We start from the raw sequence: 115,343 nt of genomic DNA on the forward strand, positions 1-115,343 counted from the left end.
GCTGCTGAGCCCGTCCCTGTTCCTCGGCGACCACCCGTGCGTCCTCGTCGACGCGAACCAGCGCACCGCGCCGCCCACGCTCGTCTACGCGATCCCCCGCGCCACGACCGCGATTGCCATGCTCTGCGGCATGGCGCAACCCAACGACCACGCGCTGGCCGCCCTGGTCGGCCAGACCCGCGCGGCCGCACTCCGCGCACTGGCCGAGACCTGCACGACGAGCGAACTCGCCCGGCGGGTCAACATCTCGTCCGCCGGCGCCAGCCAGCACGCCACCGTGCTGCGCGAGGCCGGCCTCATCACCACTCGCCGCAACAGGAACACCGTGCTGCACACCCTCACCGCGCTCGGTGTGGCTCTGCTGCAGAGCGAGCGTGCCGACGTGGAGTCCCCGGCGACCGTGGTGTTCCGTCCTGACCGGCCGGGCTGACGGGCCGCATCCCGGCCGGTCCGGTGGCGTCGTCGAGCACCGCCGGCCGGGAGGCACGTCCGTGATCAGCCGGCGGGCCCGAGGTACAGCCAGGCGCCGCCGGAGTGGACGAAGGTCAGCGTGAGGGTGGTGCCCTCGGCCATCGCGGGGGTGCGGTACGGGACGTCCTTGGTGCCCGGCGCGGCGCCGTCGACCGCCGGGGCGAACACCGCACCCTCGAGGTGGTGGGCGAGTTCGTAGGCGTTCTCGCTGATCACGGCGCGCGCGTCGGCGAGGCGGGCGGCGTCCAGGCCGGCCGCGTGCTCCGCCACGCACGACAGGTGCCCGACGCACGCCAGCGACAGCAGCTTCGCACCGGACCCGGACCTGGCGGCCGCGGCGAAGGACTCGGCGGCCGCCTCGGGGGTGCCGAGGTCCTGGCCGCCGCCCGCCGTGGTGCCTGCGGGACTCGCGCGTTCCGCGTTCTCGCCGCCGCCCGCGTGGCCCGTGGTGAGGACCAGGGTCACCGCCACCGCGGCGACGACCACGACGGCACCGGCGAGCCACCACCACGCGGCGCGCCGGGTCGGGGCCTGCGGCTCCGCGGGTTCTGTCATCGTGTCCGGCTTTCTCTCGGCTGCCCTGCCGAACACGGGACGTCGGGCGTGGCCGATCGGTTCAGAACACTCGACCGGGTGTTCACAGTCGCTCGATGGGAGGTTGAGCCTCCGGCACGGATCCGATGCCCCTGCAGGCGGTTTCGCTCCATCGAGTGCGCCTGCGATCGCTCGATGAGGTGTCGAGGCATCACGCCGGGAGAGCGGCCGTGGGGAAGCGGTCGAGTCAGTGGAGTGTCAGCACACCGCCCGCGGGCGGCGCGGCGTTCGACAAGAACATCCGCCGTTCAGGGTTAACCCAATCTGCGACGTTTCCGAAATTTTGTCGAATCACCCGCAAGGGTGATGGCGCTGTGGATGCAACCGCCATCCGGGGATCTTTTTTGGATGCGGAGGGTAACAACCAGCATGACCATGGCGAGTACCACGTCGAGCGACTGGATATCTCGTTCGTCAATGTGTTTCTGGAGGATTGGGTGAGCCGCTACTACCCGACAGGCGGAGGCCGGCGAAAAAGTCGTCAGGGGCTGACGAAAAATCACAAGATCGCCTTCGCGTCCGTTGGAGTGGTCGCGCTGATCGGCGCCCTCATGGTGGTGCTAGGCGAGCCGGAAGTGCCGGAGACGCAGGACATCATCTGGATCGCGGAGAAGACGACGCGATCGCCGGGCATCCTGCCGCAGCCGCTGGAGGACCGAATCCATGAAGCGGCCGACGAAGGCGGCGCCACGCTGACCGCGTACGCCGTGGGTGGCCGGGCGCAGAAGATCGGCACGGTGGACCTGGACGTCACTCAGGACGGCGACCGGGTGGACGACGAAGCACGGCGTGCCGCGACGGTCGACCGGCGAGTGGCGACGCTGACCGGCCAACTGGCCGGAGCCTCGGCAGGCACCGACGGTTTCTCGCTGTACCAAGCACTTCGCGTCGGGGCGGACGAGGCCGCGAACAGCGGCGTGCCGGTGGAGGTGTGGTTGTCGACGACCGTGCTGTCAGCCTCGGTCGACCCGTTGAGCATCTCGACGATGACGGAGAACGAGGCCGACCCGAGTCAGGCGGTGGACGAACTGAAGAAAGGCTCACTCGGCAATCTGGATCTGAGCATGGTGAACCTGCACGTAATCCTCCTGAATCCCGTCGGCGCGAATCAGGAACCGCTGACACCGCGTTCGGAAACCTGGCGGACCACATTCATCAGGACGCTCGCCGAACAACTCGGTGCCGTGGTCACCGACCCCCTCCGCGAGAACGCGACCCGTGCGCCGTGGCCGAACGCGTCAGCGGTCCCGCCGATCGTGCCCATGCCGGAACCCACCCCGGTGACACCGCCACCACCTCCGGTGGACGACGAGCCGCCACCCCCGCCTCGCATCGACAACGCCGCGTTCGCACCGGACACCGCGACACTGCTCGACTCAGCCGCCGTGCACGTCGCGGTGAGCGCGGTCGTCGCGGCGTACAAGGCGGAGCCCGACCGGTACCGGGTGCGTGTCACCGGCTACTGCGCCAGGTTCGGCGGCCGCGACGGCGCGATCCGCCTGTCGACCGCGCGGGCTGACGCCATCGCCGCTCTGCTGCGCAAGGACGGCGTGGCGGGCGCGGCGATCACCACTCGGGGTGTCGGTTTCGACGAACGGGCCGACCCGTCCCAACCGCCCACGTCACCGGCCCAACGGGTCGTCGTCATCCAACTCGTCACCCGCTGAGAAGGCAGAACATGAAGATGTCGAAGACAACGATGCCCGAGTACCCAGGACTTCCCCAGGGCGCGTTCCACGCCGAGAACGTCCCGCGCCAGGCGCTCCCGGCGCTGGGGTCGGTCGACCCGGGCGTGTGGACCGCCGCGGTCACGACCTACGTGAACGTGGTCGACCCCCAGACCGACCAGACCTACCACGGCCAACCGATCGAGGAGGCGGCGAGCGGTACCGTCCCGCTCGCCGCGGCCAGTTGCCGAAGCCTGGCGGTGAAGTACTCGACCGACATCGACAAGCGGGTCACCGACCTGGAGGTCACGGCGGCCACCCGGCTGGCGACGGCCGTCGACCACATCGAACACGCCACCGGCCTGCTCGACGAACCGGTCACCGGTCCGGACGGCGAGACCATCAGCGGCCGTCGGTTGCAGGCCGTGCAACAGGTCGACGAGGAGCTGGCAAGGCAGCGGAGCGCCGAGGGCGACTCGCGCCACACCGAGGAGTCGTGGGCGAGCGGGTGGCGGATCCTCGCCGCGACTCTCCTCGGCGCGCTCGACATCCTGCTGCTGTGGAAGCCGCTGCTGAACCTGTCCTTCGAGAGCAGCTCCGGGAGCGTGTTCCGCTGGGCCATCGGTATCGGCCTGACCGGGCTGCAAGTACTGGCGATCGAGTGGTGCGCCCGCCTGTACGTGGCCGCCGAACGCGTGAGCGTCGACCGGCGCGGTGCGGTCGGCGACTACAACCGGCCGTTGAAGACGGGCCGGATCGTCTCGGACCGGCCGACCCCCACCCTGGAGGAAGTGGACGAGGCCGACCGCCGCATGGCCTTCGCGTACAAGGTCCTCGTCGGGCTCGCGTCGTTCATCGCCGCGATCGGCGGGGTCCGTGTCGCCGTGCTCGGCAAGCGAGCCGGCCTGTCGATCTTCGAGGCGGCGTTGTTCGGCGTCATCGTGGGACTCATCCTCGGCGTCCTGGTCGTGCTGATGGCACGGCTCTACTGCCGGGGCAACCTCCTCGGCGACCGGCTGCGCGCCGAACGCGAGGCGATGGCGGAGCTGAACGAGAAACTCCAGTTCGCCCGCGATGCGGTGGCGGACGAACGTGAGCAGGCGCTCGCCGCCCTCGCGGACGCCGACCTGCTGTCGGCGACCGCGGCACGCATCCGCACCCAGACGGTCGCCGACTACTGGCGCTCCATCCAGCTCGCGTGGACGTGGTTCGGCCTACCCCACAACCAACTCGACTTCGCCTCCTTCGAACGCGAGGCGCTCCCGGAACTCACCGACAGCGAGCCCATCCGCGCCGATCTGCGGATGAAGCTGGCTCGGGTCAACGAGTGGCTCGCCGACCGCCCTACCGTGTTCGACCACACGCCGGCGATGGCCCTCCCACACGCGGCCGGCGCCGCACCCGAGCCGGAGCCGTCCGCCGAGCCCACCAGGTTCACGCCCCTGATGCAACCGCGGGACGGTCAGCTGGTCATCGCCGGGCCCCGGCCCATCGACCTGCCACCCGTGCCGGAACCACCCCACACGTGGATGTTCGCCGGCGTCGGCTTCGCGGTCGTCGCGGTCATCGTGACGGCGGTCCTCAGCCCGAGCGCCGAAGCCGACCAGGGCACGGCGGCGCGCGCCACATCAGCGGTCATGAGCAACATACTGAGATAGAGAGACTATGGCCGAGTACGTCAGCGCGCTGCGGATCGAGCCGCGTACCGGGCAGCCGGCCATCGGGCGGACGCGGGGCGGTGCGCTGGGCCGACGTCGCCGCGGGCGAACTGGAGGAGGTCCGCAGCGCTGGTCCTGAGCCCGAAGACGGTTGAGTACCACCTGCGCAAGGTCTACACGAAGCTCGGCATCCGGTCCCGTGCCGCGCTGGCCGGGCAGCTCACCGTCCGCGAGCAGCCGGGGCATGTGTGCGGTCGGCTACGCTGCCGCGAGCCGTGCGGGTGAGGAAAGGTCGTCCATGGGGAAGCTGCGATCGCGGGCGGGGCGGGTGTTCCTCGGCCTGTTCCTGCTCGGTGCGGTGCTGGTGCTGGTGTTCACCATCCGGACGGCGAACGACCGCGCGTCGTGGCCGGCGGCCGAGGGCACCGTCACCGAGCGCACCGCCAGCGGGCGCAGCGTCTCGGTGGTCGTGTCCTACCCCGGCCCGGACGGCACCGAGGTGGCGACGGTGCCGGAGAACGGGTCCGCTCACCACGTCGGCGAGACGGTCCTCGTGCGGTACGAGGTCACCGACGGCCGCGTCACGGACGTCGCGCTCGACGACGCGAGCCAGGCCCACATCGTGGTGATCGTGCTCGCGAGCCTGGCCATCGTGGCCGGCCTGGTCGTCAACCTCGTGGCGTGGGGCCGCGCCCGCGACGACTGACGCGGTGTCACACCACGGACTTCAGCACGTCGATCTCGCAGCCCGGGGCTGCCGGGTCGAAGCCGTGCTCGACCAGCCAGCGGACGCCCAGCAGGCTGCGCAGCGACCACCAGGCGCGGATCACGTCGAGGTCGACGCCGGTGCCGTAGCCCGCGACGACGTCGCCGAGGTGCTCCTCGTGCCCGAGGGTGAGGGTGGCGAGGTCGAACAGGGCGTCGCCCCTGGCGGCTTCCGTCCAGTCGATGATGCCGGTGACCTCGTCGCCGTCGACGAACACGTGCGCCACCTGCAGGTCGCCGTGGACGAACACCGGTGTCCACGGCCGCAGCGCGGCGTCGGCGACCGCGCGGTTGCGGGTGACCAGCTCGGCGGGCAGGACGTCGTTCGCGACGAGCCACGCGCATTCCTCGTCGAGGCGCGCCGCGACGTCGGCGGGGCTCCTCCCGGGCCACGGCGGCAGCGGGGCGTCGTGCAGTGCGGGTACGGCGGCACCCGCCGCGGCCCAGGCCGCCGCCGACGCGGTCGACGGTTCGCCGAGGCGGCCGAGGGCCGACCCCGGGAGGGCGGCGAGCGCGAGCACGGGCGGCTCGCGCCACCGGACGTCCGGGGTCGGGACCGGCGCCAGGGCCATCGCCTCCACCTCGACGTCGGTACGTGCCTGGTCGGCGTCGATCTTCAGGAACACGTCGCCGACGCGCAGGGTCGCGCACTCGTGGTGGGCGACGACCACCTCGACCTCGTCCATGCCGGTCATTGTCGCGGGGGCGAGCACGGACGTCGCGACGTTTACCGGGCACGCACGCGGCGGGATGGGTACGACTCATCGCCGCGGCTCGCCCGCGGGCGAGGGGGTGCGCATCCCTGGCCCGGAACTGCGGTAACCGCGCTGTGGGAGCGCTCCAGATAACGGTGGTTGACGATTTCCTGTTGTTTTCGCTGCGGTTGTTTGCGATCACGTCGGATGCGTCCCGGCTGGCGAAAGTTTCGGTGGAACAGCGCTGTGTAGTGGTCTTGTTCCGCTCCGCCCACTGTGTTAGCGTTCACATCGTAGCATTTCTCCATTTCGCAGGAACCTGATCGGACGCGGCTCCGTGGTGGGCCGTGCTTCTGCCGTCAAAGACGATGGGGGTTTCTTCATGCGTGGCGTTCGAGAGCTTCTCGCGGCCGTGCTCACCGCGGTGGTGGCGGTCGGACTGGTCGTGGTCCCCGCCGGATCGCACCGGACGGTGGCGGTGGCGGCGCCGGGGAGCCCGGCCGTGACACCGCCGCTCGGGTGGAACAGCTGGAACAGCTTCGGGTGCGGCGTGACCGAGACGGCGGTCCGGCAGGCCGCCGACGCCATGGTCAGCTCCGGGATGCGGGACGCGGGCTACCAGTACGTGGTGGTGGACGACTGCTGGTTCGACCCGCAACGCGACGCGCAGGGCAACCTCCGGGCGCACCCCACGAAGTTCCCCAGCGGCATGAAGGCGCTCGGCGACTACATCCACTCGCGCGGGCTGAAGTTCGGGATCTACCAGGTGCCCACGGAACGGACCTGTGCCCAGCGCGTCGGCACCCATCCCGGCTCGACCGGCAGCATGGGGCACGAGGTGCAGGACGCGAACACGTTCGCCTCGTGGGGCGTGGACTACCTGAAGTACGACTGGTGCTCCCCGGACGGGACGCGGGACCAGCAGGTGGCCCGGTTCTCGCTGATGCGCGACGCGCTGCGCGCGACCGGCAGGCCCATCGTCTACAGCATCAACCCCAACAGCTTCCACGCCATCACCGGCGACAAGTACAACTGGGGCGCGGTCGCCGACCTGTGGCGGACCACGGAGGACCTCCTCGACATCTGGCAGAACGGCAACACCAACAGTTACCCGATGGGTGTCGGCAACGTCGTCGACGTCACCGCGCCGCTTGCCGCGCAGGCCGGGCCGGGCCACTGGAACGACCCCGACATGCTGGTGGTCGGGAGGCCGGGGCTCACGCTGACCGAGTCGCGGGCGCACTTCGCGCTGTGGGCGCTGATGGCGGCGCCGTTGATGGCGGGCAACGACATCCGCACCATGTCCGCCGACGTCAGCGCGGTCCTGCGCAACCCGCGCCTGATCGCGGTGAACCAGGACCGGCTCGGCGCGGGCGGGCGCCGGGTGCGCGACGACGGGAACGTCGAGGTGTTCGCCAAGTCGCTCGCCGACGGGTCGGTCGCGGTCGGACTGTTCAACCGGGGGAGCGCGACCGCCACCGTCAGCACGACGGCGGCGCAGGTCGGCCTGTCCGGCGCGTCGTTCACGCTGACCGACCTGTGGACCGGCGGCACCGCAACCACGTCCGGGCAGATCAGTGCGAGCGTGCCCGCGCACGGGGTGGCCGCGTACCGGGTGTCCGGTGGCACACCGCTCGCCGCGACGACGTCCCGGCTGCGCGGGGCGGGCTCGAACCGGTGCCTCGACGTGGACGGCGCGTCGACCGCCGCCGGGGCCACCGTGCTGATCTGGGACTGCCACACGGCCGCGAACCAGTCCTGGACCACGTGGGAGGGCGGGGAGATCCGCGTCTTCGGCGACAAGTGCCTCGACGCCTACAACCAGGGCACGGCCAACGGCACCCGCGTGATCATCTGGCCGTGCAACGGGCAGGCCAACCAGCGCTGGACGTTGGGCGCGGACGGCTCCATCCGCAACGCCAACGCCGGGCTCTGCCTCGACGTCAACCAGGCGGGCACCGCCAACGGCACCGCCACCATCCTCTGGACCTGCAACGGCCAGCCCAACCAGCGCTGGTCGCGCGCCTGATCGACGGCGCCGGGAACCACACACCCCTGTTCACCCTGCTGACGTCCCATTGACGACGAAACGAGGGCAGTCATGACCAAAAGATCACCAGTGCGCCTCCGTGCGGTGCTTTCGGCGGTGACGACCGCGTGCCTCGCGGCGACCGGTCTCGTCCTGACCGCGGGCACCGCGAGCGCCGCCGACACGCTCGGCGCCGCGGCGGCGCAGAGCGGCCGCTACTTCGGCGCCGCCGTCGCCCCCAACCTCCTCGGCGACGGCTCCTACTCCGGCACGCTCAGCCGTGAGTTCAACAGTGTCGTCCCCGAGAACGCGATGAAGTGGGACGCCACCGAACCCAACCGGAACCAGTTCAGCTACGGCAGCGCCGACCAGATCGTCAGCTACGCCCGCGCTCGCGGCATGAGCGTGCGCGGCCACACCCTGCTCTGGCACGCGCAGCAGCCGCCGTGGGCGCAGAACCTGTCCGGCAGCGACCTGCGGTCGGCGATGATCAACCACGTCACCCAGGTCGCCACCCACTTCCGCGGCCAGATCCACTCGTGGGACGTGGTGAACGAGGCGTTCGCCGACGGCTCCAGCGGCGCGCGGCGCGACTCGAACCTGCAGCGCACCGGCAACGACTGGATCGAGGCCGCCTTCCGCGCCGCCCGCGCCGCCGACCCCGGCGCGAAGCTCTGCTACAACGACTACAACACCGACGGCATCAACGCGAAGAGCACCGGCATCTACAACATGGTGGCGGACTTCAAGAACCGGGGCGTGCCGATCGACTGCGTCGGGTTCCAGAGCCACCTCAGCTCGTCGTCGAACCTCAGCAGCTACCAGGCCAACCTGCAGCGCTTCGCCGACCTCGGCGTGGACGTGCAGATCACCGAGCTGGACGTGGGTGGTTCCGGCTCCGGTCAGGCGAACGTGTACCGGCAGGTCACCCAGGCGTGCATGGCGATCGCGCGCTGCACCGGCATCACCGTCTGGGGCGTCACCGACCGCTACAGCTGGCGCGCCAGCGAAACGCCGTTGCTGTTCGACTCCAACTACCAGAAGAAGCAGGCCTACCAAGCGGTCCTCGACGTGCTCAACGGCGGCGGCACCGGCAACCCCGGCACGGGCACGCCCATCCGGGCGGTCGCCGCGAACCGGTGCCTCGACGTGCCCAACCAGACCACCGCGACCGGCACCCGGGTGCAGATCTGGGACTGCTGGTCCGGCGCGAACCAGCAGTGGACCTACACCTCGGCGCAGGAGCTGTCCGTCTACACGGGAGACTCGCGGCGCTGCCTCGACGCGTCGGGCGCCGGGACCGCCAACGGCACCGCGGTGATCATCTGGACCTGTCACGGCGGCACCAACCAGAAGTGGACCCGCAACAGCGACGGCACCATCAGGAACGTCCAGTCGGGACTGTGCCTCGACGTCGTCGGCGCCGCGACCGCCAACGGCACCCAGGTCCAGCTGTGGAGCTGCACCGGCGGCGCGAACCAGCGCTGGAGCAGCCAGTGACCACCGCACCCGGGGACGGAGCCGCCCGATGCCGGACCTGACGCGACGGCAGGCGATGCGGCTCGGCGCGGCCGGCGTGCTGGCGGGCGCCGGGTGGACGGCCGCCGTCCGCCCGGCCTCCGCCGCGCCTGCCGGCGTGCGGGCCGCCGGTGACCTCGCGCTGTGGTACGACGAGGCGGCCGGCGCCGACTGGCTGCGTGCGCTGCCGGTCGGCAACGGCCGCCTCGGCGCCATGGTGTTCGGCAACACCGACACCGAACGGCTGCAGCTCAACGAGGACACGGTGTGGGCGGGTGGCCCGCACGACTACACCAATCCGCGCGGGGCGGGCGCCATCGCGCAGATCCGGCAGCTGGTGTTCGCGAACCAGTGGAGCCAGGCGCAGAGCCTGATCGACCAGACGATGCTCGGCAGCCCCGCCGCGCAGCTGCCGTACCAGCCGGTCGGCGACCTCCGGCTCACCCTGCCCGGCAACACCGGCGTCTCCGGCTACGAGCGGTGGCTCGACCTCACCACCGCGACGTCGGTGGTCACCTACGTCGTGGGCGGGGTGCGGCACCGCCGCGAGGTGTTCGCCAGCGCGCCGGACCAGGTGATCGTCATGCGGCTGACCGCCGCGACGGCGGGCGCGATCTCGTTCTCGGCCGCGTTCACCAGCCCGCAGCGGGTCACGACGTTCAGTCCGGACGGTGCGACCATCGCGCTGGACGGCGTCTCCGGCGACGCGCGGGGCATCGCGGGATCGGTCCGGTTCCTCGCGCTGGCCAGGGTCGTCGCCGAGGGCGGCACCACCGGCAGCACGGGCGGCACGCTGCGGGTCTCCGGCGCGAACGCCGTGACACTGCTGGTGTCCATCGGCACCAGCTACGTCGACTACCGCACCGTCAACGGCGACTACCAGGGCCTCGCCAGGACACGGCTGGGCGCGGCACAGGCCGTTCCGTTCGACACCCTCCGGGCCCGGCACGTCGCCGACCACCAGGCGCTGTTCAACCGGGTGACGATCGACCTCGGCCGCACGGCCGCGGCCGACCAGCCGACCGACGTCCGGATCGCCCAGCACGGCTCGGTCAGCGACCCGCAGTTCTCCGCGTTGTTGTTCCAGTACGGCCGGTACCTGCTGATCTCCTCGTCCCGGCCGGGCACCCAGCCCGCGAACCTGCAGGGCATCTGGAACGACCAGATGAGCCCGCCGTGGGACGCGAAGTACACGATCAACGCCAACCTGCCGATGAACTACTGGCCCGCCGACACCACCAACCTCGGCGAGTGCCTGCAACCGGTGTTCCGCATGCTCGGCGAGCTGGCGGTCACCGGCGCCCGCACCGCCCAGGCCCAGTACGGCGCGTCCGGCTGGGTCACCCACCACAACACCGACGCGTGGCGGGGCACCTCGGTGGTCGACGGCGCGTTCTGGGGCATGTGGCAGACCGGCGGGGCGTGGCTCGCCTCGCTGGTCTGGGACCACTACCGGTTCACCGGCGACGTCGAGTTCCTGCGCGCCAACTACCCGGCGGTGAAGGGCGCCGCCCAGTTCTTCCTCGACACGCTGGTGACCGAACCGAGCCTGGGGACGCTGGTCACCAACCCGTCGAACTCGCCGGAGCTGGCGCACCACGCGGGGGTCAGCGTGTGTGCCGGCCCCACGATGGACATGCAGATCCTGCGCGACCTGTTCGACGGCGCCGCGAGCGCGAGCGAGGTGCTCGGCGTGGACGCGGGCTTCCGCACCCAGGTCCGGTCGGCGCGGCAGCGGCTCGCGCCGATGAAGGTCGGGTCGCGCGGCAACGTCCAGGAGTGGCTGTACGACTGGGTGGAGACCGAACCGAACCACCGGCACGTCTCGCACCTGTGGGGCCTGCACCCCGGCAACCAGATCACGCGGCGTGGCACGCCGGCGCTGTTCGACGCCGCCCGCCGCACCCTCGAGCTGCGCGGCGACGCGGGCACCGGCTGGTCACTCGCCTGGAAGATCAACTTCTGGGCGCGGCTGGAGGACGGCGCGCGGGCGCACAAGCTGGTGCGCGACCTCGTCACGATCGAGCGGCTCGCGCCCAACATGTTCGACCTGCACCCGCCGTTCCAGATCGACGGCAACTTCGGCGCCACGTCGGGCATCGCGGAGATGCTGCTGCACAGCCACAACGGCGAGCTGCACGTGCTGCCCGCGCTGCCGCCCGCGTGGCCGACGGGGAGCGTCACGGGCCTGCGCGGCCGGGGCGGGCACACCGTGGGCGCGACGTGGTCGGGTGGCCGGATCACGTCGCTGACCGTCACACCCGACCGGGCGGGCACCGTCCGGGTCCGCAGCCGCCTGTTCACCGGCACCTACGAACTGCGCGACACCACCGCCGGCGCCGTCGTCACGCCCGCGAAGCCCGAGAGCGACCTGGCCGAGTTCACCGTCCAGGCCGGGCACACCTACCGGGCGACCGGGAGCGAGTCCGGTTCGGTGGTGGAGCCGGGGGTGTACTACCGGCTGGTCGCCCAGCACAGCGGGAAGCTCGCCGACATCAGCGGGGTGTCCACCGCGGCCGGTGCGCTGCTGCACCAGTGGGCGGCCACCGGCGGCGCCAACCAGCAGTTCGACTTCGTCGACGCGGGCGGCGGCCACTACCGGGTGCGGGCACGGCACAGCGGCCTCGTGCTGCAGGTCGCGAGTGCCGGCAGCGGCGCGGACATCACCCAGCAGCCGGACACCGGCGCCACCAGCCAGCAGTGGCGGGTCGTCGACCAGGGGAGTGGCGTGGTCAGCCTCGTCAACCGGCTGAGCGGCCTGGCCATGGACGTGTGGTCGGCGGCGACGACCGACGGCGCCCGCATCTCCCAGTGGACCGTGACCGGCGCCGCCAACCAGAGGTTCCAGCTCCAACGCGTCTAGCAGAGGGAGTCATGCGATGCGAAAACACAGATCCCTGTTCGGGTCCGTCGCGGTCGCCGCACTTCTCGTCCTGGCCGCGCCCGTGGCACCGGCGGAGGTCGGCACGGCGGCCGCCTCCGCCGGGTGCGGGAAGCCGCCGGCACTCGCCAGCGGCAACCACACGATCCAGAGCAGCGGCCAGAACCGCACCTACATCCTGCGGCTGCCCGCCGACTACGACATGAACCGGCAGTACCGGCTGATCTTCGGGTTCCATTGGCGCGGCGGCACCGCGAACGACGTCGACTCCGGCGGCACGGACGGCTACAACTGGTCGTACTACGGGCTGCGGCGGCTCGCGGACAGCGCGGGCAACGGCACGATCTTCGTGGCGCCGCAGGGCATCGGCAACGGCTGGGCCAACTCCGGCGGCCAGGACGTGACGTTCGTCGACGACATGCTGCGGCAGTTGCAGGCGGGGCTGTGCGTCGACACCACGCAGATCTTCGCGGGCGGGTTCAGCTACGGCGGCGGCATGAGCTACGCGCTCGCCTGCGCCAGGGCGGGGGTGTTCCGCGCGGTGGCGGTGTACTCGGGTGCGCAGCTGAGCGGGTGCGCGGGCGGCACCCAGCCGATCGCGTACATGGGCATCCACGGCATTTCCGACAACGTGCTCGGGATCTCCCTGGGCCGGGGGTTGCGGGACACGTTCGTCCGCAACAACGGCTGCACCGCGCAGAACCCGCCCGAGCCCGCGCCCGGCAGCCGCAGCCACGTGGTCACCGCCTACTCGGGATGCCGGTCCGGGTACCCGGTGGTGTGGGCGGCGTTCGACGGCGGCCACACCCCAGGCCCGGTCGACGGCGGCGGTGACGGGTGGCGGACGTGGACATCGGGTGAGGTGTGGAAGTTCTTCACCCAGTTCCAGAGCACCGACCCGGACCCGGAGCCCGAGCCGGGCGCCTGCCGCGTCAGCGACACGGTCAACGCCTGGAACGGCGGCCTCACCTCGGAGATCACCATCACCAACACCGGCACCGCCGCGGTGAACGGCTGGTCGCTGGTCTTCACCCTCCCGGCGGGCCAGACCATCACGTCCGGCTGGAACGCGAGCTACGCGCCCGCCTCCGGACAGGTGACGGCCAGGAACGTGACCTACAACCCCGGCATCGCACCGGGCGCGTCGGTCAGCATCGGCTTCCAGGCCAGTCACACCGGCAACACCGGGGAACCGACGTCGTTCACCCTGAACGGCGCCGCGTGCACGATCGTCTGACACCGTCCGCCGGGGGTGCACCGGACGCCGGCTCGTCGTGACGAGCCGGCGTCCGGCGCGAGCGGCCATCTCGGCTGTGCTGACCGGGCATGGTGTGGCTGCCCGGTTTCGGCCGCGTCGCGCGCACGCCGAGTCCCCGGATGGTCCGGCGCGGCGGTGCTCGGGGTTTCGGTGGTCCGGTGGGTGGGTTGCGGTTGCCCCACTGGGGAACGCGCCGATGTCCTCGCGCGCGGCGGTGCCTGGGGTTTCGGTGGTCAGGTGGGCGGTGGGGTCTTGGCCGCCCGGGCCGGTGGTCGGCGCGTGTGCGCAAGCTGCGCGCCCGGTGTGGTGTGCCGGGTGCGGCGGTGCTCGGGGTCTCGGTGGTCAGGTGTGCGGTTGCCCCGACTGGGGAACGCGCCGATGTCCTCGTGCGCGTCGCGCGCAAGCCGCGTGCCCGGTGTGATGTGCCGGGGCGCGGCGGTGCTCGGGGACTCGTTGGTCAGGTGGGCGGTTGGGTCTTGTCTGCCCGTCTCGACTGGGCTGGCGGGCGGGTCGTGGCTTGCTCCGAGGCGGGGTTTCGGCGCGTCGTGCACAAGCCGCATCCCCGGCGGTGTGTCGGGTGCTCGGGGTCTCGGTGGTCAGGCGGGCGGTGGGGTCTTGGCCGCCCGCGCCGGTGGTCGGCGCGTGGTGCGCAAGCCGAGACCCCGGCGGTGTGTCGGATGCGGCAGTGCTCGGGTCTCGGTCAGGTGGGTGGCCGCGTCGTGGCTGCCGTCTCGAGCGGGTTGTGGTTGCCCCGCGCCGGCGGTTTCGCGCGTGTCGTGCGCAAGCCGAGTCCCCGGCGGTGTGTCGCGGCCATGCTTGGGGTATCGGCGGTCAGGTCGGTGGCTGCGCCTTGTCCGCCGTGCCTGCCGTCTCGACTGGACTGCGCGGTTGCCCACTGGTGATCGGGCCGTCGTCCCGGCAGGCGCTGAGCGCAGGCCGCGCGCCCGGCATGGTGGCCGGGCGCGCGGGTCTCCGCGGTCAGGTGGTCGGCAGCACCTTGTCCGCCACCGCCTTCTCGAGTACCGCCATGAAGGCGCGGGACCACTCGGGCAGGTCCGGCCAGCCGCGGCACGACACCATGGCGCCGTCCACGACGTCCGGGCCGTCCTCGAAGGTGGCGCCCGCGTTCTCCACATCTGCCCGCAGCGGCGGGAAGGCCGCGGTGGTCCGGCCGCGCAGGAGTCCCAGTGCGGCCGGGACCTGCGGACCGTGGCAGATGGTGCCGACCGGGAGACCCTGGTCGAAGAAGTGCCGCACGATCCGCGCCACGTCGGGGTCCGTGCGGATGTACTCCGGGGCGCGGCCGCCGGGGATGACGAGGCCGTCGAACTCCGAGGGCACCACGTCGGCGAACGCCACGTCGACCGGCAGCAGGTGGCCGGGTTTCTCGGTGTAGGCGTCGCAGTCCGGTTCGAAGTCGTGCACCACCAGCTTCACCGGCCGGGTCGTCGGCGCCGCCACGACCGCCTCGTGGCCGCCTTCGCGCAGGCGGAACACCGGGTACATCGAGTCCAGTTCCTCGGCGGCGTCGCCGGTCAGGATCAGCACGCGTGCCATGTCGTTCCCTTCGCCGTCACGGGAGTGTCCACCGCTGGTTCGTGCCGCCGTGACACGTCCAGGTGATCAGCTGGGTGCCGTTGGCCGACGAGCCGCCGTTGGCGTCGAGGCACTTGCCGCCGCTGGTGCGGATGGTGCCGTCGGACTGCACCGACCAGTTCTGGTTCGTGCCGCCGGTGCACGTGGACAGCTGCACCTGGCTGCCGTCCCCGGTCCCGGTGGCGGTCATGCACTTGCCCAGCGAGCGCAGCGTGGTCCCGCCGCGGGTCCACTGCTGGTTGACCTGGCCGTTGCAGGTCCACAGCTGGATCCTGGTGCCGTCCGCGGAGCTGCCGCCGCTGACGTCGACGCACTTCCCGCTGGCGCCGACGATCGGGCCGGCGGCCGGCGTGGTGCCGAGTTCCTTGACCCGGATGTTGCGGAACGACACGTCGTCGCCGGTGCCGTGGTTCTGGATGCCGATGTACCCGGAGGTCAGCGACCGGTTCGGGTCGGTGTTGGTGAAGTCGTTGACCTTGACGCCGTTGAGGAACACCTGGACCCGTTCACCCTCCACCAGCGCCTCGAAGGTGTTCCACTCGCCGGGCGGGTTGAGCGCGGCGTCGCGGGCGGCGAGGTCGGGCGCCTGGAAGCCGTAGATCGCGCCGGTGGTGCGGTCCGCGGAGTCGGTGGCGTCGATCTGGATCTCGTGGCCCTGGTTCAGGTGGGTGTTCGGGTCGGAGCTCGCCGGGAAGCCCAGCAGCACACCGGAGTTGTCGTCGCCCGCCATCCGCCAGTCCAGCTTCAGCGAGTACGACCGGAACTCCTTGGCGCTGTACCAGAGCGTGCCCAGGCCGCCGAACGAGCTGAGCGTGGCGTCGCTGTTGGTGAAACCGCCCGGGCCGGCCTGCGACCAGCCGGTGGTGGCGCCGTTGTAGAGCGTGGTGTAGCCGTTCTCCGGCCTGCAGTCCGCCCTGGTCCGGCCCGCCGCGTACCGGATGCCGCCGAGCACGAGCGACCGGAACGCCTGCTCCGAGTAGCTCGCCTGCGTGTGCCCGGCGCCGGTGTAGAACGACCGGCCACCCTGGACCACCTGGCACCAGGTGTGCGGGTGGTCGGCCCCCATCGACCCGCCGGAGTAGGTGGACTCGTCGAGGGTGGCGAGCACGCGGGCGGCCGACCGGACGTTGGTGCGGAAGTTGTACCACTCGTCGGTGCGCGTCCAGGACTGCCCGAGGTGCTGGGTGGCCTGGTGCGCCCGGTTCTCCACCCGGACGGTGGCCTGCTGGATCGCCGGGTGCGAGGCGAAGTACGCGCCGACCAGCTGCCCGTAGAACGGCCAGTCGTACTCGGTGTCGGCGGCCGAGTGGATGCCGACGTACCCGCCGCCGCCCCGGACGTAGGACTCGAACGCCGCCTGCTGGGTGGCGTTCAGCACGTCGCCGGTCGTGTTGAGGAACACCACGGCCTCGTACTGGGACAGGTTGGTGAACTGCGCCGCGTCCTCCGTCGCGGTCACGGTGAAGTTGTTCGCCGCGCCCAGTTCCCGGATCATGGCGATGCCCTGCGGGATGGCGTCGTGCCGGAAACCGGCGGTCTTGGAGAACACCAGCACGTCGTACGGCGCGTCGGCGGCGGCCGCCGGCGGGCTCGCGCCGACCGTGAGGGCGGCGAGGACGGTTGCGGTCGCGCCGAGCACGCGCCGGGTGAACGAGTGCGTCATCTCATGCCTCCTACGACAACGTCCAGCGCTGGTTGGCGCCGCCGTTGCAGGTCCAGGTGATCAGGGCGGTGCCGTCCGCGGAACTGGCGCCGTACGCGTCGAGGCACTTGCCGCCGCTCGTGCGGATGGTGCCGTCGGACTGCGGCGACCAGTTCTGCGCGGTGCTGCCGGAGCACGTGGACAGCTGCACGGCGCTGCCGTCCGCGGTGCCCGCCGCCGTCATGCACTTGCCGAGCGCCCGCAGGGTGGTCCCGGTCCGGGTCCACTGCTGGTTGGTCCCGCCGTTGCAGGTCCACAACTGGATCTTGGCGCCGTCCGCGGTGCTGCCGCCGTCGACGTCGACGCACTTGCCGCCGAGGCCGGTGATCCGGGTGGTGGTGCCGCCCGTCGGCGCGCCGAACGTGACGGCGTCCACATCGAACAGGAAGCCGCTGCCGCCGGAGAACGTGAGGTACACCGTCGTCGTGCCGGCGGGGACGTTCGACAGCGTGGTGGCCACCTCGGTGAAGGTGTCCCACCCGCCGGTGACCGGCACGGTGACCGAGCCGAGCACGGTCCCGGTCGGCGACCCGGTCCGCACCGACAGCGTGCCGCCGGAACCGCCGGAGGACACCCGCGCCGCGAACCGGGTCTCGCCGCCGAGCGCGTAGGGCCGGAACGCGATCCAGTCGCCGTTGTGGATGTCGCCGACCGTCCGGCCGCCCTCCGCGGCCGCCTTGTCGTACAGCGCGGTGCCCGACTGGGCGGTGTGGTGCTCCGCCTGGCGGTGCCTCGGCTGCAACGTGTGCTGCGTGTGCGTGGTCAGCGCGGGCTGGCCGTTCGCGCCGCCGTCGGTGTACTCGGCGTCGAACACCGCGTACAGGTTCGCGGCCGTGTCGTGCTCACCGTCCGCGGGGATCTGCAGCGTGCCGGAGCAGCCGGTGCGGGAGGTGATCAGGTGCGCGTGCTCGTCGTGCCCGAGGAGGTAGGACAGCGTCACCCGCGAGCAGTCGACCGTGCCGTCCTCCGGGTCGGACACGGTGATCGTGTACGGCACGGTGTCGCCGAACGAGAACAGGGCGCCGTCGGCGGGCGTGGTCAGCGTGACCGTCGGCGCCGTGTTGCCGACCGTGATCGTCACGTTCGCGGTGGCGGTGCGGCCACCCGGGTCGGTGACGGTGAGCGTCGCCGTGCGCTGGCCGTTGGTGGTGTAGGTCTTCACCGGGTTGGCCGCGGTCGACGTGGTGCCGTCGCCGAAGGTCCACAGGTAGGACAGCGCACCGCCCTCCGGGTCGGACGAGCCCGCCGACGAGAACGTCACGGTCAGCGGCGCGGTCCCGGACGTCCGGTCGGCGCTCGCCCGCGCGGTCGGGGCCTGGTTGCCCGCCGGGTTGTACTCGATGCGGTAGAGCGCGGAGTCGGCGTTGCCGCTGCCCCATCCGGTGCCGTAGTCCAGCACGTACAGCGCGCCGTCCGGGCCGAACGCGGTGTCCATGACCTGGGTGCCGCGCCAGGGGAAGTCGTTGATCTGCCCCGGCGACCCGTCGGCGTTCACGTCGACGACCTTGATCCAGCGCCTGCCGAACTCGGACAGGAAGACGTGCCCGTCGAGCGCGGCGGGGAACTTCACCGTCGACGGGTTCGCCGCGTCGTAGCGGTACACCACGCCGCCCATCGGCGACTCGGAGCCGCAGCCGAACGCCGAGATCGAGCAGTTGTCGTAGTTGAGCCACGCCGCGCGGGCCGCGGGGAGAGTGGTCAGGCCGGTGTTGTTGGGGGAGTTGTTCACCGGTGCCGCGCAGTTGAAGCGCGACCCCGACGGCCCGGACGGGAACGTGTAGTCCACATAGGTCTCGGCGGTGGTGTTCTTGCCGGTGCAGTACGGCCAGCCGTAGTTCCCCGCCGAGGTGATCCGGTTGAACTCCACCTGCCCGGCCGGGCCCCTGGTGCTGCTCGCGGTGCCCGCGTCCGGGCCGTAGTCGCCGAGGTACAGCGTCCCGGTGGCCTTGTCGACGCCGAACCGGAACGGGTTGCGCAGCCCCATCGCGTAGATCTCCGGCCGGGTGCCCGCCGTGCCGGGGGCGAACAGGTTGCCGGACGGGATCGAGTACGACCCGTTGGCGTTCACCTTGATCCGCAGCACCTTGCCGCGCAGGTCGTTGGTGTTGGCGGCGCTGCGCTGCGCGTCGTAGGCCGGGTTGCGGCCGGAGCGCTCGTCGATCGGGGTGTAGCCCGCCGAGTCGAACGGGTTGGTGTCGTCGCCGGTGGACAGGTACAGGTTGCCCGCGGCGTCGAAGTCGATGTCGCCGCCGACGTGGCAGCACATGCCGCGGCTGGTCGGCACGTCGAGCACCGTCACCTGGCTCGCCGTGTTCAGCGTGAAGTCGGCGTTGAGGGTGAACCGGGACAGCCGGTTCACACCGTTCCAGGCGGAGAAGTTCGTGCCAGTCGCCGGCGCGTCACCGCTCGGTGTGGACAGCGGGGGCGCGTAGTAGAGGTAGATGAACCGGTTGCTCGCGAAGCCGGGGTCGACGCCGACGCCCTGCAGCCCCTCCTCGTCGTGGGTGTAGACGGGCAGAGTGCCGATCACGCTGGTGACGCCGGCCGCGGTGGTCCTGCGCAGCACCCCGTTCCGCGCGGTGTGCAGCACCGAGCGGTCCGGCAGGACGGCGAGGGACATGGGCTCGCCGACCTCGCCGACGCCACGCGCCAGTTCGACCTGCTGGAAGTCGGCGGGATTCACCGCGTGCGCCGCGGCGGGCGTCGGCGCGGTGATGGCCGGAAGTACGATAGTGGCCGCGACCAGCGCGAACGCCGCCAGGATCCGGACGATGGGCACCCTCGTCCGCGCGAATGGGACATTCGTACGGGCCCAGGGAGCAGGATCGGCGATTCGTTCGTTGCCATGGGGAGAGCGTCGGGCAGGGCGGGCGAAGGGGCGTCTCGGCCGGCGTCGGGCGTGGAACTGCTCGGGCATGAGGTCTCCGGTCTGCGGGAGGTCAGCGGGAGGTGCGAGGGAGGTCAGGGGGAGGAGGTTTGCGAGAGGGGGTCAGGACACGGTCCAGCGTTGGTTGGTGCCGCCGTGGCAGGTCCAGACGATGAGCCGGGTGCCGTCGGCGGTGCCCGCACCGTTGGCGTCGAGGCACTTGCCCGCGTTGACGAGCGTGCCGCCGGTGCCGATCGCCCAGTTCTGCCCGGCACCGCCGTTGCAGGTGGACAGCTGGACGGCGCTGCCGTCGGCGGTGCCCGCGGCGGTCATGCACTTGCCGAGGCTGCGGAAGGTGGTGCCGTCGCGGGTCCACTGCTGGTTGGCGCCGCCGTTGCAGGTCCAGATGATGAGCGGGGTGCCGTCCGCGGAGTTGCCGCCGTTGACGTCGACGCACTTGCCGCTCGCCCCCGTGATCGGACCGGCCGTGACCTCGCCCGGGGTGCCGACGCCCGGCCCGGCGAACGTGATCGAGTCCAGGTCGTACGGCGCGGTCGCGGTGGACCTGAACACCACGAACAACTCCACGGTCCCCGACGGCCGGGTCACGGTGACCGGCGCGAGGTTGACGTAGTTGTCCCAGCCGCCCGTGCTGCCCACCGTCGCCGTCGCGACCAGCTGCCCGGTCGGCGAGCCCGCCCGCAGCTCGATCGTGCCGCCCGGCCCCGGTGAGGACACGCGGAACGACACCTGGTCGATGCCCGTCAGGTTCACCGGGCTGAACGAGATCCAGTCGCCGTTGTCGATGTCCCCGATGCGGCCGCCCGCCTCGGCGCCGGACTGGGACACGACGCGGACCCCGGACGAACGGGTGAAGTGCTCGGCCTGCTTGTGCTTGGGCTGCAGCACCACCTGGGCCCGGCCGGTCAACGCGGGCACGCCGGACGCGCCGTTGTCGGTGTAGACGGCGTCGGCCGCGTAGAACAGGTTCGAGTCGGCGCTGTGCCCGCCGTCGTGGGTGGCGATCACCCCGGAGCAGCCCGGCTGCGGGTCGAGCGGGTGCGCGTGCTCGTCGTGCCCGAGCGCGGGCGTGGTGACCACCCTGGCGCAGTCGACCGTGCCGTCCTCCGGGTCGGTGACGGTCACCGCGTACGGGACCGCGTCGCCGAAGTCGAACATGCCGCCCTGCGGGGGCGAGGTGAACCGGACCGTCGGCGCGGTGTTGCCGACCGTGACCGGCACGTTGGCGACCCCGGTCCGCCCGTTCGGGTCGGTGACGGTCAGCTGCGCGTTGAACTGGCCGCGGGTGGTGTAGGTGTGCGACGGGTTGGCCGCCGTGGACGTGGTGCCGTCGCCGAAGGTCCAGCGGTAGGTCAGCGCGCCGCCCTCGGGGTCGGCGGAGCCCGCGCTCGAGAAGCTCACCGTGAGCGGCGCCGCGCCGGACGACGGTGTGCCCGTCGCCCTGGCGACCGGCGCGCGGTCACCGGAGATGTAGTCGATGCGGGACAGCGCCGAGTCGGGGTTGTCCCTGCCGAACCCGCTGCCCCACTCGAGGAGGTACAGCGAGCCGTCCGGCCCGAACTTCGCGTCCATCGGCGACCGGAACGTCAGGTTGGCGAGGAACCGGTTGATCTTCAACAGGTTCCCCGAGTCGTCCAGCCGGAACTCGTGCAGGGTGTTGCGCGCCCACTCGCCGAAGAACGGCGTCCTGTCGAAGTACCGCGGGAACTTGGTGGGCGACGGGTTGTTCTCGTCGTAGTGGTACACGGGGAAGCCCATCGGGGCCTCGCCGCCGCCGCCCATCTCCGGGAACGCGTTGCCGTTGCTGCCGTTGCCGTACCAGACGGTGGCCGGCCGCGCGGCGGGCAGGGTGGTGAGCCCGGTGTTGTTGGGGGAGGTGTTCACCGGCGCGGAGCAGCTGAACTTGGCGCCGGACGCGCCGGTGGCGAAGTCGTAGTCGGTGAACGGGATGTTGTTCGCGACGCAGTAGGGCCAACCGTAGAAACCGGGGGACTTGATGACGTTCCACTCGACCAGCCCGCCGGGGCCGCGGCTCGCGTTGTCGGCGCCCGCGTCCGGGCCGTAGTCGGCCATGTAGATCGTGCCGTCGGTGTCCACGGTGAACCGGAACGGGTTGCGGAAGCCCATCGCGTAGATCTCCGCGCGGGTGCGCGCCGTGCCCGGGGCGAACATGTTGCCGCTCGGGACCGTGTAGGTGCCGTTGGACTCCGGGTGGATGCGCAGGATCTTGCCGCGCAGGTCGTTGGTGTTCGCGGCGGTCTTCTGCGCGTCGAACAGGCTGCGCCCGGAGCGCTCGTCGATCGGCGTGTAGCCGCTGGACTCGTGCGGGTTGGTGTCGTCGCCGACGCCGACGTACAGGTTCCCGCCCGGCCCGAACGTGAGGTAGCCGCCGGTGTGCCCCGGCTCGGACTGCCGCGCGGCCGGGATGGTCAGCAGCACCTGCTCGCTGCCGGACACGATCGTGTCGCCGCTGATCGTGAAGCGGGACACCCGGTTGACCTCCTGCGTGCCCGCGGGGGAGTAGTACAGGTAGACCCAGCCGTTGGTCGCGAAGCCCGGGTCGAGCGCCATGCCGGCGAGGCCGTCCTCACCGCCGGTGTAGACGTTGAGCGTGCCGGCGGTGACCGTGGTCCTGGTGCTCGGCTTGTAGACCTTCAGCTGCCCGCCGTACTGGGTGTAGAAGACCCGGCCGTCCGGCGCCACGTCGAGCGTGCCGGGCGCCACCGTGTTGCCGTCCAGCTCGACCTTGTCGTAGCTCGACCACACCGTCGGGCCGCAGTCGGCCGCCGCGGTGCCCGCCACCGACCGGACACCGCCGAGGATGTGCGACCGGAACAGCGGCTCGGAGTACGCGGAAGCCTGGTGCCCCATGGCGGTCGCCCACACCCGGCCGCCCTCCACGTTGCGGCACCAGGAGATCGGGTGGTCGTGGCCCATCCGCGACGAGCCGGGGTCGTACGTCGTCTCGTCGGCGGTGACCAGCACGTGCACGTCGCCGCGGGCGCTGCGGTTGAAGTTGTACCACTCCTCGGTGCGGTTCCACCGCTGCGGAAGGCCCTGCCCGGACGGGTGCACCCGGTCGGCGACCTTCGCGGTGCCCGCGACGGTCGCCGAGTGCTGCGTCATGGTCATCCCGAGCACCTGGTCCCACCACGGGAACTCGCTCTCGATGTTCATGTCGGTGGCGTTGTGGATCGCGACGATGCCGCCACCGCCGCGCAGGTAGTTCTGGAACGCGGTGCGCTGCGCGGCGCTCGTCCAGACCATGCCCGAGGTCTGGAACATGACCACGACGTCGAAAGTGGACAGCGTGGCGTCGGTGAAGACGGCCGAGTCCTCGCTGTGCGTGAGCTGCCAGCCGTTGTCGGCGGCCAGCTGCTGGAACATCGCGACACCGGCGGGGATGGAGTCGTGCCGGTAACCCGCGGTCTTGGTGAACAGCAGCACTTTCTCCCCCGCGGCCGGCGCGGCGGGTGAGGTGGACGCGGTCAGGGTGATCACCAGCAGGGCGCAGGCGAGGACGGCGAGGAATCTGCCGAATGCGTGTCGCACGGGGGCCTCCGGAGGCAGGGGGAGAGGCGGCGGTCGTGGAGCAGGGCGGTCAGATCTGTTCGCTCACCTCCGTTGGGAGCGCTCCCAATCCACGTCACGACGCCACCGGCCGGTGCTCGAGGAGGAAGGCGGTGACAGTCCGGGGACCGAACGGTTCGGGGTCCGTGATTGCGGGTGTTGCCCGGGTCACACAATAACCGTCCGTCGGCGGGAGAAGTCAAGGGGCGACGGGCGATGAGTCCGACTCATCGGTCCTGATCATGTGCTCCGGTAGCATTTCCGCATGGTGGAGGTGCAGCCCGACTCGTCGTACCGGCCGGGGTACGAGGTGGTGGCCGAGCGGATCCTCCGGCTCATCGCGGACGCGGGGCTGCGCCCGGGGGACCGCATGCCGACCGAGAAGGAACTCGCCGCACGGCTGGAGACGAGTCGCGGCATGGTGCGCGAGGCCGTCAAGATCCTCTCGGCGATCGGGCGGGTCCGGGCGCACCGGGGGCGCGGTCTGTACGTCGCCGATGACGACGGGATGCTGGGTTCCTCGCGCTGGGGCGGGTTCTTCCTGCCCGCCGACCTCGACCACGTGTACATGCTGTTCGAGTTCCGCCGGGTCCAGGAGACCGCGGCGGGCAGGCTCGCCGCGACCAACGCGACCCCCGTCGAACTGCGCGCCATCGAGGCGGCGGTCGAGGTCTGCGGGCAGGGCTGCGAAACCGGGGAGGTGGCGTTGTTCGACCGCGGCGACGACGACTTCCACCTCGCCGTCGCCGCCGCGTCGCACAACGAGTTCCTGGTCGCCGCGGTGCGCGAGGCCCGTCGCCTGCAGCGCCAGTCCAGCACGATCGGCCTGCACGGCACCATGGGCGGCCACGCCCGGGAGGCGGTCGAGGAGCACGCCGCCATCCACCGCGCGATCCGCGACGGGAAGCCGGACGAGGCCGCCGCGGCCGTCGCCGTGCACCTGGACAACACCCTCGAGGACTACCGCCGCGAGATCCAGCGCCGCGTCTTCGGTAGGCCTTCGTAGCGTTAGCGTTAACATTTCTTGCTCCGCCCCGTTGACCGGAGCGCACGCGCGGTGCTTTCATGTGAACTGCGAGTTAACTGCTGACCTTGGATTCGCTCGGACAACTGCGCCCTCCGCTGGCGCCGATGTCATGTGTTTGCGCTAACACCCCCTCGTCACGTCGACCCGAGGAGCGCTGGTCATGGTCTTCACGAGACGTCGATCCGGTCGGCTGACCGGTGTGCTTGCGGCGGTGGCGCTGTTGCTGAGCTGCGTCGCGATGGCCGCCAACCCGGCCCCGAGCGCGGCGGCGTCCGTGGACACGAGCGCCTGGTACGTGCTGGTGAACCGGAACAGCGGCAAGGCGCTGGACGTCTACGGCCTCGCCACGAACGACGGCGCGCGGATCACGCAGTGGACCCGCAACGACGGCGCGAACCAGCAGTGGCAGTTCGTCGATTCCGGTGGTGGCTACTACCGGCTCAAGTCCCGCCACTCCGGCAAGGTCCTCGACGTGTACAACTTCTCCACCGCCGACGGCGCCGCGGTCGTGCAGTGGGCCGACGGGAACGGCGCCAACCAGCAGTTCCGGCTCGCCGACTCCGACAGCGGCTTCGTCCGGCTCGTCAACCGCAACAGCGGCAAGGCGGTCGAGGTGCAGAACGCGTCCACATCGGACGGTGCGAACGTGGTGCAGTACACCGACTGGGGCGGCGCGAACCAGCAGTGGCAGCTCGTCCGCGTCGACGGCGGGCAGCCGCCCGCAGGCCAGTACACCAACCCGGTGGTGTGGCAGGACTTCGCCGACGTCGAGGTGATCCGGGTCGGCGAGACGTACTACATGACCGCGTCGACCATGCACTACTCGCCGGGCGCGCCGATCCTGCGCTCCTACGACCTGGTCAACTGGGAGTTCGCCGGCCACTCGGTGCCGTCGCTGGACTTCGGCACGAAGTACGACCTGACGAACGGCCAGCGCGCCTACGTCAAGGGCATCTGGGCGTCGACGCTCGCGTACCGGCCGAGCAACCGCACCTACTACTGGGCGGGCTGCATCGAGTTCAACGACACGTTCATCTACACGGCGTCCAGTGTGGAGGGACCGTGGAGCAGGCACGCCCAGCTCGACACCTGCTACTACGACGCGGGCATGCTGATCGACACCGACGACACCATGTACGTCGCGTACGGCAACACCACCATCAGCGTGGCCCAGCTGTCCGCCGACGGCCGCACCCAGGTCCGCGCGCAGCAGGTGTTCCAGACCCCGTCGAACATCGGCACCCTGGAGGGCGCCCGGTTCTACAAGCGCGGCGGCAGCTACTACATCTGGCTGACCCGGCCGGCGAACGGCCAGTACGTCCTCAAGTCCGACAACGGCCCGTTCGGCCCCTACACCGTCCGCCAGGTCCTGCTCGACCTGCCCGGCCCGATCAGCGGCGGCGGCGTGCCGCACCAGGGCGGGCTCGTGCAGCTGCCGAACGGCTCCTGGTACTACATGGCGTTCGTCGACGCCTACCCCGGCGGCCGGGTGCCCGCGCTCGCGCCGATCACGTGGACGGCCGACGGCTGGCCGGTGCTGCAGACCGTCAACGGCAGGTGGGGCGTGAACTACCCGCAGCCGTTGCCGCCCCACCCGGTGGCCCCGCTGACCGGACCGGACACCTTCGCGGGCCCGGCGCTCGGCCCGCGGTGGGAGTGGAACCACGACCCGGACACCACCAGGTACACCGTCGCCAACGGCCTCACCCTGCGGACGGCGACGGTCACGAACGACCTGTACGCGGCACGCAACACCGTCACCCACCGCATCCAGGGCCCCACCTCCACCGCGACCATCGAACTCGATCACGGCGCCATGCGCGACGGTGACCGGGCGGGGCTCGCGATGCTGCGGCAGTCCTCGGCGTGGATCGGCCTCAAGCGCGACAACGGGACCACCCGCGTCGTGATGACGAACGGCCTGTCCATGGACGGCAACTGGAACACGACGGGAACGGGTACGGAGGTCGCCGGCGCCGCCGTGAGCGGCAGCCGGATCTGGTTGCGCGCCAGCGCCGACATCCGGCCGGGGTCGGGCAGGCAGGCCCGGTTCTCCTACAGCACCGACGGAACCACCTTCATCCCCCTGGGCAACGCGCTGACCCTCGACAACTCGTGGCAGTTCTTCATGGGCTACCGCTTCGGCATCTTCAACTACGCGACACAGGCCCTCGGCGGCGCGGTCACCGTGCGCCGCTTCGACCTCACCACGCCCTGACCAGGAGCAGACTCATGTCGTCGTCCTTCAGCCGTCGCCGGATGTTGCAGGCGGCGGGGGTCGCCGCCGCCGCGACCACCGTGCCCACCCTGTTCAGCGGCGTGGCCGGAGCGGCGGTCGTCCCGCCGGTGCGCCAGGACATCGGGGTGGCCGCGTTCCCCTTCGACCTCGGGCAGGTGCGCCTGACCGCGGGCCGCTGGCTGGACAACCAGAACCGGACGCTCGCGTACCTGCGGTTCGTCGACGTCGACCGGCTGCTGTACAACTTCCGCGCCAACCACCGGCTGTCCACGAACGGGGCTGCCCCGCTGGGCGGCTGGGAGGCGCCCGACTTCCCGTTCCGGACGCACAGCCAGGGGCACTTCCTGACCGCGTGGGCGCAGGCGTACGCCGTGCTCGGCGACACGACCTGCCGGGACCGGGCCGCGTACATGGTTGCCGAACTCGCCAGGTGCCAGGCGAACAACGCGGCCGCCGGGTTCACCGCGGGGTACCTGTCCGGCTTCCCGGAGTCCGACTTCGACGCCATGGAGGCCGGATCGCCGCGGTCGGTGTCGTGGTACTCGCTGCACAAGACCCTCGCCGGGCTCCTCGACGTGTGGCGGTACACCGGCAGCACCCAGGCCAGGGACGTGCTGCTGCGGTTCGCGGGCTGGGTCGACTGGCGCACCGGGCGCCTGTCGTACGCCACGATGCAACGCGTGCTGGGCACCGAGTTCGGCGGCATGAACGCCGTGCTCACCGACCTGTACCAGCAGACCGGCGACGCCCGGTGGCTCACCGCGGCGCAGCGGTTCGACCACGCCGCCGTGTTCGACCCGCTCGCCGCGAACCAGGACCGGCTGAACGGGTTGCACGCCAACACCCAGGTGCCGAAGTGGGTCGGCGCGGCCCGCGAGTACAAGGCGACCGGCAGCACCCGTTACCGCGACATCGCCGCCAACGCGTGGGCCATCACGGTCGGCGCGCACACCTACGTCATCGGCGGCAACAGCCAGGCCGAGCACTTCCGCGCCCCGAACGCGATCGCGGCGTACCTCAACACCGACACCGCCGAGGCGTGCAACACCTACAACATGCTCAAGCTCACCCGCGAGCTGTGGCTGCTCGACCCGAACCGGGCGGCCTACTTCGACTACTACGAGACCGCGCTGCTCAACCACCTGATCGGGCAGCAGAACCCGGCCGACCCGCACGGGCACATCTGCTACTTCACCGGGCTCAACCCCGGGCACCGCAGGGGCAGCACCGGTCCCGCGTGGGGCGGCGGCACCTGGAGCACCGACTACGGCACGTTCTGGTGCTGCCAGGGCACCGCGCTCGAGACGAACACCAAGCTCGCCGACTCCATCTACTTCCACAACGGCACGACGCTGACCGTGAACCTGTACACGCCCTCGGTGCTGACGTGGGCGGAGCGGGGGATCACGGTCACCCAGACCACCACCTACCCGGCGTCGGACACCACCACGCTGACCGTCACCGGAAACGCGGGCGGCTCGTGGACCATGCGGCTGCGCATCCCCGCGTGGACCACCGGCGCCACCGTGAGCGTCAACGGGGTGGCCCAGAACGTCACCGCGAGCCCCGGCACCTACGCCGCCCTCACCCGGTCGTGGACGTCCGGCGACACCGTCACCCTGCGGCTGCCGATGCGCGTGGTCATGCGTGCCGCCAACGACAACCCCGCCGTGCAGGCCGTCACCTACGGGCCCGCGGTGCTGGCCGGCAGCTACGGCAACACCGCGTTGTCCGCGCTCCCGTCCCTCGACGTCGGCTCCGTCACGAGGACCAGCACGTCGGCGCTCACGTTCACCGCGACCGCGAACGGGACGACCGTCGGCCTCGGCGCGTTCCACGACGCCCACGGCCACAACTACACCGTCTACTGGAACACCGGCGGCGGTGGCGCGGACGGCGGGTACCGGCTGTTCAACGCGGCCAGCGGCCTCGTGCTGGGCGTGCGCGACATGTCGACGGCGGACGGCGGGCTCGCCGTGCAGTGGGGCGACACGGGCACCGCGGACCACAACTGGCAGGTGGTCGCCGACGGCGGCGCGGTGAAGCTCCGCAACCTCAACAGCGGCAAGGTGCTCGGGGTCGAGAACATGTCCACCGCGGACAACGCCCGCGTGCTGCAGTGGAGCGACAACGGCACCGCCGACCACCGGTGGACGGTGGTGGACAACGGCGACGGCACCCACAAGCTGCGCAACGCCAACAGCGGCAAGCTGCTCGGCGTCCTCGACGGGTCCACCGCCGCCGGCGCACAGGTCGTGCAGGACTCCGACAACGGCACCGCGGACAACCGGTGGCGGTTCGTGCCCGTGGGCGCCCGGCGCATCCAGAACGTGGCGACCGGGCTGGTCATCGGGGTCCGCGACATGTCAACCGCGGACGGCGGCCTCGCCATCGCCTGGGACGACAGCGGCACCGCCGACCACCTGTGGACCGCGCTGCCCGGCAGCGACGGCTGGTGCCGGCTGCGCAACGGCCACAGCGGCAAGGTGCTCGGCGTGGAGAACGCGGCCGACGCCAACGGCGCCCGGGTGCTGCAGTGGTCGGACAACGGCACCGCCGACCACCGCTGGCGGCTGCGGTACGCCGCCGACGGGTCCTTCCGCGTCCAGTGCGGCAACGGCAGCCGGGTGCTCGCCGCCGGCGCCACCACCCGCGGCGCGCAGATCGTCCTCTGGGACGACAACGGCGCCGCCGACCAGCGGTGGCGGTTCGTGTGACGGGTCGCCGCCGGTGTGCGGCACCTGTGCGGTGATCGTGCCGCCCCAGCGGGAACCCCGGCTAGCGTCGTGCGGACGAGTCGCGCCGCGACACCGAAGCCCTGGGGAGAAACATGCGCCTTCGCCGAGCCGCCGCGGTGGTCGCCGCGGCCGTGTGTGCGGTCACGACGGCCGGGGTGGCTGCCGCGAGCCCGGCACCCACAGCCGCACCCCCAGCCGCACCCGCGGGCGTCCCGGCGGCGTCGCCCGCCGTGGAGTCGCGCGGTCAGGCGGCCGCCGCGCTGATCGGGGAGCTGACCCCGCCACGCGGGTCGTCGATCGTCGCCACCCGGTGGGACGAGGCCGAAGGCGCGGTCGTCGTCGCGTACACCGGCGACGCGGCGGCCACCACCGCGGCGGTGGCGGCCCGCGTCCGGACGACCTCGGCCGCCGTTCCGGTGCGCTACCGGAAGGTCCGCTACACCGCGCGGCAGCTGTCCGACGTGGCGAACGCGATCATGTCGACGCGCGCGACGTGGGGCGGGGCGGGCGCCGAGGACAAGGTCGTGACCGCGATACCCGTTCCGTTCGAGTCGCGGATCTCCGTCCGGCTCACCGAGCGCGACGGCGCGGTGGAGGCCGCCGCACGCCGCGCGTTCGACGTGCCGCTGGACTTCGGCGTCTCGGCGCGGCCACGAGCGCTCTTTGGGCGGTACGCGGACACGGCGCCGTGGACGACCGGCAACGCGCTGTGGTTCAGCTCGGCCACCGCGGGCGGCTCGCTGGCCAGTTGCACGCAGGGGTACTCCTGGCGCAACCAGGGCGTGGTCTACGCCAGCACCGCCGGCCACTGCGCGACCCGCCTCACCAGCGTGTGGAACGGCAACCCGAGCCAGCGCATCGGGGAGGTCAGCCACCGGTACTTCACCCACCTGGGACCGACCGACGTGGAGTTCATCCGGATCACCTCCGGGTCGGCGGGCGACGCGAGCGTCTGGGTCGGCGGTCCCGGCACCGGCGACCAGCGGTGGGTGACCGCCGCGGACAACACGACGAACACCTACGGGAAGGTGTGCTCCAGCGGCGCGAACGGCGGTCTCGCCTGCGGGCAGATGACCTACCGCGACGTGCCCATCGACTTCGAGGACCCGGACACCGGCGCCCAGTGGAGGATCAACGGTCTGAGCTGCGTCGACGTCCCCGTCGGCGGCGCGCTCGCGCGGCCGGGGGACTCCGGCGGGCCGATCCTGTCCACGTTCACCGACGGCACGGTCAAGGCCTGGGGCCAGCTGGTCGGCGGTCCGGTGGCGGAGGACTGCGACTTCACCTTCACGCCGGTGCTGACCATCTCCGCCGTCACCGGGTCGACCATGGTGGTCCGGTGAGCGTCAGCCCCGCCTCTTCTTCGGGCGGGGCTTGGCGTCGTAGCGCTCCCTGCGGACCGTCGCGCGGCGGCCCTTGATGCTGCTGCCCTTGAGCGCGGCGATCACCTCGTCCGCGGCAGACTCCGGGACCTCGACCAGCGAGAAGCGGTCGGCGATCTCGATCGCGCCGATGTCGCGGCCGGTCAGCCGGGACTCGCCCGCGATGGCGCCCACCAGGTCCTGCGGCCGGATGCCCGCCGCGCGGCCGGTGCCCACGTACAGCCGGGTCATGCCCTCGCGGGGCGTCCGCGCCGGCCTGCGCCCCCGCTCGGGGCGGTCGTCCAGCGCCGACGCGGCGACCTCGGGGATGTCCTCCTCGTCGGCCGCGGCGCCGTTGGCCTCGTGTGCCAACCGGACCGCGGCGAGCGCGACCTCCACCAGGTCGAACTCCTCCGCGAGCGGCTCGACCACGGCGCGGAACCGCTCCAGCCCGCCGTCGAGGAGCGTCTCGCGCAACGCGGCGCGGGTCAGTTCCAGCTTGCGGGACCGCAGGTCGGCGACCGTCGGCAGCGTCTCGACCGGGATCCGCCTCCCGGTGACCCGCTCGATCGTCTTGATCATCCGCAGTTCGCGTGGCTCGGCGAGGGTGACGGCGACCCCCTCACGCCCGGCCCGGCCCACCCGGCCGACGCGGTGCACGTACGACTCCGGGGCGCTCGGCACGTCGTAGTTGACGACGTGGCTGAGCTGCTCGATGTCCAGGCCACGGGCGGCGAGGTCGGTGGCCACGACGAGGTCGAGCGTGCCCGCCCGCAGCCGCCCGACCACCCGGTCGCGCTGCGCCTGGTCGAGCCCGCCGTGCAGGCCCTCCGCGCGGTAGCCGCGCCCGTTCAGCGTCTCGGTGAGCTGGTCGACCGCCTCCCTGGTGCGGCAGAACACGACCGCGGCCGTCGGCGCCTCGATGTCCAGCACGCGCCCGAGCGCGGCCGGTTTGTGCCCGCGCGGGACGACGTAGACGCTCTGGCGCACGAGCGCGACGTCGCTGTCCGTGGACTCCTCCCGGCCCAGCTCGATCCGCGCCGGGTCCCGCAGGTGGCGGCGGATCATGCCGTTGATCCTGGCCGGCATGGTCGCGGAGAACAGCAGCGTCTGCCGGTCCTCCGGGGTGTCGGCGAGGATCGCCTCGATGTCCTCGGCGAACCCCATGTCGAGCATCTCGTCGGCCTCGTCGAGCACGACCACCCGCAGGTCCGTGAGCCGCAGCGTGCCGCGTGCGATGTGGTCGAGCGCGCGTCCCGGCGTCGCGACCACCACGTCGACGCCGCGGCGCAGCGAGCCGAGCTGCCTGCCGATGGGCTGGCCGCCGTACACGGGGACGACCCGCGCGCCCAGGTCGTGCCCGTAGCGGTGCATGGCCTCGGACACCTGGACGGCCAGCTCCCGCGTCGGCACCAGCACCAGCCCGACGGGGTCGGTGTCCTCGCGGGGCCACGAGATCCGCTGGAGCACCGGCAGCGCGAACGCGGCGGTCTTGCCGGTGCCCGTCGCGGCCTGCCCCACGAGGTCGCGGCCCGCCAGCACCGGGGGGATGGCCAGGCGCTGGATCGGGGTCGGCTCCTCGTAGCCCACCCGGGCCAGCGCCCGCACGAGCTCGGGCCGCAGCGCCAGGTCAGCGAAGCCGGTCACGTCCTGGCTCATGGTGGGTCTCCTTCTTGGGGCGGGCCGTGGCGGTACGTCGACGGCGGAGATGTCACAGACCGTCGGGGGCCCTGAGCCTCGCCAACACAACCGGAGCGACTGTCCACAGGATATCCGCCGGGTTTCACCCGCGCCGGACACCCCTGTCCGGCCGGTCCGGGCCGATCGGGCTGACCTCCGCTTTCCACCGGACACAGATGGCCGGTCCGCGGTCCTGGTCCCGGCGGTGCGCGCGTGCCAGTGTCAGCCACTGTCACCGCACGTTCGACATCGTCGAGGACCTGGAGATGGCCATGGGCGGATTCGCCGTCAACATCGAGGCTCTTGAACAGTGCCGCACCGAGGTTTCCGGGCAGGCCGGGCCGATGGCCGCCGCCGCGGACGGCCTCCCGGCCGGGGTCGGCGCAGGCACGTTCGGCGACCTCGACGGCGCCGGGAAGCTCGCCGACGCGGTCAACGCGTTCACCGAGGCGGTCGGCGCCGAGATCGGGGCGGCGAGCGAGCGGCTCGCCCAGGTCGGGGTCGCGATCGAGGCCGTCATCGACACCGTCCGCGAGACCGACCGGACCAACGCCCGGTGCCTGGTCCCGGCGCGGGACGGGGAGTAGCCATGACGCACAGGGACGACGTCCGCGCGCTGCCCGGCAGCGCGCCGCAGCTGGCGGCCATGGCCGACCCGGTCTACGTCACCGCCGACACCGGCGTGTTCGAGGACCTCGGCACCAGGTTCAGCGAGGCGGGCGGCAAGACCGCGGTGGCGACGACCAAGGTCCGGTCGGTGGTCGGCGACGTCGACGGCGCGTGGGACGGCGCGTCCGCCGACGGGTTCGTCGAGTACATGAACGGGTTCACCGCCGCCGGGATGTCGGTCGCCGACGCGCTGAACAGCGCGGCGTCCGACCTGTACAACGCGGGCGGCACGGTGCGGGGTGCGCGGGACGCGCTGGAGGGCGTGTTCGCCAACCTCGTCACCGAGGTCGGCGCGATGGGCTGCCCGGCGGAGGACGGCGAGCTCGCGCGGATGGTCGACGAGGCGGTCGAGCGCTACCGCCCGCAGGTCACCGCACAGATCGACGTCGCGAGCGCGGCCCTGACCGAGGTCGCGTCGGCGGTGTCCGAGCTGCTGGACGAGATCACCCCGAGGTTCTCCACGATCCCCGACCCGAACACCGGCGCGTTCACGCCCAACGGCGGCGCGCCGCTGGAGTGGATCCCGGCGGTGCCGGAACAGCCCGGGCCCGGCGACGGCGACCGGGGCGGCAAGGACAAGCCCGCGGGCACGACCCCGAGCGGCGGTCCGGCCCCCGGGACCCCGGCGGTCCCGGGCGGGCAGCCGGGCGGTGCGCCGCCGGGCGGCGGTCCCGGCGCGGAGGCCCCCGGCGGTGGTCCGGGTGGCGCCCCCGGTGGCGCTCCGGGTGGCGCTCCTGGTGGCGCTCCGCCCGGCGGGCAGGCGCCGCCTGCCGAGACGCCACCCCCGAACGCCGGGACGGAGAACACGATCCTCGACGTCGCCCGGGGCGAGCTCGGCTACGAGGAGGGCCCCGGCGACGCGAACAAGTACGGCCCGTCGGCGGCGTGGTGCTCGTCGTTCGCCACGTGGGTGTGGCGCGAGTCCGGCGTGGACATCCCGTCCCTGCCGTTCACCGGCGACGTCTACACGTGGGGCGAGGAGCGCGGCCTGGCCTACGACGCGGGCAACCTCGGCCAGGCGCGGCCCGGTGACGTGCTGCTGTTCGGCAGCGGTCCGGAGTCCACCGCGACCAGCACCCACATCGGCATCGTGGAGTCCGTCGACGGCGACCGGGTCACGCTGATCGAGGGCAACTCGAGCGACCGGGTCCAGCGGGTCACGCACAGCCTGTCCAGCGGCACGTTCTACGGCGGCGTGCACCCGCGGTGAGGCGAGACCGCCGCGGCCGGCGCACCGCTGCCGGCCGCGGCGGGTAGGGGGCTCACTTCAACCGCAGCGCCTTCATCACCTTGTAGACCGTGATGTTCTGGCGGGCGGCCTGCGCGTAGGTCACGCCCGGTTTCAGGTCGAAGCTGATGCCGTGCTGGCTCGCGACGGTCTGCAGCTCGCAGAACGACAGCAGGCCGTACTCGCCGTGGCGGCGCCCGAGACCGGAGGCCTTCATGCCGCCCTGCGGCGCGTCGTTCGAGATGTGGACCGACGCGTAGCTCTCGTTGATGTTGACCTGGCCCGCCTTCACCCGCGCGGCCAGGTCGCGGGCGCGGGCCACGTCACGCGACCAGATGCTGGCGCCCAGGCCGTACTCGGTCGCGTTGGCGAGCGCGACGGCCTGGTCGTCGTCGGCGAACGGGTACACCGACACCACCGGGCCGAACGTCTCCTCGCCGTGCACCGCCATGTCCGGCGTGACGCCGGTCAGGATCGTCGGCTCGTAGAAGTACGGGCCCAGCTCCGGTCTGGCCCTGCCGCCCGCCTCGACCCTGGCGCCCTTGGCGACCGCGTCGTCGACGTGCCGCACGGTCTTGTCGAACTGCCGCTGCGAGGACAGCGACCCGATGTCGTAGCCGAAGTCCAGCCCGGCGCCCAGGGTGAGGGCGCGGGTGTGTTCGACCAGGCGCGCGAGGAACGTCGCGTAGAGCGACTCGTGCACGTACAGCCGTTCGGTGGACAGGCAGTTCTGGCCGCTGCTCGCGAACGCGGCGCGGACCGCGCCCTTGACCGCCTTGTCCAGGTCGGCGTCGGCCAGCACGATCATCGGGTTCTTGCCGCCGAGCTCGAGCGTCGCGCTGATGAGCTTGCCGCCCGCGGCCTCGGCCACCTTGCTGCCCGACGCGGTGGAGCCGGTGAAGCACACGTGGTCGGCGCCGTCGATCAGCGCCTGCCCGATCTCGTCCGGCTCGCCGACGACGATCTGCCACAGGCCCTCGGGCAGCCCCGCCTTGATCATCAGCTCCCGCGCGTACAGCGACGTGAGCGCGACCTGGGTGTCCGGCTTGAACACCACGGCGTTGCCCGCCATGAGCGCGGGGATGACGTCGGTGTGGCCGTCGGCGAGCGGGTAGTTGAACGGCGAGATGATCGCGACGACACCCTTGGGGTGGCGCAGTTCGGTGGGTTTCGTGGCGATCGGCACGCCACCCCTGCGGCGGCGCGGCTTGAGGAGCCGGGGCGCGTGGCGCGCGTAGTACAGCGACATGCCCGCGACGTCGAGGGTCTCCTCGACCGCGCTGTAGCGTGCCTTGCCGGTCTGCGCCTGCACCAGGTCGAGCAGCTGCTGGTTGCCGAGCACGAGGTCGTGGTAGCGGCGGAACACCTTGGCGCGCTCGGCGACCGGGACGGCCGCCCACCGCGCCTGCGCGCCCCGCGCCCTGGCGAACGCGGCGGCGACGTCCTCGCGGGTCGACGTCCGCACCTCGACGAGCGGCTCACCGGTCCACGGCGCGACGGCGGGCACGACCGGCCCGGTGCCCGTCAGCTTCCCGGCGAGCCGCCGGGTCAGTGCCGGGGGCAGCAGCGGGCCCGCGGCCGGGGCAGGGGCGGGCCGCTGTGTCCGGCCGGCGCGGCGCGACCTGCGCGGTTCCTTGCCGTACACCGGATCCGGTTTCCGCAACCCGGTCGCGGTCAGCAGCCGCGCACCGCCGATCGCCGCGGTGAGCAGCGCCGTCTGGGCGAAGGAGAACCCGGACGGGAGGCTCAGGACCGTCTTCCGCGCGGTCCCGTGGTCGCTGTGCGGCCCGAACAACCGGTAGACCGGCGGCACCTGGGAACCGCACCACAGGCGGAAGGCGAGCCGCGGGCTGGCCGCGAGCTCCGGGCGCCACGGCGAGCACCCGATCAGCTTCGCCATGCCGTGCATGTACCGGGTGTAGTGGACCAGCGTCCGCAGCTCGGGATTGCCGAAGAACACCTCGTTCTCGAACGCCGCCTCCCGTTCGATGAGCTTCTCCAGCTGTGCCCGGTCCGGCAGCCTCCGCTTGCCGCTGCACAGGAGCGCGAAGTAGCGGCTCTGCATTTCCGAGCACGCGGGCACGCCGCCGACGGTCGGCCTCGCCCAGCCGATGAAGGCCATGCCCGCGCCGAGGTCCGGGTGGATCATGTGCTTGTACAGCCCGCGCACGTCGTCGACGTCGACGTCTTTCACGAGGGCGAAATCCTCGGTGTAGCCGGTGTTCAGCATGACGGTGTCGATGGTTTCCCGGCGGCCGTCCTTGAACACGACGTGGTCCGTGCCGAGCCGCTCGATGCCCGACGCGTTGACCGTCAGCGTGCCGTCGACGATCCGGTCGACGAACGCCTCGTTCTTGGTGAGGAAGTGGTTGAAGAAGTGCTCGTTCTTCGAGTTCCAGTCGGCCACCGCCCGGGACGCGGGCGTCTTCCCGAACCGTTTCGCGAGTTTCGCCCCGAGTTTCTGGAACGGCGTGACGACCGACAGCGGAATCGCGTTGAGCAGGTACGACGTGTAGGTGTCGTTGGTGTGTTCCCGGCCGCGCGGGTAGCGCGCGACCACCGGCTGGTAGCGCCGCACGGACAGCGTGCAGCGGTCGGCGACCTGCGCGATCTCGCTGACGACGTCGGCCGCGGTCTCACCGATGCCGATGCAGAGGACACGCTTGCCGCGGAACCGCTCCGCGTTGCGGTAGTGCGCGGAATGCGTGATCTCGCCGGTGAAGTCGTCCTGGCCGGGGAGGTCGATGTAGTTCGGCACGCGGTGCGTGCCGGTCGCGACGACCACCGCGTCGAAGTGGTGCACCGTCCGCGCGGCGGGATCGTCGACGGGGGCCACCTCGACGGCGTAGCCGCCGCGGTCGTCCTTCGCCACACCGATCACGTCGGTGCCGTACCGGATCGTGCGGCCGAGATCGAATTCGTCGATGAAGTCGAGCAGGTATTGCCGGTATTCGGCAGCCGACCAGTACCGCCGTTCGTCGTCACGCGGCGGGAAACTGGAGAAGGTCATCATGTAGTTGGAGATGGTCAGCTTCGTCGAGTCGTAGGCGCCCGGTTCGTCGGCCGCCACCCCGGCGCGGAACATCCCGCCGGGGCCCGCGCTGTGTTCGAAACAGGTGACCGAATGCTTTTCGTCCAGAAGTTCCTTGACGGCGACCAATCCGGACGGACCCGCGCCGATCACACAGACGTTCTTTCTCATGTCAACCTCGATATCTCGAGCGATTTCCCCCATCGCTCGATGGTGCATCCCGGCGTTCCGCGCCCGGGTCAGCGCGCGGTCTCGGTGCTCTTGGACTCCGGTCGCGCCCTTCCGCTGCGGGGCTCGGCTGTTTCGCTGGCCCGGGTTTTTTGCGTGCCTGAAAGGCGCGTTCGGGACAGGCGGCGCGTCCTGAACGGCGCGTTCACGGCGTTGCGCGTCCGCGGCGTTGAGTGCTGGTAACGCGCCTTTGGCGGCAGAGGGAGTGCTGCGAACGCGCCTTTCGCGGTATGGGGCCCGCGAGACTGCGGGTCCTGAACACCCTTCAGGACACATTCGCTTTCCCGGTCGATGCCGAGCCCGGCGGTCCTGCCTCCCACTCGTCGCGACGTCGCCGCCGACCGGGTAGTAACTTCACCTGCGACCGACGGGAGGAGGCGGAATGGCACGTCTGCATGTCGGCTGCGCGATGTGGACCCACAAGGCGTGGCCAGGACGGTTCGTCCCGCCATCGCTGCCCGCCAAGGAGCGCCTCCGCGCGTACGCCGGCTGGTGCAACGCGGTCGAGGGCAACACCACCTTCTACGCGACCCCCGCCCGCGAGACCGTCGCGGCGTGGGCGCGGCAGACCGGACCCGGGTTCCGGTTCGTCGTCAAGCTGCCCAAGGTGGTCACGCACGAGCGCCGGTTCGCCGGGGTCGAGGCCGAGATGCGGGCGTTCCTGGACGCGGTCGACCCCCTCGGCGAGCGGGCCGTCCTGTGGGCCCAGCTGCCCGGCTCGTTCGGTCCCGCCGACGTCGACGCCCTCGGCCGCTTCCTGCGCCGCCTTCCCGCCGACCGCAGGCGCGCCGTCGAGGTGCGTCACCCCGGGTTCTTCACCGACGCACGCGCGACGGCGTTGCTGGAGCGGACGCTCGCCGACGTGGACGCCGAGTGGGTGCCCTTCGACACCACGGTCTTCTTCGCCCGCCCGCCGGTCAGCGCGGCCGAGCAGGACGCCTGGGCGAAGAAACCACGGCTGCCGAGGCGGACGCGGGCGCTCACCGACCGGCCCGTCGTCCGCTACCTCGGCCGTGACTCGGTCGAGGACACCGTCGCCGGGTGGCGGCCGTGGACCGAGGTGGTCGCGGGCTGGCTGCGCGAGGGGCGATCGCCGACGGTCTTCGTGCACACCCCCGACAACGACGACGCGCCCGCGCTCGCCCGGCGCTTCCACGACGACGTGCGTGCGCTCGTGCCCGATATCGACCCGTTGCCCGAACCGGCACCGGTCGGGCCCGCGACCCTGTTCTGAACGCGGTCCGCCCCGCGTTGCCGGCACTCAACGCTGTGAACGCGCCTTTCGCGGCACGTTGTCACCTGGCGGCGTGAACGCCCCGACCGGGAGAGCGGGTGCCTGTCCTGAAAGGCGCGCTCAGGACACGCAATCTCCCGGATGCCGGGCGCTGCGCGCCCGGGCCCGCGAAGCGGGCTAGCCCGCCGCGAAGCGAGGCGAGCCCCATGCCGCGGAAGGCGCGTTCAGGACACCAACCACGCCATTCAGCGACATGAATGCGCCGTTCAGGACGCGGCACCCCGTCCGGAACGCGCCTTTCAAGACATGCAAACCCCCGGATGCCGGGCCCGCGAAGCGAGGCGAGCCCCATGCCGCGGAAGGCCCGTTACCGGCACTCAATGCCGCGAACGCGCCTTTCGCAGCAACGCGGCGACGCGGCGAACGTGCCTTTCGCGGCCGTACTGGTGTGTGGGCTTCCCCCGTGCGGGGCAATCGGCGGCGGGAGGGGTGGGATTCTCGCGTCCTGCCGTTACAGTGCATGCCGCACCGTCGGTTCCGACGGTTGAGGCGTGAGGGAGGCGCCATGGGGGACGTGGTGTACCGAGCGGCCGGCTGGGACGGTCCGCCCGCGCCCGACGGGGTGTCCACATTGGACGAACTGTGCGCACGGCTGCGGGACCTGCGTGCGTGGGCAGGCAACCCGTCGTTCACCCGGCTGGTCCAGGCCGTCACCGCCGTCCGGGCGGCACGCGGTGTGCCCGCGGGAGAGTGCAGACCCGGCCGCGTGACCGTCTACGAGTGCTTCCGGCCGGGGCGCACGCGCATCGACGTGGAACTGCTCGTCGACATCGTCGCCGCGCTCGGGGTCGGCGAGGCCGGGCGGGCGCGCTGGCGCCGCGCGCACCAGGCCGCGTCCACCCCCGCCGCACGCGAGGTCGCCGCGGTGCGGCCGGGTAGCCAGGCCCGCACGGTCGAGGCGCTGCTGGCGGCGCTCCGCACGAGCAGCGCACGTCGTGTGGTCAACCTCGCGGGCCCGGTCGGCACCGGCAAGTCGACCTTGCTGGCACGGCTGCCGGTCACGGCGACCCGGGCCGGGCTCGCGACCGGGGATCGCGTCGCCGCGCTCGAGCGGGCGTTCGCAGGCGGGCCCGCGTACGTGCTCGTGGACGACGCCGACTCGCCCGCCGCGCTCGCCGCCCTGTGCGCCGCGCTGGACCGGTACCGCACCGGGCGCGTCGTGGTCGCCAGCCGCCGCCCGCTGCCCGGCTGGCCGCACACCCCCGCCGCGCTGCTGCCGGAGATCGCGGTCGTGCCGGTGCTGCCGTGGGCCGACGACGAGGTCGACGCGCTCGCGCGGCGGTGCGGGATCACCCACGCGGCGCAGCGGGCCGCGGTCGTCGCGCTCGCGGGCGGGGTGCCGCTGCTCGCCGACCGGATGTGCCGCGCCGTGCATCGCGGCGCGCCCGCCGACGTGCCCGGCGCGCTCGCCGACCTCGCGGTGACCGAGGTGGTGACGCGGCTGCGGCGGGAGGAGACCGAGCCCGCCGACCTCGGCGCGCTGACGCTGCTCGCCAGCTGCGGCCAGGCCGACCAGGAGGTGCTCCCCGGCGCGGTGTTCGAGGGGCTGGCCGCGGTGAGCCTGGTGCACGCCGCCGAGGAGGGGCTCGCGGTGCGCGAGCCGTACCGCACGCTGTTCGACCACGTGCACAGCTGGCGGCAACCCCTGCGGCACCGCCGGTCGGTCGCCAGGGCCCTGGACCACAACGGGAAGGTGCTCGCGGGCAGCGCCGACGACGTCCGGCGTGCCCGCCGCACCGAGCAGGCGCTGTGGCTCACCGGCGACCCGACGATCCGCGACGCGCTGTTCCCGGCGCGCGGCGAGCGGATCGTGGTGCGCGAGTCGTCGGCGTCCGACACCGACGACGTGCTGCGCCTGCTGCACCACTGGGCGCGGCGCGCCGACCTGGACGTGCGGCGCAGCGAACGGGTGCTCACCCCGCTGGTCGCGAGCAGGCCGGACGGCTTCCGCATCGCCACCGGCGCCGACGGCGACGTCCTCGGCGCGATCACGTCGATCCCGCTGGCGTCGCCGACCCACCACCTCGTCGAACCGCTGCTGGAGCGGCACGCCCCGGACGTGGCGGGGAGCGGCGGGGTGTTCGTCGGCATGGCGATCGCCAGGGACGGCACCTCCGAGGCGGCGCTGCTGCGGGACGTGCTCCTGCACGGCATCGGCGCGGGGCAGGTGGTCGTGGCCACCCAGTGGCCCGCCTACCAGCGGCTGGTGCGGCGGCTCGGGTTCACCTTCGTCGGGCAGACCCGCGAGGACGTGTTCCGGTGCGGCAGGCAGGTCCAGATCCACACCCTGCGGCTCGCGCCCGCCGCGCTCGTGCCCTGGCTGAACCGGCTGACCCGGCACGGCGTGCCCGTCGGCGACCGCAGGGGCCGCGCGTGGCTCGCCGACCAGCTCGGCCGCGTCTACCGGGCGTGGCACACCCCGGCCCTGCTGACGACGAGCCCGCTGCTGGCCCACCCGGACACGCCGACGGTTCCCGCGCTGCGCGCGGCCCTGGCCGCGCTGGCCGAGGAGCTCGCGGCGTCGGCCGACCCGGACCGGTCGGCGGCGGGCCGGTTGCTGCTCGACCGGTACCTGACGCGGGGCGGGCGAACGGACGCCCGCCCCGACGCCGGGCTGCGGCGCGCGCTGGTGCTGGTGGCGGAGATGTTCTGGCCCGCGCACCCGCCGCGGTGACCACCGCCGCTACGCCACCAGGTCCGGCACGGTCCGCAGGCGGTTCGTGATGTGCGTGAGCACGGCACGCTCGACCACGCACGCGCGGACCCCCGTCGCCGGGTCCACGGTCCGCGCCGCCGGCTCGGCCTCCGCGACGTAGCTCCCGTCGCACGCCCCGAACAGCGCGCAGCCGACGCAGTTCGCGGCGATGCGGGTCTCCGCGGTCCGCGCGGACCGGTCGAACGCGGGACCGCTCAGCACGTCGGTCAGCGGGGTGGTGAACACGTTGCCCAGCGCGGCACCCGGCTCGCCGTACGGGTCGCCGTACGCGTACGCGTCCCCGTTCGTGTCCACGAGCAGCGTGTCCAGCCACGCCCGCCGGTCGTAGTACCTCGGTGGTGCGCCGCCGAGGTACCGGAGCGCCCGTTCGACGTACTCGGTGACCGGGTCGATCGTGATCGGCGCCGGGCTCGCCAGCCACAGGTCGAACAGCGTGGTCAGCGCCGTGACGATCTCGGCGCTGCTCACGTCGTAGCCGGTGTGCTGACCGGTGAAGGCGCCGTCGAACAGCGGCAGCACCCGGAACGACGTCCGCGTCCGGACGTAGTGCTCGAAGATCTCCTCGACCCGGCGGATGTTCGCGGCGGTCAGCACGGTGATGCAGCCGTGCGGCACGCCCTCGGCGCGCAGCCGTTCCAGGTTCGCCAGCACCCGGTCCTGGCTGTCCCGGCCCGCCTGGTTGACCCGCAGGCCGCCGAACAGGTCGACCGACACGCCGACGGAGTCGAACCCGGTCCGCAGCAGGTCCAGCCGCGCGTCGTCCAGGACGGTCAGGTTGGTCTGGACGACGTTGCGGTGCGGCACGCCGGCCAGCTCGGCACGCAGGTCGGCGAACGTCTCCCAGTAGTACTCGGGCGGCAGCAGCAGCGGTTCGCCGCCGTGCCAGATCAGGTTCACGGTGGTGCGGGCACCGTCACGGGCGTCGGCGGCGACGACGTGGTCGCGCACCGTCCGGTACAGCCGGCGCAGGTTCGCGCGACCCATGCGGTCGCGCGAACCCAGCTCGGCGAACTCGTAGCAGTAGCGGCAGCGAAGGTTGCAGAACTTCGAGCTCTTCACCACCAGCGTGAGCTGCCGGTCCACGACGTCAGCCCAGGCAGATCAGCTTGTCGCCCGGGCCCAGGAAGCACTCGGTGAAACGGGCCGGCGAGTAGCCCGGGTCCGCCGCGATCTTCGCCGCGGCGCCCCGCAGCGCGGTGAGCTTCTCGACGGACGCCCCCGCCGACGGCGCGGCGGCCGCGGTCGCCGCCGCGACCGGCAGCACGACCGGTGTCACGGCCAGCGCGAGCGCGGACAGGTAGGCGAGGTAGCGGCGGTTCGGTTCGGCACTGCTCATGGTTGCTCCCGACGGGATCGGAGCGGACAGGACGACCCCGATGGTGAGCGGCGCCGCCGTCACCGGCCACGTTCCCGAACGTTCCCGAACGACTCCGAACGACCGCGGGTCAGTCCCACGTCAGCCGGGGACCGACCGAGTGGTAGCCGCCCCGCAGGAACACCAGCGGCGGCCGGTCCCTGCGCACCTGCATCGCCAGCACCTCGGCGACGATCAGCACGTGGTCCCCGGCCGGGTGGGTCAGCACCGAACGGCACTCCATCGTCACCACCGCATCGGTGAGCAGCGCGGCCCCGGTGTGCCTGCCCAGCGTGTGCGGGATGCCCGCGAGACCGCGGCCGGTCTCGCGGCGGGCGAAGTGCGTGGACAGGTCGCGCTGGTCGTCGGCCAGCACCGAGACACCCCAGCCGTCCGCGGCGCGCAGCGCGGCCGCGAACGGTGACGTGCTGCCGAAGCACACCGACACGAGCGGCGGGGCCAGCGACACGGACGTGAAGCTGTTCGCGGTGCGGGCGGCCTGACCGGCGGCGGTCGCGGCCGTCACCACCATCACGCCGGTCGGCACGCGGCCCAGCACCGACCGCATCGTCTCCGGCGCCACGGGCTGCACCTGCTCGGCGGCGGTCATGACGGGCCGATCGCGCGCACGACGCCGTGGGAGCCCGGCCACCGCGTGGCGCCCGCGAGCGCGGGCATGTTCTCGGCCACCACGGGTCTCATGGGCGTGCTCCCGGGAAGCTGCGGACCACCGTGTGCCGCAAGGCGAAGGGCACCGTGGCGTCGACGAAGGTCCGGCCCGCCGCGCCACCGCGCGTCTCCGTCCACTCGGGACTCTGCGACGGGTCGACCGGCAGCGGGGCGAACCCGCCGAACGTGGTGGCGTCGGCGCCGAGGTTGGCGCGGGTCGTGATCGCCCACAGCAGGTCCTCCGCGCAGCGGATGTCGACATCGGAGTCGGTGAACACGATCAGCTTCACGAACCCGTGGCGGGCGAACACCCGGCGGGCGATGCCGGCGAGCCGTGCGTCGTCGGCGGGCGAGGACTTCTCGACCGCCACGGCCAGCAGCAGCATGCCCCCGCCCGCGGCCGCGTGGTGCACGTCCGTGACCAGTCCGTCGTCCGCGGTGAGTGCCACCGACAGGTCACCGGCGAGGCCGAGCACCACCGACTGCTCCCGCCCCGGGCCGATCACCGCCTGGTAGCAGGGATCCCGGCGGGACGTGACCGCGGTGACCGTGAGCACCGGCAGCCCGTGGCGGACGGTGCCGTCGTAGCCGAGGAACTCGGGCATCGACGGGCCCTCGGGGCCCTCGTCCGCGGTGGTGCCGTCGAGGTGGCCCTCCAGCACCAGCTCGGAGTCGGCCAGCACCGGCACCGGCTGGGTGCGTGCCGCCGCGAGCCGCACCGGCGCCCCGGCCAGCGCGCCGGCCACCGCGAGCTTCCCGGTGCCCGCGGGCAGCACCGCCGTGCTGAGCGCGGACGCGATCACCGCGGCGGGCGGCGCGCCGATGTTGACCGACACCGGCAACCGCCCGCCCCTCGCCACCGCCGCCGCGTGGAGCCTGCCGAGCGCGCGGCCCGGCACCATCCAGATCGTCAGCCGGTCCGCGCCGAGCACGATCATGCGGTGCACGGACAGCGCCTGCTCGCCGGTGACGGGGTCGACGGCGTGTACCACGCCCAGCGTGACGTACCGGCCCGCGTCCCTCGGGGTCGCCCGCAGGATCGGCACCGCGTCCAGGTCGGCCGTCCGGGTCACCGCCTCCTGGCACGGCGGGTCCGTCGTCGTCACGGGCGGCCGGGCGCCGTCGAGCAGCGCGCGGACCGACCGCGGGTTCGGCCGCGCGGGCAGGCCGGGCAGCCACCCCCGCACCCGGTCCGCGGCGCCGTACAACCCGAGCAGCACCGGCATCGCGCCTCCGGTGACCGCGTAGCGCACGGCGGGTTCGTCGCGTGCGTGCGCGGTCGCGGGCACGCCGGCGAACCGGCCGGCGTAGTCGGCCGCCACCGCGTCGGCGGGCATCGGGCCCGCCGTGCGCACGCTGCCCGGGTCGTCGCGACGCAGCCGGTCCAGCGCCGCCCGCACGGACAGTGCCGGGTTGCCGGCCACCGTCCGCGCGTCGTCCACCAGGTCACCGACGGGTCCACGCATGGCGGTCCTCCTGACCACTCTCGAGGCGGCTCAGCTCGGCCACCCACGCGCGCGGGTCGGCCGCGCGCAGCAGCGACGTGCCGACCAGCAGGCCGCGGTAGCCCGCGGCGAGCAGCCGCGCGCCGTCACCTGGACCGGCGACGCCGCTCGCGCTGACCGGGAGCCCGGTCCCGCTCGCCAGCACCGCGGGCAGCAGGCGCAGGCTGCGTCCCAGGTCGGCGCCGTCCCGTTCCCGGGTGCGGATGTTCTTGTTGTTCACCGCGACCACGCAGTCGGCGGCGTGCGGGACGGCCGCGATCTCGTCGGCGGTGGTCACCTCGACGAACGGGGTCAGCCCGAGCGCCAGCGCGTGCTCGACGAGGTGGCGCAGGGTGCCGGTGGTCAGCAGCTGCGCGGTCAGCAGCACCGCCGACGCCCCCAGCTCCCGCGCCGCCGTCACCTGTGCCGCCCGGACCACGAAGTCCTTCTGCAGCACCGGAAGGTTCGTCCCGGCGGTGACCGCGCGCAGCAGGTCGGGGCTGCCGCCGAACCAGCGGCCGGTCACCACCGACAGGCACGCGACCCCCGCGTCGTGGTACGCGGCCACCACGTCGGCGGGGGACCGGCCGCCGAGCAGGTCGGCGCCCGTCCCGGTGGTCGCCTTGACCTCCGCGATCACCGGGGTGTCCGCGGCGGCCAGCGCCTCGGCGAACCTGCTCATGGCACCGTCCTCCTCGTCCAGTGGTCCCTGATGGTCGCGGCCCGTGCGTGGTCGATCCGGCCGTCCGCGCCCCGGGCGGCGCTGTCCACGTCGATCCCGAGGAACCGCGGGTGCGCGGTGAGCTCCCGGTACCGGTCCGCGTTCGCCGCCGTGAGACCACCGGCGAGCAGGAACGGCCTGCCGAGCCGGTCGGCGACGGCGGCAGCCGCCGCGGGATCGATCGGCCGCCCCGTGCTCCCGACCCTGCCGTCCTCGGCGAGCGCGTCGAGCAGGAAGACGTCCACACCGGACCGTTCGTACGCGCCGACGAGCCCCTGTTCCACGCACCCGTCGTCCCGCACGTGCAGCGCCTTCACCACGGTCACCCCCGGGCACGCCGACCGCAGCGCGCGGACCGTGCCCGGGGACTGGTAGCCGTGCAGCTGCACCCACGGCACCCGGGCCCGGGTCACCGCGGTCCGCACGAGGTCCACATCGGACGAGACGGTGACGAGCACCGGCCGCGGCCGCGTCACCGACCGCGCCGCCGCCGACAGCCTGCCGAGCCGGCCGGGGCCCAGGTCCGCGTGCCCGTACCGGACGCCGTGCCACAGGCCGACGAGGTCGATGTCGGCGGCGGCCAGCCCCGCGACCTCGGCGACGCTGGTGGCACCGCAGATCTTCACGAGCACGTGCCGCGCCTCACGCGCCGGCGAGCGAGGGCAGCGCGGCGAGCGACCGCGCGACCGCGTCCCGGTCGTACTCCTCGTCGCGCATCGCGCCGGACAGGAACGTCTCGTACGCGGCCAGGTCGAAGTGGCCGTGCCCGGACAGTCCGAAGAGGATGGTGCGGGCGGTGCCCTCCTCGCGGCAGCGCAACGCCTCCCGCATCGCCGCCTCGATCGCGTGGGTCGACTCCGGCGCGGGCACGATGCCCTCCGCGCGTGCGAAGCGGACCCCGGCGGCGAAGCAGTCGAGCTGCCCCGGCGCGACCGCCTCGACCATGCCGCGGTCGACCGCCTCGCTCACCAGCGGCGCCATCCCGTGGTAGCGCAGGCCGCCCGCGTGCACGGGCGGCGGGATGAAGTCGTGGCCGAGCGTGTGCATGCGCAGCAGCGGGGTGAGGCCCGCGGTGTCGCCGAAGTCGTAGTCGAACGTGCCCTCGGTCAGCGTCGGGCACGCGGCAGGCTCTGCGGCGACCACGCGCACGGCACGGCCGCCGCGCAGCGCCTCGCCGAGGAACGGGAACGCCAGCCCGCCGAAGTTGCTGCCGCCGCCCGCGCACCCGACCACGACGTCCGGGTAGTCGTCGGCGAGCGCGAACTGGGCGATGGCCTCCTGCCCGATCACGGTCTGGTGCAGCAGCACGTGGTTGAGCACGCTGCCGCCGCCGTAGTTGGTCTCCGGGTCGCCACCCGCCACCTCCAGCGCCTCGGACGTGGCGATGCCGAGGCTGCCGGGGCAGTCCGGGTCCGCCGCCAGCACGGCACGGCCCGCCGCGGTCTCCGGGCTCGGGCTCGGCACGCACCGCGCGCCGTAGGTCTCCATCAGCATCCTGCGGTAGGGCTTCTGGTGGTAGCTGACCTTCACCATGAACACGGACACGTCGATGCCGAACAGCGCACCGGCGAGCGCCAGCGACGATCCCCACTGCCCGGCGCCGGTCTCGGTGGCGAGCCGCGTGACACCCGCCTGTTTGTTGTAGTAGGCCTGGGCGATCGCGGTGTTGGGCTTGTGGCTGCCCGCGGGGCTGCCGCCCTCGTACTTGTAGTAGATGCGCGCGGGGGTGTCGAGTGCGCGTTCCAGCCGCCGCGCCCGGAACAGCGGCGACGGCCGGTACTGGGCGTACACCTGCCGGACCGGTTCGGGGATCTCGATCGTGCGTTCCCGGCTCAGCTCCTGGCGGGCCAGCTCCTCGGGCATGATCGGCAGCAGGTCGTCGAGGACGATCGGCGCGCCGGTGCCGGGATGGCGCAGCGGCGCGAGGTCCGGCAGGTCCGCCGCCAGGTTGTACCAGGTCGTCGGCATGGCGTCCTCGTCGAGCAGGTACTTGATCCGGTCGGTCATGGTCACACTCCAATGGATTCGGGAGGGCTGAGGGGGCGCCGGGCGGCGTCGGCGACGAGCGAGCCCGCGACGACGGTGTCGCGGTCGGCGAACATGGCGGGGTGCGCGGCCCGCAGCCCGGCGACGACCTCGTCGTAGGGGAGGTCGTCGAACTCGCCGTGGAACCGCAGGAACTCCATGTGCCGCCGCCCGTCGCGGTCGAACGGGTGGTACATGCTGTCCTCGGTGCCGTCGAAGTCGAGCGGGTCCATGCGGTACAGGCGGCACAGCAGCTTGTTGAACACCGGCGTCGCCTTCAGCCACCGGCCGCCGAGGTGCACGGCGGTCAGGCAGTGGTAGCGGAAGACGTCACCGCCGACGAGCGCGCGCAGGCGGTCGGAGGCGAGGTGGTTGCGGACGTCGGTGAGGACGAGACGGCTGGGGATCCCCGCCGCGCGCAGTGCCGCCGCGTACAGCACCGACTTGTGCAGGCACATCCCTGCACCGCGGCGCAGGACCGCGCTCGCCGCGAGGCCCGTCCGCGACAGGTCCGCGCCGTACACCTCGTAGCGCACGCCGTCGCGGACCGCGCGGTAGAGCGCGACGGCACGGTCGGCGGGTGTGCCGTCCGGCGGCGCGACGCGGTCGGCGAACGCACGCACCCGGGCGTCGTCGTGGTCGAGGAACTCCGTCGCGGTGAGCGTCGGCCCCTCCTCGGTCGGCGGTGTCACGGGCGGTGCTCCTCTCCACCGCGTGGCAGGCCGAGCATGGCCGCGACCCGGTTGCGCTGGATCTCCGACGTTCCCGAGTAGACGGTGCCGGCCACCGCGTCGCGCAGGCTCGCCTCGACGCCGTACTCGGTGAGGTAGCCGTAGCCGCCGTGGATCTGCACCGCGGCGAGCGCGGTGGCGAGGTTCTGCTCGCTCGCGACGATCTTGGTGATGGCGAGGTCGGTCGTGACGTTCTCGCCCGCCGCGAAGCGGGACGCGGTGTCGTACAACCACTTCCTGGTCGTCTCGACACCGATCTTCATGTCGGCGATGCGGTGGGACACCGCCTGGTGCGTCCCGATGGGCACACCGGACTGGACCCGCTCGCGTGCGTAGCGCACGCACTGGTCCAGCCGGTGCTGCATCTCGCCGAGGCTGACGGCGAAGGAGCAGAGGATCTCCCACTTCATCACGTGGTCGAGCACCAGGAACCCGCCGCCGGGACGCCCGAGCACGTTCGTGGCCGGCACCCGGGCGCCGTCCAGGAACAGCTCGCACAGCGGCGACGAGCGCAGGCCCATCTTCGCCACGGGCTGCCCGAGCGCGAGGCCCGGTGTGTCCCGCTCGACGAGGAAGGCGGTGGTGCCCAGCGGCCCGCCCGCCGGCCGGGTCCTGGCGTAGACCACGAAGAGATCCGCGACCGGGCCGTTGCTGACGAAGGCCTTGCCCCCGGTCAGCACCCAGTGGTCGCCGTCGCGGACGGCCCTGGTGCGCATGGTCAGCGCGTCGGAACCGCCGTCCGGTTCGGTGATGGCGTGCGCGCCGACCACGTCGCCCGCGCACACGCCGGGCAGCCACGTCCGCCGCTGCGCGCCGGAACCGAAGCGCTGCACCGGGATCCCGGTGCTCACCATGGCGGTGGTGACCGAGAAGCAGAGCCCGCCGTCGCGGCAGTCGTTGCCGAGCCCCTCCAGCACGTACATCGTCGTCAGCAGGTCCTGGCCGAGCCCGCCCCATTCCTCGGCGAAGGGGAGCCGCAGGACGCCGCACTCCTGGACGAGTTTCCAGTTCTCCCAGGAGAACCCGGTGTCCTCGTCGGCGCGGTGCTGCCCGGCGTTGATGGCCCGGCACCAGTCCGACAGCCCGGCCCGCAGCTCCCGCTGCCGTTCGGTCCACTTGATCACGGCGGTCACGCCCCGTTCGGGTCAGTAGTGCGAGAACTCCGCCTGGTCCAGTTTGTGGCTCTCGTGCCCGCGCAGTGCCGGGGTGAACACGCACACCAGCCGCAGGTCGCAGTCGGGCGCCGCGATGAGGAAGTGCGCGTCGTGGTCGTCGAGCGCGTAGAACGTGCCCGGCTCGATCGGGTGCGCGCGGCCCGCGACGTCGACCACCTCGCCCCGGCCCTCGATGCAGTAGCACGCCTCGAGGTGCCGCCGGTACTCCAACCGGGACTTGGTGCCCGCCCGCACGGTGGTGTCGGTGACGGTGTACCCCATGCCGTCCGACTCGAGCAGGAACCGGCGGCTGAGGCCGTTGCCCCAGTCCACCGTGGTCACCTCGGCCAGTCTTCGCACGATCATGCTGGTTCCCTTTCTGCGTGGTGCTCACGTGGTGTGGCGCCCTGCCGTGGCCGCAGGGCGGTGGTGAAGGCGGTGAGGTCGCCGGCGACGTCGCGGCCGGTGCCGAGCGCGTGCTCGACGACGGCGACCGCGGCGCTGCCGACGACCGCGGCGTCCGCCCCGAGGTCGGCCAGTGCGGCGACGTCGGTGTGGTCGCGCACCCCGAACCCGACGGCGACCGGGGCACGTGTCGTCGCGCGCAGCGTGCGCAGCACCTCGGCGAGGTGGCCGAAACCGCCGGGCGCGGTGGTGCCGGTGCGGCCCCGGTGCGCGACGAGGTACAGGTAGGCGGTGGCGTTGCGTGCCGACTCGGCGGTGGTCGCCCGCGGCGAGGTCGGGTAGCAGGTGGTCACCAGCGGGACGCCGAGGTCGTGGGCAAGCCGGTGGTGGCCCGCGCGCAGCAGCGGGGGCAGCCCGTGCACCAGCAGGGCGTCCGCACCGCAGTCGGCCGTCCTGCGCAGGAACTCGGCGTGGCCCGCGGGCCGGACGGTGTGCGCCCAGTCCGCCAGCAACGCGATGCGCAGCCGCGGCCGGGCCGCCCGGATCCGGCCGACACAGGCGAGCACGTCCGGGAGCGTGGTGCCCGCGTCGAGCGCACGCCGCGCGGACCGCCGGACCACCGGGCCGTCGGTGACGGAGTCCGGGAACGGCACGGCCAGTTCCAGGCAGTCCACACCGGACTCGTCGAGCGCGGCGACGAGCTCGGGCAGCGCGGGCAGCGGCGGGTCACCCGCGTTGAGGAACACCGCGAGCCCGATCCCGCCCGCGGGCACGCCGGTGAAGAAGCCGGTGCCGTGGTCAGACATGGGCTGCCCGCAGACCGCTCCGCCGAGGGGCACGCAGCCGCGCCAGCAGGTCCGCCGCGGCACCGGTGCGGACGGCCGCCTCGGCGTCGCCGCGCGCGGCGACGAGATCGGGGTACCGGCCGCCGAGCACGCCGAGGGCGGCGGCGTTGAGGCAGACCGTCCGCACGGCCACCGCCGGCGCCCGCCCGGACAGCACGGCGAGGAACCGGTCGACGACGTCACCGTCGGCGGGCCGCAGGTCGGCGAGCTGCCCGTCGTCGTTGCCGGCCACCGTGAAGCCGGGGCCGTCGTTGGGGCACACGGTGTTGTCGGTGAAGCTCAGCAGCTCGTCGGCGCCGAGGTCGTTGTGGCACAACCACACCCGCCGGTCACGGGCCTCCGTCGCCAGGTGGCGCAGCGCGGGCAGCGCCGCGGGCGCGCTCACGCCGGTCAGCTGTGCGCTCGCCGCGGTGTCGGCGAGGAACGGGCCGACGAGGTTGACGATCCCGCCGACCGCACGCAGGGACAGCGGGGCGATCGCGTGCGCCAGCTCCGCGACGGCAGCCGGGTAGACGTACTCGCCCGCGAAGGCGATGCCGTGCCTGCCGAGGTGGTCGGCGGTCTCGGCGTGGCTCCCGGTCCTGGCGACGCCGAGCCGGTCGAGCAGGTCGAACGAGCCGGTCCTGCTGGTGTAGGCGCGGGAACCGGTCTTGACCACCGGCACCCCCATCGCCGCGGCCACGAACGCCGCCGCGGTGGACACGTTGAACGTGGGCGGCCCACCGCCGGTGCCGACGACGTTCACCACGCCGGGCAGCCGGGAGGTCGCGACCCGCCGTTCGACGAGGCAGCCGGCGAACGCGCCGAGGGTGGCGGTGTCCGGCAGCGCCGTGGACAGCGACGCGAGCACCGCGGCCGCCTCACCGGGCCGCAGCCGCCGGGCGGTGACGCGGTCGAGGAACGACCGCCACGCGGCCCGGCCGACCGGTTCGTCCCGGCGCACCAGGGTGGCGAGCAGATCGGCCACGGGTCAGCCCGCCGACGCGGGCGCGGCCTGGGTGATGAACGCGGCGATCGAGCCGACCGACCGGAAGGCGTCCGGGTCCAGCTCCATGTCCTCGACGGGCAGGTCGAACCGCTCGGCGAGCCACGCCATCAGCCGGAGCAGGCCGAGGCTGTCGATCACGCCGCCCTCGACCAGGTCGTAGTCGGGACCGAGCTCGGCCGCCGGGACGTCGGGCAGGAACTCGTCGATGACGAACCTGGTGACGGTCGGGATGTGGTTCATCTCGTCCTCTCGAGGTAGGTGCTGGTGATCCGGGCCCGGTCGGGTTTGCCGGTCGAGGTCCTCGGCAGCGGGGTGTCGGCGAGGTGGATCACCGACGGGATGGCCGCGCGCGGCAGCAGGCCCGCGCAGTGCCCGCGCACGACGAGGGTGTTCAGCGAGCCGTCGTGGCTGACGACCGCGTGCAGTTCGTGCCCGGCCACCGGGTCCGGCAGGGCCACGACGACCGCGGCGGTCACGGCCGGGTGCGCGAGCAGGACCTGTTCGACGGTCAGGGGGTTCACGCGGACGCCCCGCACCTTGACCTGGAAGTCGGTGCGTCCCTCGAGCGTCAGCGTGCCGTCGGGGTGGCGGCGCACGAGGTCGCCGGAGCGGAAGTACCGGTGCTGGCCGGTGCCGTCGGGGCAGGGCCCGAACGCGGCGGCGGTCGCGGCCGCGTCGAGGTAGCCCGGCGCCTGGAACGGCGTGCTGACGTACAGCTCGCCGACCCCCGGCCCGGTCAGCACGGCGCCGTCCGCGACGAGCACCGAGCGGACGCCGTCGATCGGTGTGCCGAGCGGCACGGGTGTCGGCGTCCGCTCGTCGAGCTCGTGGAGGAAGCTGTCGTTGGTCTCGGTGCAGCCGTACAGGTTGTAGCGCCGCGCCGAGGGGAAGAGGCGCGGCAGTTCGGACAGGCACCACTCGGGCAGCACGTCCCCGGTGGAGATCACGTGCTCGACGGCGGGGAACGTGGCGGGCTGCGCGGTGAGCAGCTGGTAGACCATCGGCACCGCCTGCACCACGTGCACGCCGTGGTCCCGCAGCAGGCCGGCGAGGTACGCGGGCCGGGTGGCGCGGTCCGGGTCGACCAGCACGACCCGGCCGCCCGCGGCGAGCGTGGCCCACACGTCGAGCAGGCACAGGTCGAAGTTCAGCGGCGCGTAGTTGAGCACCGTCCGGCCGGGACCGAGCCCGAACCGGTCCGCCGCCCAGCGCGTGAACCGGCCGATCCCGTCGCCGGGCAGCGGCACGATCTTCGGCAGCCCTGTGGAGCCGGACGTGGTGAGCAGCATCGCGGTGCCGGCGGGCAGCGGGGCCGCCGTGCCGCCGGGGGTGACCGCCTCGGGGGCGGGGGAGAGGAGCGCGCCACAACCGGCCCGCGCCACCAGGGTCGCGGTCGTGGTCGCCGGGAGGTCCGGGGCGAGCAGGAGGAACGGCCTGCCGGTGTCGAGCAGCGCCAGCAGCAGCGCGACGGTCGTGGGTGACTTGTCCGCCCGCACCGCGACCGGGACCCCCGGGGCGAACCCGAGCCCGGACAGCCCGCCCGCCAGCTCGTCGGCGCGCCGCCCCAGTTCGCCGTACCCGACCTCCTCGCCGCGCCACACGAGCGCGACGTCGTCGGGCCGGGCACGCACCTGGGCACGCACGCGTGCCGCGAGCATTTCTTCCACGGCTGTTCTCCAGAACGTCGACAAAGACAATTCAGCCAACGCGCAATTCGACTGAAATACACCCCGACGGCGAATTACTCGAACAGAATCGCAGCGCGGCCCCGGGCCGCACATGGGTGGAAAACACCTGACATCCCATTCCCGCCGGTACTACGTGGACGATCGCCGGGCGGGCGTGCGCGGGTGGGCACGGTCGGTGCGCGGGTCGTGCCCGAAGGTGATCGTGGGGACCGGTCCGGTCACCCGTCGCCCGCGCGGCGCCGACGCTGACGTGCTGCGGAGGCAATACACGTGGTTCTCACGGTCGTCACCCACGTGGTCGTCTGTCATGCGACCCCCGGGGACACCCGAGGAGGCCGTGTCCAGGGAGAAGGGGCGAGACCGGCCCGCGCTAGCGCGCGGTGGTGTGGCGGGTGAACTCCGCCCAGGCCGCCGCCAGGCGCTCCACGAGCGCGGTGCTGACCTCGGTCGGCAGCGTGAACGGCAGCCTGATGTGGTCGTCGTGGCCGCCCGCCGGGTCGGTGGCCGACCCCGGCACCACCTCGACCCCGTGCCGCAGCGCGACCTGGGCGAAGATCCGGGCGTCGACGCCGGGCAGGCGGACCCACAGCGCGGTGCCGCCGTCCGGCGCCCGCCAGCGCCAGGTCGGCAGCCGGCCGGCGAGGAGGGCGGCCAGGTGGTCGCGCCGGGCCAGCAGCGCCGCCGTGCGCGCGCCCGCGATGTCGGCGATCTTGGGCAAGAGCCGCGCCGCCAGCACCTGGTCGAGCACCGGCCCGCCGAGGTCGGCTCGCGCCTTGTACCTGGCGAGCCGCTCGATCGTCGCGGCCGGGCCGCGCACCCAGCCGATCCGCAGCCCGGCCCACACCGCCTTGGCGAGCGAGCCGACGGTGAGGATCTCCGCGTCGCCCTGCGAGTACGCGGCCACCGGCGGCGGCAGGTGCTTGCCGGACAGCGCGGCGAAGCCGGGGTAGGCGTTGTCCTCGAGCACGGGGACGCCGGACCGGGCCGCGAGCTCCGCGACCCGCCTGCGCCGCCCGTCGGACATGAGGGTGCCGGTCGGGTTGTGGAAGGTCGGGGTGAGGTAGGCGAGCGCGGGCCGGTGCTCGGCGAACGCCCTGGCCAGCTCGTCAGGCCGGACGCCGTCCTCGTCGAGCGGCACGCCGGCGAGCCGCGCGCCCGCCGCGCGGAGCACGTCGAGGCACCCCGGCCAGCTCGGCTGTTCCACGACCGCGGTGGCGCCGGGCCGCAGGTACATCTGCGCGACGAGACCGACGGCCTGCTGGGCGCCGGTGGTGACGAGGACCTGGTCGGGGACCGTGGGCAGGTGCGCCTCGGTGTGGTGGTCGGCGATCGCGCGGCGCAGCGCGGGCAGGCCACGCGGGTGGTAGCCGGTGTCGGCCATCAGCTCGTCGAGGTCGTCGTGGCGGAGGTCCCAGATGGCGTCGCCCAGCTCCGGCGCGGCCGGTTCGACCGCGAACGCCAGCGAGATGACCTCGCCCGGCCCGTCGACCAGGCGCTGGAAGATCGACGTCGCCCGGCCGCCGGGCACCCGGCCGTCCGCGCCGCCCGGCGTGCGGGGACCGGAGGTGACCCGGGTGCCGCTGCCCCGCACGCTGTCGACGAGGCCGGTGCCGCGCAGCTCGTCGTAGGCGGCGACCACGGTGGCGCGGCTGACCGTGAGCAGCTTGGCGAGGTCGCGCTCGGAGGGCAGCCGCCGTCCGTCGGGCAGGTCGCCGCACCGGATCGCCGCGGCCAGCGCGGCCGCGAGCTTGCGGTAGAGCGGTCCCTTCGCGGCGGTCCAGTCACCGAGTAAATCGGTCAGGTCAGCGGCTTCGGCCAAATGGTCCATGTGCCCCCTCCCGAATTGTCGAATCGCACGGAGCCTAACACGGTCCACATTTCCGGGGACCGCCGAAAACGGTCCAATTCCGCCGCGAATGGCACGGGATCGGCCCGCCGGAAACGAACAGGCTGGGCGGGACCGGTCAACCGATGCGGGAGGAACGCGATGGGCGCGACGGAGGACGGGACGCTGACCGGGCTGCTGCGTGCACAGGCGGCCAGGACCCCGGACGCGGTCGCGGTCGTGTACGAGGGCGAGTCGCTGACCTACGCGGCGCTCGACCGGCGGGCGCGGGAGCTGGCCGGTCTGCTCGTCGCCGAGGGCACGCGGGCCGGGGACGTGGTCGCGGTGGCGCTGCCCCGCTCGCTGGAGCTGGTGGTCGCCCTCGTCGGCACCCTGTACGCCGGAGCCGCCTACCTGCCCCTCGACCTGGACTACCCGCCGGACCGGGTGGCGTTCATGCTCGCCGACTCCGGCGCGCCCGTCGTCCTGACCTCGGCCGCGCACGCGCACCGGCTGCCCGTCACCGAGATCACGGTGCTGGCGGTGGGTACGCCCGCGGCGCCCGCGGCCGTGGTGCCCGCCGGCCCGCACCACCCGGCGTACCTCATCTACACGTCCGGCTCGACCGGCCGCCCCAAGGGCGTGCTGGTGCCGCACCGGGGCATCGTGAACCGCCTGCTGTGGATGCAGGACACCTACCGCCTGGGACCGGGCGACCGCGTGCTGCAGAAGACCCCGTCCAGCTTCGACGTGTCGGTGTGGGAGTTCTTCTGGCCGCTGCTCACCGGCGCCACGCTGGTGGTCGCGCGGCCCGACGGGCACCGCGACCCCGCCTACCTCGCGGCGCTCATCGAGACCGAGTCGGTCACCACCGTCCACTTCGTACCGTCGATGCTCGCCGTGTTCCTCGCGGAACCGACCGTGCCCGCGCGCTGCGCCGGGCTGCGCACGGTGATCTGCAGCGGCGAGGCGCTGCCAGCGGACCTCGCGGCGCGGTGCCGGGACCTGCTGCCCGCCGGGCTGCACAACCTGTACGGGCCGACCGAGGCGTCGGTGGACGTGACGTACTGGCACTGTGCCGGCGACGCCGGCGACGCGACCGTCCCCATCGGACACCCGGTGTGGGGCACGGCCACCCACGTGCTCGGCCCGGACCTGGCGCCGCTGCCCGACGGCGAGGTCGGCGAGCTGTACCTCGCGGGCGTGCAGCTGGCGCACGGGTACCACGGCCGCCGCGGGCTCACGGCGGAACGGTTCGTCGCCGACCCCTTCGGCCCGCCGGGGACCAGGATGTACCGCACCGGCGACCTCGCGACGCGGCGGCCCGACGGCGCGCTCGTCTACCGCGGCCGGACCGACCACCAGGTCAAGATCCGCGGCGCACGCGTGGAACTCGGCGAGATCGAGGCGGCGCTCACCGGGCACCCGGCCGTCGCGCAGGCCGCCGTCGTGGTGCGCGAGGACGTCCCGGGTGTCCCGGTGCTCGTCGCCTACGCGGTGGCCGCCGGTGCGCTCGACACCGACGCGGTGCTGGCGCACGTCGCCACCACGCTGCCCGCGCACATGGTGCCCGCCGCACTCGTGGAGTTGCCCGCGTTCCCGTTGACCCCCAGCGGAAAGCTCGACCGCGCGGCACTGCCCCGGCCGCGGTTCGCCGGCACCGGCACCGCGCCGCGCACGGCAGAGGAACGGACCCTGTGCACGCTCGTGGCCGACCTGCTCGGCCTCGACGGGATCGGGGTCGACGACGACGTGCTCGCGCTCGGCGCCGACAGCATCGTCGCCATGCGCCTGGCGATCCGGGCACGCGCGGCCGGGCTCGCGTTCGACCCGGGTGACGTCCTCGCCCACCGGACCGTCGCGCGGCTCGCAGCGGCCGCCCGGCCGGCCGGACCGGTGCACCTGCCCGCGGACCCGCCGCCGGTCACGCTGTCCGCGGCGGACCGCGCCTGGCTCTCCGCGAACGCGGTGACCGAGGTCTGGCCGCTCGCGCCGTTGCAGGAGGGGCTGCTGTTCCACGCCGCCTACGACGGCGCCGCCGACGCCTACACGATGGGCCTCGCGTTCGACCTGACCGGTCCCGTGGACCTCGCCGCCCTGCGCGCCGCCGCCGAGCGGGTGCTGGCCCGCCACGCCAACCTGCGCGCGGGGTTCCTGCCGTCGGGCGGCGCGCAGTTCGTGCCGTCCACTGTGGACCTGCCGTGGCGGGAGACCGACCTGTCCCGGCTCCCGGCCGACGAGCAGGCGGCGGCCGTCGCGGTGCTCGCCGAGGACGAGCGGTCCCGCGGCTTCGACCTCGCCGCGCCGCCCCTGCTGCGCGTGACGGTGGTCCGGCTCGCTCCCGACCACCACCGGGTCCTGCTCACCAACCACCACATCCTGTTCGACGGCTGGTCCGCGCCGCTGCTGATCGGGGAGTGGCTCGCCGCCCACGCCGGCGCGCCGACGTCGTCGCGTCCCTTCCGCGACTACCTGGCCTGGCTCGGCACCCGCGACCACGCCGCGTCGGCCCGGTTCTGGCAGGAGGTCCTGGCCGGGGTCGGGGAACCCACCCTCGTCGCGGCGGCGCACGGGCACGCGGGCGGGCGCACCGAGGAGGTCGTGGTCGAGCTGCCCGAGTCGACGACCCGCGCGCTGGCCGAGGTGCTGGCTGCGGACGGGCTCACCGTCGGCGCCGCCGTCCAGGCCGCGTGGGCCGCCATCGTCGGCAGGCTGACCGGCCGCGACGACGTGGTCATCGGCACCACCGTGTCCTGCCGTCCGCCGGAGCTGCCCGGCGCGGAGACGACGATCGGGTTGCTGGTCAACACGGTGCCGCTGCGGGTGCGGCTCGACCCGGCGGCACCGGCCGCGGCGGTGCTCGCGCAGGTGCGGGACCAGCAGGCGGCCACCGCGCCGCACACGCACGTCGGGCTCGCCGAGATCCAGCGCGCCACCGGGCTGCCCGAGCTGTTCGACACCCTCGCCGTGGTCGAGAACTTCCCGGCCGCCATCGCCACGCAGCCGCACGGCCCGCGGGCGGACGGGCTGACGACGACCTACCCGAGCCACTACCCGCTCACCCTGTACGCCGCGCCGGGCACCCGCCTGCGCCTGCGGGTCTGCTACCGCCCGGACCTCGTCGACCCGGCGGACGCCGCGCGGGCCGCCGACCAGCTGTGCCGGTGGCTCACCTCGGTCGCGCGGGACCCGGCGGCGCCCGCGGGCCGGATCGACCCGCTCGGACCGGACGAGCGCGCACGGCTCGTCGCCGCGGGCACCGGCCCGGCCCGCGCGCTGCCCGGCACCGACGTGACCGCACTCGTCGAGGCCCAGGCCCGCACGAACCCGGCGGCACTCGCGTTGTCCGCGGGCGGGGTCGAGCTGACCCACGCCGAGCTGAACGCGCGGGCCAACCGGCTGGCGCACGCGCTCGTCGCCCGCGGCGTCGGCCCGGAACGGCTCGTGGCGATCGTCCTGCCGCGGTCGGCCGACCTCGTCACCGCCCTGCCCGCGGTGCTCAAGACCGGCGCGGCCTACGTGCCGGTGGACCCGGACTACCCGGTCGAGCGGGTGCGCCACATCCTCGCCGACGCCGCGCCTGCCCTGGTCCTCACCACCACCGCGCTGGCGCGCGAGCTGGGGCTCGACACGGCCGTGACCGTCGACGACCTCGCCACGGCCGCCTACCCGGACACCGACCTGACCGACGCCGACCGGCTCGCCCCCGTGCGCCCGGACGGCGCCGCCTACGTCATCCACACCTCCGGCTCGACCGGGCGGCCCAAGGGCGTCGTGGTGCCCCGCGGCGCGCTGGTGAACTTCCTGCTGGACATGCGGGACCGGTTCCCCCTCACGACAGCGGACCGGCTGCTCGCGGTCACCACCACCGCCTTCGACATCGCGGCGCTCGAGGTGTTCCTGCCGCTGATCACGGGCGCCGGGATCGTCCTCGCGCCGAGGGACGTCGTGGTCGACCCGGCGCGGCTGGCGGACCTGGCGGCACGCGGCGGGGTGACGGTCGTGCAGGCGACACCGTCGCTGTGGCAGGCGCTGGTGACCACCGCGCCGGACCGGGTGCGCGGGCTGCGTGTGCTCGTCGGCGGGGAGGCGCTGCCCGCCGAGCTCGCCACCGCGCTGCGGGAGCTGGCCGTCGAGGTGACGAACCTGTACGGCCCCACCGAGACCACCATCTGGTCGACCGCGGCGCGGCTGGACGCGCGGCCGGGACTGCCCACGATCGGCGGCCCCATCGCCAACACGCGGGTGTACGTCCTCGACCGGGCGCTGCGCCCGGTCCCGTCCGGCGTCGCGGGCGAGCTGTACATCGCGGGCGACGGCGTGGCACGCGGCTACCTGAACAAGCCGGGCCTGACCACGCAGCGGTTCGTCGCCGACCCGTTCGCGGCGGGATCCCGCATGTACCGCACCGGTGACCTGGCGCGCTGGGGCGCCGACGGCCGCCTGGAGTTCCTCGGCCGCGTCGACCACCAGGTGAAGGTCCGCGGGTTCCGCATCGAGCTCGGCGAGATCGAGGCCGTGCTCGGCGAGCACGCCGACGTGACCCGTGCGGTCGTCGTCGCCCGCGAGGACCGGCCGGGCGATCAGCGCCTCGTCGCCTACGTGGTGCCGGTGCCGGGACGGCAGCCGGTGCATTCGGAGCTGCTGGCGCGGGCCGCCGAGCGCCTGCCCGACTACATGGTGCCCGCGGCGGTCGTGCTCATGGACGTCCTGCCCCAGACCCCCAACGGGAAGGTCGACCGCGCCGCGCTGCCCGCGCCGGAGACGACCGGAACGGACGGGCCGGGCCGGGCGCCGCGCTCGGCGCAGGAGGCCGTGCTGTGCGACCTGTTCGCCGAGGTGCTCGGCGTGCCGGGCGTGGGCGTGACCGACCACTTCTTCCGCAGCGGCGGGCACTCCCTGCTCGCGATCCGGCTGATCGGCCGCGTGCGGGCCGTGTTCGGGGTCGAGCTGCCGATCCGGGTCTTGTTCGAGGCGCCGACCGTCGAGCGACTCGCCCGCGTGCTGCTCGAACCCGCGGCCACCGGCGTCGCCCGGCCGCCGCTGACCCGCGCGGACCGGCCCGCGACGGTCCCGCTGTCCCCGGCACAGCAACGGCTCTGGTTCCTCAACCGGCTCGAAGGCCCGAGCGCCACCTACAACATCCCGCTGGCCCTGCGGATCACCGGGCGGCTCGACGTGGCGGCGCTGCGTGCCGCGCTCGCCGACGTCACCGACCGGCACGAGGTGCTGCGCACCGTCCTGCCCGCCACCGACGGCGAGCCGTGCCAGCTCGTGCTGGACGCCGCGCCGCCACCGCTGTCGGTGGAGCAGGTCGCGGCGGACCGCGTCGACGACGCCGTGCGCCGGGCGGCCCGGGCCGGTTTCGACCTGGCGGTGGAGGTGCCGTTGCGGTGCCACCTGTTCCGGGTGGCGGCGGACGAGCACGTGCTGCTCGTCGTGGTGCACCACGTCGCCGGGGACGGCTGGTCGCTGACGCCGTTGGTGCGGGACCTGTCGGCGGCGTACGGGGCCCGGGTCGCGGGCACCGCACCGGCGTGGGCGCCGTTGCCGGTGCAGTACGCGGACTACACGCTGTGGCAACGGGAACTGCTCGCCGACGCCGAGCAGACGGGAGCCCAGCTCGCGTACTGGACCGGGCAGCTCGCCGGGCTGCCCGACCACCTGGAGCTGCCGTTCGACCACCCGCGCCCAGCGGCGGTCGGCTACGACGGGGACACCGTGCCGGTGCGTGTCGACGCGGACCTGCACCGCAGGGTCGTCGAGCTGGCCCGGGACACCGGGACCACCGCGTTCATGGTCGTGCAGGCGGCGTTCGCGGTGCTGCTGACCCGGATGGGTGCGGGCACCGACATCCCGATCGGGACACCGGTGGCGGGGCGTACCGACGAGGCGCTCGACGAGCTGGTCGGGTTCTTCGTGAACACGGTGGTGTTGCGGACCGACACGAGCGGGGGAGTGTCGTTCCGGGAGTTGCTGGCGCGGGTGCGGGAGACGGATCTGGCGGCGTTCGCGCATCAGGACGTGCCGTTCGAGCGCCTGGTGGAGGTGCTCAACCCGGCCCGGTCGCTCGCGCGGCACCCGCTGTTCCAGGTGATGCTCGTCTTCCAGAACGCCGTGCGCGCCGAGCTGGCGCTGCCCGGCGCGACCGCAGAGGTCGCCGTCCTCGCCGCCGGAGTCGCCAAGTTCGACCTCGTGGTGGACCTCGCGGAGCGGCGCACCGACGCGGGTGCACCGGCGGGCATCGACGGCGCCATCGAGTACAGCACCGTCCTGTTCGAACCCGGCACCGTCGGCGAACTCGCCGCCGCACTGGTGCGGGTGCTCGACGCGGCGGTGTCCCGCCCGGACGCGCCCGTCGACCGCGTCCCCGTCCTCTCGGCGGACCGGCGCGCGGAGCTGCTGCGGGACACCGCCGCCTGCTCCGCCGACGTGGCGCCGCTGCCGGAACTGGTGGCACGGCGGGTCGCGATGTGCCCGGACGCGACGGCCGTCGTGTGCGGCACCGAGGAGCTGACGTACGCGGAGCTGGACGAGCGGGCGAACCGGCTGGCGCGCCACCTCGTGGGGCTGGGCGCCGGGCCGGAACGGGTGGTGGCGCTGGCCGTGCCGCGGTCGGTGGACATGGTCGTGGCGTGGCTCGCCGCGCTGAAGTCGGGTGCCGCGTACCTGCCGGTCGACCCGGGCTACCCGGCCGAACGCATCGCGCTGATGCTCGCCGACGCGGCACCGATCCGGGTGCTGACGACGGCGGCGTCCGCGGCCGCCTTCCCCGGTGCGCCGCTGGTGGTGCTGGACGATCCCGCGACGGCCGCGCTGATCGCGGCCGAGTCCGCCGCACCGGTCACCGACGCGGACCGGACGTCGCCGCTGCTGGTGTCGCACCCCGCGTACGTGATCTTCACGTCCGGCTCGACGGGACGGCCCAAGGGCGTGGTCGTCACGCACCGGGGGATCGCGGGGGTCGCCGGCGTGCACGTCGACCGGCTGGGGCTGGACACGTCGAGCCGGTTCCTGCTGGCGGTGTCGATCAGCTTCGACGTGTCCATGGCGGACATCGCGATGACGTTGCTCGCGGGTGCCGCCCTCGTCGTGCCCACGCCCGACCGGCACGCCGTGGGTGCGGAGCTGGCCGACCTGGTGGACGAGCACACCGTCACGCACACCGACCTGGTGGCGTCGATGCTGGCGTCGGTGCCCGCGGACCGGGACCTGCCGTCGCTGCGGGGTTTCGTGGTGGGCGGGGAGGCGTGCTCGCCGGAGCTGGTGGCCCGGTGGTCACCGGGCCGGACGATGATGCAGGTCTACGGGCCCACCGAGACCACGGTGGTCGCGACGATGAGCGACCCGCTGTCCGGCACGGACGTCCCGCCGATCGGGCGGTCGATCCCCGGCACGCGGGCCTACGTGCTGGACCGCTTCCTCGAACCCGTTCCGCCCGGGGTCGCGGGCGAGCTGTACGTGACCGGCGCCGGTGTCGCGCGCGGCTACCTGAACCGGGCGCCGCTCACGGCCGAACGGTTCGTCGCCGACCCGTTCGGCGACCCCGGCGCCCGCATGTACCGCACCGGTGACCTCGTGCGCAGGCGCCGGGACGGCGACCTCGTGTTCGTCGGCCGCGCCGACCGGCAGGTGAAGATCCGCGGCTACCGCGTCGAGCTCGGCGAGATCCAGGCCGCCGTCGCGCGGCACGACGACGTCGAGGACGCCGCCGTGGTCGTCCGCGACGACCGGCTCGTCGCCTACGCCGTGCCCGCCGCCGGCCGGCCGCTCGACCCGGCCGCGCTCCGCGCGCACGCGGGCACCCTGCTGCCGGACTACATGGTGCCGTCGGCCGTCGTCGTCCTCGACGTGCTTCCCCTGACCCCCAACGGGAAACTGGACCACGCCGCGTTGCCCGCACCCGACCTGACCCGGACGCCGAGCAGGCCGCCGGACCGTCCCGGCGAGGAACTCCTCTGCGGCCTGTTCGCCGACGTGCTCGGGCACGCGGAGGTGGGCGTGGACGACGACTTCTTCGACCTCGGCGGCCATTCGCTGCTCGCCACCAAGCTCATCAGCCGCGTCCACCGGGCGCTGGGGGTGGAGCTGACGCTGCGGGCGTTCTTCGAGAGCCCCACCGTCGCCGCGCTCGCCGCCCGCGTCCAGACGGCGTCCCCATCGCGGCCCCGGCCGGTGCTGCGGGCACGCAACCGGCAGGAGGCATCGTGATCCCGCTGTCGTTCGCCCAGCGCAGGCTGTGGTTCCTCAACCAGCTCGAAGGTCACGGTGCGACCTACAACAGCCCCACGGCGTTCCGGGTGCGCGGCCCGCTGGACGTGCCCGCCCTGCGCGCGGCCCTCGCCGATCTGGTCGGCCGCCACGAACCGCTGCGCACCACGTTCCCGGACGTCGACGGCGAACCGCACCAGCTCGTCGCCGAGCCCGCCCCGCCGGTGTTCGCCGAGACCGACGTCCGGCCCGAGCACCTCGCCGCGGCCATGACCGCCGCCGCCCGCGTGGGTTTCGACCTGGCGGTGGAGGCGCCGTTGCGGTGCCACCTGTTCCGGGTGTCGGCCGACGAGCACGTGCTCTTGTTGGTGGTGCACCACATCGCCGCCGACGGGTGGTCGCTGTCGCCGCTGGTGCGGGACCTGTCGGCGGCGTACCGCGCCCGGCTGGCCGGTGCGGCACCCGAGTGGGCGCCGCTGCCGGTGCAGTACGCGGACTACACGCTGTGGCAACAGGAACTGCTCGGCGCCGAGTCCGATCCGGACAGTGTCGTCGCCCGGCAGCTCGGCTTCTGGCGCACCACCCTCGCGGACCTGCCCGACCGGCTGGCGCTGCCCGCCGACCGTCATCCGGCCGCACCCGGCGAGGCCGCGGCGACCGTCACGGTCGGGCTCGACGGCGACTGGCACACCCGGTTCCGCGACCTGGCACGCGACCACCGGGTCAGCCCGCTGATGGTGGTGCAGGCCGCGCTCGCGGCGCTGCTGACCCGGATGGGTGCGGGCACCGACATCCCCATCGGCACACCGGTGGCGGGGCGCACCGACGAGGCGCTCGACTACCTGGTCGGGTTCTTCGTCAACACGGTGGTGTTGCGCACCGACACGAGCGGGGGAGTGTCCTTTCGGGAGTTGCTGGCGCGGGTGCGGGAGACCGATCTGGCGGCGTTCGCGCACCAGGACGTGCCGTTCGAGCGGCTCGTGGAGGTGCTCAACCCGGCCCGGTCCCTCACCACGCACCCGCTGTTCCAGGTGATGCTGCTCGCGCAGAGCGAACCCGACCCGGTGCCCGAGCTGACCGGACTGGCCGTCGAGGCGGTACCCGTGCACACCGCGGCCGCCCGGTTCGACCTCGTCGTGCGGTTCGCCGAACACCGCAACGTCGAACCGGGCGGCGCGGACCTGACCGTCGAGTACCGGACGGACCTGTTCGACGACGACACCGCCCGGTCCCTCGCCGGCCGGCTCGTCCGCCTGCTCGACGCGGTCATCGCCGACCCGGACCGCCGCGTCGACGACGTGGACCTGCTGACCCCGGCGGAACACGCGCAGCTGGCCGCCGACCGGGACGCCACCCGCCACGCGGTGGCGGTGGCGCCCCTGGGCGAGCTGGTGGCACGGCGGGTGGCGACGTGCCGGGACCGGACCGCGGTGGTGTGCGGGGACGCGGAGCTGACGTACGGGGAGCTGGACGAGCGCGCGAACCGCCTGGCGCGGCACCTGATCGCGTCCGGCGCGGGCCCCGAACGCGTGGTGGCACTCGCCGTGCCGCGGTCGGTGGACATGGTCGTCGCGTGGCTCGCGGTGCTGAAGTCCGGTGCCGCCTACCTGCCGGTCGATCCCGGCTACCCGGCCGAACGCATCGCGCTGATGCTCGCCGACACCGCACCCGCCCTCCTCGTCACCACCACCGCGACGACCCTGCCCGCCACCGCGACCCCACTGGTCGTGCTCGACGACCCCGCGACCGCCGCCCTGATCGCGGCCGGGTCCGCCGCGGCCGTCACCGACGCAGACCGCACCTGCCCGCTGCTCGTGTCGCACCCCGCGTACGTGATCTTCACGTCCGGGTCCACCGGGCGGCCGAAGGGCGTCGTGGTGACCCACCGCGGCATCGCCGGGGTCGCCGCCGCGCACATCGGCCGGCTGGGCTTGGACACGTCGAGCCGGTTCCTGCTGGCGGTGTCGATCAGCTTCGACGTGTCCATGGCGGACATCGCGATGACGCTGCTCGCGGGCGCCACCCTCGTCGTGCCCACGCCGGAACGGCACCTCGTCGGCACGGACCTCGCCACGCTCGTCACCGAGCACGCCGTCACGCACACCGATCTCGTCGCGTCGATGCTGGCGTCCGTGCCCGCGGACCGGGACCTCCCGACGCTGCGGGGTTTCGTCGTCGGTGGGGAGGCGTGCTCGCCGGAGCTGGTGGCCCGCTGGTCACCGGGCCGGACCATGATGCAGGTCTACGGACCCACCGAGACCACCGTCGTCGCCACCATGAGCGACCCGTTGTCCGGAGTGGACACCCCGCCCATCGGCCGCCCCGTCCACAACACCCGCGCCCACGTCCTCGACCACCGCCTGGCGCCGGTGCCGCCCGGCGTTCCCGGCGAGCTGTACATCGCGGGCGACGGCCTCGCCCGCGGCTACCTGAACCAGCCCGGCATGACCGCCGAACGCTTCGTGCCCGACCCGTTCGGCGCGCCCGGCGCACGCATGTACCGCACCGGCGACCTCGTGCGCAGGCGCCGCGACGGCAACCTCGTGTTCCTCGGCCGCGCCGACCGGCAGGTGAAGATCCGCGGCCACCGCGTCGAACTGGGCGAGATCCAGGCCGCCGTCCTCCGCCACCCGGACGTCACCGACGCCGCTGTGGTCGTCCACGAGGACCGGCCCGGCGACCGCAGGCTCGTCGCCTACGCGGTCACCGCCGCCGACCCCGGAGACCTGCGCGCCCACCTCGCCACCGCGCTGCCCGACCACATGGTGCCCTCGGCGGTCGTCGTCCTCGACGTGCTGCCCCTGAGCCCCAACGGAAAGCTCGACCGCACCGCGCTCCCGGCGCCGCACCTCGCCGCCGCGGCGGGGGAGCGGCCACCGCGCGACCCGCGCGAGCAGGCGCTGTGCGACCTGTTCGCCGAGGTGCTCGGCGTGCCGAGGGTGGGCATCGACGACAGCTTCTTCGACCTCGGCGGGCACTCGCTGCTCGCCACCCGGCTCGCGAGCCGGGTCCGCGCCGCCCTCGGCGTCGAGCTGCCGATCCGGGCGCTGTTCGAGGCGCCGACGGTCGCCGGGCTCGCCGGTCACCTCGCGGCCGCCGGCACCACCCGGCCCGCGCTGCGCCCCGTGCCGCGGCCCGAGGCGGTCCCGCTGTCGTTCGCCCAGCGCAGGCTGTGGTTCCTCAACCGCCTCCAGGACGCGCCCGGCCTCTACAACGTCCCGTTCGCGCTGCGGCTGCGCGGCCCGCTCGACGCCGCTGCCCTGCGCGCGGCCGTCGGTGACGTGGTGGCCAGGCACGAACCCCTGCGCACGACCTTCCCCGACCACGGGGGCGACCCCGCCCAGCACGTCACCGACCCGGCCGACGTGACCGTGCCGTGGCGGATGATCCCCGTGGCCGCGCACGCACTCGACGACGTCCTGCGCACCGAGACCGAGGCCGGGTTCGACCTCGCCACCGAGCTGCCGGTGCGGGCGTGCCTGCTGGTGCTCGGTCCCGAGGACCACGTGCTGCTCCTCGTGGTGCACCACATCGCGACCGACGGCGCGTCCATGGGCCCGCTGGCGCGGGACCTGGCTGCGGCGTACACGGCCCGCCGCGCCGGTGACACGCCACAGTGGACGCCGTTGCCGGTGACCTACACCGACTACACGCTGTGGCAGCAACGGCTGCTGGGGGACGAGGCCGATCCGGACAGCCTCGCCGCGGCCCAGGTGGACCACTGGCGGCGGACGCTCGACGGGCTGCCGGAACGCATCGACCTCCCCGCCGACCGGCCCGCCCCGGCCGTGAACACCTACCGCGGCGGCCAGGTGCCGGTCGCGATCGACCCGGTCCTGCACGACGCGCTCACCGCGCTGTGCCACGGCTCGGGCGCCAGCCTGTTCATGGTGCTGCGAGCGGGTCTGGTGGCGTTGCTCAACCGGTTGGGCGCCGGCACGGACATCGCGATCGGCAGCCCCGTGGCGGGCCGCACCGACGCCGCGCTGGACGACCTGGTGGGCTTCTTCGTCAACACGTTGGTGCTGCGCACGGACCTCACCGGCGACCCCACGTTCCGGGAGCTGGTCGGGCGGGTCCGCGAGACCGACCTCGCCGCGCACGCGAACCAGGACGTGCCGTTCGAACGCCTCGTGGAGGTGCTGAACCCGGCGCGCTCGCTGTCGCACCACCCGCTGTTCCAGGTCCTGTTCGTGCTGCAGAACACCGGCGACGCCACCGCCGCCCTGCCCGGGCTCGACGTCGCCGTCCAGGACGTCGGCAGCGGCAGCGCCAAGTACGACCTGCTGCTCTCCCTCACCGAGCACCCGGGCGGCGGCGTCGACGGGGTGCTCGAGTACAGCGCCGACCTGTTCGACCGGGCCACCGCCGAGTCCATCGCCGCCCGCTACGTCCGGCTCCTCGCCGCGGCCGCCGCCGACCCCGGCCTGCCGGTCAGCGCACTGGAGATCCTCACCGGCGCCGAACGGGCCCGGCTCACCCGCCCCGCCGACGGCAGGCCGCCCGCGACCACGCTGCCCGCGCTCGTCGAGCACCACGCCGCCCGCACGCCCGGCGCGCTCGCGATCCAGCACGACACCGGCGGTCCCGGCGTCACCTACGCGGAGCTGAACCGCGCCGCGAACCGGCTCGCCCGTGCCCTCGTCGCCCGCGGCGCGGGCCCCGAACGGATCGTGGCGTTGGCCCTGCCCCGCTCGCCCGCGTTCGTCACCGCCGTGCTCGCGGTGCTGAAGGCCGGCGCGGCCTACCTGCCGATCGACCTCGAGCACCCGCCCGAGCGGGTGCGGACCGTGCTCGCCGACGCCCGCCCGGTGCTCGTGCTGACCGGCGAGACCGCCGTCGACGGGGTGCCGTGCCTGCGCCTCGCCGACCTCGGCAGCGGGTCCGGCGTGGACACCGACCTGACCGACGCCGACCGGCTCGCGCCGCTCACCCCGGACACCCCCGCCTACGTCCTCTACACGTCCGGCTCCACCGGCGTCCCCAAGGGCGTCACGATGCCCGCCGGGCCGCTGGTGAACCTGATGGCCTGGCACCACGACGCGATCGGCGAGGCGGGGCAGGGCGCACGGGTCGCCCAGTTCACGGCCACCACGTTCGACGTCTCCGCGCAGGAGATCCTTTCCGCGCTGACCGCGGGCAAGTGCCTGGTGATCCCCGCCGAGGACACCCGCCGCGACCCGGCGGCCTTCGCCGCCTGGCTCGACGAGCGAGGCGTCACCGAGCTGTACGCACCCAACCTCGTGCTCGACGCGATCGCCGAGGCCGCGCTCGACCAGGACCGCGACCTCCCCGCGCTGCGGCACGTCGCGCAGGCCGGTGAGGCGCTCGTGCTCGGGGAACGGCTGCGCGCGTTCGTCCGCCGCGCACCGGGCAGGCGGCTGCACAACCACTACGGCCCGACCGAGACGCACGTGGTCACCGGGTACGCGCTGCCCGCCGGCGAGTCCAGCTGGGACGCGAGCGCACCCATCGGCCAGCCCATCGCGGGTGCCGCGGTCTACGTGCTCGACCGGTGGCTGCGGCCGGTGCCACCGGGGGTGCCGGGCGAGCTGTACCTGGCGGGCGCCGTGCTCGCCCGCGGCTACCTGAACCGCCCCGCGTTGACGGCGGAACGGTTCACCGCCAACCCGTTCGGCCCGCCCGGCACCCGGCTCTACCGCACCGGCGACCTCGTGCGCCTGCGCCGCGACGACCTGCTCGAGTACCTGGGCCGCGTCGACACCCAGGTCAAGATCCGCGGGTTCCGCATCGAGCTCGGCGAGGTCGAGGCCGCGCTGACCCGGCACCCCGCCGTCGCCCAGGCCGCGGTCGTGGCCCGCGAGGACCGGCCGGGGGACCGGCGGCTGGTCGGCTACGTGGTGCCCGCCGGCCCGGTGGACACCGCCGCGTTGACAGCGCACCTGCGTGCCACCCTGCCCGCGTACATGGTGCCCGCGGCGTTCGTCGTGCTCGACGAGCTGCCCCTGACGCGCAACCGCAAGCTCGACCGGCGTGCGCTGCCCGCACCGGAAGCCCCGGCGCCTGCCGGGCAGGAACCCCGCAACGCCACCGAACAGCTGGTGTGCCGGGCGTTCGCCGACGTCCTCGGCGTCGCCACGGCGGGCATGGCCGACGACTTCTTCGCGCTGGGCGGGCACTCGCTGCTCGCCACCCGACTGGTCAGCCGCGTCCGTGCGCTGCTCGGCGTGGAACTCGCCGTGCGGGACCTGTTCGAGGCACCCACGCCGGCGGGACTCGTCGAGCGGCTGCCCGGTGCGGCGGCCGCGCGGACCAGGGTGCGGCCCGGGACACCGGCGGACGCGGCGCCGCTGTCGTTCGGCCAGCGCAGGCTGTGGTTCCTCAGCAGGCTGGCGGGCGAGGCGGGGCGCCACCACGTCCCGTTCGCGCTGCGGCTGCGCGGCGACCTCGACGTGGACGCGGTGCGCGCGGCCGTCACCGACGTCGTGGCCCGCCACGAACCGCTCCGCACCACGTACCCGGAGAGCGGGGGCGAACCGCGGCCCGTCGTGCTCGGCACGGCCGAGGTGCCGTGGCGGACCGCGCCCTGGACACCGGACGCGCTCGCCGCCGAGACCGCCGTCCCGTTCGACCTCGCGACCGGGCCGCTCCTGCGGGCCACCCTGTTCCGGCGGGGGCCCGGCGAGCACGTGCTGCTCGTCGTGATGCACCACATCGCCACCGACGGCGCCTCCCTGGCGCCGCTGGCGCGCGACCTCGCGACCGCGTACGCGGCCCGCCGCTCCGGCCGTGCTCCACAGTGGACACCGCTGCCGGTGCGGTACGCGGACTACGCGCGCTGGCAGCGCGAGCTGTTCGACGACGCCGATGTGGACGGTCAGGTGGCGTACTGGCGGGCGGCGCTCGCGGGCCTGCCGGAACGCCTCGCGCTGCCGACCGACCGGCCCCGGCCCGCCGTCGCGGGCCACCACGGCGAGCAGGTGCCGGTGCACGTCGACGCCGACCTGCTCACCCGGCTCACCGCGTTCGCCCGGGAGGCCCGAGCGAGCCTGTTCATGGTGCTGCGTGCCGGTCTGCTGGCGGTGCTGAACCGGTCGGGCGCGGGCACCGACATCGCGATCGGCAGTCCGGTGGCGGGCCGCACCGACGAGGCGCTGGACGACCTCGTCGGGTTCTTCGTCAACACGCTGGTGCTGCGCACCGACCTGGCCGGGGACCCCAGCTTCCGGGAGCTGGTGGCGCGGGTCCGCGAGACCGATCTCGCCGCGCACGCCAACCAGGACGTGCCGTTCGAACGCCTCGTGGAGGTGCTGAACCCGGCCCGTTCCCTGGCGCACCACCCGCTGTTCCAGGTGATGTTCGCGTTGCAGAACCTGCCGGACACGACGGTCGAGCTGCCCGGGCTCGAGGTCGGCGAGGAACCGGTCGGCGGGTTCACCGCTCGCTACGACCTCTCCCTGGTGCTCACCGAGACCGACGGCGCTCTCACCGGCGTGCTCGGCTACCGCACCGACCTGTTCGACCGCGCGACCGTCGAGGACCTGCGCGACCGGCTGGTCCGGCTCCTCACCGCCGCGGTCGCCGACCCCGACGCACCGGTCGGCACGATCGACCTGCTGACCGCCGGGGAACGCCACCGCCTGCTCGTCGAGTGGAACGGCACCGGCACCACCCGGCCCGCGGTCCTCCTGCCGGACCTCGTCACCGCCCAGGTCGCCCGCACCCCGGACGCCGTCGCCGTGTCCGACCCCGACGGCGAACTGACCTACCGGGAGCTGGACGCGCGGGTCAACCGGCTGGCGCGCCACCTCGTCGCGCTCGGCGCGGGCCCGGAACGGCTCGTCGCGCTCGCCGTGCCCGCCACCGCCGACCTGGTGGTCGCGCTGCTCGCGGTCGTGCGGTCCGGCGCGGCCTACCTGCCCGTCGACCCCGCGCACCCCGCGGCGCGCACCGAGCTGGTCCTGCACGACGCGGTCCCCGCACTGCTCGTCACCACCGCGGGCACCGCGCTGCCCGGCACCGGCGTGCCGCGGCTCGTGCTCGACGACCCGGCGACCGCGGCGGCCGTGCACGCGCGGGACGCCGGACCGGTGACCGACGCCGACCGGCGCGCACCCCTGACCGCCGCGCACCCCGTGTACGCGATCCACACGTCCGGCTCGACCGGCCGGCCGAAGGGCGTCGTCGTCGAGCACGGCGCGCTCGCCACCTACCTGGCCCGTGCCAAGGACACGTACCCGGCGGCCCGCGGCACCGTGCTCCTGCACACCGCCGTGTCGTTCGACCTGACCGTGACCGCGCTCTACACCCCGCTCGTCACCGGCGGCCGCGTCCACGTCGCCCCGCTGGACCCCGACGCCCCCGCGGGCCCGCCGGCGACGTTCGTCAAGGCCACCCCCAGTCACCTGCCCGCGCTGACCGATCTGCCCGCCACACTCGCACCCGGCGGCGAGCTGATGCTCGGCGGCGAACCGCTCCTCGGCCCGGCCCTCGCCCCGTGGCGGCGGCAGAACCCGGCGGCCGTGGTCCGCAACGTCTACGGCCCCACCGAGATCTGCGTCAACTGCACCGAGTACCGCCTCGACCCGGGCATGCCGGCACCCGAGGGCCAGGTCCCGATCGGCAGGCCCCACGACTACGTCCGCGTCTACGTGCTCGACGCCCGGCTGCGCCTCACCCCGCCCGGGGTGCCCGGTGATCTGTACGTCGCCGGTCCCGGCCTCGCCCGCGGCTACCTGCACCGGCCGGGGCCCACGGCGGAACGCTTCGTCGCCGACCCGTTCACGCCGGGGCGCATGTACCGGACCGGCGACCGGGTCCGGTGGCGGCGCGACGGCGAGCTGGAGTTCGTCGGCCGCACCGACGACCAGGTCAAGGTGCGCGGCCACCGGGTCGAGCTGGGCGAGGTCGAGGCCGCGCTCGCCGGTGCGCCCGGCGTCGCCAGGGCCGCCGCGACCGTCCGCGAGGACCGGCTCGTCGGCTACGCGGTCCCCGACGGCACGGGGGAGATGGACCCCGCCGCGGTCCGCGCCCACGCCGCGGCCGTGCTCCCGGCGCACATGGTCCCCTCGGTCGTCGTGCGCCTCGACGCGCTCCCGTTGAGCCCCAACGGAAAGCTCGACCGTGCCGCGCTCCCGGCGCCCGCGCTCACGGGCAGCGCGGGACGCGCGCCGCGCACCTCCCGGGAAGGGCTGCTGTGCCGGTTGTTCGGTGAGGTCCTCGGCGTCCCCGGGGTCCGCGCCGACGACAACTTCTTCGACCTCGGCGGGCACTCGCTGCTCGCGACCGGGCTCGTCGGCCGCGTCCGGGCCGACCTCGGCGTCCGGGCGGGCATCCGGGACCTGTTCCAGGCCCCCACCCCGGCCGCGCTCGCCGCACTGCTCGACGGCGACGCGGACGCGGGTGGCGCCCTCGACGTGCTGCTACCGCTGCGCACGGCCGGACCGCGGCCACCGCTGTTCTGCGTGCACCCCGCCGCCGGGATCAGCTGGGTCTACTCCGGACTCCTGCACGCGCTCGGACCAGACCAGCCGGTGTACGGCCTGCAGGCACGCGGCCTCGACGGGCACTCGCCGCTCGCGACCGGTGTGGCGGAGATGGCCGCCGACTACGTGGCCCAGCTCCGCGCCGTGCAGCCCACCGGGCCCTACCACCTGCTCGGCTGGTCGTTCGGCGGCAACGTCGCCCACGCCATGGCCGTGCGGCTGCGCGCGGACGGCGAACGGGTCGCGCTGCTCGCCATGATGGACGCCTACCCGGCCACCGGACCCGCGCCGGCCCGGGACGAGCCCGAGGTCCTGGCCGACCTCCTGCGCTCGCTCGGTGTGCGGGACCTCGGCGCCGGACCACTCGACCTGGCGGCGGCCACCCGGCTCGCCGGAGCGGGCGCGGGCGCCCTCGCCATGCTCGGCCCGGACGTGCTGCCCGCCGTCGCCGCCGTCTTCGCCAACAACGCGGCCCTGCGCGCCGACCACCGGCCGGGGACCTTCGACGGCGACGTCCTGTTCTTCTCCGCCACCGCCGACCGGCCGCCCGGGCTCGCGGACCCGGCGGCGGCGTGGGCGCCGCACGTCCTCGGCCGCGTCGACATCCGGCCGGTCGCCTGCGCCCACGGCGAGATGACCCGGTCCGAGCACCTGTCCGGCATCGCCGCGGCGCTCGCCACCCAACTGTCCACAGTGGAACTCATCGGGAGGATGTCATGACCAACCCGTTCGAAGACGCCGACGGCACCTACTACGCGCTCGTCAACGACGAGGGCCAGTACTCGCTGTGGCCCGAGTTCGCCGAGGTGCCCGCGGGCTGGACGGTGGCGCACGGCCCGGCGGGCAGGCAGGAGTGCCTCGACCACGTCGAGGAGCACTGGACCGACATGCGGCCCAGGAGCCTCGCCGAGGCCATGGACCGGGCATGACCGGCGGCCGCAGCCCCTGGGTGGTGCTGTACACCCTGATGCTGGGGCTGTTCGTGACCGGCGTGAGCAGCACGTCGGTGAACACGGCCATCCCGGCGGTCGGCACCGGCCTGGACGCGACGTTCGACGAGCTGCTGTGGATGGTCAACGGCTACACCATCGTGCTCGCCGCGGTCGTCATCACCGCGGGCCGGCTCGGCGACCTGTACGGGCCGCGCAGGCTCTACGTCATCGGCCTGGTGGTGTTCGCCGCCGGCTCGGTGCTCGCCGGGCTCGCGCAGTCGCCGGCCGTGCTGATCCTGGCCCGGCTGGTGCAGGCGTTCGGCGGCGCGCTCGTGTCCCCGCAGTCGCTGTCCATGATCAGCAAGATCTTCCCGCCGGAGCGCCGCGGCCGGGCCATGGGCATCTGGGGCGCGGTCGCGGGACTCGCGGTCGCCATCGGCCCGAGCCTCGGCGGGCTCATCGTCTCCGCCTGGGGCTGGCGCTGGGTGTTCCTCGTGAACGTCCCGGTCTGCCTCGCCACCGCGGTGCTCGCGCTCCTGCTGGTGCCCGACGTGGCGGGCGGGCGGCGGCGCAGGCTGGACCTGCTCGGGTCCGCGCTCGCCGGCGCCGCACTGTTCCTGATCAGCTACGGGCTCATCGAGGGCCAGTCGCACGGCTGGGGCCGCGTGTGGGGGCCGGTGCCGGTCGCGGCCGTCATCGGCGCGGGGGTGGTGCTGCTCGCGGTGTTCGCCCGCGTGGAGCGCGGCAGGCAGGACCGGGAACCGTTGCTGCCGTTCGTGATCCTGCGCGACCGCAACTTCGCGTGCATGGCGGCGGTCACGATCACGCTCGTCGGCGCGGTCGGGGCGATGCTGCTGCTGTTGTCGATCCTGCTGCAGTCCGGGCTGGGGCTGGCGGCGGTGTCCGCCGGGGTGGTCATCGCGATCGCGCCGGTGGTCTCCAGCGCCGTCGCGCCGGTGACCGGCAGGCTGACCGACCGGTTCGGCGGCAAGTACCTCCTCGTCGCCGGCCTGCTGCTGTTCGCCGTCGGGCTGGGGCAGCTGGCGCTGGCCGCCGGGCCCGCCGCGGGCTGGTGGGACCTGCTGCCCGGGCTCGTCGTCATCGGCGTCGCGATGGGCGTGGTGTTCGCGCCCCCGCTCGCCATCGCCATGCACGACATCGACCCCGCGATGGCGGGCGCGGCGTCCGGCGCCCTCAACACGATCCGCAACTTCGGCGCCACCGTCGCGGCCGCCGTGGTCGGCGCGGTCGTCCAGTCGCGGCTGGGCGCCGCGCTGCGGGACGCCGCCGACACCCACGCCGCCGCGCTCGACCCGGCACTGCGGGACCCGTTGCGCGCCGGTGTCGCCGAGGCCACCGCCGGACGGCTCGAGGTCGGCCCCGACCAGTTCCACATCCCCGTCCCGCCCGGCACGTCGGCCGACGCCGCCGGTGCCCTGCACGACGCGGCCGGCGCGGTGTTCCGCACCGGGCTGACCGACGCCGTGCGGATCGCGTTCCTGGTGCCCGCCGCGCTCCTCGTGGTGTCCGTGCTGCTGACGCTCGCGGTCCGCGAGAAGCCACGGGCGGGCGCCGACCCCGTCTCCGCCGCACGTGCCTGACCCCGGAGGACAACCGTGGACTTCAGCCTCTTCTACTTCGCCGACCACGCCGAGCGAAGCGACGGGTACCGCCTGCTGCTCGAGGGCGCCCGGTTCGCCGACCGGCACGGCTTCAGTGCCGTGTGGACCCCCGAACGGCACTTCCACCCGTTCGGTGGCGACTACCCGAACCCGGCCGTCGCCGGGGCCGCGGTCGCGGCGGTCACCGACCGGGTGGCGATCCGGGCGGGCAGCGTGGTGGCGCCCCTACACCCCGCGGTCCGGATCGCCGAGGACTGGGCGGTCGTGGACAACCTGTCCCGCGGCCGCGTGGGCATCTCGTTCACCTCCGGCTGGCACGCCGTCGACTTCGCGATCCGGCCGGAGAACTACGCGGACCGGCGCGACGTCCTCACCGCGACCGTCGACACCGTCCGCAGGCTGTGGCGGCGCGAGGAGGTCGAGCTGACCGACGGCGCGGGCGACCGGGTCGCCGTGCGCACCTACCCGGCGCCGGTCCAGCCGGAGCTGCCGGTGTGGGTGACCTGTTCCGGCAACCCCGAGACGTTCCGCACCGCGGGCAGGCTCGGCGCCGGCGTGCTGACGCACCTGCTGGGGCAGGACCTCGACGACCTGGCCGGCAAGATCGCCGACTACCGGGCGGTCCTGGCCGCCGAGCACGGCGACCGGGCGGGGCACGTCACCCTGATGCTGCACGCGTTCCTCGGCGACGACCGCGAGGCGGTGAAGGCAGTCGTCCGCGAGCCGTTCAGCGCCTACCTGCGCAGCTCGATCGGGCTGATCGCCAGGGCGTCCGGGGACCTGCTGCCCGGCGTCGACCCGGACACGCTCACGCCGGACGACGTCGACTTCCTGGTCGAGCGCTCGTTCGACCGCTACTTCGAGACCGGCGGCCTGTTCGGCACGGTCGCCGACGCCACCGCCGTCGTCGAGGCCGTGCGGGGCGCGGGCGTCGACGAGATCGCCTGCCTCGTCGACTTCCTCGGCGACACCGACGCCGCCCTCGACGGCCTGCCCCACCTGAACAAGCTGCGCGAGGCGTCACTCGCGGGCTGACCCGACTCCGCACACCCACCTGAGGAGACACCCGAGATGCACCCCACTGTCCACAACGGACCACGCAGGACCGCCGTCCGCGCGCTCGTCGCGGCGGTCGTCACCGGCGTGGTGCTCGCGCTGACCGCCGCACCCGCTGCCGCGGCGCCGAACCTCGCCGACAAGCTGGTCGACAAGGTCACGATCGACAACATCAACCGGCACCTGATCGCGTTCCAGCGGTTCGCCGACCGCAGCGAGGACGGGACCAGAGCCGCGTACACGGCCGGTTTCCGGCTCAGCCACGAGTACGTGGCGGGCAAGCTGCGCGACGCCGGGTTCGCGGTGAGCGCACTCGAGTTCCGGTACGACCGCAGGGTCACCGACGCCTCGACGGTCGCCGCGGGCACCACCCGCATCTCCCCGTTCCCCATCATCTTCTCGCCCAACACCCCCATCGGCGGGGTGCGCGGGCCGCTGCTCCCGGTGCCCGTCGACGCCACGTCCGGGTGCGAGGCCAGTGACTACACCGGACTCGACGCGACCGGGTCCATCGCGCTGATCGCGCGCGGCGGCTGCACGTTCACGCAGAAGCAGCAGGTGGCCGCCGACCACGGCGCGCTGGTGGCACTGGTCTACAACCTGGCGCCCGGGCCCGGCCGCGGCATCCTCACCGGCACCCCGAACGAGACCTGGATCCCCACCGGGCTGCTGTCCAACGCCGAGGGCACCGAGCTGGTGGCGCGCGGCGGCGAGCTCGCCGACGTGGACATCCGCACCCACATCCAGCCGACACCCAGCCGCAACCTGGTGGTGCAGACCAGGACCGGGCGCGCGGACAACGTGGTGCTGGCCGGTGCGCAGCTCGACAGCGAGGACGACGTCCCCGGCATCAACGACAACGCGACCGGCGCGGCCGCGCTGCTGGAGCTGGCGCTGAAGATGGGACCGGCGCCGAAGGTGAACAACGCGGTCCGGTTCGTGTTCTGGGGCGCGGAGTGGACGCAGTCCGGTTCCACGGACTACCGCGCCTCCCTCGACTTCGATGAACAGCTCGACATCGCGATGTACCTGCACTTCGACATGCTCGGCTCACCCAACGGCGGCCACTTCGTGTTCGACGGCGACAACTCCGACGGGCGCGGCGGCGGCCCGTACGGCACCGCGCAGATCGAGCAGCTCATCACCGGTTACCTGAACGGGCGGGGCATCCCCACCGAGGGCACCGACTACGACGGCAACTCCGACCACTTCGGCTTCCACACCCTCGGCATCCCCAGCGGTGGCCTGTACTCGGGGTCGTTCCGGCTGAAGACCGCGGCGCAGGCGGCGAAGTGGGGCGGCACCGAGGGCGTCGCGTTCGACCCGTGCCACCAGACGCGGTGCGACAACCTCGGCAACGTCGACCGCGCCGAGCTGGACCGCAACGCCGACGCGATGGCCTACACGGTCGCGTCGTACGCGATCAGCACCGAGGGCGTCAACGGGGTGCCGCCGCGCGCGGCGCGGGAGCGCCAGCGCAGCGCCGCGGCACGGACGGCGACGGTGGCCGCGTCGCCGTCGGTGGCCGGGGCGGTGGCGTCCTGATGTCCGCCACCGGGGTGCGTGCCGAGCCCGCCGGGATCGCGGCGGTGCTCGGCCACCTCACCGAGCTGCAGCGGATCGCCGACCGCAACGGCGGCACCCGCGCGTCGGGCACGCCCGGCCACGAGGAGTCCGTCGACTACGTGGCCGGCCTGCTCACCGCGGCGGGGTTCGACGTCGCCGTGCGGGAGTTCCCGATCACCTACGCCGAGACGGTCGCCGAGCGGCTGGTGGTCGCGGGCGAGGAGCTCGAGGTGACCGTGATGCGGTACTCGCCGAACACGCCGCCCGGCGGGATCAGCGCGCCGCTGTCGGTGCTGCCGCCCGGCCGCACCCGCGGCTGCGACCCGGCGGACTTCGCCGACGGCGACCACACCGGCCGGATCGTGCTCGTCGAACGCGGCGGCTGCCCGCACGCCCGCAAGCAGCAGAACGCGGCCGCCGCGGGCGCGGCCGGGGTGCTCGTGCACAACACCAACGACGAGTGGCTGCTCGGCACGCTGGTGTCGGACGACGAGGCGCGGATCCCGACCGGCGGCGTCAGCCGGGTGCTGGGGGAGCGGCTGCGGACCATGGCCGGTGCCCCGGTCACGCTGGACCTGCGGATGTCCTCGGCACCGCGGACGTCCCGCACGGTCATCGCGCAGACGAGGACCGGCGCGTTCGACAACGTCGTGATGGCGGGCGCCCACCTGGACAGCGTCGTGGAGGGCCCCGGCATCAACGACGCCGCGACCGGCTGCGCCGCGCTGCTGGAGACCGCGCTGCGGCTCGGCCCCAACCCCGACGTGGCCAACGCGGTGCGGTTCGCGTGGTGGGGCGCGGAGGAGTTCGGCCAGGTCGGCTCCACCGAGTACGTCGAGAGCCGGACCGACGAGGAGCGGCTGGACATCGCGCTGTACCTGAACGTGGACATGCTCGGCTCGTCCAACGGCGGGTACTTCGTGTTCAGCGGCGCCGACCTCGGCGACCGCGCGCCGCTGGGCTGCGCGGCCATCGAGGCGGCCTTCCGGGACGCGCTCGCCGAGCAGGGCGTGGCGAGCGAACCGCTGTCGCTCGTCGGCGGGTTCGACCACATGCCGTTCGTGGCCGCGGGCATCCCGGCCGGCGGGCTCTACACCGGCGCCACCGCCATCAAAACCCCGGCCCAGGCCGCGAAGTGGGGCGGCACCGCCGGGATCCCGTTCGACCCCGGCTACCACCGCGCGGCCGACGACCTGCACAACGTGGACCGCGTCGCGCTCGCCGCCAACACCGCCGCACTCGCCGCCGTGACCGCCCGCTACGCCGCCGGCACCGGCGACCTGCCCGGCCGCGCCGCGCGCGCGGCCACCCGAACCCGTTGACACAGAAGGAGAAGACCATGTCCTCGTGGAGGAGACCGCGTCGCGCGGTCGCGGTCCTGGCCGCGGCGTGCACCGCGCTCGGGCTCACGGTGCTGCCCGCGAGCGCGGGTGAGGCCGCGCCCGACGGACCCAAGCTCGCACGGCAGATGACGAAGGCCGTGACGCTGGACGGCATGAACCGCCACCTGATCGCGTTCCAGCGGATCGCGGACCGCAACGGCGGCAACCGCGCGCCCGGCACACCGGGCCTGCTGGCCTCGGCCGACTACGTCGCGGGCAAGCTGACGGCGGCCGGGTTCGAGGTCACCGCCCAGGACTTCCCGGTCCGCTACTCCGCGCCGCTGGCCGAACGGCTCGTCGTCGGCGGCACGGCCGTGAAGGTGCACATGGCGCTGTACACGCCGGACACCCCCGTGGGCGGCGTCACCGGGCCGCTCGCCGTGCCGCCGGACGACCCGACGCACGGCTGCGACGCCACGGACTACGCGAACGCGAACTACACCGGCACGGTGGTCCTGGTGCGGCGGGGCGGCTGCACGTTCGCGGTCAAGCAGAAGGCGGCGGCCGCCGCCGGCGCGATCGCGACGATCATCTACAACACCACCGACACCTGGCTGCGGGCGAGCCTCGTGTCGGAGGCCGACGCGAAGATCCCCACCGGCGGCGTCTCCCGCTCGATCGGCGAGGCACTGCTCGCCAAGGCCGGTCAGTCCGCGACGGTCGAGCTGCGGACGCTCACCGAGATGCGCACGTCCCGCACGCTCATCGCGCAGACCACCACCGGTCGCCCCGGCAACGTCGTGATGGCCGGCGCGCACCTCGACAGCGTGGTGGAGGGCGCGGGTGTCGGCACCAACGGCAGCGGCGCCGCCGCGCTGCTGGAGCTGGCGCTGAAGATGGGGCCGGCGCCGAAGGTGAACAACGCGGTCCGGTTCGTGTTCTGGGGTTCCTGGGAGTTCGGCATCGTCTCCGCGCCCTACTACCTCGACCACCTGACCTTCGAACAGCAGCTCGACATCGCGCTGTACCTCAACGCCGACGGCATCGCCGCGCCGAACGCCGGCTACTTCGTCTACGACGGCGACGCCGGGCCGTACGGGTCGACGGCGATCGAGGACGCGTTCGCGAGCTACCTCGCCGCGACGGGCACGGAGACGGAACGGATCCCGTTGCCCGCCATGCGTTCCGACCACCTGCCGTTCCTGACCGCCGGGATCCCCTCCGGGGGCGTGTTCACCGGCAACCAGGACGTCAAGACGCCCGCCCAGGCGGCGAAGTGGGGCGGCACGGCGGGGGTCCCGTTCGACGCCTGCTACCACGAGGCGTGCGACAACCTCGGCAACATCGACCGTTCCGTGCTCGACCGCAACGCGGACGCGCTGGCGTGGGTGACCGCGTCCTACGCGATCAGCACGGAAGGGGTCAACGGAGTGCCCGCCCGCTCGGCACGGGCGGCCAAGCGGGCGGCAGCGGCCCGCGCCGCCACCGCGCCCGCCGGGACGGAGACGCGCTGAGCACCCGTTGACGGCACCGCGCCCGGCCGCACCGCCCCCTCCGGGCGGCCGGGCGCGGTGTCACGCCGTCGCGATGGCCGAGTCCGGGCCGGACAGGGCGAGCTTGCTCAGCGCGCGCCGGTTCGGCAGCCCGGTCTTGGTGATGAGGCTGGACACGTGCCCCTCCACCGTGCGGGTGGACAGGTGCAGCCGCTCGGCGATCTCGCGGTTGCCCAGCCGTTCCGCGAGCAGCCGCAGCACCTCGAACTCGCGCACGGTCACCCCGGCGGACCGCAACGACGGCGGGATCTCCGCCGCGCCCGTGCGTCGCGGCGCGACGCGCTCCCCGGTGCCGCGCAGCAGCGCGCGGCACGCGCTCGCGACGGCGGGCACGTCCGCGCCGTGGAAGTAGTCCTCGGCGGCACGCAGCCACTCGGCGTGGGTGCCCCACCCGTCGGCGATGGCGGCCTCCCCGACGAGCCGCAGCCCGAGGTGCACGGCCATCGCGTAGGGCGCGCCGGCACGCATCGCCTCGGCGACGTCCTCGGCGGCCTGCTCCGCACGGCCCGCCCGCCCGGCGAGCACGGCACGCGCGAACAGCGCGAACTGCCGGTCCCACCGCAACCGGTCGGCCGGGTCGGCGACGACCGCGTCGAAGCCGTCCTGGTCGAGGTCGCCGTCGACCGCGCACACCAGCAGGTGCAGGCCGTGGCGGCCGCTCAGCTGCAGGATCGACGGGTTGGTGTCCTCCGCGTGCAGCGCCTGCGCCAGCTCGTCGCGGGCCGCGGGCCGGTCCTCCTCGAGCAGCGCGCAGACCGCCCGCACCAGCCCGTGCACGCGGGAGGCGTACATCGGCAGCGCGTCGCCGTCGAGCTCGCGGAACCGCGCGAGGACCCGGTCCATGTCGCGGCGGCGGCCGCGGTGGGCGGCGAGCATCGCGCGGGCGAGCAGCGCCTGGTGGAGCGTGTCCCGCAGCCGCAGCCGCCCGGCCGCGTCGATGACCTGGTCGAGCAGTGTGCCCGCGGTCGCGAAGTCGCCGGACAGCACGGTGTGCGTCGCGATGACGGTCTCGGCGAGGTACCTGGCGCTCACCGCTCCCACCCGCGCGGCCTGTTCGCGCGCCTGCTCCACCCGCGTGGTGTCCGCCTCGCGCAGCGCGTCGTCGTTGCCCAGCCGCACCAGCGCGTGGATCACCCAGATCGGCAGGTCGTGCTGGACGGCGACGGCGTGCGCACGTTCGAGGTAGGCGGTCGCGGCGGCGGGGTCGCGGGCGCGGACCACGGCCCCGAGCAGCTGCAGCGCCTGGCAGGCGACGACCGGCAGCGGGACGGCCTCCGCGACGACCGCGACCTTCCTGGCGATGGCCTCCGCGGCGTCGAACTGCTCCTGGCCGCCGAGGTCGAGCGCGAGGTGCGCGGCCACCACGTCCACCGGCGCGGTGTCCTCCGGCGACGCTTCCGGGCCGAGCAGCGCGCGGGCGGCGTCGAGCTGGGCCATGCTCTGCGCGGGCTGCCCGGCGACGACCGCCGCCCACGCGAGCCGGGTGTGCAGCCGCGCCCTGCGCTTGGGTTCGAGCCCGCCGCCGAGCTGGTCGAGGACGCCGATGGACGTCAGCGCGCGTTCGACGAGCCCGCCCTCCGCCAGCGCGTACAGCAGCGACTCCATGGTGTCGGCGCGGGCCGGGGTGTCGCCGGGTGGCAGGAGCTCCCACGCGCGGTCCAGCAACGCGACGGCCGAGCTGGCGGCGCCCTGCGCGAGCGCGCGCCTGCCCGCCTCGGTGAACAGGCGGCCCGCGGCTGTCGTGTCCCCCGCCTCCACCAGCAGGGTGGCGGTGACCTGGCACCACTCGCCGGGCAGGCCCGGGTACACGGCAGGCAGCGTGTCGGCCGCCTTCCTGGCGAGCGCGGCGCGCTCGGCGGCCGACAGCGTGGTGAGCAGCGCCTCGCGGATGAGCCGGTGCCGGAAGCAGTACCAGTCGGGGGTCTGCTCGTCGACGTCGACGAGCTGCGCGGCGGTCTCCTCGTGCAGGTAGCTGAGCAGGTCGCGGTCGGTGAGCCCGGTGGCGGCGCGCACCGCGGCGAGCGGGAAGCGGTTGCCGATCATGGCGGCCGTGGTGAGCAGTTCCTTGGCGCGGGGGTCGAGGAGGTCGACGGGCCGGGCGAGGCTGCGCGCGAACGTCTCCGGCAGCCTCGTCTGCAGCCGTTCGCTCGTGTGCCAGCGCCCACCGCGTGACACGAGCAGCCCGCCGTCGACCATGCCGGACACGAGTTCCTCGGCGTGGAACGGGATGCCCGCGCTGCCTGCCCACAGCAGGTCGACCGCCGGTTCCGGCACCTCGGCCGGGGCGGTGCCGAGGCAGGCGGCCGCGAGCAGGCCGGTCTCCTCGCGGGTGAGCCGTTCCAGCTCGACGACGACCGCGGTGCCGCGCTGGGCGGCGAGCCGCGCGAGGCGCAGCGCGGGGGACGGCTCGGACCGGATCGTGCCGATCACCGTGGTCGGCTGCCGGTCCAGGTTGTCGATCAGGTACTCGACGACGGCGAGCGTCTCGGCGTCGGTGTCCTGCAGGTCGTCGAGGGTGAGCAGGCAGCCGCAGCCGCGCCCGGCGAGCGCGGTCAGCCGCAGCACCGCCTCCGCGAGCACGACGACCGAGCCGCCGTCCTGCGTGGCGGGCGCGCCCCAGTCCGGCACGAGGCGGGCCAGGATCGGCCGGTACGGGCCGAGCGCGGCCACGTCGACGGGGTTCTCGTCGCGGGACAGGGAGAACAGCGCCTCGGTGAGCGACCGGAACGGGACCATCGGCCCGATCACGGTGCCCCGTCCCCGCAGCAGCCGCATCCCGGCGTCGAAGGCGAGCTCCGCGGCCGCCGTCGCGAGCCGCGACTTGCCGATGCCGCTCTCGCCGACGAGGAAGACCGTGCGTCCGCGGCCGGCCCGGGCCGCGTCGAGCGCGTCGCGGATGTCGTTGATTTCCTTGCCCCGACCGACTACTACCGGTGACCTGCGCCCCATGGCCACACCATTCCACGGGGTGCAGGACCGGTCTATCCGCCAGATGTGCGCCCGGCCGATGGGCTGTGCGCGCCAGGAATTAGGTCTGGTCGCCGTCCTCCGCTGCTCCGTGGTTGAGGGTGATGGACGAGCACGTGATGTGCCACGTGAACGCGGCCGACGGCGGCTGGTCGCCGTCGCCGCCCACCGCGCCGATGCCCGCGAGCGCCGCTTCGCGTCTGCCGAAGGTCACCGACGGCATCGTGGCGACCGGGCCGAGGGGGTCGTTGTCGGGCACGGTCGTGATCGGGTGCTGGTCACGCATGGTGTTCTTTCCTCTCGTTGTTCCGACTGGGTTGCAACAGGAGCACGGACGGCACGCGGCCGGGGAAACCCAGCCGCAGCAGCCCGTACCCGATCCCGGCCCAGCCGCTGACGAGGCCGGGCGTGGACACCGATCCGGGGGTGCCGCAGGACGGGCCGTACCGGTCGAGCGCGGCGAGGACCAGTCCGGCGCGGCGCCGGGCGGCCACCGTGACCGCGCGGTCCCCGGCCCGCCCGGCGAGTTCGGTGACCGCCTCCATGACGCCGAGCTCGCCGTGGCAGAGGCTGAGGTCGCGGAGCACGGGCCGGTCGAGGAGCGCGGTCGCCGCCGCCGCGGGGTCGGCGTGGCTGCGGGCGATCGCGATGCCCGCCGCGCCCCGGCACCAGCCGGTGGCCGCGTCGCCGGGCGGGAGCCGGTCGATCGCGTGCCGTGCCGCCGCCGCGTGCGCCGGCTCGTCGTCGGCGCCGGTCAGCGCCCACGCGAGGCCCGCCAGCCCGTCGGCGAACCCGGCGGGGAGCCCGGTGCCGGACACGTGCGCGGCGGTCCGGGTGGCGCACTCGGCGGCGAGCCGGGCCGCCGTCGCCAGGCCGAGTTCGGCGGCGACGGCACGCATCGCGGCGAGGCAGCCCGCGTCGCCATCGGCCCACCCCGGCCTGCTCGGCGCCCGGGCCGCGAGGTCCACGGCGGTCGCGGCGCAGTCCCGGAGCCCGGTGTCGTCGAGGAGCGTGGCGAGCCGGGCGAGCCCGTAGGCCAGCCCGCCGAGCCCGCGCAGCCCGCCGCGGCCGACGATGGCGAGCACCCCGGCACGTTCGGCGAGGGTGGCGAGCAGTGCCGGCACCGCGCCGACGGCGGCGCGGGCGGTGTCGGCGTACCGGGCGATCCCGCTCAGGTCGGCGAGCTGCGCGAGGAACAGGGCGACGCCGAGGTAGCCGTCGGCGAGACCGCCACCCATCGGCAGCACGGCCCACTGCCGCCGGTCGACCAGTTCGAGACCGAGCCAGTTCACCCGGCTGGGCGTGGCCTGGCTGGCGGCGACGAGCTGGTCGGCGAGCGCGCACGCCGCGACGAGCAGGCGCTGCGGGTGCGCGCCTGCGCCGGCCGGTGCCCCGGGGACGGGCCCGGCGCCCACGTGGTCCTCCGCGCCCGCGGTGCGGCGCCGGGTCGCGAGCGCGGCGGACACTACCCACGCCTGGGTGCGCCGGTCGGCCTCGCCCATGTCCCGCAGCTTGTCCACCGCGCCGCGCACACCGGTCCGTTCGAGCACGTCGTCGATCCGGCGCCCGGCCGAGGACCACAGGTGCCGCGCGCCGGGCCGTGCCGTGAACAGCGGCACCTGCCCGGCCCACAGGTCGGCCAGCTCGTGCGCGACCAGCCTGCGCCGCACGGGATCCGCCGCGGACCGGCGGCACAGCTCGCCGAGGACCAGGTCGCGTTCCAGCGCGTCGCGCAGCAGGGCGGGGTGGGTGGACTCGTCGAGGAGGAACGCGTACCGGTCGGTCGGCCGCGCCACCACCCGGACCTCGACGTCGGCGCAGGTCTCGACGTACGCGGCGAACTCCGCGCGCCGCGCCATGATCGCGTGGTACCCGAGCCGGAACCCGTCCTGCAGCGCGGGTTCGTGGTCGACGGGGTCGGCGGGCCGGTCACCGATCCGGGGCCGGTTGCGCGCGCCCGCGTAGGGCGCGGGCCTGCGGGCGAGCCGCATCCGGTCGGTGCCGGCGAAGTCCCAGCCGACGACGCTCGCAGGCGTGGTCGCGCCCGCGTCGCCGCCCAGCCCGGAGATGTCGAGCACGCCGTGCTCCCCGACGACGGGGAACGGCAGCAGCGCGGTGCGGTGCACGGACGAGCCGAACGCGCGGGTGGCGGGATCGTCGCGGGGCACGCCGGGCTGCGGCAGGTCGGGGTGGAACATGGTCTCGACGTCGATGAGCACGGGCTGGTCGCCGACGGCGATGAGGTTCTCGCAGTGGATGTCGGCGCCGTCGAGCACGTGGAGCAACGCGAGCAGCGCGCCCTGCCTGCGGTAGAACCGGTCCACCTCGCCGGGGTCGGTCATGGCCCGGTGCGGGACGTGCTCGAGCCACCCGTACCCGGCGCGCGGGAGCACCGCGACGGACCGCAGTCCCAGCCCGGGCGCCGCGTCGTTGAGCCGTCGCACCAGCTCGCCGAACCGGAGGTGCGTCCCGACGTCGCGGGGCCGGTAGACCACCCGCCGCCCGTCCGCGAACACGACCATCGACACGGTGCGCCCACGCTGGTGGGCGTCGCCCAGCCCGGCCACGACCCGCACCAGCGCCCCGGGGTCGACACCGCCGAGCAGCCCGGCGACGAGGGCGTCCCGGTCGGCGGCGAACCGCCGCAGCAGCTCCACGGTCGCGTCGGCGGCGAACTCGCACGCCTGCCCGAGCAGGCGGGCCAGCACCGGGTAGCGGATGAACAGCCCCGCGAGCCCGCCGGGCCGGGCGAGCCGGGCGACGAAGTCGGCGAACCGCGCGGCCGGATCGTCCCCCGCCAGCACCCCGGCACCGCGCTGGGCGTGCAACTCCGCGACGAACGTGCGGGCCGCGACCGCCACCAGCCGCCGGGACAACCCCGCGGAGAACGACCGCACGACCCCGTCCACGTCGATGCCGGTCCCGTCGGCGGCCGCCCGGACCATCGCGGCCGCCTCGGCGACAAGAGGGGACAGGGGCAACGCGAACGCGTCCTGCCAGCCGGCGGGCACGGCGGGAACGGCCGGCACCCCGGCCCGCACGGCCCGTTCCACCAGCGGCACCCAGCCGGGCCGCGGGACCCGCCGCCCGGTACGGTCCGGCGACTCGGCCAGCACCGCGGCGAGCGTGGCCTCGTCCAGGCCGTGGTCGGCCAGCCACCCGGCGAGCCCGTCGGCGCCGAACGCGTCCCGCCACCGCTCCGCGTCGTCGGTCGCCACCGGTGGCGGCAGGGGAGCGGCGCACCGCTCGTGCAGCGCGAGCGCGGGCACCCACCAGAACTCACCCATCCACGTGCTCCCCACGTGAAAACCCGCGCCGTCGGGCGCCGCTGCGCACATGCCGCAGGACGGTGCCAGGTGCCGGGGGGACGCGTCACCCGTGGAAACCACCTACTTTGCGCCCCCGCACCACCCCAATGGCCGAACGACCCCGAAGCCGTGGGGTGGTGCGACCGCGCACCCCGGCGAGCCCCGGAACGGATCCCCAGCAGAGCCCGCCCCACAGCCAGGGCTACACCTCGGCATCGGACAACCGGGGGCGACCGCCCCATCTGCTTGGGGGCCGCGGGCGGCTTGACGTGGTCCACGTCCGGTTGTCAACATCTACGCAGACGTTGACGAGCGGAGGCGTGATGGGTGTGCTCGGCGGCAAGGCGGCCATCGTGACCGGGGCGGGTCGTGGGCTCGGCCGGGCCTACGCGCTGGACCTGGCCGCGGCGGGTGCGTCGGTGGTGGTCAACGACGTCGACGTGGCGGAGGCGCACGCCGTGGTCGGCGAGATCACCGCCGCGGGCGGGGACGCCGTCGCGAGCGGGCACGACGTGAGCGATCCCGAGGCCGTCGACGCGCTGGTCGCCACCTGCGTGGCGGCGTTCGGCAGGCTCGACGGGCTGGTCAACAACGCCGGGCTGTACCACGAGGCACTCCCGTGGGACGAGCGGCCGGACGCCATGCGCCGGGCGGTGCTCGTGAACGTGCTCGGCGCGCTGCAGTGCCAGGCCGCGGCGAGCGCGGTCATGCGGGACGGCGGCGGTGGCGCGATCGTCAACGCTTCCTCCGGCGGCATGTTCGGCTTCCCGAGCGTCTCGACCTACGCCGCCACCAAGGGCGCCCTGGCCGCGCTCACCTACAGTGCGGCGCTCGACCTGGAGGCGGCGGGCATCCGGGTCAACGCGATCTCGCCGATGGCGCTCACCCGGATGACGGAGAACGCGCTCGGCCGCGGCCTCGCTCCGTCCACACAGGACGCACCGCCGCTCGCCGGGATCGCGGACAAGCGGCCGGATGCGGTGGCGCCGCTCGTGACGTTCCTGCTCAGCGACCTCGCCGACGGCATCACCGGCCAGTTCTTCCGCTTCGACGGCCGCCGCGTGTCGGTGGTGACCACGAACGCGTTCGCCGACCACCCGTGCACGACCGCCGGCGCGTGGACCCCGGCAGCGCTGGCCGACGCGTTCGCCGGCCCGCTCGCGCCGCACCTGCAGCCCTACGGCGTCGAACGCCGCCTGCCGCCGCGCCTGCGGGTGCACCGCTGACACGGCGTGCGTGGTCAGCCGCCTGCCATCGAACCCACCACCAGGAACGGTTCCGAGCCGTCCGCGACGCGGGCGGGCAGCGGGGTGCCGGGCGGGTCGTGCGAGAGGTCCTGCTCGCACGCGAAGTACCGGACGAACGCACGCCTGCGCCCGGCCGCGTCGCGGATGGTGCCGCGCAGCACGGGGTAGCGCGCCTCCAGCGCGGTGAGCACCGCGTCCGTGGTGACCTCCGCGCCGACGTCCAGGCACACCTCGCCGTCGACACCCGCCAGGCGCCGCAGGTGCGTGGGTAGTTTGACGCGCACGCTCACAACGTCTGCACCTCCACCGACAGCACCGAGGGCAGGTGGCTCACGATCGGCGACCACGTGTCGCCCGCGTCGGGGGAGCAGTAGACCTGGCCGCCGGTGGTGCCGAAGTACACGCCGCAGTCGTCGAGGCTGTCGATAGCCATGGCGTCCCGCAGGACGTTGACGTAGCAGTTCTCCTGCGGCAGCCCCTTCGTCAGCGGTTCCCACTCGTCGCCGCCGGTGCGGGAGCGGTACACGCGCAGGCGGCCCTCCGGCGGGTAGTGCTCGGAGTCGCTGGTGATGGGGACGACGTAGATCGTGTCCGGCTCGTGGGCGTGCACGCCGATCGGGAACCCGAAGTCGGTCGGCAGGTCGCCGCTGATCTCGCGCCAGTTCTCACCAGCGTCGTCGGAACGCATGACGTCCCAGTGCTTCTGCATGAACAGCGTGTCGGGCCGCGACGGGTGCATGGCGAGCCGGTGCACGCAGTGGCCGACCTCGGCGTCCGGGTCCGGGATGCCGTCGGAGACCAGGCCGCGGTTGATCGCCCGCCACGTCTTGGCGCCGTCGTCGGTGCGGAACGCGCCCGCGGCCGAGATCGCGATGAACAGCCGCTGCGGATCGGCAGGGTGCTGGAGGATCGTGTGCAGGCACAGCCCGCCCGCGCCCGGGCCCCACGACGGGCCGGTGCCGTGCGCGCGCAGGCCGGGCAGCTCGTGCCAGCTGCCGCCGCCGTCGGTGGTGCGGAAGAACCCGGCGTCCTCGATGCCCGCGTACACGAGGTCGGGGTCGGACAGGGACGGTTCGAGGTGCCACACCCGCTTGAACACCCACGGCACCTGCGTCCCGTCGTAGTACTGGTGCGTGCCGGGGTCGCCGTCGTAGTCGAAGTCCTTGCCCACCGGGCGCCACGACCGGCCACCGTCGTCGGAGCGCTGGACGAGCTGGCCGAACCACGCCGTGTGCTGCGACGCGTACAGGCGGTCGGGGTCCACCGGCGAGCCGGCCACGTGGTAGACCTCCCAGCCGCCGAAGTGGGGACCGGAGACCGTCCAGTCCTTGCGGGTGCCGTCCGAGGTCAGCACGAAGGCGCCCTTGCGGGTGCCGACGAGCACGCGAACGCCGGTCATGGCTTCCTCCTGAGGTGGGGCGTCGTTGCCACCGGCGAGTGTGGCACCGGCCACCGACAAAAACAGCGGCGTGACGCGGAGGGACACGATCGGGGGACGCAGGGTCGCCGCCGCGTTCGCCGACGGCGAGGGAACCGACGCGGGCGCGCGGCGGTCTACTTCCGGGTAGCCCTGCGAACTCGGGAGGCGCGGCCGGTGCGATTCCAGCTGCTGGGGCCGCTGCGCGTGGAGGTGGCCGGGCGGGCGGTGCCGCTCGGCGGGACCAAGCAGCGGATGGTCCTCGCGCACCTGCTGCTGAACGTGGGCAGGCCGGTGCGGGCCGCGCAGCTCGTCGACGTGCTCTGGGGTGCGGACCCGCCGACGTCGGCCGCCGCGAACCTGCAGACCTACGTGTGGCGGCTGCGGCGCGCGCTGCCGTTCGACGGGGACGGGCTCGTCACCAGCGGCACCGGCTACGAGCTGCGCACGCCGCCGGAGTCGGTCGACGCCTGGGTGTTCCGCGACGCGTGCGCACGAGCCCGTGCGGAGCGCGACCCCGCCGTCGCGGTCGCGGAACTCCGTGCGGCGGAACGGCTCTGGCGCGGGGACCCGCTCGCCGACCTGCCCGCGGTGCCCGCGTGGGAGGCCGAGCTGAGCGGGCTGGCCGAGGCGCGGCTCGCCGCGACGGAGGACCGGCTGGCGCTGCGGGTCCGGCTCGGCGAACACGGACCCGTCATCGAGGAGCTCACCGGGCTGCTCGCCGAGCACCCCTACCGGGAACGCCTGTGGCAGCAGTACCTCCTCGCGCTCGCCGGGGCCGGGCGCCGGGCCGACGCGCTCGCCGCCTACGCCGACGTGCGGGCCCGCTTCGTCGCGAACCTCGGCGTCGAGCCGGGGCCCGCGCTGCGGGAGGCCCACGCCGCGGTCCTGCGGGACGAGACGCCGCGGGACGCCGCGGTGGTGCACCAGCTGCCCGCCGACCTGCCGGACTTCGTGGGCCGGGAGGCCGCCGTCGCCGAGCTGCTGACCGCGCTGACCCCGCGGCCCGGCACGTTCGCGGCGCCGGTCGCCGTCGTGTCGGGACCGCCGGGCACCGGGAAGTCCGTGCTCGCCCTGCACGTCGCGCACCGGCTGCGGGCCGCGTACCCCGACGGCCAGTTCCACGCCGATCTCGACGCCACCGGGGACCGGCCCGCCGACCCCGCCACGGTGCTCGCGGACTTCCTGCACGCGCTCGGGGTGTTCGGCGCAGGCCTGCCGGACGGGGCGACGGCCAGGGCGGCGCTGTTCCGGTCCCGGCTCGCCGGGCGCCGGGTGCTGGTGGTGCTCGACGACGCGGCGACCGCCGCGCAGGTCCGGCCGCTGCTGCCCGCCGACGGCGGCTGCGCCGTGCTGGTGACCGCCCGCTCCCGGCTGCCCGAGCTGACCGGCGCGCACGACGTCGAACTGGCCGTGTTCGACGCGGCGGAGAGCACCCGGCTGCTCGCGGCCGTCGCGGGCGCCGACCGGGTGGCCGCCGAGGCCGGGCACGCCGCCGACATCGTCGAGTTCTGCGGCAGGCTGCCGCTCGCCATCCGCATCGCCGGGACGCGGCTCGCGGGGAGGCGCGCCTGGTCGCTGCGCACGCTGCGCGACCGCCTCGCCGACGAGTCGACACGGCTGGGTGAGCTGCGCGTCGGGGACCTCGCGGTGCGGCGGAGCTTCGAGCTCAGCGTCCGGCAGCTGCCCGGCGACGGGGTCCGCGCGTTCGGCAGGCTCGCACTGCTCGGCGGCCGCGAGTTCCCGGCGTGGGCGGTCGACGCGCTGCTCGGCAGGCCCGCGCACGACGTGCTCGACCTGCTGGTCGACGCGAACCTGGTCGCGCTGGCAGGCCCGGGCCGGGGCGGCCACCCGCAGTACGCGCTGCACAGCCTCCTGCACTGCCACGCACGGGAGATCCTCGCCGGCGAACCGGAGCAGGAGCGCGCCGCCGCGTTCCGCCGGGCGATGTCGGCGCTGCTGTCGCTGGTCAAGCGGGCCGCCGCGCAGCTGCCGGCCGCGTTCGGCGCGGTCACCGGCGAACCGCTCGGCTGGACGCTCGACGAGGCGCAGGAGCGGTCGGTGGTCGCCGAACCGCTCGGGTGGTTCGCCGCGCACCGGGTCGCGCTGACCAGGGCCGTCGAGCTGTGCGCCGCGGCGGGCGAGGCGGCGCTGGCGTGGCAGCTCGCGGCCGCGGCGGTGCCGTTCCAGGACCTGCGCGGTCACTACGACGACTGGCGCGCCTGCCACGAGCACGCACTCGACGCCGTGCGTGCCGCAGGCGACCTCGCGGGCGAGGCCGCGATCCTGCGCGGGCTCGGCCAGGTCCGGCTCTACCGCGACGAGTACGGCGCCGCCCGGCACGCGTTCACCCGGTCCGCGGAGTTGTTCGCGCGGCTCGGCGACGCGCGCGGGGAGGCGTTCGCGGTGGCGGGCCTCGGCACGGTGGCGCGGGTGGGGATCCGGCCCGCGGACGCGCTCCCGCACTACCGGCGTGCCCTCGACCGGCTCAGGGCGGTCGGCGACCGCGGTGGCGAGGCGCAGATGCTCGGCTCGCTGGGGACCGTGTGCCACGTGCTGGGCGACCACGAGGAGGCGGCGGCCCGGTTGTCGGCGGCGCTGGCGGTGGCCCGCGACATCGGGGACCGCCACCGGGAGGCGAAGGTGCGGACCGAACTCGGCGCGGTGCACCGCGGCACCGGCGACCTGGCCGCCGCGGAACGGGAGCTGACCACCGCGCTCGCCATCCTCGAGGAGCTGCGGGACGAACGCTGCACGGCCTACGCGTTGCTGGGGATCGGGCAGACGCTGCTCGCGGCCGGTGCGCCGGACCGGGCGCGCGGGCTGGGGGAGCGGGCGCTGGACGTGTTCCGGCGGACGGGGAACCGGGGCGGGGAGACGCAGGCGCTGCTGCTGCTCGCGCGGTGCAGGCGGGCACGCGGGCCCGCGCGTCTGGTGGAGCCGTCGTCCCACCAGACGCGCGGGACCGACTAGTTGCTGTTGCCGCGCTTCCAGCCGAGGTAGTTGGCGAAGTACCCCTGCCGGACGTGCCCGATGTGGCCGCCGACGCTGGTCGCCCACACGCCGCCGTTGCCGTCGGCCAGGCCGACGTGGCCGTAGGACGAGATGTTCCAGAACACGAACGCACCGCGCGGCGGCGTGCCCGTGGTGTGGCGGACGCCGTCGGAGGAGCGCCAGTGCTCGATCGCGCTGGCGTGGTGCGTCGCCCGGTTCCACGCCAGGCGGACCGCGCGCTCGCAGTAGCCCTCGTAGGCGCTGCTGCCGTTGCGGTTGCGGAACCAGGCGATGGCGCCCTCGACCGTCTGCAGCGTGCCGATCTCGCCGTCGGCGCTGTCGGCGGGCAGGACCGCCGTGGGGTCGGCGACGTCGGCGGCCGTGATCCCGGCGTACACCTCGGCGGGCCGCGGTTCGGCGCCGGATGCGCCCGCCGCGGTGCCGGCCGTCAAGGCCGCCGCCACCCCGAGCAACCCGACGACCCTGAGCAGCTTCCTCATGTGCGTTCTCCTCGCGTTCGGACGTCCGGCGGCCGGGAGCGGGTCCCGCCGCCGCTGGCCCGGCAAGGTTGTGCGCGGCCACTACACGGCCACTACAACCGCAGGTCGCGGGCCTTGTCTGGTGCCCGGGGCCGGACCGGGGTACAACCGGTGCATGGCCGGTCCGCACACGGCGGTGCTGCGTGAGGTCCTCGTGCGCTACCTCGACGCGTGGACGCCGTCCGTGCTGCGGTCGCACCGGCGCGCCACCTACGTCGAGGCGGGCCGGGACGACGCGGCCGCGCTGCGGGTGTTCGCCGAGTTCGCCGACCGGCTCGCCGGGCACGAGCTGGACGTGGTGCTGCTGGGCGGGGTGCTGCTGGGCGGGGGCAGCACCGCACGGGAGACGCCGCCGGGGCTGTCGGTGCGCTCGGTCGCCGGCCCGGGCGACCTGGCGGTGACCGGCCCGGCGCTGGCACACCTCGACGCCACGGCCGACGGTGTGCTCGACGAGCCCGCGGTGTGGCGGGTCGTCGACGCGCTGCTGCCGGGCAAGGGGCGCGAGGTCCTGCTCGTTCTGCCCGCGGCGACGGCGGACCGGGTGCGCGCCGACCGGGCACGGCTGCGGGACGCGGGCCTGCCGTACGCGGTGACCGTGGAACTCGCCGACGACGCGGGGAACACCCGGCTGCTGCTGTTCGCCACCGGCAGCGACAAGCACCTCACGACGTTCAAGAACGAGCTCTGGGCCGCCGACGAGTTCGCGGGCATCCGCTACCGCGACCCGCGCGACGCCGAGCACGCGCTCGTCGACATCTCCCTGACCCCGCAACTGCTGCCGCTGCGCCGCGTGCTGCTGGCCGAGCTCGCCCGGCGGGGCAGCTGCACGGTCGCCGACCTCCAGCAGCACACCCTGCGCGAGACGATCTACCGCCCCGCCGACACCATCGGGGTGCTGACCGCCGCGGCGTCGGCGGGCGCCATCTCCCGCGAACCCGCGAAGGGCCGCCTGTCGCCGAAGACGGTCGTCGCGCACGCGCGGTGAAAATCGGTTCCGCTGCCCGTACCCGCCCCGCTACAGTGCAGCCGAACCGCGCGTCCACACCGGACGCGCCCCCCCGCGACACGAGGAGGCAGGCCGTGCGCCGTCACGACGCCGTCTCCCGTGCGCGGTTCGAGGTGCTCCTGATCTCCCCGGCGCCCCGGCGCCGGCTGCGCGCCCGGCCCCGGACCCGGTGACGACACCCCGCTGACGCGGCCGCGTGCCGCGTGCTCGTGTGCGTTCGTCCCGTGCATCGCGCCGACCTTGTCCGGACCACCTCGGAAGGCCGCCTCGTGCGATCGCTGAACACTGTCCGCAACCTCGGCATCCTCGCCCACGTCGACGCGGGCAAGACCACCATCACCGAACGGATCCTCTACGCCACGGGCACCACCCACAAGCGCGGTGAGGTCCACGACGGCACGACCGTCACCGACTTCGACCCCCAGGAACGCGACCGCGGCATCACCATCTTCGCCGCGGCCGTGAGCTGTGCCTGGGACGGCCACTGGATCAACCTGATCGACACCCCCGGCCACGTCGACTTCGCCGCGGAGGTCGAACGTTCCCTGCGGGTGCTCGACGGCGCGGTCGTGGTGTTCGACGCCGTCGCCGGGGTCGAGCCGCAGAGCGAGTCGGTGTGGCGGCAGGCCGACCGGCACGGCGTGCCGAGGATCGCGTTCGTCAACAAGATGGACCGCGCGGGCGCCGACCTCGACGCGGCCGTCGCGTCGATACGGCAGCGGCTGCACCCGGCGCCGCTCGTCGTCCAGTTCCCCATCGGCAGAGAGGAAGGCTTCACCGGTGTGGTCGACCTGCTGGAAATGCGTGCCCTGCGGTGGATCGACGACCGGATGGTCGAAGGACCCGTACCGGACGCCCTCCTGGCCGAGGCACGGCGACGGCGGCACGCGCTCGAAGAGGCGGTGGCGGAACGACATCCCGCCGCACTGGAGGAGTTCTGCGCCGAGACGCCGGTATCCGCGGCGACGTTGACCGCGGCGCTGCGGGACCTGACCCGCAGCGGTGACGGTGTGGTCGTGCTGTGCGGCTCCGCCTACCGCAACCGCGGGATCGAGCCGTTGCTGTCCGCCGTCGTCGAGTACCTGCCCTCGCCCGCCGACGTGCCCGGCAACGACCCGGCAGCGCCGTTCGCCGGCCTGGTGTTCAAGGTGGTCGCGACGCCGACGGGACGGCTGACGTACGTTCGGGTCTACGCCGGCACCGTCCACAAGGGAGAGACGGTGCTGGACGCCGGTGCGGACCGGAAGGAACGGGTCGCGCGCATCCTGCGGGTGCACGCGGACCGGCACACGGAACTGGCGGCGGCGTCGGCCGGTGACATCGTCGCCGTGGTCGGCCCGAAGACCGCGCGCGTCGGCGCCAGCCTCTGCGCGCCGTCGGCCCCGGTGCTCCTCGAACCGCCGTCGGTCACCGAACCGGTGGTGTCCGTCGCGGTCGAGGCACGCCGGACGGCCGACACCGAACGGCTGGCCGCGGCGCTGGCCGAACTGGTCGAGGAGGACCCGTCGCTGACCGTGCGCACCGACACGCAGACCGGGCAGACGTTGTTGTCCGGCATGGGAGAACTGCACCTGGAGGTGGCGGTGGAGAAGATCCGGCGCGGCCGGGGGCTCGCGGTCGCGGTCGGCAGGCCCGAGGTGGCCTACCGGGAGACGGTCGCGTCCGGGGTGTCCGATGTGGTCTTCCGGCACGTGCGGCAGGCGGGCGGCCCCGGCCAGTTCGCCCACGTCGTGCTGGACGTCGCGCCCGCGGCCGAGGACTTCGTGTTCCGGTCGGCCGTCGTCGGCGGGCGCGTGCCCCGCGAGTACGTGCGCGCCTTCGAGGCCGGGTGCCGGGACGCACTGGCCGAGGGCCCGCTCGGGGGTCACCCCGTCACCGGGCTCGCGGTCACCCTCACCGACGGGGCGACGCACCCGAACGACTCGTCGGAGATGGCGTTCCGCGCCGCGGGCAGGCTCGGGCTGCGCGAAGCGTTGCGCGCCTGCGCGATGACGTTGCTGGAACCGGTGTCCGAGGTCGCGGTCACCGTGCCTGCGGACGCCATGGGCGGCGTGCTCGGTGACCTGGCGGTGCGCCGGGGCCGCGTGACGGCGTCGGCGGCACGCGGTGGCACGGTGACGATCACCGCGACCGTGCCGCTGGCCGAGCTGTTCGGGTACGCCGACCGCCTGCGCAGCCGGACGCACGGGCGGGGCACGTTCACCGCCCGGCCCGCCGGCTACGCACCGGTCCCGGCGAAGGCCGCGACCGGATGACGCGAGGGTGGCCCCGTCCACACGGGCGGGGCCACCCGTCGGCGCGACACTAGACTCCCGCACCGTGCAGGGAACGCGTCTCGACCTCGACCGGATCCAGGCCGCGCGACGCATGATCGACCCGGTGTTCCTCGACACCCCGCTGTACCGGTGCGAGGCGCTGGAACCCCACGTCGGCTGCGCGGTCAGCGTCAAGCTCGAGACGGCGAACCCGGTGCGCAGCTTCAAGGGCCGCGGCACCGAGGTGGTCGCGAGCCTGCTCGCGGACGGCGGCGCACGCGCGGCGGTGTGCGCCAGCGCGGGCAACCTCGGGCAGGCCCTCGCGTGGTCCGCCCGCAAGCGCGGGCTCGACGTCACGGTCGTCGCGTCCCGCTTCGCACCGGCCGCGAAGCTCGAGCGCATCCGCGCGTTCGGCGCCAAGCTGGAGGTGGTGGACGCCGACTTCGACGCCGCCCGCGCGCGGGCCGCGGACATCGCGCGGCGCGACGGGATCCGGCTGGTCGAGGACAGCCTGGACCTCGAGACCTGCGAGGGCGCGGCGACCATCGGCCTGGAGCTGGTGGACGCGGCGCCGTCCTTCGACGCGGTGCTGATCGCCCTCGGCGGCGGGGCGCTCGCCACCGGCGTCGGCCACGTGCTCAAGACCCGGTCGCCGGGCACCGAGGTGATCTGCGTCCAGCCCGCAGGCGCACCGGCGATGACGCGTTCCTGGCACGCACGGCGCGTCGTCACGACCGACGCGACCGACACCATCGCCGACGGCGTCGCGGGCCGCTTCCCCATCCCGGCGGTCCTCGACGACCTCCTCCAGACCGCCGACGACGCCGTCCTGGTGCGGGAGTCGTCGATCATGGCCGGGATGCGGCTGCTGCTGGAGCACGCCGGGCTCGTCGTGGAACCGTCGGCCGCACTGGGCATCGCGGCGCTGCTCGAGGACCCGGACCGCTTCGCGGGGCGGCACGTGGTCACCATCGTCTGCGGCAGCAACGTGGACGTGGCCGCCTACCACCGCTGGGTCGGCGCGGTCTGAGCCACCCGGTCGAGGGGGGAATGGCCACGGGTGTCTCGCCGCGGACCCGTGCTGCTGTCCGGTGGAGCACCCGCGCGCAGGACGCCGAGGGCGGGCAGTACGGTCCCGTCACCGCTTGCCGCGGGCGGCTTCGTGACCCGGATCCGCGCACCTGAACCTTTCCCCCTCGCCGTGTAGCGTGATCCGGAGCTACATCGGTTTCGTGAAACTGAGGGGTGGCTTCGTGAGTACACCCAGACTGCTCTCCCACCGGTACGAGCTGGGTGAGGTACTCGGCCACGGCAGCATGTCCGAGGTGCGCAAGGGTCGTGACGTCCGCCTTGGCAGGGACGTGGCGGTCAAGATGCTGAACCCCGAACTGGCCCGCGATCCGGAGTACCAGGAACGCTTCCGCCGCGAGGCGCAGGCCATCGCGCTGCTGGACCATCCGGCGATCGTCGCCGTGTACGACACCGGTGAGACGAAGACCGAGCTGGGCCCGACGCCGTACATCGTCATGGAGTACGTGGACGGGCGGACGCTGCGCGACGTCGTGCGGACCTCGGGTGCGCTGCCCGCGCAGCGCGCGGTGGAGATCATGGCGGACGTCTGCGCGGCGCTGGATTTCATCCACCGGCAGGGCATCGTGCACCGGGACGTGAAGCCGGGGAACGTGATGCTCACCAGGTCCGGCGCGGTCAAGGTGAAGAACTCGAGCATCGCCACGAGCGTCGGCACGGCCGACGAGGACACGGTCATCGGCACCGCCCAGTACCTCTCACCCGAACAGGCTCGCGGTGAGGCGCTGGACGGGCGCACCGACGTGTACGCGGCCGGGTGCGTGCTGTTCGAACTCCTGACCGGGGAGCCCCCGTTCATCGGCGACTCCCCGGTCGCCGTGGCGTACCGGCATGTCCGGGAGGAGCCGAGGCCCCCGTCGGCGCTCAACCCACGGGTGTCTCCCGCGCTGGACGCGATCGTGCTGAAAGCGCTGTCGAAGGGCGTGCCGGACCGTTACCAGTCGGCCGCGGACATGCGCACCGACCTGCACCGGGCGCTGGCCGGGCGGCGCCCGCAAGCCCTGGCCACGGCCACGCTCGGCGGCAGCCCCGGGCAGCCGACCGGTTTCCGGCCGGCTGCCGCCGTCCCGACCCGGCGGCCCGCGCCGGAACCCGTCGTGCGGGTGAAAGGCGCCGACGTGCTGCGCCTGTCCTCGGTCACGCAGTACGAAGAGCCACACGGCGAGAACGTGTACACCTTCGACAACTCCGGCAGCTCCTCCACGTCTGTCGAGACGATCCGCGTCGCGCACACGGCCAGGGTCGAGGTCGCCGTGCACATGGACAAGGCGAGGACGATCGGTGGGAACGCCGGTGTGAAGTTTCTCGACGTCGCCGCGATGCAGGGGCGGATCCAGAGTGAGGTCCTCTCGAAGTATTCCCTCGACCTGAAGTCGGAACTCGTGTTCGAGCAGACGACCGCGATCAACATTCCCGCCGCGACGCACGTCCGGGTGGTGTTCCGATGGATCCGCGTCTGGGACCGAGGAGTCGCCGTTCTCGGCCAGCGTGCGGAGGAATTGGCCGAAGTGCCCTACTCGGTGACCATCGGTTTGCGCTTCGACAAGAAGACCTCGGACATTTCCTGACGCCGACCCCGTCGGAGCAGCAGATGTGGCGCAGCCGGTCGAGCGCGCGGTGGACCGCCGCGTCGCCGTCAGCACGCCGACGAACGCTGCGGCTACCTGTCCACGCGCCGGTCGACGATCGCGGCCGTGAGGATGGCGGCGCCGACGGCCACGGCGGCGATGGCCACCGGGCTCGCGAGCGGGGCCGACAACGCCAGCGCGACCCCCGGGGCGATGCGCTGGGACCGGCCCGACCGCCACAGTTCGGCCGTGGCGGTCACGAGCGTCACGACGGCGACGGCCAGCACCGGGGTGAGCACCAGCGAGAAGATCGCGGCGTAGCCGTGGCGGTCGTCGTCGGCCACCGCGCTGTCGTCGCCCGCGACCAGCCGCACGACCCTGACGACGGACCAGACCGCGACGGCGAGCCCGGCGAGGAACAGCGCGCGCCGGGCCGCCACCGCGAGCGGGCGCACGGCCGGTGTGCTCTCCATGCCCCCACGGTAACCAGCTGATCAGTCCCGCACGGCCAGTTCGCCGAGTTCCGACCAGTCGTCCTGCTCGACCGTGGCGTTGACGATCCTCGGGGTCGCCACGAGGTAGGGCGGCAGCTTCTCCTGCGCGGCCTTGAAGTGCGCCGACCGGACGTGCTCGCCGCCCGCTTCGCCGTCGCGGAACGCCTCGACCAGCACGTACTCGTTCGGGTCGTCGACGCTGCGCGACCAGTCGAACCACAGGCACCCCGCTTCGGCCCTGGTGGCCTCGGTGAACTCGCGGGTGATCGACGGCCAGTCGTCCGCGTGCTCCGGGCGGACGCGGAACTTGGCGGTAATGAAGATCATCATGCTCCTTCGGGTCGGGCCCGGGCAGGCTCGGCCGGACCAGTGTGCAACGCCGGACGTCCGCACCGCGAAAGGGGCACGCGCCTGCCCTTAGGGTTGGATCTTGGTGGTACCGACCGGGAGGGGGTGTGGATGGCGAGCCAGTTCGGCCCGCTGTTGCGACGGTTCCGGGTGCGTGCGGGGCTGACGCAGGAGGCGCTGGCCGAGCGTGCCGGGCTCGGCGTGCGCACCGTGCGGCGCCTGGAGACCGGCGACCACACCGACCCGCGCATGGGCACCGTCGACGCGCTCGCCGCCGCTCTCGGGCTCACCCCGGCCGAACGGATCGAGCTCCTCGTCGCCGCCGAGCGGCAACCGTCGATCGTGAGCGCACCGGCGCCCGCCGGCCCGCCCGACCCGTTGGCCGAGGCCGCGGGCAGGCTCGCCTACGAGCTGCGCGCCCGGCTGCGGCGCGAGGAGGAGCAGCGCCAGATCCACGACCCGGTCCCGCTGCCGGTCCGCTGGACCGCCGCGCCCGCCGCGCTGATCGACTCCTGGCTGAACATCCGTCGCGCGGGGCCGGGGGAGCAGGCGGAACCGGTGCCGCTGGAGGGCGAGCTGGACGACATCGTCGACGTCTACCGCCGCGTCCCGTCCGGCAGGCTGGTCGTGCTGGGCCGGGCCGGCTCCGGCAAGACGATCCTGACCATCCGCTTCGTGCTGGGCATGCTGGCCGCCGCGACCCCGGCCGACCCGGTGCCGGTGATCTTCTCCGTCGGCTCGTGGCACCCGGCCACCACCCCGCTGCGGGACTGGCTGATCGACCAGCTCCTGCGCGACCACCCCGGCCTCGCCGCCCCGGGACCGGGCGGGGTGACGCTCGCCGCGGCGCTCGTGGAGACCGGCCGCGTCCTGCCCGTGCTGGACGGCTTCGACGAGATCGGGCACGGGCTGCACCGGGCCGCGCTCGCCGCGCTGAACACCACGACCCTGCCGCTGGTCGTGACGAGCCGCATCGACGAGTACCGCGCCGCCGTCGCGTCGACCGACGTGCTGACCTCGGCGGGCGCGGTCGTGCTCGGCGACCTGACGGCGGCCGACCTCGCGGGCTACCTCCCCAGGACGACCCGCAAGCGCGGCGAGACGGGCACGGCGTGGGCGCCGGTGCTGGCGGAGGTCCGCGACCACCCGGACGGCGACCTCGCGGCCGTCCTGACCACGCCGCTGATGGTGAGCCTCGCGCGGACCGTCTACAGCGACACCCCCGACCACGACCCGGCGGAGCTGCTGGACACCGGCCGCTTCCCGGCCGCGGCGGCGATCGAGCGGCACCTGCTCGGCACCGTCGTGCCCGCCGCGTACCGGCGGCCCGGCGAGCGCGGCCACGACGTGGACCGGGTGGAGCACTGGCTCGGGTTCCTCGCCCACCACCTCGACCGCCTCGGCACGCACGACCTCGCGTGGTGGCAGCTCGGCAACCGGATGCCGGCGTGGCTGCGGATGGTGGTCAGCGGGATGGTGCTGGGACTGGCCGCCGGGATCCCGTCGGCGTGCGTGATCGGCCTCATCCACGCGTTCGGTGTCGGCTCACCGGAATCGGGACTCGGCAACGGCCTGTCGGCGGCGCTGGCCGCCGGTCCGATGGAGGGGCTCGCGGTCGCGCTGACCATCGGGCTCGCGCACGGCGCCGTGCTCGCGTTCGGCGGGACCGTGTTCGCGCCGTCGCGGGTGCGGATCCAGCTGCGGGGGCGGAGCAGCTCGCGGACGACCTTCCTGCGCAGGCTGGCGGTCGGGTGCGCCGTCGGCGCCGGTCTCGGCGCGGGGCTGGGCATCGCGAACGTGCTGGGCGCGACGTTCTGGATCGTGGGCCGGATCGGCACGTCCATCCAGGCCACCGTGGGCTTCGGGCTGGCGTTCGGGCTGATCTGGGGCCTGTGCTGGGGCGTGCTGGCGAACTTCGAGGTGCCGGTGGACATCAGCACGGCGGTCAGCCCGATGAACCTGCTGGGCGTGAACCGCCGCAACGTCGCCGTCCAGTCGGTGGTGTTCGGCCTGGTCACGTGCCTGGGGTACACGGCGACGGTCGCGGTGGTGCACGGGCCGCGGCTGGGGCTGCTGTACGGGTTGTCCTACGGCGTCGCGCTCGGGCTCGCGGTGGGGCTGTGCGTGGCGAGCCTCACGGCGTGGGGGACGTGGTTCCTGTTCGCGCGCGTGTGGTTGCCGTTGCACGGGCGCGTGCCGTGGTCGCTGCCCGCGTTCCTCGACGACGCCTACCAGCGGGGTGTCCTGCGCAGGTCAGGGGCGGTGTACCAGTTCCGGCACGCTCGTCTCCAGGACCACCTGACCCAGTCGTTCCGCTCGCGTCGCGCTGGATGAGACCCCACCCGGGCTCGCATGGTCATGCATGAGCATGCATAATGACTCTCGTGTCCAAAGTGCTCACCTCGCTCCCCGTCGGCGAACGCGTTGGCATCGCCTTCTCCGGCGGCCTCGACACCTCCGTAGCTGTCGCGTGGATGCGCGAGAAGGGTGCCGTGCCGTGCACCTACACCGCGAACATTGGCCAGTACGACGAGCCCGACATCGAGTCGATCCCCGGCCGGGCCACGGCGTACGGCGCCGAGCTCGGCAGGCTCGTGGACTGCCGGGCCGCGCTGGTCGAGGAAGGTCTCGCCGCGCTGGCCTGCGGTGCGTTCCACATCCGCTCCGGCGGCCGCGTCTACTTCAACACCACGCCCCTCGGCCGTGCGGTCACGGGCACCCTGCTGGTGCGCAGGATGCTCGAGGACGACGTGCAGATCTGGGGTGACGGGTCGACCTTCAAGGGCAACGACATCGAGCGGTTCTACCGCTACGGCCTGCTCGCCAACCCGTCGCTGCGGATCTACAAGCCGTGGCTGGACGCGGACTTCGTCGGCGAGCTCGGTGGCCGCAAGGAGATGTCCGAGTGGCTGGAGAGCCGCGGGCTGCCCTACCGCGACAGCACGGAGAAGGCCTACTCCACCGACGCGAACATCTGGGGCGCCACGCACGAGGCGAAGTCCCTCGAGCACCTCGACACCGGCATCGAGATCGTCGACCCCATCATGGGCGTGCGGTTCTGGGACGCCGACGTCGAGATCGCACCGGAGGACGTGACCATCGGCTTCGAACAGGGCAGGCCGGTCACGATCAACGGCAAGGAGTTCGAGTCCGCCGTCGACCTGGTGCTGGAGGCCAACGCCATCGGCGGCCGCCACGGTCTCGGCATGTCCGACCAGATCGAGAACCGCGTCATCGAGGCCAAGAGCCGCGGCATCTACGAGGCCCCGGGCATGGCGCTGCTGCACGCGGCGTACGAGCGCCTGGTCAACGCGATCCACAACGAGGACACCCTCGCGAGCTACCACCACGAGGGCAGGCGGCTGGGCAGGCTCATGTACGAGGGCCGCTGGCTGGACCCGCAGGCGCTGATGCTGCGCGAGGCGCTCCAGCGCTGGGTGGGCACCGCCGTGACCGGCGAGGTCACCCTGCGCCTGCGCCGCGGCGAGGACTACTCGATCATGGACACGACGGGGCCCGCGTTCAGCTACCACCCGGACAAGCTGTCCATGGAGCGCACCGAGGACTCGGCGTTCGGCCCGGTGGACCGCATCGGTCAGCTGACCATGCGCAACCTCGACATCGCGGACTCGCGCGCCAAGCTGGAGCAGTACGCGGGGCTGGGCATGGTCGGCAGCGAGCACCCGACGCTGATCGGCGCCGCGCAGGCCGCGTCGACCGGCCTGATCGGCGCGATGCCGGAAGGTGGCGCCGAGGTGATCGCGTCGCGGGGCAAGGTCACGGAGGACGACGTGCTCCTCGACCACGCGGCCATGGAAGCGGGCAACGACTGACGGGTCAGGGCAGGAGGGCCGGGCGGCGGCGGATCGCGAACCACAGCCCCGCCGCGCCGGCCACCGCCAGGACCCCGTACACGGCGAGCAGGGCAGGCGGAGTGGTCCCGGTCAGCGTGTCACCGAGGGCGACGGCCGCGGCCGTGCCGGGCAGGCTCCCGATCATGGTGCCCGCCAGGTAGGGCCGCGCCCGCACCGACGACAGGCCGCACGCGTAGTTCGTGGGCAGGAACGGGATCGCCGGGATGATCCGCAGCGACGCGACGGCCAGCCAGCCGCCGCCGGTCAGCCGTGCGTCCACCGCGCGCACGCGCTCGCGTTCCAGGTGCCGGGCGACGAGGCGCCTGCCCACGGACCGCGCGAGCGCGAAGCTCAGCAGCGCGCTCACCGCGGTCGCCGTCAACGCGACGGCCACCCCGGCCACAGGGCCGAGCAGCAGCCCGGACGCGAGCGAGAACACCGTCCGCGGGATGGGCACGAGCGTGGCCACGACGTAGGCGAGGAACAGCAGCACCGGGGCGCCCCACCCGGCGCCCGCGACCCACGCCCGCAGCTGCGCCGGGTCGGGCACGGGCAGCACGACGGCCGCGACGACCAACGCCGCGAGCAGCCCGGTGGCCACCAAGATCCCCACTCGCGGCACGTCGCCGAGTCTAGCCAACGGCTGTCTGGTGGTCGCGCGTCCGCCGTCGCCCGGGGAACGCGCACGCGGCCGGTGGCGTCGCCAGTACGTGACCCGGGCTACCGGGACCGGGCCGCCACGAGCTTGGCGTACCGCGCCCCGGCCGCCAGCAGCACCAGCCCGGCGACGAGGAACGCCGCCACCCGCGCCATGCCGTCCAAAGAGGACAGGTCGAACAGCACGAGCTTGGCGAGCGCCGCGACCACCAGCGACAACCCGGCGACCCGCATGGGCACCGCGTCGATGCCGCGCAGCAGGAGCAGCAGCGCGCCGACGGTCCACGACACGGTGACCAGCACGTGCCCGAGCAGGAACCCGTCGCGGTCCGGGGAGATCAGCAGCCCGACGGCGACGAGCGCCGCGGTGGAGCCGTAGAGGGCGACGAGCCCGGCGGGCACCCAGCCGTGCGGCGTGTGCTCCTCGGCCGACAGCACGCCGAGCCGGAACCCGGCCCAGCACAGGACGATCGCGGCCGCGGCGAGCACGGCACCGGTCACCCCCAGCGCGACGGCCGTGCCGGTGTCGACCACCCACCCAGGTGGCCGGGTGACGAGCACCGGACGTGCCGGGTAGGCGAGCGCGATGACGAACCCGACGACCCCGCACACCCCGGCGGGCGCGAGCGCGGCGGCGAGCCGGATGCGCACGGCGAGCACGGCGACGAGCAACGCCTCGGCGAGGAAGGCGACCGCACGCGCGTCCCCGTCGAACGCGGTGGCCGTGGCCTGCACGATCGCGAGCGACCCGATGCCACCCGCGGAGAGCGCGAAGACCGGGCGCAGGCCGGCGCGCCTGCCCAGCGCCCAGACGCCGACGAGGAGCGCGCCGACGGCCGCGGGCAGGATCGTGGCGCCGAGGCGGGGGAGCAGCAGCGCGGCGAGCATCCCGGGCACGGGCGCGAGGTAGAGGACGGCGAGCGCGACGTCGTCGGCGGGCCTGCGCAGGGCGGTCGCGGTGGCGAGGAGGATGACGACGGCGCTGGTCACACCCGCGAGGATGGCGGTGGTGGTGGCGTCCGCCCCGATCCGCTCGGCGGTGCCGATGCCGATCACCGCCGCCACGACAGGCGGCGCACCGGCGGCGAGCAGCAACTGCCCCCACCGCTTGGCGAGCTGCACCGGCGTGGTGCCGAGCAGCAGGACGAGCAGGAAGCACAGCAGCAGGGTGTCGAACCCGCCGGTGATCACGGGCGCCGACACGGCACAGCACACGACGACGAACACGGCGAACACCTGCGACCCCCACCACCCGGCGAGGGCGACGCCGCCCGCGGTCACCGCGAGCCCGGCGGCCAGCCCGCCCCACGCGGGGAGGAAGTCGTACAGCGAGGTGGCGGCGACGACGTCGAGGTAGAGCACGGCCACCCCGGTCGCGGCGAGGGCGTAGGCCCCGGTGCGGGCGGCGGGCGTGCGGTGCAGGCGGGTGCCGATCCCGGCGAGCGCGGCGCCCAGCGCGGCGCCGAGGAGCACGCGGGGCAGCGGGCCGAGGTACCCGCGCTGGATGGCGAGGACGAGCAGGAGCACCACCCCGGCGAGGGTGACGACGCCACCGGCCCAGGCGAGGATGCGGCTGCCCGCGCCGTCGCGGCTGAGCCGTTCCCACAGGGTGGGGCCGGGCGGGGGAGGCGGCTGGGGCGGCGGGTACCAGGGGGCCGGCGGTCGGCCGGGCAGGCTGGTGGCGGCGGCCCGCGCGGGCGGGAAGGCGGGGGCACCGCTCGGCGTCACGCCCGGGAAGGCGGGCCCACCGCTCGGCGTCACGCGGGGGAAGGCGGGGCCGGGTTGCGCGCCGGTGGCGGGAGGGCCCGCGACGCTTGGCGGGCCGGGCTGCTCAGCGGCGGCAGGACCGGCGGACGGCGCGCCCGCCGTGTCGGCCGTGGGTGGTGCGCTCGGCACGGTCGGTTCAGCCTGCAGGGCGTGCAGTTCCGCGCCGATCTCACCCAGGCGCGCGCCGACCTCGAGGAGTGCGTCGGCCAGCCGGGGCAGGGACGCCGATAAGTGGTCAACCATGCACCTCAGTAGATCGCGCCCGCCCCGCCCGCCGGATCCGTACGACTACTCACCCCGACGTCACGATGCGGTCACCGCGCCCCGCCGCGGGCACCACCAGCGACAGCGGCACGAACGTGCCCGGCGCGCCGACCGCCAGCGCGGTGAAGAACGGCACGTTCCGCCCGGCCACGCGGCCCCCCGGCTCTCGCGCCGGACTGGAGTATTCCCGGACGTCCCGGCGCGCCCACCGCCCGGTGGTGCACTATCTAGGGTGTGAGTCCCGAAGATCCGGAGCGGTTGTACGTCGCGTTGGGCCACAACCGCGGTGACTTCCAGTGGGATGCCCCGGCCAACCACACCCTGATCGGCCGGCACCTGCTGTGGTGCCTTGACCAGCGAGAACGCGGGTGGCTGCTGCCGAGCCGGGTGCCCGCGGACAACCTGACGATCTTCGCGACGACCTCGCGCGAGGAGCTGGAACGGGCGCTGGACCTCGACCCGCTGGTGGTCGCCGGCGTGCGCAGGTACGCGATCACCGGCTGCCAGCCCGCCGAGCAGACGTGGGTGCCGCAGGCCCACGACCCGCACTGGCTGCGGTCGTAGCCGCTATCCCACGTGCGCCAGCAGGGCGTCCAGGACGGGCACCTGCCCCTTGACCAGCTTCTCCCGCGCGACCTCGACCGGCACCCACGCCGCCCGGTCGACCTCGGGGAACTCCCGCACCCGGCCGGACCCGCGCGGCCACTCCAGCTCGAACGTGTTGGACCGGAACCCGGCGAGGTCGAAATCACCCTCGACCGCGAACGTCGTGACCGACTTCCCACCGGACTGCTTGACCACACCGAGCGGCACCACCTCGCCGTCGGGCGGCGCCGAGCCCATCTCCTCGGCGAACTCACGCCGGGCCGCGGCCAGCGGCTCCTCGTCGTCGGTGTACTCGCCCTTCGGGATGGACCACGCACCGGCGTCCTTGCGCGCCCAGAACGGGCCGCCCATGTGCGCGATCAGCACCTCGAGCCCGTCCGTGCCGCGGCGGTAGACGAGGAACGCGGCGCTGGTCTTCGGCATGCCGGGAAGCCTAGAGCACCTGATTCGCAGTCGATTCGCAGTGAATCTGCAGGCGGTGCTGGGAGACTCGCGCACCATGACCCCAGCCGAGGAGTTCCTCGCCGCCGCCGCGCGGGCACCCGACCGCCCCGCGCTGGTGCACGACGGCACGCCGGTCACCTACGAGGCGCTGCGGACCGCGGCCGAGGCGGTCGCGGCCAGGCTGGGTGACCGGCCCGGGATCGTCGGCGTGCCCGCGACGCGCACCCCGGAGACGATCGCCGCGCTGCTGGGGGTGTGGCTCGCGGGCGGCGCGTACTGCCCGCTCGACCCGTCGTTCCCGGCCGGGCGGCTCGCCGCGATGCGCGTGGTCTGCGACCGGGTGCTCGGCGAACCCGGCCCCCCGGTCCGCGGGGAGGCACCCGCGTACGTCCTGTTCACGTCCGGGTCGACGGGCGCGCCGAAACCCGTCGCCACCCCGGTGCCCGCCATCGCGACCGTCACCGCCGCGCTGCGCGACCTGTTCGCGATCACACCCGCCGACCGGGTCCTGCAGTTCGCGTCGCTGAACTGGGACACCTGCTTCGAGGAGATCCTGCCCGCCCTCACCGCGGGCGCGACGCTCGTGCTCGACGCCGACGCGCACACCGGCTCCTTCCCGCGCTTCCTGCGCATGGTCGAACGCGCACACGTCACCGTGCTGGACCTGCCGACCGCGTTCTGGCACGAGCTGGTCCACCACCTCACCGAGGACGCCGCGTCCCTCCCGGGCTGCGTGCGGCTCGTCGTCACCGGCGGCGAGGCCGTCCGGCCCGACCGGCTCGCCGACTGGCTGCGGCTCGGCACCGGGGCGCGGTTGCTCAACACGTACGGCTGCACCGAGACCACGCTGATCACGCATGCCTGCGAGCTGTCCGCGCCGGCCGGGAAGGTGCCGATCGGGCACGCCCTGCCGCACGTCGTCGAGCTCGTCGAGGACGGTGAGCTGCTCGTGGGCGGCCCGGCGCTCGCGCTCGGCTACCTCGGTATGCCGGGGAAGACCGCGGAGCGGTTCACCGAACGGCACGGCGTGCGCGTGTTCCGCACCGGTGACCGGGTGAGCCGCCGTCCCGACGGGATGCTCGTGCACGAGGGCAGGCTCGACGGCGAGATCAAGGTCCGCGGCGTCCGGGTCGACCCCGCCGAGGTCGAGGCGCACCTGGTCCGGCACCCGGCGGTGACCGAGGCCGCGGTGGCCGGGGTGCGGACGGCGGACCACACGACCCTCGCCGCCTACGTCGTCGTGCGCGAACCGGTCGAGGCCGCGGCGGTCCTCGCCGAGCTGCGCACGCGGGTGCCCGCTCACCTGGTGCCCAGCAGGCTCACCGTCGTGCCCGCCCTGGTGCGCACGGCGAGCGGGAAAGTCGACCGCGCCGGGACCCACGCGGCCGGTCTCCTCGTCATGGAAGGAAAGCGATGAGTGTGCAGGACATCTTCCGGCGCGTGCTGGAGACGGACGAGGTCGACGGCGACTCGGACTTCTTCGCCATGGGCGGGGACTCGCTGCTCGCGACGCGGGTGCTGAGCGCGGTCGCCCGCACCCACGGCGTCGAGCTGACCTTCGACGACTTCGTGCTCGCGCCGACCCCCGACGCGCTGGCGAAGCGGATCGCGAGCGTGCCGCGGTGAAGGTGATCGTCGTCGGCGCCGGGCTCGCCGGGCTGACCGCGGCCGCGGACCTCGCGGCCGAGGGCGTCGCCGTGACCGTCTTCGAGGCGCGCGACCGGGTCGGGGGGCGCACGCACGGCATCGAGGTCGCGCCCGGGCAGTGGGCTGACGCCGGTGCCGCGTACCTGGGCGACCGGCACACCGCGCTGCACGACCAGCTGGCCAGGCTGGGCCTGAAGACCACACCGACCACAATGGACGGTGACAGCCGGTTCCTGCTCGGTGGCGCCGGGCAGACGCGGCACGGCCGGTTCCCGCCGCTGAACGCGGTCGCGCTCGGCGACATGTTCGACCGCCTCGACGAGCTGACCGCGACCGTCGACGCCGCGGCGCCGTGGCGCACCCCCGGCGCGGCCCGGCTCGACGAGCTGACCGCCCGCGCGTGGGCGGAGGAGCACCTGACCCACCCCGACGCGCGGCTGTTCTTCCCGCTGTTCCTCGGCGAGATGATGGCGGCCGACCCGGCGTCGGTGTCGATGCTGCACGTCGTGTTCTACCTGCGGTCCGGCGGCGGCACCCGCTACCTCAACGCGTTCGAGGGCGGCGCGCAGCAGGACCGCGTCGACGGCGGCGCGCACCAGCTGTGCACGCGGCTCGCCGACGGCCTCGACGTGCGGCTGGGTACGGAGGTCCGCGGCGTGACCGCGGACGCCGCCGGCGTCACCGTCCACACAGAACGTGGCGTGGAGCGCGCCGACGCGGCCGTGGTCGCACTGCCGCCGCTGCTCGCCGACCGCCTCGACATCCCGGGCCTGCCGCACCGCCGGGCCGCGGACACCACGGCCCGCGGCTGCACGGTGAAGGTGCACCTCGTGTACCCGCGCCCGCTGTGGCGTGAGCACGGGCTGTCGGGCTGGTCGGTCAACCACGAGGGCCCCCTGCTGTCCACCGTGGACGACTCGCCGGGCAGTGGTGCCGGGGTGCTGACCGGGTTCGTCACCGGCGCGGAGGCCCACCGGTACGGCGCCCTTTCCGCGGCGGAGCAGCGGGCCGAGGCCGTGGCGCAGGCGAAGCGGATCTTCCCGCTGCTGCCGGACCCGGTCGCCGTGCACGTCACCGACTGGACCGGGGAGCGGTACAGCCGGGGCTGCTACGCGGCGCTGTTCGGGCCGGGGGACTGGGCGCGGCTCGGGCCGCACCTCACCGCCCCGCACGGCCGGATCCACTGGGCGGGCACGGAGACGAGCACCGAGTTCTTCGGGCTGATGGAAGGCGCGATCCGTTCGGGGCACCGGGCGGCGACCGAGATCACGAACGAATGGAGTCCCCTCCGATGAGCCAGACGTCGATCGCTCCCCTGGAGGTGCGGGAGCGCTTCATGACCGAGCCCGACCTCGGCGCGGGCAACTTCCTCGACCACGCGCTGGCCGCGAACCCGAACCGGGACGTGCCCTTCGTGTACAGCCACCACCGCGACCACCGCCGCGAGGTCGTGCTGCGCGGGCACAGCCTGACCGACCTCGCGGCGATCCGCGAGCGGTACGCGAAGTGGTACGTGGCCAACGGCGTCCAGCCGGGCGAGCCGGTCGCGGTCGTGATCGCCGAGGGCCTGCCGCCGCTGCTGCACTTCCTCGCGCTCACCTCGCTGGGCGCGGTCCCGACGCTGGTCAACGACGCGATGCGGCCGGACGTGATGGTCCGCTACCTCGACCACGTCGGTGTCGTCGGGGTGGTCGCGGACGACACGACCCGCCTCGCGTCGGCGTACCGGCAGGGCCTCGCCCGCCGGCCCCGGTTCCTGGCCCTGGCCGCGGAGGTCGAGGCCGGTGACGTGTCCGGTGTGGACCTGCCGGACGGGTACCCGTACCGGCACGACGCCGACGACGTGGTCGCGTTGATCCACTCGTCCGGCACGACGGGCACCCCGAAGTCGACGATGCTTGCGCACCGCCAGTTCTGGGACGGCAAGCAGCCGCGCATGGTCCGGTTCCCCGCGCAGCCGTACGACCGGCTGATGTCGCTGATGCCGCACACGCACGCGGGCGGGCTGAGCTACTTCCTGACCGCCACGCTGCTGGGGCTGCCGGTGGTCGTGATGTCCGACTGGCGCCGCGCGGGTGTCGAGCCGGTGATGGAGGCGTTCCAGCCGACGATGGTGGCGTCGTTCCCGCGCACGTTCGTGGAGCTGGCGACCGGCGAGCCGCCCGCGAAGGGCGCCGCGAGGGTGCACTCGTGGTTCAACACCGGCGACTCGGCGCACCACGGGCACATCCGCAAGCTGGTGCGGCTCGGGGAACGGCCTGCCGGGCTGATCAAGCCGTGGCTCCTGCCGTCGGACGCGGCGGCGGGCGACGCGCTGCCGGGGTCGCAGTTCATCGACGGGCTGGGCAGCTCGGAGATGGGGATGGCGCTGTTCGGGCAGGTCACGACGCCGGAGACGCCGCGCAACGACCGGTGCGTCGGCAAGCCGCTCGAGGTGGTGCACCAGGCGGCGGTCCTGGACGACGACGGCAACGAGGTGCCGGACGGGACGGTCGGCCTGCTGGGCGTGAAGACGCCGTCGCGCACCCCGGGCTACTGGAACAACGAGCGCCTGACCAGGTCGTTCGAGCTGAACGGCTTCTGGCTGACCGGCGACGTCGCCCGCCGCGACGCCGACGGCAACTTCTACCACCTGGACCGGACGGTCGACGTCATCGACACCGCAGGCGGCCCGGTGTACAGCCTGCCGCTCGAGGAGGTCCTGCTGGCCGACTGCGACGAGATCGTGCAGGACTGCTCGGTGATCGGCGTGCCGGACGGCGCGGCCATGGTGCCGGTCGCGGTGGTGCGCCCGCAGGCGGACGCGTCGTCGTGGACGCCGGAGGCGATCCTCGAACGCGCGAACAAGGAGCTGGCGGCGGCCGGGCTGGCACAGCTCGCGGCGGTGCGGATCGCCCGGGAGCCCGCCGACTTCCCGCTGGGCCCGACGGGCAAGGTGCTCAAGCGCGAGCTGCGCACACGGCATGCGGGTATGTTCGTCTGAGATGACAGGTGCACGGCAGCCGCTCCTCCGGGGGCGGCTGCCGTCGTGACGGAGGGGTACCGGTGCTGGAACTGCACGGCCGCGCGATGCGGCACAGCGTGGTGGTCGTGTCCCAGATCCACGACGACCAGTGGGCACTGCCGACCCCGTGCGCGGGCTGGACGCTGCGCGACCTGCTGGCCCACATGACCACCGAGAACCACGGCTTCGCGGCCGCCGCCCGCGGCGAACGCCCGACGTGGGCGGAGGCGCGGTTCGGCGACGACCCACGCCGCGACTACGCCGTCTCCGCCGACGCGGTGGTGACCGCGTTCGCGACCGCGGCCCCGGAGTTCTGGCTACCGAACATCAGCGCGACGAGGCCGTTCCCCGCCGAGCAGGCGATCGGGTTCCACCTGCTCGACTACGTCGTGCACACGTGGGACGTGGCCGCGTCGCTGGGCCGGACGGTCGCACTGGAGGACGACCTGGTGGCGGCCGCACAGAAGGTCGCGGACCGGGACGTCCCCGACAACGAGCGCCGCCTCCGGCCGGGCGCGGGTTTCCAGCCGGCGGTGAAGGTGCCGGGGGAGGAGACCCCGCTGGCGAGTCTGCTCGCCTTCCTGGGCCGCGACCCGGAGTGGACCCCGCCCCGGCCCTGAGCCCCGGTTCCTCTACAGTGCTTCGCCGAAGCAGCACTGGGGGCTGAATGCTGGGACCGACAGATCAGGGGCACTTCCTCAAGTACCTGACCACGCTGGGGGTCGCGATCGTCGTCGCGTCCCTCGGTCTCGGCGGCTACCTGCTCCAGACACAGAGTGACCTGCTCATCAAGCGGGAAGAGCTTGCCAAGCTCACTCCGGCGGCACGGGAAGCCATCGAACACAAGCAACAGGTCGTGCTCATGGCGACGACCATCGCGCCTTTCGTCCTGGGAGCGATGGTCGTAGTGGGAGTGGCGATGGCCATCGCCGGGCTCACCGGATGGAGCAAGAAACAGCGCCTCCTCGACGAGAGGGATGTCGTCGAAGTCGCCAAGATGCGTCGTGAGCTCGAACTGATGCAGATGACGGATGAGGAGAAGCGGGAGACCCTGGCTGTCGAAGCCGAGGAACTCGTCGAAGACGAAGCGGCCGAGGCGGCCGCGCAGCACGGTTCGGTGTCCGTGCGGGATGACGAGCCAGTCGACGGGCCGGAGCCGGAGGTGCCGCCAGATTCGGGGACCGGGAGTTTGGCGGGGGAGCGTGACGTTCCCCGGGACCCGGCCACCGCGAGACGACGTGTCACGCACGCGATCGAGGTGCTGAACGCGAAACTGCGCGAGGCGTATCCGGGGGCGACCATTCTGCAGGACCTCAAGTCAGGTCCGTTTTCGGTGGACGCGCTCGTGATGCTCCCGAAGGAACGACAACTGCTCGCGTTCGACCTGAGGATCACCACCTCGAGGAACTTCACGAACCGCCTCGTGGACGCCACGGCGACGCTCTCGGCCGCTGTGGAAGCGGCCGAGCGTCAGTACGACTCCTACCAGCGGATTCCTGTGTTCGTGGTGCTCGTCAGAGACCCGATCGAATTCACGAGAATGGACTGGCGGAAGAGGGTCAGACAAGTCGCCGCTGCCGCCAGGCACCGACCAGTCGTCCTGATGTACGACGAGCTGGAATGGGAAGGGCTCCCGGCCGGTGTGCTCCAGCACGACATCGTCAGTGAATACCGGCGCGCAGGGCGGGTTCGGACGGCGTGATCCAGCCGCGCGTCGTGGCCAGCAGGTCGCGGCCCGTGGGGTCCTTCAGCTTCCGCGACACGTAATCCCGGGCGTACGCGCTCGTCGGGATGCGGGGTGCCGGGTCGTCGCACGTCAACGCGTCCACGATGACCTCCGCCACCTCCGCCGACGTCTGCGCGCCCTCCACCGCGCCCGACGCCACCCACGACCGGTACGCCCGGAACGCGGGCTCGTACGGACCGGACCGGGCCAGCAGCGCGGCCGGGTCCAGCGAGGACGACGCGACGAACGACGTGTCGAGCACGGCCGCCGGCTCGATCAGCGACACCGCGACCCCCACCGACGCGGCCACCGGCGCGAGGGCCTCCATGAACCCCTCCACCGCGAACTTCGCCGCCGAGTACGCCTCGTTGAACGGCTGGCCGAGCACGCCGCGCACGCTCGACACCGTCAGCAGCCGCCCGCGCGTGGCCCGCAGGTGGGGCATGGCGGCGCGGCTGGTCGCGACCACGCCGAAGAAGTTCACCTCCATCTGCGTGCGCAGGAGGTCCATCGTGGACAGTTCGAGGGTGGGGCTGGAGTTCGCGATGCCCGCGTTGTTGACCAGCGCGTCCAACCGCCCGTGGGTGGTCACCACGTCGTCCACACAGGACTCGATGGACGCCTGCGACGTCAGTTCCAGCTGCCGCACGTCGATCGAGACCCGTGCCGCCGCCGCGGCGGCCAGCAGCCGGGCGCCGCCGGAGCGGACGGTGCCCACCGTCGTGAAGCCCGCCTTCGCCGCGGCTATCGCCGTCGCGAGGCCGATGCCCGACGACGCGCCCGTGACCAGCGCGACCCGCGTCATGCCACCAACTCCTCTGTCCGTGACCGTGCCAACAACGAGTGCATGGACCGCAGCGGGACGTACGAGCTGATGCCGATGACCGTGGCGCACACCATCGTGACGGTCGCCGCCGTGCGGATGTCCATGCTGCGGGCCAGCAGCGAGACAATGGCGCCGCCCGCGAAGACGCTGATCGGGATGACGCCCCAGGTGACCGTCCGGTACGCGCCCGTGATCACCGCCTGGTCCGCGACCGGCA

At 73.7% G+C, this 115,343-nt stretch carries 74 protein-coding genes and 3 pseudogenes (2 of these 77 cut by a window edge); 40 read left to right on the forward strand and 37 right to left on the reverse strand.

Annotated elements, in window-relative coordinates; genetic code table 11:
- A protein-coding gene (locus ACYQ77_RS10415) for a winged helix-turn-helix domain-containing protein (RefSeq protein ID WP_459709840.1) crosses the window boundary here: on the forward strand, window positions 1-430 show its final stretch. Its footprint begins 539 nt before the window's first position; 430 of the gene's 969 nt are visible here — the last part of the coding sequence; its start codon lies beyond the left edge, outside the window; it ends in the stop codon at window positions 428-430.
- Window positions 431-495: 65 nt separating this feature from the next.
- Here ACYQ77_RS10415 and ACYQ77_RS10420 read toward each other — a convergent pair whose 3' ends face one another.
- Window positions 496-1,026, reverse strand: coding sequence for a hypothetical protein (locus ACYQ77_RS10420; protein WP_459709841.1), 531 nt, complete (start codon window positions 1,024-1,026; stop codon window positions 496-498).
- 209 nt (window positions 1,027-1,235) lie between these two features.
- On the opposite strand from ACYQ77_RS10420, the gene ACYQ77_RS10425 reads away from it, so the two are divergent.
- The 4 genes and pseudogenes from ACYQ77_RS10425 to ACYQ77_RS10440 all read left to right on the forward strand — a co-directional run bounded on the left by ACYQ77_RS10425 (window position 1,236) and on the right by ACYQ77_RS10440 (window position 5,096).
- On the forward strand, window positions 1,236-2,732 hold the full coding sequence (locus ACYQ77_RS10425; protein ID WP_459709843.1) for an OmpA family protein: 1,497 nt from the start codon (window positions 1,236-1,238) through the stop codon (window positions 2,730-2,732).
- A gap of 11 nt (window positions 2,733-2,743) precedes the next feature.
- On the forward strand, window positions 2,744-4,390 hold the full coding sequence (locus ACYQ77_RS10430) for a hypothetical protein (RefSeq protein ID WP_459709845.1): 1,647 nt from the start codon (window positions 2,744-2,746) through the stop codon (window positions 4,388-4,390).
- Between the two features lie 120 nt (window positions 4,391-4,510).
- Window positions 4,511-4,675, forward strand: a pseudogene (locus ACYQ77_RS10435) (LuxR C-terminal-related transcriptional regulator); the annotation flags it as partial.
- A 13-nt stretch (window positions 4,676-4,688) separates the two neighbouring features.
- On the forward strand, window positions 4,689-5,096 hold the full coding sequence (locus ACYQ77_RS10440) for a hypothetical protein (RefSeq protein WP_459709846.1): 408 nt from the start codon (window positions 4,689-4,691) through the stop codon (window positions 5,094-5,096).
- 7 nt (window positions 5,097-5,103) lie between these two features.
- On the opposite strand, the gene ACYQ77_RS10445 is transcribed toward ACYQ77_RS10440, so the two are convergent.
- Window positions 5,104-5,841 carry a phosphotransferase gene (locus ACYQ77_RS10445; RefSeq protein WP_459709848.1) on the reverse strand — a complete coding sequence of 246 codons (738 nt, stop codon included), beginning with the start codon at window positions 5,839-5,841 and terminating at the stop codon, window positions 5,104-5,106.
- 391 nt (window positions 5,842-6,232) lie between these two features.
- Between ACYQ77_RS10445 and ACYQ77_RS10450 the strand changes: the two genes are divergently transcribed.
- The 4 genes from ACYQ77_RS10450 to ACYQ77_RS10465 all read left to right on the forward strand — a co-directional run bounded on the left by ACYQ77_RS10450 (window position 6,233) and on the right by ACYQ77_RS10465 (window position 13,515).
- Complete coding sequence (locus ACYQ77_RS10450; RefSeq protein WP_459709849.1) at window positions 6,233-7,879, forward strand: glycoside hydrolase family 27 protein; 1,647 nt, start codon at window positions 6,233-6,235, stop codon at window positions 7,877-7,879.
- Window positions 7,880-7,996: 117 nt separating this feature from the next.
- Window positions 7,997-9,379 carry an endo-1,4-beta-xylanase gene (locus ACYQ77_RS10455; protein ID WP_459709851.1) on the forward strand — a complete coding sequence of 461 codons (1,383 nt, stop codon included), beginning with the start codon at window positions 7,997-7,999 and terminating at the stop codon, window positions 9,377-9,379.
- A gap of 28 nt (window positions 9,380-9,407) precedes the next feature.
- Entirely contained in the window at window positions 9,408-12,260 is a 2,853-nt protein-coding gene (locus ACYQ77_RS10460; RefSeq protein ID WP_459709852.1) for a glycosyl hydrolase family 95 catalytic domain-containing protein, read from the forward strand.
- 16 nt (window positions 12,261-12,276) lie between these two features.
- Complete coding sequence (locus ACYQ77_RS10465; protein ID WP_459709854.1) at window positions 12,277-13,515, forward strand: CE1 family esterase; 1,239 nt, start codon at window positions 12,277-12,279, stop codon at window positions 13,513-13,515.
- A gap of 999 nt (window positions 13,516-14,514) precedes the next feature.
- Here the strand turns inward: ACYQ77_RS10465 and ACYQ77_RS10470 are convergent.
- The 4 genes from ACYQ77_RS10470 to ACYQ77_RS10485 form a co-directional block, all read right to left on the reverse strand.
- Window positions 14,515-15,093 carry a DJ-1/PfpI family protein gene (locus ACYQ77_RS10470; RefSeq protein WP_459709855.1) on the reverse strand — a complete coding sequence of 193 codons (579 nt, stop codon included), beginning with the start codon at window positions 15,091-15,093 and terminating at the stop codon, window positions 14,515-14,517.
- Window positions 15,094-15,109: 16 nt separating this feature from the next.
- Complete coding sequence (locus ACYQ77_RS10475) at window positions 15,110-16,795, reverse strand: ThuA domain-containing protein (protein WP_459709856.1); 1,686 nt, start codon at window positions 16,793-16,795, stop codon at window positions 15,110-15,112.
- A 10-nt stretch (window positions 16,796-16,805) separates the two neighbouring features.
- A complete protein-coding gene (locus ACYQ77_RS10480; protein WP_459709858.1) occupies window positions 16,806-19,613 on the reverse strand; it encodes a PQQ-dependent sugar dehydrogenase in 2,808 nt (935 codons plus the stop codon).
- 210 nt (window positions 19,614-19,823) lie between these two features.
- Window positions 19,824-23,273 carry a ThuA domain-containing protein gene (locus ACYQ77_RS10485; protein ID WP_459709859.1) on the reverse strand — a complete coding sequence of 1,150 codons (3,450 nt, stop codon included), beginning with the start codon at window positions 23,271-23,273 and terminating at the stop codon, window positions 19,824-19,826.
- Between the two features lie 283 nt (window positions 23,274-23,556).
- On the opposite strand from ACYQ77_RS10485, the gene ACYQ77_RS10490 reads away from it, so the two are divergent.
- The 4 genes from ACYQ77_RS10490 to ACYQ77_RS10505 all read left to right on the forward strand — a co-directional run bounded on the left by ACYQ77_RS10490 (window position 23,557) and on the right by ACYQ77_RS10505 (window position 30,638).
- Complete coding sequence (locus ACYQ77_RS10490; RefSeq protein ID WP_459709861.1) at window positions 23,557-24,297, forward strand: FadR/GntR family transcriptional regulator; 741 nt, start codon at window positions 23,557-23,559, stop codon at window positions 24,295-24,297.
- Between the two features lie 181 nt (window positions 24,298-24,478).
- On the forward strand, window positions 24,479-26,536 hold the full coding sequence (locus ACYQ77_RS10495; RefSeq protein ID WP_459709862.1) for a family 43 glycosylhydrolase: 2,058 nt from the start codon (window positions 24,479-24,481) through the stop codon (window positions 26,534-26,536).
- A gap of 14 nt (window positions 26,537-26,550) precedes the next feature.
- Entirely contained in the window at window positions 26,551-29,274 is a 2,724-nt protein-coding gene (locus ACYQ77_RS10500; RefSeq protein WP_459709863.1) for a beta-L-arabinofuranosidase domain-containing protein, read from the forward strand.
- Window positions 29,275-29,387: 113 nt separating this feature from the next.
- Window positions 29,388-30,638, forward strand: coding sequence for a chymotrypsin family serine protease (locus ACYQ77_RS10505; protein ID WP_459709865.1), 1,251 nt, complete (start codon window positions 29,388-29,390; stop codon window positions 30,636-30,638).
- 3 nt (window positions 30,639-30,641) lie between these two features.
- Here the strand turns inward: ACYQ77_RS10505 and ACYQ77_RS10510 are convergent, their stop codons facing one another.
- Window positions 30,642-32,315, reverse strand: coding sequence for a DEAD/DEAH box helicase (locus tag ACYQ77_RS10510; protein WP_459709866.1), 1,674 nt, complete (start codon window positions 32,313-32,315; stop codon window positions 30,642-30,644).
- 197 nt (window positions 32,316-32,512) lie between these two features.
- Between ACYQ77_RS10510 and ACYQ77_RS10515 the strand changes: the two genes are divergently transcribed.
- Together ACYQ77_RS10515 and ACYQ77_RS10520 are read left to right on the forward strand one after the other, a co-directional pair.
- Window positions 32,513-32,923 (forward strand): hypothetical protein, encoded by a 411-nt coding sequence (locus tag ACYQ77_RS10515; protein ID WP_459709868.1) that lies wholly within the window; start codon window positions 32,513-32,515, stop codon window positions 32,921-32,923.
- A 2-nt stretch (window positions 32,924-32,925) separates the two neighbouring features.
- Window positions 32,926-34,215, forward strand: coding sequence for a CHAP domain-containing protein (locus tag ACYQ77_RS10520; RefSeq protein WP_459709869.1), 1,290 nt, complete (start codon window positions 32,926-32,928; stop codon window positions 34,213-34,215).
- 52 nt (window positions 34,216-34,267) lie between these two features.
- Here ACYQ77_RS10520 and ACYQ77_RS10525 read toward each other — a convergent pair whose 3' ends face one another.
- A complete protein-coding gene (locus tag ACYQ77_RS10525; RefSeq protein WP_459709871.1) occupies window positions 34,268-37,435 on the reverse strand; it encodes a succinic semialdehyde dehydrogenase in 3,168 nt (1,055 codons plus the stop codon).
- A gap of 466 nt (window positions 37,436-37,901) precedes the next feature.
- Here ACYQ77_RS10525 and ACYQ77_RS10530 point away from each other — a divergent pair, with 466 nt between their 5' ends.
- Both ACYQ77_RS10530 and ACYQ77_RS10535 read left to right on the forward strand, forming a co-directional pair.
- Window positions 37,902-38,726 (forward strand): DUF72 domain-containing protein, encoded by an 825-nt coding sequence (locus tag ACYQ77_RS10530; protein WP_459710752.1) that lies wholly within the window; start codon window positions 37,902-37,904, stop codon window positions 38,724-38,726.
- A 565-nt stretch (window positions 38,727-39,291) separates the two neighbouring features.
- Window positions 39,292-41,460: a hypothetical protein gene (locus tag ACYQ77_RS10535; RefSeq protein WP_459709873.1), complete on the forward strand. Its 2,169-nt coding sequence runs from the start codon at window positions 39,292-39,294 to the stop codon at window positions 41,458-41,460.
- Window positions 41,461-41,469: 9 nt separating this feature from the next.
- Here the strand turns inward: ACYQ77_RS10535 and ACYQ77_RS10540 are convergent, their stop codons facing one another.
- The 15 genes from ACYQ77_RS10540 to ACYQ77_RS10610 form a co-directional block, all read right to left on the reverse strand.
- Window positions 41,470-42,585 (reverse strand): radical SAM protein, encoded by a 1,116-nt coding sequence (locus ACYQ77_RS10540; protein ID WP_459709875.1) that lies wholly within the window; start codon window positions 42,583-42,585, stop codon window positions 41,470-41,472.
- Window positions 42,586-42,589: 4 nt separating this feature from the next.
- Complete coding sequence (locus ACYQ77_RS10545) at window positions 42,590-42,838, reverse strand: hypothetical protein (protein WP_459709876.1); 249 nt, start codon at window positions 42,836-42,838, stop codon at window positions 42,590-42,592.
- 109 nt (window positions 42,839-42,947) lie between these two features.
- Window positions 42,948-43,466, reverse strand: a complete 519-nt coding sequence (locus tag ACYQ77_RS10550; protein ID WP_459709877.1) for a flavin reductase family protein — start codon at window positions 43,464-43,466, stop codon at window positions 42,948-42,950.
- A gap of 88 nt (window positions 43,467-43,554) precedes the next feature.
- A complete protein-coding gene (locus ACYQ77_RS10555; RefSeq protein WP_459709879.1) occupies window positions 43,555-44,991 on the reverse strand; it encodes a UbiD family decarboxylase domain-containing protein in 1,437 nt (478 codons plus the stop codon).
- On the reverse strand, window positions 44,972-45,691 hold the full coding sequence (locus ACYQ77_RS10560; protein WP_459709880.1) for an indole-3-glycerol-phosphate synthase: 720 nt from the start codon (window positions 45,689-45,691) through the stop codon (window positions 44,972-44,974). The genes ACYQ77_RS10555 and ACYQ77_RS10560 overlap by 20 nt, the downstream gene beginning before the upstream one ends.
- The gene (locus ACYQ77_RS10565; RefSeq protein ID WP_459709882.1) at window positions 45,688-46,362 is read right to left on the reverse strand and encodes a phosphoribosylanthranilate isomerase; all 675 of its coding nucleotides are present in this window, start codon (window positions 46,360-46,362) and stop codon (window positions 45,688-45,690) included. The genes ACYQ77_RS10560 and ACYQ77_RS10565 overlap by 4 nt, the downstream gene beginning before the upstream one ends.
- 10 nt (window positions 46,363-46,372) lie before the next feature.
- Window positions 46,373-47,737, reverse strand: a complete 1,365-nt coding sequence (locus tag ACYQ77_RS10570; RefSeq protein WP_459709884.1) for a TrpB-like pyridoxal phosphate-dependent enzyme — start codon at window positions 47,735-47,737, stop codon at window positions 46,373-46,375.
- A 2-nt stretch (window positions 47,738-47,739) separates the two neighbouring features.
- Window positions 47,740-48,447: a transglutaminase-like domain-containing protein gene (locus ACYQ77_RS10575; RefSeq protein ID WP_459709886.1), complete on the reverse strand. Its 708-nt coding sequence runs from the start codon at window positions 48,445-48,447 to the stop codon at window positions 47,740-47,742.
- Entirely contained in the window at window positions 48,444-49,619 is a 1,176-nt protein-coding gene (locus ACYQ77_RS10580) for an acyl-CoA dehydrogenase family protein (RefSeq protein ID WP_459709887.1), read from the reverse strand. Before ACYQ77_RS10580 ends, ACYQ77_RS10575 begins: the two co-directional genes overlap by 4 nt.
- 12 nt (window positions 49,620-49,631) lie before the next feature.
- Entirely contained in the window at window positions 49,632-50,006 is a 375-nt protein-coding gene (locus ACYQ77_RS10585; protein WP_459709889.1) for an ectoine synthase, read from the reverse strand.
- A complete protein-coding gene (gene trpA / locus ACYQ77_RS10590) occupies window positions 50,003-50,851 on the reverse strand; it encodes a tryptophan synthase subunit alpha (RefSeq protein ID WP_459709890.1) in 849 nt (282 codons plus the stop codon). Before trpA ends, ACYQ77_RS10585 begins: the two co-directional genes overlap by 4 nt.
- Window positions 50,844-51,857 (reverse strand): hypothetical protein, encoded by a 1,014-nt coding sequence (locus ACYQ77_RS10595; RefSeq protein WP_459709892.1) that lies wholly within the window; start codon window positions 51,855-51,857, stop codon window positions 50,844-50,846. Before ACYQ77_RS10595 ends, trpA begins: the two co-directional genes overlap by 8 nt.
- 3 nt (window positions 51,858-51,860) lie before the next feature.
- Window positions 51,861-52,118 carry a phosphopantetheine-binding protein gene (locus ACYQ77_RS10600; RefSeq protein WP_459709894.1) on the reverse strand — a complete coding sequence of 86 codons (258 nt, stop codon included), beginning with the start codon at window positions 52,116-52,118 and terminating at the stop codon, window positions 51,861-51,863.
- Complete coding sequence (locus ACYQ77_RS10605) at window positions 52,115-53,536, reverse strand: AMP-binding protein (RefSeq protein ID WP_459710754.1); 1,422 nt, start codon at window positions 53,534-53,536, stop codon at window positions 52,115-52,117. Before ACYQ77_RS10605 ends, ACYQ77_RS10600 begins: the two co-directional genes overlap by 4 nt.
- A 400-nt stretch (window positions 53,537-53,936) precedes the next feature.
- Entirely contained in the window at window positions 53,937-55,394 is a 1,458-nt protein-coding gene (locus ACYQ77_RS10610; protein WP_459709895.1) for an aminotransferase-like domain-containing protein, read from the reverse strand.
- A gap of 162 nt (window positions 55,395-55,556) precedes the next feature.
- Here ACYQ77_RS10610 and ACYQ77_RS10615 point away from each other — a divergent pair.
- From ACYQ77_RS10615 to ACYQ77_RS10650, 8 genes and pseudogenes are all read left to right on the forward strand, one after another.
- Window positions 55,557-63,602: pseudogene (locus ACYQ77_RS10615) on the forward strand (amino acid adenylation domain-containing protein); the annotation flags it as partial.
- Window positions 63,599-73,768, forward strand: a complete 10,170-nt coding sequence (locus ACYQ77_RS10620) for a non-ribosomal peptide synthetase (RefSeq protein ID WP_459709897.1) — start codon at window positions 63,599-63,601, stop codon at window positions 73,766-73,768. The pseudogene ACYQ77_RS10615 and the gene ACYQ77_RS10620, both read left to right, overlap by 4 nt.
- Window positions 73,765-73,977, forward strand: a complete 213-nt coding sequence (locus ACYQ77_RS10625; protein ID WP_459709898.1) for an MbtH family protein — start codon at window positions 73,765-73,767, stop codon at window positions 73,975-73,977. The genes ACYQ77_RS10620 and ACYQ77_RS10625 overlap by 4 nt, the downstream gene beginning before the upstream one ends.
- Window positions 73,974-75,581 (forward strand): DHA2 family efflux MFS transporter permease subunit, encoded by a 1,608-nt coding sequence (locus ACYQ77_RS10630; protein ID WP_459709900.1) that lies wholly within the window; start codon window positions 73,974-73,976, stop codon window positions 75,579-75,581. The genes ACYQ77_RS10625 and ACYQ77_RS10630 overlap by 4 nt, the downstream gene beginning before the upstream one ends.
- A 15-nt stretch (window positions 75,582-75,596) precedes the next feature.
- On the forward strand, window positions 75,597-76,637 hold the full coding sequence (locus ACYQ77_RS10635) for a MupA/Atu3671 family FMN-dependent luciferase-like monooxygenase (RefSeq protein WP_459709902.1): 1,041 nt from the start codon (window positions 75,597-75,599) through the stop codon (window positions 76,635-76,637).
- A 36-nt stretch (window positions 76,638-76,673) separates the two neighbouring features.
- Complete coding sequence (locus ACYQ77_RS10640; protein WP_459709904.1) at window positions 76,674-78,203, forward strand: M28 family peptidase; 1,530 nt, start codon at window positions 76,674-76,676, stop codon at window positions 78,201-78,203.
- Window positions 78,203-79,546 (forward strand): M28 family peptidase, encoded by a 1,344-nt coding sequence (locus tag ACYQ77_RS10645; protein ID WP_459709906.1) that lies wholly within the window; start codon window positions 78,203-78,205, stop codon window positions 79,544-79,546. The genes ACYQ77_RS10640 and ACYQ77_RS10645 overlap by 1 nt, the downstream gene beginning before the upstream one ends.
- A gap of 17 nt (window positions 79,547-79,563) precedes the next feature.
- Window positions 79,564-81,060, forward strand: a complete 1,497-nt coding sequence (locus tag ACYQ77_RS10650) for a M28 family peptidase (RefSeq protein ID WP_459709908.1) — start codon at window positions 79,564-79,566, stop codon at window positions 81,058-81,060.
- A 60-nt stretch (window positions 81,061-81,120) separates the two neighbouring features.
- Here the strand turns inward: ACYQ77_RS10650 and ACYQ77_RS10655 are convergent, their stop codons facing one another.
- From ACYQ77_RS10655 to ACYQ77_RS10665, 3 genes are all read right to left on the reverse strand, one after another.
- Window positions 81,121-84,048: a helix-turn-helix transcriptional regulator gene (locus ACYQ77_RS10655; RefSeq protein WP_459709909.1), complete on the reverse strand. Its 2,928-nt coding sequence runs from the start codon at window positions 84,046-84,048 to the stop codon at window positions 81,121-81,123.
- A 79-nt stretch (window positions 84,049-84,127) separates the two neighbouring features.
- Window positions 84,128-84,352, reverse strand: a complete 225-nt coding sequence (locus tag ACYQ77_RS10660; protein WP_459709911.1) for a hypothetical protein — start codon at window positions 84,350-84,352, stop codon at window positions 84,128-84,130.
- Window positions 84,345-87,353 (reverse strand): type 2 lanthipeptide synthetase LanM family protein, encoded by a 3,009-nt coding sequence (locus ACYQ77_RS10665; RefSeq protein ID WP_459709912.1) that lies wholly within the window; start codon window positions 87,351-87,353, stop codon window positions 84,345-84,347. Before ACYQ77_RS10665 ends, ACYQ77_RS10660 begins: the two co-directional genes overlap by 8 nt.
- A gap of 344 nt (window positions 87,354-87,697) precedes the next feature.
- Here ACYQ77_RS10665 and ACYQ77_RS10670 point away from each other — a divergent pair, with 344 nt between their 5' ends.
- Window positions 87,698-88,600: an SDR family NAD(P)-dependent oxidoreductase gene (locus tag ACYQ77_RS10670; protein ID WP_459709914.1), complete on the forward strand. Its 903-nt coding sequence runs from the start codon at window positions 87,698-87,700 to the stop codon at window positions 88,598-88,600.
- Between the two features lie 14 nt (window positions 88,601-88,614).
- Here the strand turns inward: ACYQ77_RS10670 and ACYQ77_RS10675 are convergent, their stop codons facing one another.
- Entirely contained in the window at window positions 88,615-88,911 is a 297-nt protein-coding gene (locus tag ACYQ77_RS10675) for a MoaD/ThiS family protein (RefSeq protein WP_459709915.1), read from the reverse strand.
- Entirely contained in the window at window positions 88,908-90,020 is a 1,113-nt protein-coding gene (locus ACYQ77_RS10680) for a WD40/YVTN/BNR-like repeat-containing protein (RefSeq protein WP_459709917.1), read from the reverse strand. The genes ACYQ77_RS10675 and ACYQ77_RS10680 overlap by 4 nt, the downstream gene beginning before the upstream one ends.
- Before the next feature lie 195 nt (window positions 90,021-90,215).
- On the opposite strand from ACYQ77_RS10680, the gene ACYQ77_RS10685 reads away from it, so the two are divergent.
- The gene (locus tag ACYQ77_RS10685) at window positions 90,216-93,011 is read left to right on the forward strand and encodes an AfsR/SARP family transcriptional regulator (RefSeq protein WP_459709918.1); all 2,796 of its coding nucleotides are present in this window, start codon (window positions 90,216-90,218) and stop codon (window positions 93,009-93,011) included.
- On the opposite strand, the gene ACYQ77_RS10690 is transcribed toward ACYQ77_RS10685, so the two are convergent.
- The gene (locus tag ACYQ77_RS10690; protein WP_459709920.1) at window positions 93,008-93,532 is read right to left on the reverse strand and encodes a hypothetical protein; all 525 of its coding nucleotides are present in this window, start codon (window positions 93,530-93,532) and stop codon (window positions 93,008-93,010) included. The two genes, ACYQ77_RS10685 and ACYQ77_RS10690, sit on opposite strands and share 4 nt — an antisense overlap.
- A gap of 154 nt (window positions 93,533-93,686) precedes the next feature.
- Between ACYQ77_RS10690 and ACYQ77_RS10695 the strand changes: the two genes are divergently transcribed.
- The 4 genes and pseudogenes from ACYQ77_RS10695 to ACYQ77_RS10710 all read left to right on the forward strand — a co-directional run.
- On the forward strand, window positions 93,687-94,556 hold the full coding sequence (locus ACYQ77_RS10695; RefSeq protein ID WP_459709922.1) for a hypothetical protein: 870 nt from the start codon (window positions 93,687-93,689) through the stop codon (window positions 94,554-94,556).
- 290 nt (window positions 94,557-94,846) lie between these two features.
- On the forward strand, window positions 94,847-96,832 hold the full coding sequence (gene fusA / locus ACYQ77_RS10700; protein ID WP_459709923.1) for an elongation factor G: 1,986 nt from the start codon (window positions 94,847-94,849) through the stop codon (window positions 96,830-96,832).
- Window positions 96,833-96,896: 64 nt separating this feature from the next.
- On the forward strand, window positions 96,897-97,862 hold the full coding sequence (locus ACYQ77_RS10705) for a threonine ammonia-lyase (protein ID WP_459709925.1): 966 nt from the start codon (window positions 96,897-96,899) through the stop codon (window positions 97,860-97,862).
- Between the two features lie 223 nt (window positions 97,863-98,085).
- Window positions 98,086-98,922 (forward strand): annotated as a pseudogene (locus ACYQ77_RS10710) (protein kinase domain-containing protein); the annotation flags it as partial.
- A gap of 659 nt (window positions 98,923-99,581) precedes the next feature.
- Here the strand turns inward: ACYQ77_RS10710 and ACYQ77_RS10715 are convergent.
- Together ACYQ77_RS10715 and ACYQ77_RS10720 are read right to left on the reverse strand one after the other, a co-directional pair.
- Window positions 99,582-99,962 carry a hypothetical protein gene (locus tag ACYQ77_RS10715; RefSeq protein ID WP_459709926.1) on the reverse strand — a complete coding sequence of 127 codons (381 nt, stop codon included), beginning with the start codon at window positions 99,960-99,962 and terminating at the stop codon, window positions 99,582-99,584.
- Between the two features lie 21 nt (window positions 99,963-99,983).
- The gene (locus ACYQ77_RS10720) at window positions 99,984-100,310 is read right to left on the reverse strand and encodes a putative quinol monooxygenase (protein WP_459709928.1); all 327 of its coding nucleotides are present in this window, start codon (window positions 100,308-100,310) and stop codon (window positions 99,984-99,986) included.
- Window positions 100,311-100,442: 132 nt separating this feature from the next.
- On the opposite strand from ACYQ77_RS10720, the gene ACYQ77_RS10725 reads away from it, so the two are divergent.
- Together ACYQ77_RS10725 and argG are read left to right on the forward strand one after the other, a co-directional pair.
- Complete coding sequence (locus ACYQ77_RS10725; protein WP_459709930.1) at window positions 100,443-102,665, forward strand: NACHT domain-containing protein; 2,223 nt, start codon at window positions 100,443-100,445, stop codon at window positions 102,663-102,665.
- 50 nt (window positions 102,666-102,715) lie between these two features.
- Window positions 102,716-104,164, forward strand: coding sequence for an argininosuccinate synthase (argG, locus tag ACYQ77_RS10730; protein ID WP_459709932.1), 1,449 nt, complete (start codon window positions 102,716-102,718; stop codon window positions 104,162-104,164).
- Window positions 104,165-104,168: 4 nt separating this feature from the next.
- On the opposite strand, the gene ACYQ77_RS10735 is transcribed toward argG, so the two are convergent.
- The 3 genes from ACYQ77_RS10735 to ACYQ77_RS10745 form a co-directional block, all read right to left on the reverse strand.
- Complete coding sequence (locus ACYQ77_RS10735) at window positions 104,169-104,798, reverse strand: TVP38/TMEM64 family protein (RefSeq protein ID WP_459709933.1); 630 nt, start codon at window positions 104,796-104,798, stop codon at window positions 104,169-104,171.
- A 107-nt stretch (window positions 104,799-104,905) separates the two neighbouring features.
- On the reverse strand, window positions 104,906-106,852 hold the full coding sequence (locus ACYQ77_RS10740; protein ID WP_459709935.1) for a DUF2339 domain-containing protein: 1,947 nt from the start codon (window positions 106,850-106,852) through the stop codon (window positions 104,906-104,908).
- A gap of 49 nt (window positions 106,853-106,901) precedes the next feature.
- Window positions 106,902-107,024, reverse strand: a complete 123-nt coding sequence (locus ACYQ77_RS10745) for a hypothetical protein (RefSeq protein WP_459709937.1) — start codon at window positions 107,022-107,024, stop codon at window positions 106,902-106,904.
- An 83-nt stretch (window positions 107,025-107,107) separates the two neighbouring features.
- On the opposite strand from ACYQ77_RS10745, the gene ACYQ77_RS10750 reads away from it, so the two are divergent.
- Complete coding sequence (locus tag ACYQ77_RS10750; protein ID WP_459709939.1) at window positions 107,108-107,437, forward strand: YciI family protein; 330 nt, start codon at window positions 107,108-107,110, stop codon at window positions 107,435-107,437.
- 3 nt (window positions 107,438-107,440) lie between these two features.
- On the opposite strand, the gene ACYQ77_RS10755 is transcribed toward ACYQ77_RS10750, so the two are convergent.
- A complete protein-coding gene (locus ACYQ77_RS10755) occupies window positions 107,441-107,902 on the reverse strand; it encodes an NUDIX domain-containing protein (RefSeq protein WP_459709941.1) in 462 nt (153 codons plus the stop codon).
- 76 nt (window positions 107,903-107,978) lie between these two features.
- Between ACYQ77_RS10755 and ACYQ77_RS10760 the strand changes: the two genes are divergently transcribed.
- The 6 genes from ACYQ77_RS10760 (at window position 107,979) to ACYQ77_RS10785 (ending at window position 114,276) form a co-directional block, all read left to right on the forward strand.
- On the forward strand, window positions 107,979-109,340 hold the full coding sequence (locus ACYQ77_RS10760; protein ID WP_459709942.1) for an amino acid adenylation domain-containing protein: 1,362 nt from the start codon (window positions 107,979-107,981) through the stop codon (window positions 109,338-109,340).
- On the forward strand, window positions 109,337-109,549 hold the full coding sequence (locus tag ACYQ77_RS10765; RefSeq protein ID WP_459709944.1) for a phosphopantetheine-binding protein: 213 nt from the start codon (window positions 109,337-109,339) through the stop codon (window positions 109,547-109,549). The genes ACYQ77_RS10760 and ACYQ77_RS10765 overlap by 4 nt, the downstream gene beginning before the upstream one ends.
- The gene (locus ACYQ77_RS10770) at window positions 109,546-110,865 is read left to right on the forward strand and encodes a flavin monoamine oxidase family protein (RefSeq protein WP_459709946.1); all 1,320 of its coding nucleotides are present in this window, start codon (window positions 109,546-109,548) and stop codon (window positions 110,863-110,865) included. Before ACYQ77_RS10765 ends, ACYQ77_RS10770 begins: the two co-directional genes overlap by 4 nt.
- Window positions 110,862-112,553, forward strand: coding sequence for a class I adenylate-forming enzyme family protein (locus tag ACYQ77_RS10775; protein ID WP_459709948.1), 1,692 nt, complete (start codon window positions 110,862-110,864; stop codon window positions 112,551-112,553). The genes ACYQ77_RS10770 and ACYQ77_RS10775 overlap by 4 nt, the downstream gene beginning before the upstream one ends.
- A gap of 62 nt (window positions 112,554-112,615) precedes the next feature.
- Window positions 112,616-113,194 carry a TIGR03086 family metal-binding protein gene (locus ACYQ77_RS10780; RefSeq protein ID WP_459709949.1) on the forward strand — a complete coding sequence of 193 codons (579 nt, stop codon included), beginning with the start codon at window positions 112,616-112,618 and terminating at the stop codon, window positions 113,192-113,194.
- 47 nt (window positions 113,195-113,241) lie between these two features.
- Window positions 113,242-114,276: a hypothetical protein gene (locus tag ACYQ77_RS10785; RefSeq protein ID WP_459709951.1), complete on the forward strand. Its 1,035-nt coding sequence runs from the start codon at window positions 113,242-113,244 to the stop codon at window positions 114,274-114,276.
- Here the strand turns inward: ACYQ77_RS10785 and ACYQ77_RS10790 are convergent.
- Window positions 114,236-115,105 (reverse strand): SDR family NAD(P)-dependent oxidoreductase, encoded by an 870-nt coding sequence (locus ACYQ77_RS10790; RefSeq protein ID WP_459709953.1) that lies wholly within the window; start codon window positions 115,103-115,105, stop codon window positions 114,236-114,238. The genes ACYQ77_RS10785 and ACYQ77_RS10790 overlap by 41 nt on opposite strands.
- Window positions 115,102-115,343, reverse strand: partial view of an MFS transporter gene (locus tag ACYQ77_RS10795; protein WP_459709955.1) — the 3' end only. The gene runs 1,006 nt beyond the window's last position; 242 of the gene's 1,248 nt are visible here — the last part of the coding sequence; its start codon lies beyond the right edge, outside the window — the gene reads right to left on this strand; it ends in the stop codon at window positions 115,102-115,104. Before ACYQ77_RS10795 ends, ACYQ77_RS10790 begins: the two co-directional genes overlap by 4 nt.

The sequence above is a fragment of the Actinophytocola sp. KF-1 genome, from assembly GCF_054661535.1.

What these genes read in the sequence shown, in the direction of transcription:
- trpA (WP_459709890.1), bottom strand. Translation starts at nt 50,851, where the DNA reads ATGTCTGACCACGGCACCGGCTTCTTCACCGGCGTGCCCGCGGGCGGG.
- ACYQ77_RS10785 (WP_459709951.1), top strand. Translation starts at nt 113,242, where the DNA reads ATGCTGGGACCGACAGATCAGGGGCACTTCCTCAAGTACCTGACCACG.
- ACYQ77_RS10470 (WP_459709855.1), bottom strand. Translation starts at nt 15,093, where the DNA reads ATGGCACGCGTGCTGATCCTGACCGGCGACGCCGCCGAGGAACTGGAC.
- ACYQ77_RS10510 (WP_459709866.1), bottom strand. Translation starts at nt 32,315, where the DNA reads ATGAGCCAGGACGTGACCGGCTTCGCTGACCTGGCGCTGCGGCCCGAG.
- ACYQ77_RS10445 (WP_459709848.1), bottom strand. Translation starts at nt 5,841, where the DNA reads ATGGACGAGGTCGAGGTGGTCGTCGCCCACCACGAGTGCGCGACCCTG.
- ACYQ77_RS10740 (WP_459709935.1), bottom strand. Translation starts at nt 106,852, where the DNA reads ATGGTTGACCACTTATCGGCGTCCCTGCCCCGGCTGGCCGACGCACTC.
- ACYQ77_RS10515 (WP_459709868.1), top strand. Translation starts at nt 32,513, where the DNA reads ATGGCCGGTCCGCGGTCCTGGTCCCGGCGGTGCGCGCGTGCCAGTGTC.
- ACYQ77_RS10630 (WP_459709900.1), top strand. Translation starts at nt 73,974, where the DNA reads ATGACCGGCGGCCGCAGCCCCTGGGTGGTGCTGTACACCCTGATGCTG.
- ACYQ77_RS10430 (WP_459709845.1), top strand. Translation starts at nt 2,744, where the DNA reads ATGAAGATGTCGAAGACAACGATGCCCGAGTACCCAGGACTTCCCCAG.
- ACYQ77_RS10545 (WP_459709876.1), bottom strand. Translation starts at nt 42,838, where the DNA reads ATGAGCAGTGCCGAACCGAACCGCCGCTACCTCGCCTACCTGTCCGCG.
- ACYQ77_RS10655 (WP_459709909.1), bottom strand. Translation starts at nt 84,048, where the DNA reads ATGGGGCGCAGGTCACCGGTAGTAGTCGGTCGGGGCAAGGAAATCAAC.
- ACYQ77_RS10625 (WP_459709898.1), top strand. Translation starts at nt 73,765, where the DNA reads ATGACCAACCCGTTCGAAGACGCCGACGGCACCTACTACGCGCTCGTC.
- ACYQ77_RS10440 (WP_459709846.1), top strand. Translation starts at nt 4,689, where the DNA reads ATGGGGAAGCTGCGATCGCGGGCGGGGCGGGTGTTCCTCGGCCTGTTC.
- ACYQ77_RS10720 (WP_459709928.1), bottom strand. Translation starts at nt 100,310, where the DNA reads ATGATCTTCATTACCGCCAAGTTCCGCGTCCGCCCGGAGCACGCGGAC.
- ACYQ77_RS10775 (WP_459709948.1), top strand. Translation starts at nt 110,862, where the DNA reads ATGAGCCAGACGTCGATCGCTCCCCTGGAGGTGCGGGAGCGCTTCATG.
- ACYQ77_RS10715 (WP_459709926.1), bottom strand. Translation starts at nt 99,962, where the DNA reads ATGGAGAGCACACCGGCCGTGCGCCCGCTCGCGGTGGCGGCCCGGCGC.
- ACYQ77_RS10760 (WP_459709942.1), top strand. Translation starts at nt 107,979, where the DNA reads ATGACCCCAGCCGAGGAGTTCCTCGCCGCCGCCGCGCGGGCACCCGAC.
- ACYQ77_RS10670 (WP_459709914.1), top strand. Translation starts at nt 87,698, where the DNA reads ATGGGTGTGCTCGGCGGCAAGGCGGCCATCGTGACCGGGGCGGGTCGT.
- ACYQ77_RS10465 (WP_459709854.1), top strand. Translation starts at nt 12,277, where the DNA reads ATGCGAAAACACAGATCCCTGTTCGGGTCCGTCGCGGTCGCCGCACTT.
- ACYQ77_RS10450 (WP_459709849.1), top strand. Translation starts at nt 6,233, where the DNA reads ATGCGTGGCGTTCGAGAGCTTCTCGCGGCCGTGCTCACCGCGGTGGTG.
- ACYQ77_RS10645 (WP_459709906.1), top strand. Translation starts at nt 78,203, where the DNA reads ATGTCCGCCACCGGGGTGCGTGCCGAGCCCGCCGGGATCGCGGCGGTG.
- ACYQ77_RS10755 (WP_459709941.1), bottom strand. Translation starts at nt 107,902, where the DNA reads ATGCCGAAGACCAGCGCCGCGTTCCTCGTCTACCGCCGCGGCACGGAC.
- ACYQ77_RS10500 (WP_459709863.1), top strand. Translation starts at nt 26,551, where the DNA reads ATGTCGTCGTCCTTCAGCCGTCGCCGGATGTTGCAGGCGGCGGGGGTC.
- ACYQ77_RS10520 (WP_459709869.1), top strand. Translation starts at nt 32,926, where the DNA reads ATGACGCACAGGGACGACGTCCGCGCGCTGCCCGGCAGCGCGCCGCAG.
- ACYQ77_RS10650 (WP_459709908.1), top strand. Translation starts at nt 79,564, where the DNA reads ATGTCCTCGTGGAGGAGACCGCGTCGCGCGGTCGCGGTCCTGGCCGCG.
- ACYQ77_RS10530 (WP_459710752.1), top strand. Translation starts at nt 37,902, where the DNA reads ATGTGGACCCACAAGGCGTGGCCAGGACGGTTCGTCCCGCCATCGCTG.
- ACYQ77_RS10535 (WP_459709873.1), top strand. Translation starts at nt 39,292, where the DNA reads ATGGGGGACGTGGTGTACCGAGCGGCCGGCTGGGACGGTCCGCCCGCG.
- ACYQ77_RS10790 (WP_459709953.1), bottom strand. Translation starts at nt 115,105, where the DNA reads ATGACGCGGGTCGCGCTGGTCACGGGCGCGTCGTCGGGCATCGGCCTC.
- ACYQ77_RS10600 (WP_459709894.1), bottom strand. Translation starts at nt 52,118, where the DNA reads ATGAACCACATCCCGACCGTCACCAGGTTCGTCATCGACGAGTTCCTG.
- ACYQ77_RS10570 (WP_459709884.1), bottom strand. Translation starts at nt 47,737, where the DNA reads ATGACCGACCGGATCAAGTACCTGCTCGACGAGGACGCCATGCCGACG.
- ACYQ77_RS10585 (WP_459709889.1), bottom strand. Translation starts at nt 50,006, where the DNA reads ATGATCGTGCGAAGACTGGCCGAGGTGACCACGGTGGACTGGGGCAAC.
- ACYQ77_RS10560 (WP_459709880.1), bottom strand. Translation starts at nt 45,691, where the DNA reads ATGAGCAGGTTCGCCGAGGCGCTGGCCGCCGCGGACACCCCGGTGATC.
- ACYQ77_RS10640 (WP_459709904.1), top strand. Translation starts at nt 76,674, where the DNA reads ATGCACCCCACTGTCCACAACGGACCACGCAGGACCGCCGTCCGCGCG.
- ACYQ77_RS10610 (WP_459709895.1), bottom strand. Translation starts at nt 55,394, where the DNA reads ATGGACCATTTGGCCGAAGCCGCTGACCTGACCGATTTACTCGGTGAC.
- ACYQ77_RS10475 (WP_459709856.1), bottom strand. Translation starts at nt 16,795, where the DNA reads ATGACGCACTCGTTCACCCGGCGCGTGCTCGGCGCGACCGCAACCGTC.
- ACYQ77_RS10525 (WP_459709871.1), bottom strand. Translation starts at nt 37,435, where the DNA reads ATGAGAAAGAACGTCTGTGTGATCGGCGCGGGTCCGTCCGGATTGGTC.
- ACYQ77_RS10490 (WP_459709861.1), top strand. Translation starts at nt 23,557, where the DNA reads ATGGTGGAGGTGCAGCCCGACTCGTCGTACCGGCCGGGGTACGAGGTG.
- ACYQ77_RS10690 (WP_459709920.1), bottom strand. Translation starts at nt 93,532, where the DNA reads ATGAGGAAGCTGCTCAGGGTCGTCGGGTTGCTCGGGGTGGCGGCGGCC.
- ACYQ77_RS10420 (WP_459709841.1), bottom strand. Translation starts at nt 1,026, where the DNA reads ATGACAGAACCCGCGGAGCCGCAGGCCCCGACCCGGCGCGCCGCGTGG.
- ACYQ77_RS10725 (WP_459709930.1), top strand. Translation starts at nt 100,443, where the DNA reads ATGGCGAGCCAGTTCGGCCCGCTGTTGCGACGGTTCCGGGTGCGTGCG.
- ACYQ77_RS10765 (WP_459709944.1), top strand. Translation starts at nt 109,337, where the DNA reads ATGAGTGTGCAGGACATCTTCCGGCGCGTGCTGGAGACGGACGAGGTC.
- ACYQ77_RS10555 (WP_459709879.1), bottom strand. Translation starts at nt 44,991, where the DNA reads ATGCGTGGACCCGTCGGTGACCTGGTGGACGACGCGCGGACGGTGGCC.
- ACYQ77_RS10665 (WP_459709912.1), bottom strand. Translation starts at nt 87,353, where the DNA reads ATGGGTGAGTTCTGGTGGGTGCCCGCGCTCGCGCTGCACGAGCGGTGC.
- ACYQ77_RS10495 (WP_459709862.1), top strand. Translation starts at nt 24,479, where the DNA reads ATGGTCTTCACGAGACGTCGATCCGGTCGGCTGACCGGTGTGCTTGCG.
- ACYQ77_RS10695 (WP_459709922.1), top strand. Translation starts at nt 93,687, where the DNA reads ATGGCCGGTCCGCACACGGCGGTGCTGCGTGAGGTCCTCGTGCGCTAC.
- ACYQ77_RS10680 (WP_459709917.1), bottom strand. Translation starts at nt 90,020, where the DNA reads ATGACCGGCGTTCGCGTGCTCGTCGGCACCCGCAAGGGCGCCTTCGTG.
- ACYQ77_RS10505 (WP_459709865.1), top strand. Translation starts at nt 29,388, where the DNA reads ATGCGCCTTCGCCGAGCCGCCGCGGTGGTCGCCGCGGCCGTGTGTGCG.
- ACYQ77_RS10460 (WP_459709852.1), top strand. Translation starts at nt 9,408, where the DNA reads ATGCCGGACCTGACGCGACGGCAGGCGATGCGGCTCGGCGCGGCCGGC.
- ACYQ77_RS10605 (WP_459710754.1), bottom strand. Translation starts at nt 53,536, where the DNA reads ATGCTCGCGGCACGCGTGCGTGCCCAGGTGCGTGCCCGGCCCGACGAC.
- ACYQ77_RS10550 (WP_459709877.1), bottom strand. Translation starts at nt 43,466, where the DNA reads ATGACCGCCGCCGAGCAGGTGCAGCCCGTGGCGCCGGAGACGATGCGG.
- ACYQ77_RS10660 (WP_459709911.1), bottom strand. Translation starts at nt 84,352, where the DNA reads ATGCGTGACCAGCACCCGATCACGACCGTGCCCGACAACGACCCCCTC.